The sequence below is a fragment of the Chryseobacterium barbadense genome, from assembly GCF_042849955.1.
Classification (GTDB): domain Bacteria; phylum Bacteroidota; class Bacteroidia; order Flavobacteriales; family Weeksellaceae; genus Chryseobacterium.
This window is the reverse complement of the sequence record NZ_BAAFHL010000007.1, coordinates 1-89,208: the sequence shown is the minus strand read 5'-3', so window position 1 is coordinate 89,208 and position 89,208 is coordinate 1. Positions and strand designations below refer to the sequence as shown.

Genomic DNA, 89,208 nt, shown 5'->3' with positions numbered 1-89,208 from the left:
TTTTATTTTTTTTTTATTATTAATTATTTATAATAGTTATATGTGATTGTCTTCACCAACCCCGACCTTCAAGGCTGGAGAGCGCGGGGCCCCCCCCCCCCCCCCCCCCCCCCCCCAAAACCAAGAAAATGTGCTAAACAGTTGCTGCGATAGGACTAAAACAAGACTATAATGGTAATGAAACTTATAAATACAATAGAAATTAATCCTTTAAAATATTCTAAAGAAGAATATGAATTACCGGAAATCTCAGATTATCCAGATACAGAAGAATGGTATAGAAAATGGATGGAAGTAGTTTCTAAATTGAATGTAGGTTTTCATACCCTTAAAAAAGATTCCTATTTGGTAGATATTAATACTATTAGTGAGGAAGATTTGCAAATGATTCTTGAAGTACATCTTTCAGATGTTGAACAGGACAATATAGAAGATACTGTTGTGTCTTTTGATGGCAGAATTGTTGTAATGCAGGATGATGAAATTTTAATACAGCCTACCTGTTGTGGATTTATAAGTTATATAAAAGATTGGGAAAGAATTTTTGAACATCAATCTTCCGGCTGGTTAGATATTTGGATTGGACATCCATGGATTTTATGCAAAAAAGAAAATGGAAAAGTTCTGTTTTCTGATTATACAGAATCTAATATTAGTGATAATGAAAATATAAAAGTAATTTTCGAAGCAGAGGAATCAGAACTTAAAATAGAATTTGAGAAAGTAAAACAGGATCAAATAAGTTTTAAAAACAGAATCACAGAAACTTTGAAAAAAATGTATGTTGAAAATGCTGAAAAAATTTCAGAACTAATAACTGGAATATAATTATTCCTTAACAACTGATAAAAGTAACCGATGTCGTAAGAAAAGAAATTCTTCGACTTCCAATTGAAACAGACTCTTTTCGCTATATTGCTCGGTTTATAACCAATGTCGTAAATAAGAATTACATCGTCAAACTTTCACTTTGGAAAAATTCTTATTGATTATTACTTGGTTTAAAAATATTTTATTACGTAAAAACAGTGCGTAGTCATAACATAAATTTGTAATCAGAAAAACACTAACCATTATATATAAAATCAAGTGTCGTTTTAGAATCATACTTCGATTGGTTAATCATTGGGTCGCAGGTTCGATTCCTGCCTTTTCCCTCGAAAAGGAAAAGTAGCTCAGCAGGTAGAGCAAATGGAAAGATAAGATTCTATCATTGTTACCTTGATTAAAAAACAAAAGAGTGCCGTAGAGAAGGCTTACTTCGATCAGAAATTAGATGTAAATCTAAAAATGTATATTTTCCCGAATAACAGTATGGAATGGATACATGTCTGTCTTTTCGCCTTTTGCCTCTTTACTTAAAAAGACTTCAGCAAATAAGTGTCGTAGAGAAGAGTTCCTTCGTATTAACGGTCCTAAGGTAGCGAAATTCGGGTGACCGAACGAGTGAGGTTGGGTTGAAAACCAACTGGGTAAATGCAAGTCTCCCGCAGATGTAAAATTACCGGTTCACTGCCCATTATGGGTAAGAACGACGCTTTTGAAAAAAAAGTAAACTTTTTTCGTCTGTTTCCTTATTTGCGTTTAAAAGATAAACAAGTGCCGTAGAATAGTGTTACTTCGCTCATCACGACGAGGTCGCGGGTTCGAGTCCCGCCTCTTCCATATTTGCAGAATACATAATGCAGGAAGAGTAGCTCAGATGGTTAGAGCACGACATTACGCTTTTTGATAATTGCCTTGTTTTAAAAATATAAAAGTGTCGTAGAGAAGAGTTTCATCGTCTCACTATAGGGGAGGAATAACGAAGCCGGTAACTCCGGCAAGGTTAACCGGTTCGATTCCGGCGTTGACAGCGCCCCGCTCAAGATCTTTTCTTGCCTGTTACCTTTTTTAAAACTCTGATAAAAATTATTTTTATCAGAGTTTTCTTATCTGGAAATAAAAAACCGGTAAATAATTTACCGGCTATATTATATACTTTGAATTTCTTCTTCAAACATTCTTCTCCATTTGGTAATGGTAGTTCTGCTTATTTTATACTTTTTAGACATATAGCTTGTAGAGAAGCCATGTTTGTCCTGATACTGCAAAAGCTTCAATATGGTTTGCTTATCATACGTTCTCAGCTTCTGATTATTTTTCTGCTTTTCTTTAGATTGTTTGAAGATTTTTTCATTAAACTTCAAGATATCCTCAGTTGTATTCAGTTTACTGAGCAATCTCTTAATGGTGGGATCCTTTAATTTTTCAGGCTGCTCTTTTTGAAGCATATCATGATAAATTTTATAGTAATTGGGACGCATTAGAAACTGTGTTTTTATTTATTGTTATTTCTTATTTTCTGTAACCACCGGTGCAAAGTACTTTTCGGGATCGAATATTCTTCTATGATTTCACGGTGGGTCATTTCCCCGGAAAGTATTTTGTTGATAATAAAATCTTTAATCTCCTGAGTATAGATATTCTTTCTGAAATAAGGAATCTTATCAGACTTTGGAGAATCAGATTTATTAACGGCAGCCGGTGGAGCATATAAGATGAGATGTGAGCTGTACAGCCTGAAAAAATCATATTCCAGCAGCTTGCTCCATCGTAAAAGCAAATCCGTATCAATAGATTTGCTGTCATAAACTTGTTCAATAAAATCTTCATCCTTATTAAGAAAGTTGCATATCCTTTCTGCTGTTATTTCCTTTTCAGCCACTCTTTCTTTGATAAACTGGCCGATGTGTATATTTTTATATAACATTGAATACTAAATATTTTTTTGAACTTGCATTGAAAAAAGCAGGAGTGTATTCATTTACAACAGGTAAAGATTTTTCGTACCTATGTGAAGAAATAAAAAATTTACTTAAGAATTGACATGGTTTCTTAGGATATGCAGCAAAGATTGTATCATTGTATTCTATCTAATTTGCATCATCCCAAGTTTCCTTCAGATATAGATATGAATAACACCCTCCATTAAAATTTTCTCATACAATTCTTTATAAATTAATTACTGATTTGTTTTACAATTTTCTGTAATATTTTGCAATTGTAGAAAATAATAAATGTGTTTTGATTCAAATATATAGAAAATAGAAATTGAATAAAAAAAATAATTAAAAAAATAATGTTAAAAAAATACAACTATAAATCTATATATGGTGATATAATCGGGCTGTTTTCCCATTGCTCAGAGAGCAAACCTAATGGATTTGAATGTTAAAGCAATCTTAAAAAACAATAGTGATTGCAGGAATACTTTGAAGTGAATACCTTTGCAGTTCTATGAATACCTATTTATTTGATTTCTCAAAGAAAATAAACTATAAAAACGAATTATTAGCAGGGTTTACCGTAGCGATGACAATGATTCCGGAATCATTGTCGTTTGCTATTCTGGCCGGTCTGTCTCCATTAACGGGTTTATATGCCGCTTTTATGATGGGGTTGGTTACAGCCATACTGGGAGGTCGCCCCGGAATGGTTTCCGGAGGAGCCGGAGCTACCATTGTCGTTTTAATTGCTCTGATCAGGTCTCATGGTGTAGAATATCTTTTGGCAACAGTGATTCTTGCCGGAACTCTTCAAATGATAGTGGGTATATGTAAACTCGGAAAGTTTGTAAGATTGATTCCTCAACCCGTAATGTATGGCTTTCTTAACGGATTAGCGGTGATCATCTTTATGGCACAGATTGAACAGTTTAAAATTGTGGATAGCAATGGAGTGTCTCATTGGATACAGGGAACCAATTTATATATAATGAGCGGATTAACGGCTCTTACCATTGCTATTGTTTACTTTTTCCCCAAGATCTCTAAAGCGGTTCCTTCATCTTTAATAGCTATTTTAATGGTTTTTGCCCTTGTTTCCGGATTTGGGATACAAACTAAAACAGTAGCTGATATCGCTCATATCAGTGGAGATCTTCCTGCTTTTCATATACCCGGCATCCCTTTTTCTTTGGAAACCCTGAGAATTATTTTTCCTTATGCCCTGGTAATGGCCGGAGTCGGGTTGATTGAATCTTTACTTACTTTATCCATGGTGGATGAAATTACAGGAACTAAAGGAAGTGCAAATAAAGAATCTGTTGCCCAGGGAATTGCCAATATTACCAATGGCTTTTTCGGAGGAATGGGTGGCTGTGCAATGGTGGCACAAACACTGGTTAACCTCAATGCCGGTTCAAGAGCAAGGCTTTCAGGAATTATTGCATCAGTAACCATTCTGATCATTATTCTGATAGGGGCTCCTTTTATTGAAAAAATTCCGATGGCGGCTTTGGCAGGTGTGATGATGATGGTAGCCATCAGTACATTTCAATGGGTTTCCATTCGGATTGTCAATAAAATGCCAAAATCCGATATATTCGTTGGAATCACTGTCGCATTAATCACGATCATTTTACATAACCTTGCGTTGGCTGTTTTGGTGGGAGTTATCATTTCAGCATTGGTTTTTGCCTGGGATAACGCGAAAAGAATCAGAGCCAGAAAATTTGTGGATGAAAATGGGGTGAAGCATTATGAAATTTACGGCCCCCTGTTTTTCGGTTCTGCAACAGGCTTTATCGATAAGTTTGACCCGATAAACGATCCCGATGAGGTCATTATAAATTTCCGGGAAAGCAGAATTGTAGATATGAGTGCTATTGACGCTTTGGACAAATTATCAAAACGCTATACCCAACAGAATAAAACATTACGTTTACGCTATTTAAGCGAGGATTGCAGGAGAATGCTGAAAAATGCCGAAGCAGTTATTGAAGTAAATATTGAAGAAGATCCTACGTATAAGGTAATGCCTGAAAAGTAGGGAAGTGTGAGGCTGGATGATGAGAATTTAAAATAGACAGAGCAAACATCTTTGGAAAAAGTAATTGCAAAAGAAATCCTTTATAACCTGAACAAGGACTGTAAATTATTTTACAGCCCTCGTTTTTTAGGTTACTACTATATTGGCGATGAAATCAGGTACTAAAGCGTAGTGTGATAATTTCATGCTGATGGAAGCTCTGCCGCTCGTTAACGTTCTCAGATCAGAAATATATCCGAAAGTTGAAGCTAAAGGTACTTCCGCTGTGAAAATTTTTCTTCCTGACTTTTCATCAATTGAAGTGATGATTCCTCTTCTTTTATTGATATCTGCCGTTACCACTCCTGTATATTCTTCCATACTTTGAATTTCAACCTGCATGATCGGCTCCAAAAGTTTCGGGTTACATGCTTTAGCCGCAGCTCTGAAACCGTCTCTCGCTGCCATTTCAAAATCGTAAGCTGAAGAATCCTGAACGTGAGTAGATCCGTCAAGAAGAGTGATCTTCATACTTTCCAAGGGGTAACCATTCAATGGTCCATTTTGCATGGCGTCCCTGAAACCTTTTTCAACATAAGGAATAAATTCGCCCGGAATTACTCCTCCTTTGATCTGGTTAATGAATTCCAGCCCTGGCTCATTATTTTCTCTTGGTCCGATCTCAAAAGTGATGTCTGCAAAATGGCCGCTTCCTCCTCCCTGTTTTACCAGTTTTTCGCGATGAGTTCTGGTTTCAGTTAAAATTTCCTTGTATGAAACTTTAGGTTTACCCTGATTGATCTCAATTCCATAATTCAACCGGATTTTTTCCAAAGTAACTTCAAGATGCAATTCTCCTAAACCACTCAATAAAGTCTCACCAGTCTGAGGATCTCTTTCAATGACTAAAGAAGGATCTTCCTCCTGAATTTTAGCTAAAACCAAACCGAAAGATTTCTCATCCTGATTGGTTTTAGGTTCTATGGAAACCCTGATAACCGGGGCAGGAATCGTGATGGATTCTAATAATACAGGTTTTTCCATAGATAATGAATCTCCTGTTTTAGCATCTTTTATTCCTGTTAAGGCGACAATGTCTCCGGCTTTACCTTCATCAACAGATAAGGTTTTATCCGACTGCATCTGCAGAATTCTTGAAACCCTGAAGGTTTCTCCTGTTCTTACATTCAAAATAGTATCCCCAGATTGTATTCTTCCGGAATAAATTCTCAGCATGGCCAGTTTACCCATATGTTTATCAATCATCACCTTGAAAACCAATCCGGAAAAAGCTTCTTCCGCATTTCTTATGATTTCAACAGTTTCTTCTGTCATAGGATCTTTTCCTTTTATCGAAGGTAATTGATCCGGTGCAGGGAGATAAGTGACAATGGCGTCAAGCAAAGGCTGAACTCCCTTGTTTTTAAATGCAGATCCGCATAAAACAGGAACCACAGCTCTTGATTTACAGGTTCTCTGTATACTTTCAAGAATCATTTCGTCTGAAATTCTATGAGCGGAATCCAGGAAAATTTCCAGGAAAATTTCATCAGACTCGGCGAGGGTTTCCATTAATCTTATTCTGTATTCTTCAGCTTCTGCCTTATAATTTTCCGGAATTTCTTTTTCAATGATAGTTTCTCCGTTTTCATCAGTCCAGTATAAAGCTTTTTGTCTGATCAGATCAATGACTCCTTCAAAATGATCTTCAGCGCCTATCGGAATTTGTAAAGCTAAAGGCACAGCATTCAATTTCGTTTGGATTTCTTTTACAACTGCGAAGAAATCCGCTCCGATTCTATCCATTTTATTGATGAAACAGATTTTCGGAATTCCGTGTTTTTCAGCTTGGAACCATACGTTTTCTGTCTGTGGCTGTACTCCGGAAGAAGCACAGAATACGGCGACAACGCTGTCCAGAACCCTTAATGAACGTTCAACTTCCACTGCAAAATCAATATGCCCCGGAGTATCAATAATATTGATATTATAAGTATTCCGGTCTTTTTTCCATTGAGTGGAAATCGCTGCGGAAGAAATGGTGATTCCACGGTTTTTTTCCTGGATATCTTTGTCCATTGTCGTATTTCCATCGTCTACGTTTCCGATTTTATGAATGAGCCCCGTATAATAAAGCAATCTTTCCGTTAAAGTTGTTTTTCCTGCATCTACGTGTGCTATAATCCCTATATTTCGTGTGTTGTATTTCATGTTTTAAAATTTTAAAATGTTGATTTTTAGACTTCTGTGTTGGTGTTAAGTCTGGAAATAGGGTAGCAAAAAAGACCTATCTGAACAGATAGGTCTTCTATATTTTTGTCAATAAAGATCTATGTTATTCAGATAAATAATTAGTGCTACCAAAGTACACAGCTCTGATAGGATGGTTTAAAGTAATACTATTTATCATTCTTGTTGACATGTTGATTTTTTAATCGGTGCGAAATTAGAGATTTTTTTTAATTGTCAAAAATTTTTTGAAGCATTTGAATGAATTTTTATTTCTGAATCTAAACCATCAATCAGGAAATTCATAAAATATCTTAAAACTGAAGGGTAAATTCATTCATTAATTTTAAAAATTCTATCTTTGGGAGGTATTGAATGGTTCAATAAAAACTAATGATAAAAAATTAAAATCTTTTTCAAGAAAGAGCTAAATAAAATTTTTAACTTGTAATATTTTGAAAACAGATATCGACATTCACAACCACTGTCATTTTTCCTTTGACCTGTGGCTCACCCTAATCAAATCTCATCCTGAATTTAAAACAAAAAGAGTTGAGCTGTTCTCCTCATTTTTTGACATTCAGAAACCTGTTGAAGAAGTTGCGAAAACCGTAAAATATTATGACGACCTATGTAATAATATCAATGAAGTAATTGGTGGAAATGTGGATACTTTTGAGATTTATTTATTGATTTTAGGAGCATTGAATGTTAATATAAAAGATATTCATAAAGAAAAACTCAATGAGTTTTATCAGAAAAGCGAAGACTTGTTTCTTGAGTACAGACCTGTTGTGATTTTTGAAAATTTACACCAGTTTTTTGAAGAAATTAAAAATCAGGGAAAAACAATTAATATTTTGAGCAATACCGGATTTATCAAAGGAAGAACCATGAGAAAGTTCCTGATAGGGGAAAACCTTGATCAATATATAGATTTCCATATTTACTCAGATGAGATCAATTGCTCTAAACCCAACCCGCTCATTTTCCAGGAGGTTAAAAACAATATCAAAGGAGATCTTCAGAAGAATCAGATTTTACATATCGGAGATAATCCGGTTGCAGATTATCAGGGGGCAAAAAACTTTGGTTTCAACGCACACTTACTTAAACACTAAATCAATATGAATAAACGATACAGTTTACACCACATTCATTCAGCGGATGAATTCACTTTTTCGCCCGCAGAATACAGCTATTTCAAGTATGGCGATAAGTCGTATGCCGAAAAATTTGCGAAAGAACTTTTTGAAGGATTTATTGTTGAAAATAAAGAGCTTTTAGAAACGGATAAAGAAATTGTAGTACTGCCAAGTCCTTATATGGCAATTCCTACGGCTTCTAATTTTTTATGTTTTTATTTTAAAAAGCAATTGGACTTCTATTTATTCCAAAAAGGAAAAAAATCCAGTATCTTGTCAAAAATCAATCGTAATCATACCTATATTACGGATTACGGGAATCTGAATTTTGAAGATCGTAAGAATTTGATAGCCAATGATACCTATTATATTGATAAGGATTTTTTAAGAGGAAAACTTTGTATTTTTATAGATGATATTAAAATTACCGGAAGTCATGAATATACGGTTCACAAAATTCTAGATCAGTATGAGGTGAAAGCAGATTTTGTATTCCTGTATTATGCCGAACTGATGAACTTTGATATTGATCCTAAGATTGAGAACTTTTTCAATTATTATTCGGTGAAAAACATTGAACATATTGCCGAAGTAATGTTAAAGCTTGATTTTCAATTCAATACAAGGATTGTAAAATATATTTTAGGCCTGGAATCAAGTAAATTTGAATATCTTTCGTCTAAAGTAAAAAAGGAACAGATGGATCAATTGCTGGAGTTGGCAATAAGTAATAACTATCATTTAATAAAAGAATACGAGAATAATATAAATACATTAACACAAACAGAACTATACTATGGCTATTAATTTACAGAAAGGACAAAGAGAAAATATAAATGCACCTAAATTTATAGTAGGTTTAGGATGGGACATCAATAATACTTCTACAGGAACTGCATTCGATTTAGATGCATCTCTGTTTTTATTGGGAGAAAATAAAAAACTGGTTTCAGATAATCATTTTGTTTTTTATAACAACCTTGAATCACCGGATAAAGCAGTGATTCATTCAGGAGATAATTTAACCGGTGACGGAGCAGGAGACGATGAACAAATTAAAATCGATTTAACTAAAATTGATTCTGCAGTAAAGGAAATTACTATTGTAGTAACTATTCATGATGCAGATGCAAGAAAACAGAACTTCGGACAGGTAAGAAATTCTTTCATCAGAATCTTCAATCCGGATACGAATGAAGAACTTTTAAAATATGAATTGGATGAGGACTTTTCTATTGAAACAGCTGTAGAATTCGGAAGAATCTATAACAGAAATGGGGAATGGAAATTTGAAGCGGTAGGAAGCGGACAAAGAGAAGGCCTTGAAAAATTTGTAGCAATTTATCAATAATTTATCATGGATAATCAACCCAATCAACCTATTGACCCACTTCAGTCAATTGAACCTCTTAAGACTTTTGAACCTGCACAACCGAGCCAGCCAGCTCAGAGTACAGCTCCGGTTCTGGTAGACAGAGATGGAAACGTTAACCTTACTCAGGTGCAGGAAGGAGAGCGCCAAAGATATGAAACACTGGCCAATTCTATTGATGAGACCAATCCTGGTTCTATCGTGAATTTCGGTTCGGAGCTTCAGAAGACTTTGGCTAACCAGAGTGACAGCTTTTTAGGAAATGTAAGAAGATCAAACTCCGGAGAGGTAGGAGAGCTGATCAACAATCTGTTGGTAGAGCTGAACTATGTTGACGTAGATGAGTTAAACAACAGCAATAAAGTAAAAGGTTTCCTGAGCAGATTGCCGTTCATGAAAAAAGTTATGACGCAGGTGGAAAATCTTTTTGCAAAATATGATAAGATCGTTAACAACATCGATCAGATTTCACATAAGGTAAATGCAGGAATCATTACTTCATCTAAAGATAATGCGGTATTGCAGACGATTTTCGACAGTAATATCAATTCCATCAAGCAAATAGAAGACCTTGTGGTGGCAGGAAGCCTGAGAATGGAAAGAGCAGGACAGGAACTTGCCGAAATGGAAGCCAACGTTCAGAATTATGCGGATTACCAGATTGCGGATAAAAGAGATTTCATTGCACGATTAGACAGAAGAATGGCCGATCTTAAAGTGGTTCGACTGATTATGATGCAGTCTCTGCCGCAAATCAGACTGGTACAGAATAATAATGTTTCCATTGCGGAAAAAGCTCAGACGATCCTTACGACTACACTGCCGGTTTGGAAAAACCAGCTTTCCTTAGCAGTGGCTATGTACAGACAGCAGCAGAATATTGAAATTCAGCAGAAAGTATCTTCTACTACGGAAGAGATTTTAAGAAAGAATGCGGAACGTCTCGGACAGAACTCAAGGAATGTGGCGAAGGCTAATGAGCAAACCATTGTGTCTGCCGAAACCTTGAGAGAAACCACCACCATGCTGATCAATACTTTGAATGAAGTAAAACAGATCCAAAAGCAGGGAGCGGAAAACAGAAGAAAGCTGGATCAGGATTTGCAAACACTGGAACACGAATTAAAAGCAAATATCAGAGGGTAATAATACAGTAAAAAAGTGGATGAGGAAGCGGTAAGCATAATGTCTCAAAGCAAAAGAAGATTAACGAAACTTAAGCTTCTTTCGAATTTCTTTGAAAATGTAGATATAATATCGATTTACATCAAAACAGATATTATACACAAGCTGTTTGAAGAAAATAAGACATTGGACTACAATAAGCTGGAGCTTTTTCATCTGCAATATACAGACAGTCTGATAGAACTGTTGAACAAGATCAAAAAGAAAAAAGAAAATGATCTGTTGGCTGTCATTAATGAAATTAATATCAATACGCAGTATATTACGGCTTTTGAAGAAAAGAAGGCAGATAGTTTTGAAATAGACCGGAAATTATATAGTGGTACCTTTTCTCAGCATCTAAAAAATATATACAAAGATCTTACGGAAGATAAGTTTACGGTGAACTGGAATGATGTTCTGTACTTTCATAAAAAATATGCGGCAGAATTCTACAGGATGGAGGCTGATGAAGAAAAACTGAAATCTCATTCAGTTCCTTCGTATCGATATCAGGATTATTCCATAGAAAGGAAGTTGTTGGGCAAGCTCAATATACAGAATTTCAAAGTCCGTTTTGTATGTGGCTACAGGATCAACAGGAATGAATATGAGCTGTTCAGGATATTTCAGTCTGATGAGCATTTTATATTCAATATTGAAGAGAAGAAAATGTATCTGATTGATGATGAGTTGTCTTATCTCGATACTTCGGAAAATGAGTCCAGTCAGATCTCAATCATCAATCAATTGAGGAGCAAAAATGAGGAGCTGGAAGAAACTATTCATGAAAAGAAACGGACTTTGCCTGACGATGTGGATTCTGTTTTAAAAGACTATCTTAGAAATCTTGAAAATGTGGACATCATGAGCAAAATTTTTGATGTGAATGAAGAAACCAATATTCTGCGGGCAATGCTGAATTTGAATATAAATAACTAAAGCAAAGAACGATTTTGCATATTTGCAGTTTAACGATTTCAAAAAAAATAATAACAACTAAACATAAAAAAATGGCTATTAATTTACAAAAAGGTCAAAGAATTAACCTGACGAAGGAAAATGGTACAGCGCTTACCCAGGCTTGTGTTGGAATCAACTGGGGAGCAATTGAAAAGAAAGGATTATTTGGAACAAAAAGAGAAGCAGTAGACCTTGACGGAAGCTGTATTTTATATGATTCAAACAAAAATGCAACAGAAATAGTATATTTCGGAAATCTGAAATCTAAAAACGGTTCTGTAAAACATAGTGGTGATGATTTAACGGGTGACGTTAACGGAGACGATGGACTAGATAATGAAGTGATCACGGTAGACTTCAGCCAGCTGGATTCTAATGTGGAATATGTGGCGATGGTGCTGAACAGCTATAAAGGGCAGGACTTCGGAACAATTCCTTTTGCTTCCATACGTATTTATGAAGGTTCTCCGACTAATGTAAGAGAAGTTTTCGCGAAATACGATATTGCTAATGATGCTTCTTTCAAAGGTCATGTTGCCATGGTAATGGGTGTTTTTTATAAAAGAAACGGAGAATGGAAATTCAATGCGATCGGAGATCCTACCGCTGATAAAAAATTGCAGGAAACCATTCAGACAGTTCAGCAAAAGTATTTATAAGCATTTATCAATCTGAAAATAATTAAAAGTGGCAATACCTGTTTTTACAGTTATTGCTTTTATACTATTAAATAATAACTATTAAAGTGGAACAAAGTCAAAGTATCCTGGATTTACATCCGGGCTTGGTGTGGGGATTCGCCATCACAGTCGTCATTATGTTGCTCCTGGATTTAGGGGTTTTCAATAAAAAGAGTCATGAGGTATCTTCAAAAGAAGCCACCATCTGGTCTATTGTATGGATCTCGCTATCCATGGTTTTTTCCGGGGTAGTGTATTGGGTATTCAACCAGGCTGAAGGCCATACTCTTGCTGTGGAAAAATTCACGCAGTATCAGGCTGCTTACTGGATAGAAAAGGCACTTTCGGTAGATAACCTGTTTGTGTTTATCCTTGTTTTCGGGTTCTTTAAAGTTCCCAAACATCTCCATCACAAAGTATTGTTCTGGGGGATCATCGGTGCATTGATATTCAGGGCCATATTCATTTTTGCAGGAATCGGTTTGATCAATATTACCTATCTTCCGGAGATGAATATATTTGGGGAGCCGGTGAAAATTAATGTTGTCATGACTCTTTTTGGATTATTTCTGGTCTATGCGGGAATCAAATCATGGGGTGAAGGCGAAGACGATGATAATGAAGATTTCAGCGATACACCGGGTGCAAGGCTGATCAAAAGTTTCTGGAAAGTTTCGGATAATTATGATGGAGATAAATTCTTCACCATTCAGAACGGAATCAAAATGGCTACCCCTCTTTTGGTGGTAGTAGGAGTTATTGAATTTACAGACGTTCTTTTCGCTGTGGATTCCATTCCGGCAATTTTTGCCATTTCAAATGACCCGTTCATTCTTTACACCTCGAATATTTTTGCCATTTTAGGGCTTAGATCACTCTACTTCTTATTGGCCAACTTTATTCATATGTTCAGTAAACTGCCTTATGGTCTGGCCATTATTTTAGCCTTTATCGGGGTTAAAATGCTGATTGCACCATGGGTGCATATCCCTTCACCGGTTTCATTGGGAATTGTAGGTGGCGTGCTATTGATTTCAGTTCTGTTATCAGTTCTGTTCCCTGAGAAAGTTACGGGAGATAAAGAATAATAAAAATAAATAATAGAAAGGCTTTACATTTTGTAAAGCCTTTTTTATTTGTATTTTAAAAGCTTATTGATCTTGAGTCTGGTTTGCATTGAAATTTTATAAGCTTCATGACGTAGCTTTTGTATTTTGCCAACAGGCTGGAAAACAGGCTTGCTTTCAAAAGGGTTAAATGACAGCATTTCATTTTCACAGGCATAGGGATTGAGTAAAGAATTCTTTTCGATCTTTATTTCTCCTATTTTGATGTAAGGTGAATTTTTCCATTCCACATTCAAACGGTTAATCGGCTGGTCCTTCAAATTATAGCAAATCTGGATAAGCACTTCAGCAGTATAATCATGAGACATAAAAAATTCTTTCATAGCCTCTTTCACTCCCATTTTCCTTTCAAAATTCTTGTCGATGGAAATTGGATTTAGTCTTATTTTGATCATATTTTCACCCAATCTATAAGCGCCAATCGAGAAATAGTCAAAGGATAAAATGAAATTTTTCCTCTTAAAGATAAATTGTATAGTTTTTTTAAGGAATGATAAGGTAAAAAAAGATGGGGTGGCTTTTAAAAGCTGTATGATCAAAGGAAGTACGTTGCCCCATTTTTTAAGAAATAATCTGTTGATGGCTGTAAATATTTTCAGAAAAGTGCTTACTGAATTAACGGGAAACAACGGAAAATTAACCAAAGGATAGTTGGCAATTGTGTTGCTATTTTCGTCTCTGACTTTTACGGAAAAACCATAAGCAGGAATATCGCTTTTATTCTTTTGGATTTTCAGATGGGCATTGGAAAACCGTATGATCAGGTCAAATTCCTCCTTATCAAAGAAGAGCCTCAGCTCATCAGGAATATCGTGATGGATAATAAATTTCCCTCTTGCTACTGCATATGTTTTAGCGTGTGCATTCCTTGTGGCATAATGTACGTCGCTTAAAGAAGATGATTGTTCAACAAAATCCGCAATACTTTTTTTATTAATTTCCAGAAGCTTTCTCTCTTCATCTGTTAACTCATCAAAAGCCTTATTATATTTCAAAGCATGATCTGTCATATATTTCTCAGTCCAATTATAAAGCCAAATATAACTTTTGAATATTAATAGACAGTTAACTGTAGTTTATCGAAATTGTTAACATTCCTGCACTTTTAATAATATTTTTGAATCATAAAATGGAATGATGTATGGACCATACAATTTTACTAAGGCTTTCTTTGGCTTTCATACTGATGATGCATAGTATACCCTCCATAATCAGTGGGGATATCAACAGTTTTGGAAAAGATTATCTGGATGGGATAGGATTTTTTCCGTTCGGAATTTATATAGCCTGGATGGTAAAATTGATCCATGTTTTTTCTATATTTTGTCTGGTAGCAAATAGATTTTTAAAGATAACGGCGATAGCCAATATTCTGATTTTCATAGTCGGCATTATTTTGATACATGGTAAAGAAGGTTGGTTTGTAGTAGGCGGAGGCAGAAATGGCGTGGAATTCAGCCTTCTTCTTATCATGTGTTTTCTGAGTGTTGCCTTCCCGAAAGAATTCCTTCATTTCAAGAAAAAGAATGCTTCGTAGATGAGAACGTGCTGTTAGTAGATTTTTACGAGATAACATTTTATGAATGAAGAATTTTGCTCCATAATAATTGGAGCAATTTTTTTAGCTTTATCCAATGAACGAAAACAAATTAAAACATCATATCTATTTTTGGATATTTTATTTTCTGTTAGAGATTCATGCAGAATTTGCCTATCTTTTGGAAGCACTTAAACATCTGTCTCTTTCAAAACCGTTGATATTTTATTATTCGGTCTTATCAGAGTTTTGTTTTTTGTTTTCAGAAATTCCGTGTTTTTATCTTTTTCTGGCGGTTGCGGACGGGAGAGTTCCTCTGTTTCATTCAGTATGGAAAAAAATAGTCGCAACAATCCTTATTATAGTTCTTGGAATAATAGCCTTCAGATTAATTTGTCATGATTTTGTCTACCCTGTTATTTATGGAATCGAAGAAGACATTTCAAGGTTCTCCCGGTTTGGGATTTTCAATGCCGTAATGAATATTATTTTTGCCATGGCTTTAGGCTTTGGTTTTGAAAAGTCCAGGCAGCAGATAGAACTTCAGAAATACCTGAACGATATTAAAACTGAAAAATACCACAACGAAATTAAATTTCTAAAAGCCCAGATCAATCCGCATTTCCTGTTCAATACCCTTAATAATATTTATGGGCTCTCCCTGAAGAAAGCAGACGAAACCCCTGAAATTATCCTCAAGCTATCCAAAATGATGCGGTTTAATATTTATGAATCCAATCATAATATTTCCATTTTCAAGGATATTGATAACATAAAGGACTTTCTGGATATTCAAAAGCTAAGGTACCGGAATCTCGATCTTGAATTTACAGAGGATATTGATAATCCTTCCCAGGAGATCTCTCCGCTCATCCTCTTACAGTTTATAGAAAATGCTTTTAAACATGGAGCTTCAGAAAGTTTGCAACGTGCCTATATCCATATTCATATACAACTTAAAAACGGAACTTTATTATTTACCATTGAAAACTCCAGGGAAAATCATGTAAAAGATACCACCAAAATCGGGATGACCAATATCAAAAGACAGTTGGAAATCCTGTATCCGGATCACAGTCTTACAATTGATGAGCAGAATGAAAAATATTCAGTTGCTCTAAAAATAAACTTTAATAATGGAAACTCAGAAAAAATATAATTGCCTGATCGTGGAAGATGAACCCATCGCTGCAGAAATCATTGAAAACTACATCCTTCGGAATAACGATCTGGCCATCACAGGAAAATGTGCGGATGCGGTTCATGCAGCAAATATATTATCTTTCAACAAAGTTGACCTTTTGTTTCTGGATATGAACCTTCCGGTGGTCAAAGGCTTTGATTTTTTAAGGAAACTCAGCGATCCTCCTTTTACAATAGTCACCACTGCCTACCAGGAATATGCTTTGGAGGGATATGATTTTGATATTGTAGATTATCTGATGAAACCTGTTTCTTATGAGCGATTTCAGATTGCACTTAATAAATTCAGGCATTTGGCAGAAGCGGAAGAAGCACTCATGGAAGCCGTTAATAGCGATTATATTTTCATCACCATCAGAAAAAAGCAGTATAAAATTTACCTTGAAGACATTTATTATATTGAAAGCTTCCGCGAATATATTACAGTACATACAAAGAAACAATCCATAACGGTAAAAATGCCGATCAGCAAGATGGAAAATATGCTGAATACTTCAAGATTTATCCGCATTCATAAATCTTATATTGTTTCTTTAAAAAAGATTGAAGGCTTTTCAGCTGCAGAAATAATAATTAATAATAAAAAGCTTCCTATAGGCCGGACTTATAAAAATATCCTGAAGGAAATTAAAATCTGACTAAGTTCTCAATGACTCATTGGAAAGCACTTGTTATTTTTAATTTATCTTTGTAAAAATATTCAACAATGGGAGTGTCAGATTTATTAGCCAAACGTAAAAAAGAGCAGGCGGAAAAAAACCTTAAGGAAGGGAAAGCCTATATGGAAGAATACGGCAAAAGAGAAAGCGTGGTACAATTGCCAAGCGGTTTGCAGTATGAAATCATTACCGAAGGAGACGGCCCGAAACCAGGTCCGAAATCCACAGTGAAATGTCATTATCACGGAACTACCATTGCCGGTAAAATCTTCGATAGCTCTGTAAAAAGAGGTACACCGGCTTCTTTTCCTTTAAACAGGGTGATTGAAGGATGGACAGAAGCCCTTCAGTTAATGCCTGTAGGAAGCAAATGGAGACTGATCATTCCACCACATTTGGCATATGGAGATCAGCAGATCAGCAAAGAGATTGGACCTAACAGCACGCTGGTTTTTGAAGTTGAGCTATTAGATATAAAATAAGGAGTACCTTAAATATAAATTAAAATTGACCAGTACTAAGGTCAATTTTTTATTTTGTATTATATTAGTATAACAATTGATAAACCTTTTTGCTTCACGCTGTTGTTTGTGATCATCCGTTGAAAAATAGATTGAATGAAAAAAATATTTTACCTTATTGCGATCTTGAGCGTATTGACTTCTTGTGTATCCAAAAAGAATCAGACGATTAAACAAAATATTCTTACCCTGAAAGACAGTTACTGCAAAGCTCCGTTCAAATATAATTATACCAATACAATACCTTCGTATAATTCAGACTCTATTTTAACGGCCAATAAGGAATTGAGAGGAATGTTCTCCGATCAAAGTATTTTGATTTTAAATGCATTGGACAACCTTGATGAAGTTCACCAGATCATCAAGCTTAAAAAAGACTCAGCCATCACTTCCCAGGTAAAAGTTTTGCAACTTAAAGGCAAGATCAACAGCAAAATTACGATTGCCTTAACGGAGCTTGATGCTGTAGCCGCAGAATTCGATTGTGAGGGAGAAAGAGTGGCACAAATAGGGAATTATGTAGATAACCTCAATGATTCCAGAAATAATAAACTCATTTTATATTCAATTGTTGCCGGAGCAGCGGCTTCCATTGCAGGAGGTATCATTAAAGATGACGGATGGAGCAGTGCTGTAGATATTGGAGGAGGAGCTTTAGGAGCCGGTTTTGGATTAGCCACTTTAAATCCAAAAGGCAAAAAAGTGGAATTTATCCATCAGAGAAATCTTTTAAGAGATATTTGGCGTGAAAAACTGGAATCCCCCAATTTCCCGCCTTTCATCTGGTATATGTATACTGAAAAGAAGTTCTCCAACAAAGAATCTCATTCGATCATTCAGAATATGAAAGAAAGATGGCTTCATTATCAGTTTGATGATAACAAGGAGGCAGCAGACCAGTCTGTTATCTTCAGTGACGGAGGATTTTACAGAGCAGACGATCTTCATAACCGGGCCGCAATGCTCAATCAGATGCAGTCGGCGACAAGAACCATTAATCAGAATATCAATTATTTATTACTGGATCTGGACCGTTTGATCTTATGATAAAAAATAAATGTAATAAAATTTGTTACATTTAAAAATTTGTTTTACCTTTGCCTCGTAATTACAATGAACAATACAAGATTTGCTACGGCAGTACATATTATGACTCTACTGGAAAAAAGCCCTCAGGAATGGTTAACTTCTGAGTGGATGGCAGGTAGTATCAATATAAATCCTGTGATTGTTCGCAAAGAGCTCAGTGTTTTAAGAGAAGCTGGCTTAATTATAAGCAGACAAGGGAAAGAAGGAGGAAGCAGGCTTGCCAGAAATCCTGAATCCATCAGTATTTCTGAAATTTATTCGGCAGTAAAGAATACCGAAGTTTTAGGAAAGAAAAATCAGAATCCTAATCCGGCTTGCAGTGTCGGAAAGGAAATCAACGTTCATTTGAACACTCTTTTTGATGAAACAGATCAGTTGGTAATCAGGTTTTTAGGAAATAAATCATTGAAAGAGTTCAGTGATCAGTTTCAATAAATTTTTTTTAATCATAAATGTAACAAAAATTATTACAATTAAAAATAAAAGAATATGAAAAAAGTAGCAGTAATCGGTGCGACAGGATTTGTAGGTTCGCACGTAGTGAAAGAATTGGAAAACAGAGGATATGAAGTACAGGCTATTGTAAGAGATGCCTCTAAAATTCAGCAGAACGAAAAAGTAACCGCCAAAAGCATTGATATTAATAATGTAGAAGAACTTGCGGAAGGTTTAAAAGGAAGCGATGCCGTGATCAGTACCTTTAATGCGGGATGGACCAATCCGAATCTTTACCAGGATTTCCTTACAGGATCTGAAAATATTGAAAAAGCAGTAGAGCAGTCAGGCGTGAAAAGGCTGATAGTTGTGGGGGGAGCAGGAAGCCTTTATACTCCGGATAACATCCAGATTGTTGATACCCCGGATTTCCCTGAGGCTTACAAACCGGGAGCAGCTGCAGCAAGAGATTATTTAAATAAAATCAAAGAAAACAATACATTGGATTGGACGTTCTTCAGCCCGGCAATAGAAATGAATGCAGCCAACATAGGAACAAGAACAGGAAACTACAGAACTTCTTTAGAAACTCCGGTATTCGATGAAAATGGAAGAAGTATTCTTTCTGTAGAAGATGTTGCCGTTGTTTTAGTAGATGAATTGGAACAGAACAACCACATCCGCGAACGTTTTACCGCAGCTTATTAATATGATAATCAAACCACAAAAGACACAAAAGTGTTTATCATTTCACATAGCTTTTGTGACTTTGGTGGTTGAAAGATAAAAATTTAACCCTTTATCATCAACTCAAAAAAAATAAAATGATACTTAAAAAGAAATTATTCTCACTCTTATTATTGCTTGGTTTTACAGGTATTCTGTTAGCAGGCAACTTAAAAATCAAAGTCTATAATCCGGGGACAAAAGCCATTTTCCCGATTACCTCAACGATTATTTATGGTGATAAAGAAGCCATACTTGTTGATGCCCAATTCCAGAAACAATATGCAGAACAATTGGTTAAAGAAATAAAAGCAACCGGAAAGAATCTAACAACTGTTTTCATTTCTCACAGCGATCCGGATTTCTATTTTGGGCTCGATGTTATCAAGAAAGCATTTCCGAAAGCAAAAATTATTTCGACAGCCCAAACCGCTTATTTGATCTCAGCGTCAAAAGATGATAAACTGGCTGTTTGGAAACCGCAACTGAAAGAAGACGCCCCTTCGGAAATTATCGTTCCTGAAGCTGTGAATGCAATTCCCGATCTCGAAGGAAATAAAATTGAGATCAGACAAAACCCGGAAGATCCTGCCCATAGTTTCCTTTGGATCCCTTCCATCAAAACCATCGTAGGCGGAATTTCAGTTTCTACAGACTCTCATCTTTGGATGGCGGATACACAAAATGAAAAAGCCATTGATCAATGGATCGGACAGATCGATGCTATGAAAACATTAAAACCGGAACAGGTAGTTCCATCTCATTTTGCCAAACAATCCCTTTCTCCAAACGCCCTTGATTTTGTTGAAAGCTATCTGGAAAATTATAAAAAGGCAGTTACAGGAAATAAATCATCAGATGACGCCATAAAGTTCTTGCTGAACAAATATCCAAATCTTCCCGGAAAAGACGAATTGGGGATGGGCGTAAAAGTATTTTTCGGGAAAATGAAATGGGATTTAAAATCTCCTTATCCGGCGATTGGAAGAAAAGTGGAAGCCGATTTGGGCGGAATGAAATTTGTCCTGGAATTTAAAGATCATAAAACAATGACTTTTGTAGGTACGGAAGGCACTTTGAAAGGTGCTACGGACACCGTGCAGTATACAGCCGTTGAAGTGGCTAAAAATGTCTTCATGGTCTATTGGCATGAACCCAAAAGAGGAGACAATGTCACCCATGTACAGGATTATAGCAATAACGTAGTCTATACGAATATTGCTGGAACGGACTGATCATTTTTACACCTTAAAGGGACTTTGAAAATTTTAGAATAGTAAATCCAGATGAATAAAAAAGCTTCGGCGGCTGTCTTTGACAGCCGCCGAAGCTTTTTTATTTTATAAGTTCATAAATAATTTCGGATTCACCGGAGTATTGTTTTTGTGTACTTCATAATGAAGATGAGGTCCTGTAGAACGTCCGGAATTCCCGGATTTGGCAATTACCTGACCCACTTTTACCTTATCATTGGTTTTTACCACCAATTGAGATAAATGTCCGTAAAGAGTGGCAAGGCCGTTTCCATGAGAAACGATCACACAATTTCCATAACCTCCTTTTTGTCCGGAGAAAATTACGGTTCCTGCAGCAGCAGCTCTTACATCGGAGCCAAAGGCAACAGCAATATCCAGCCCTTTATGAAATTGCATCTGGTCAGCTTCCGCAGGTGGATTGTTTCCTTCGGCTGAAACTTTAGAGCCTGTAGTAGCAACAGATTTAGCAGAACTTGTAGAAGTTGGGGCAGCAGCGGTATTATTCGCTTTTGGAGTTACCATTACTTTTACTTCTCTTTTATTTCCATAGCTGTCTGTAAGTTCAATTGTTTTTTCAACAGGTTCAGCTTTTACTTCCGGTTTTGACGCCGAAGCAACAGCAGGAGCAGCTTTAGACCCTGTTGAAGGAGATTTTACAGAAGCAAAAACCCTTTTAAAAGGAATCGGATTTTTTCTGATGCCGAAATTAGACGAAATATATCCGTCTGTAGGCATTCCCAAAGGGACCTGCATCAGTTTATTTTGTAAATCCATTAAATATTGGCTGTATCGGTTGGCTTGTTTCGCCAGGTAAACAGAATTGGAAATACTGTCTTGGCTAAGGATCATCAGTTTTTCATTAGAGATGCTTTTTGATTTCAGGAATGAATTCAGCTGCGTTACGGTCTGATCTACTAAAGTGAGATCCGTTTTCATTTTTAAGTAATCTACACTGTCTCTTTCAGTGTTTATTTTGACAAGGTTTACTTCATACATTTTGTCATCTCTTTCGGAAAACAGTTTAGCGATGAAAATACCTTGCGCAAAAACTACTAATAAAAGTCCTCCGAGAAGGATATTTATGTTCTTTTTGCTGTTTAGAAATTTCTTCATATTTCTTCTCTTAGTATTAAAATAACGGTTTTTAAAAGCGTGCAAATTTAATTAAAAATAAGTTTTGAGGGTTATTTTTAACAAAAATTTAGTTATTTCTGTATTTAACGCCCAATTAAATATTTAATTGTGTTCAAGTGTTAATTTTTTCAGAAATCGGATTTTATCATACATCAAAAGCTTTCTTACGTCTTTGTTTTAATATATTTGCAGTTCACATTTCAATTATGGCGAAAAAGAAAACAATTTCAGAATCTTCAGGTCCGAAAAAAAATAAAAACGAAGTTTCCGTAGGAGTAGTAGGAAGCGGAAGTTTTGCGACGGCTATTGTGAAAATGCTGGTTGAAAACTGTAAAGTAGTGCATTGGTGTGTAAGAAGCGAATTTGTGAAAGGAGCCATCGAACTTCGTGGTCATAACCCTACTTACCTTACAGCAGCTACTTTTAACCTTAAATCGCTGAAACTTACAACGGATATTAACGAACTGGTTTCCGCATGTGATATTATCGTATTGGCAACGCCGTCCATTTATCTTTCCGATACGTTGGATAAAATGAACTGTGATTATAAAGACAAAATCTTTGTTTCTGCCATTAAAGGGATCATTCCCAAAGTCAACGATGTTGTAGCTCATTACCTGAGAGATGAATTCCAGATCGGTTTTAGAAACCAGGCGGTTATTGCAGGGCCATGTCATGCAGAAGAGGTGGCGATGGAAAGGTTATCTTACCTTACGATTGCCGCTGTAGAAGATGAAACTTCAGAGAAGCTGGAAAATATTTTTAATTCCGATTTTATTAAAGTGCATTCCAGCAAAGACATTTTAGGGAATGAATACAGCGCGATCCTTAAAAATATCTTTGCCATCGGAGCCGGAATTGCCAGCGGATTGGGATATGGAGATAACTTTACGGCAGTTTTCGTTTCCAATGCCATCCGTGAAATGGAGACTTTCCTGGAAGCCATTTATGAAGCACCGAGAGACGTCAACGAAAGCGCTTATTTGGGAGACCTTTTGGTAACCGCTTATTCATTATTCTCAAGAAACAGAAGCTTGGGAAATCTTATCGGAAAAGGATACACCGTAAAATCTGCGATCCAGTCCATGAATATGGTGGCGGAAGGATATTATGCGGCAGATTCCATCTACAAAACAGCGAAACAAAAAGGCCTTAAACTTCCGATCATCGATACGATTTACGGAATCCTTTATGAAGGCAAAAATGCCGAAAAACAATTCAGAAAGCTTACAACAAAATTGAATTAATAATTCCATTGAACTATATAATAACACCAATGAAATTCATTGGTGTTTTTTATGGCTTTTTTTGAAGAAAAATTAACGTGTTAAAAACGTTAAACACATTCCCATTCTTAAAACTTTTCACGAAATTCGTGATAAAAATACAGTTTATGTCACATTCACTCACAAGCAGAACACCTAAACCTGCCTATGATGTTGTCCTCATAGGAGGCGGAATTATGAGCGCCACTTTAGCCACTTTACTTCACGAATTTGATCCCAATTTGGAAATTGCCATCTTTGAACGGCTGGGAAGATTTGCTAAAGAAAGTACCGCAGCTTGGAATAATGCTGGAACCGGGCATTCCGCTTTTTGTGAACTGAACTATACTCCTGAAAAAGAAGACGGAACCATTGATATTTCCAAAGCAGAAAGTATCGCAGAACAGTTTGAGATCTCTAAGCAGTTTTGGGCTTATCTGATCACCAAAGGATATATACAACAGCCTAAAGATTTCATTAATTCCTGCCCGCATATGAGCCTGGTGTTTGGCGAAAGAGATGCAGGGTATCTTAAAAAACGCCATGAAAAAATGATACAATCTGTTCTATTCTCCGGAATGGAATTTTCTACAGATCATGAAAAGCTTAAAGAATGGATTCCCCTGGTCATGAGCAAAAGAAACCAATCTGAAACCATGGCAGCCACTAAAATGGACATGGGAACAGACGTCAACTTCGGGACTTTAACGAGAAAGATGGGCAGACATTTGCTTGAAGATTCCAATGTAGAGGTATTCCTGTATCATGAAGTAAAAGACATTGATCCCCGCGAGGACGGAAAATGGGAAATGAAAGTAAAGGACAGGATCCATAACCATAAGCAGGAAATAGTGGCGGATTTTGTTTTCATTGGAGCTGGTGGATATGCATTACCGCTATTAGACAGTTCTGATATTAAAGAAAGTGAAGGTTATGGAGGTTTTCCGGTTTCCGGACAATGGCTGGTAACTCATAATCAGGAGCTTGTGGAAAAACATCATGCAAAAGTGTATACGCAGGCAACGGTAGACGCCCCGCCGATGTCCGTTCCTCACCTGGATTTAAGAATTATTGATGGGAAGAAAGCTCTTCTTTTCGGTCCTTTTGCAGGATTTTCAACCAAATTTCTGAAGGAAGGAAGCTATCTGGACCTGCCCGAGAGTATCAACACTAAAAATATAAGATCTCTTTTTGGAGCATGGTGGCATAATATACCTTTAACCAAATATCTTATCCAACAGGTAGCCATGAATAAAGCACAGCGAATGCAGCATTTGAGAGAATTCATTAAGGATGCTAAAGAAGATGACTGGGAATTGAAAGTAGCCGGACAAAGAGTACAGATCATTAAAAAGGATGAAAAAGAAGGCGGTAAGCTTGAATTCGGGACAGAAGTAGTGGTGAATAAGAAAGGAACGATAGCATCACTCTTAGGCGCGTCTCCAGGAGCCTCCACGGCAGTACATGCCATGCTGAATGTTATTGAAAAGTGCTTTCCGGGTAAACTCGAAGGAGAATGGAAAGATAAACTTCTGGAAATGGTTCCTTCCTATGGTCAAAAGCTGGCCGGAAACCCTGAACTTACTAAGAAAGTGAGAAATTATACCAAAGAAAAACTGGAATTAGAATATTAAAAAAGTGAATAGTGAATCGTCAATGTGAATCGATAGGCATTTGAAATCATTGACTATTCACAATTGACCATCAATTATGTCTGAAACAATTACAAAACCGATCATTGTAAAAGAAATCCTGGAATCCCTTCAGACTAAAGTAGAAGAGGAGAAACAAGTGATTGTGCATTGCTGTTTTCCGGCTTCCCCTTTTTTGGGAAATCTGATCCGGATTTGGCATTCTACCTATCTTTTCGATAATCAGTCTGAGCATAGGAGCAAACTGATCCACGCAGAGAATATTTCCATATTCCCGTATTGGACGCCAGTTCCTTTTATGCAGGATTTTTGGTTTACGTTGGTTTTTTCGGGGCTTCCAAGAGATTGTAAAAGTTTTGATCTTAAAGAAGTCATTCCTGAAGAAGGCGGTTTCTTCGTAGAATCCATCAAAAGGAACTCTTCAGATATTTACAGAGTTAAAATTTCAGAAGCCTATTAATTTCTATGGAAGTCAGAGAAAAGAAATTGAAACAGATCTTGGATTGGGCCGAGAAAAATCCCGATATCCGTGTTGTTCTGTTAACCAGCTCTCTGGTAAATCCGTATGCTCCTGTTGATGATTTCAGTGATCTGGATATTGAACTGGTATTTGAAAATATGGAACAGTATAAGGAGGATAAAAAATGGCTGGAACTTTTCGGAAAACCGATTTCAATGGTAGAAGAAGACGAAACCTTTTTCGGAGGTAAGCATGCCATGAAAATGATATTGTATGAAGATCATGTGAAAGTTGACTTTAAATTATACTCGAAATCAGAATTTATCCAAGAAACAAAGCAGGAAACCCTGAATGAAGACTGGGATGTAGGTTATAAGGTTTTGATTGACAAAGATGTTCTGACTGCCCATTTGAAACCTCCTACTTATGCGTCAGTAATGATCCAAAAGCCTGCGGAACAACATTTTCAGCAATTGATCAACGATTTCTGGTGGGATACCACTTATGTTGCCAAATGTCTTAAGCGCAGGGATCTGTTTTATGCCAAGTTCATGTCTGAAAATGTGATTAGAACAGATTATTTGGTTCCTTTGCTGGAATGGTATATTGCAAGCGAATATAACTGGGAAAAAATTACCACGAATAAGCACGGCAGGCTTTTCAGAAAATATCTGTCTCCTGAGCTTTGGGAAAGAATTGAAACCACCTTTTCAGGAAGCAATATTGCAGAAAACTGGAACGCTTTATTTGCTTATGCAGATTTAGTTCACGAAATAGGTATGGAGCTTTCGGAAAAAATGAACTACATTTATCCTGCACAAACAGAAAAAAAAGTAAGAAAATACCTTCACGAAGTGAAAAACCTGTAAAATATATAAGAATTAATTTATGAAAAGATATATAATCCTGTTCCTGATCCTACCATTGTTTGTTTTGGCTCAGAAAAATTCAAAAGAAATGGCGGAAATTAAAAAATTTCAGAAAGAACTGAATGCAGAATATCTGAGTCCAAAAGAAACACCTTTACGTGGAGATAATTTAGCTCGCTTTAAAGAACATCCATTCTTTCCCGTAGACCTGAAATACAGAGTTGCCGCCCGAATTTCTAAAACAGAAAATGCAATACCTTTTGAAATTCCAACCTCTTCCGGAAAAACCAAGCTTTATATAGAATATGGCAGGGTTAATTTTAAGCTGGACGGAAAACCATACTCACTCACTTTATATCAAAGTCTGGATCTTATCAAACAGGAAAAATATAAAGACTATCTTTTTTTACCTTTTCGAGATGCCACCAATGGAAAAGAAACATACGGCGGCGGAAAATACATGGATTTGAGAATTCCTAAAAAAGGAAATACCATTATATTGGATTTCAATCAATCTTATCAACCGTATTGCGCTTATAACGCCCATGATTACAATTGCCCGATTGTCCCGGAAGAAAACAAGCTTCCGATAGAAATCCGTGCAGGAGTGATGTACGAAGATATTTATCATCATTAATATGGTCAGCTTACAATTTTTTCAACCCGAAGATCTTCCTGACCTGAATTACGAACTGGACGAAACACAATCACAGTTTACGGCAATGGCAGAGGAGGCATTACAGCGGATCAGAGAAAGACAAGATGATCTGGCTCATCCCGTGACTATTTTTTATAGGGAAAAAGCAGCCGGTTTTTTTGTGTTGGATTTTGGAGATGATAAATTCGATCTTACGGATAATCCTGATTCGGTTTTGGTTCGTTCATTATCCATTAACCCCGCTCTTCAGGGAAAAGGCATAGGGAAATCGGCCATGCAGAAAATAGATGACTTTATAAAAGATAATTTCAAAGATTGTCATGAAGTTGTACTGGCCGTAAATAAAAAGAATACTTCTGCTTTTGAATTATACCTGAAAACAGGATACCTCTATGAAGGAAAAACAAGGATCGGAAGAAACGGACCACAATACCTCATGTACAAAAAACTTTAAGAAAAATTTAATTCCCTGTTTTCTGTTTGGCGTGATACTTTCTGTTAACTTTGAGTAACATCAAATCAAAAACTATGGAAATATCACTTCGAAACCAGGTGGCTATTGTTACCGGAGCTTCAAGCGGAATCGGTACCGGAATTGCCCAATCACTCGCTTCGGCAGGAGCAGCAGTTATTGTCAACCACTCCTCCGAAAGATCTCTGGATGATGCTAAGACAGTTGTAAAAGAGATTACGGATGCAGGGGGAAAAGCGATTGCTTACCAATGTGATGTTTCCAAAGAGGATCAGGTGATCAAAATGTTTCAGGACGTAATAGCAGAATTGGGAACCGTTGATATTTTAGTCAACAATGCAGGAATCCAGAAAGATGCAAAATTTACGGAAATGACCATCGATCAATGGAACGCCGTGATAGGAGTCAATCTTACAGGCCAGTTTCTTTGTGCAAGAGAAGCGATTAAAGAGTTCTTACGACGGGGAATTGATACTTCACGTTCCGCAGCCTGCGGAAAAATTATTCATATCAGTTCAGTACACGAGGTGATCCCCTGGGCGGGACATGCCAATTATGCTGCAAGTAAAGGTGCCATCAGAATGCTGATGCAGACTTTGGCGCAGGAATATGGAGCGGATAAGATCCGGGTTAATTCTATTTGTCCGGGAGCTATTCAGACACCTATTAATACCAATGCATGGAGTACACAGGAAGCCATGAATTCCCTTCTTACCCTCATTCCATATAACAGAATCGGCCAGCCTCAGGATATCGGTAATCTGGCTGTGTTTTTAGCAAGCGATGCCTCAGATTATATTACCGGAGCCAGTATATTTATTGATGGTGGAATGACCACTTTTGAAAGCTTTTCTACAGGAGGATGATACTAGTTTATAGTTGAGAGTTATAAGTTAAGAGTATTCGGCTTTAGCTTAACTTTGATCGTTGAGTATCGAAAGCAAAGTTTAAGCTAATATTTTTATAAAACTTATGGTTAAATTTACTATCAATATTTAATCCTGACATCCTCTTAGCTATAAACCTAATTCATAATTCATAACTCATAACTCAATACACCTATGACTGAAAAGCAAAGAATTCCGGATATCTCATGGAAAAAATGGGGACCCTATGTGAGCAACAGAGAATGGGGATTGGTACGCGAAGATTACAGTAACAACGGAGATGCCTGGAATTATACCCGACACGATATGGCAGAATCCAAAACGTACAGATGGGGTGAAGAAGGAATTTGCGGAATCTGTGATGATTTGCAGCAGCTTGTTTTCTCAATAGGTTTTTGGAATAAGAAAGATAAAATAGTAAAAGAGCGATTTTTTGGCTTGACCAATGATCAGGGAAACCATGGAGAAGACGTAAAGGAATATTTTTATTACCTGGATTCCACACCTACCCATTCTTATATGAAAATGCTGTATAAGTATCCTCAAAACGCTTTTCCTTATGATGATCTTTTGAAAATCAACAGTGAAAGAAGCAAGGAGGAGCCTGAATATGAGCTGATTGATACCGGTATTTTCGATCAAAACGAATATTTTGACATTTTCATCGAATATGCCAAAGAAAGCCAGTCAGATATGCTCGTAAAACTGACCATTATCAATAAGTCCGGAAAGAAGGCACCATTGATCATTTTGCCTACGATTTGGTTCAGGAATACATGGAGTTGGGGATATGATGATTATAAACCTCAATTATGCTCAGAAGAAGCCAATTGTATTAAAGTAAACCACAAAAACCTGGAAGTAAAAAATGTATATGCCAAACAATCTTTGAAAGTCCTGGTCTGTGATAATGAAACCAACTCCGAAAAGCTGTACGGCTCACCCAATACATCCAAATACTGCAAAGACGGGATCAATGAATTTGTTGTAAACGGGAATACTCAATCCATCAATCCAAAAGATATAGGAACCAAAGCCTCTTTTTTTATTGATGAATATTTTCAGGCTGAAGAAATCAAAACCTTTGAATTCAGGATTACGGATAAAGATCTCGCCCAGCCTTTTAAAGCATTTGATGAAATCTTGGCATGGAGACAAAAAGAAGCAGATGAATTTTATGCGGAAATTCAGGCGGAAATCTCATCTGATGTTGAGAAAATGGTCCAAAGTCAGGCTTTTGCGGGATTGCTTTGGAATAAAATGTTCTATCATTATAACGTGGAAAAATGGCTGAAAGGTGATCCGGCAGAAGTAAAGCCTCCGAAATCCCGTGAAAGGATAAGAAACTATGACTGGAAGCACCTCAACAATGAGCATATTATTTCCATGCCCGATAAATGGGAATATCCTTGGTATGCAACGTGGGATCTGGCTTTCCATGCCATAAGCTTTTCTCTGATCGATCCTGATTTTGCCAAACATCAGCTGAAGCTTTTCCTTTTTGAATGGTATATGCATCCGAACGGCCAACTTCCGGCTTATGAATGGAATCTGAGCGACGTGAACCCACCCGTTCATGCGTGGGCTACTTTCCGGGTCTTTAAAATTGACGAATATTTAAAAGAGAAACCGGATATTGAGTTCCTGGAAAGTGCATTTCAGAAATTGACGATGAATTTTACCTGGTGGGTCAATAAAAAAGACAATAACGGCAACAATATTTTTGAAGGTGGATTTTTAGGATTGGATAATATCGGGGTTTTTGACAGAAACGCAGTGCTTCCGAATGGCGACCAGCTTGAACAATCGGACGGAACCAGTTGGATGGCGATGTTTGCCCTGAATATGATGAGAATTGCGTTGGAATTGGCACAATACAACAAGGTGTATGAAGAAATGGCGACCAAGTTTTTCGAGCATTTTCTGTCCATTGCCAACTCATTGGATAATATGGGGGACGAAAATTTCAGCCTCTGGGATGAAGAAGACGAATTCTTCTATGATGCTCTTGCTTCCAATGATTGCAGCCACATGTATTTAAGACTAAGGACTATCGTAGGTTTAATTCCTATGTTTGCGGTTGAGGTGATTGACGATGAGATGATTGAAAATCTTCCGAATTTTAAAAGCAGGATGAACTGGGTACTGGAAAACAAGCCTGAGCTGGCCGCTCTCGTTTCTCATTGGGAAGTAAAAGGGCAGGATTCAAAGCATTTGCTTTCTCTTTTGCGTGGTCATCGTTTAAAAAGATTATTATACAGGATGCTGAATCCAAAGGAATTTTTAAGCGATTATGGGGTTCGTGCATTGTCTAAAGAATATGAACAAAATCCTTATCATTTGAATTTAAACGGAACAGATTACAGCGTAAAATATACTCCTGCGGAAAGTGATAGTGATCTTTTCGGCGGAAACAGCAATTGGCGTGGGCCGGTTTGGTTCCCCATCAATTTTTTAATTATTGAAAGCCTTCAGCGATTTTTTTTCTATTATAGCCCTGATTTTTTAGTAGAATATCCTACAGGAAGTGGAAATTACTTTAATCTGGATCAGATTGCAGATGCTTTAAGCAAAAGATTATCCAGAATATTCTTAAAGGATGAAAACGGAAACCGTCCTGTGAACGGGCAGTATTCAAGATTTCAAACCGACCCTGATTTCAGGGATTATATCTTATTCTATGAATATTTCCATGGGGATAATGGGCGTGGAGTCGGGGCATCTCACCAGACAGGGTGGACTGGTTTGATTGCCAAAATTTTACAGCCTAGATTTTCCAGGAAAAAAATGGCGGAATCTGAAACCAGAATGCCGGATGAAGCGAAATCGTAACATCGTTGAATTATAAATCTGTAGAATATGGGTGTGTTTTAGGTGTAGGTTTGTCATTCAGCGGAACGCAGTGGAGTGTGGAATCTGTATTTTTATTATGTAGCCGTTGAAATTTCTACGGAATGACAAATACTAAGCATACAATCGTTTTTGGCGGAAAACAATTTTGCCTTATTCAAAAATCTGTTGAATTACTTCTAAGGAAGCTGGTATTCTGAAATCCGTAATATGATAATGATAGTATACCAAAAGACTGTCCAGGAAGTTTTTTCTGATTTGCGGATGAATTTTTACCTGATAAGGCTGTTCAGAGGTGAGAATATTTTTCCAGATCCCGGAAATTTCCTCATTAAATAACTGATGGGTTAAACCATGTGAAAATGTACCTGTTTCCGGATCTAAATACCTTCCTTCATTAATTAGAGGAGCAACTCCCTGGATCTTTAAAATTTTAATAAGGAAAATCAAATGACATTGATAATTATGTTGAATCAATTCATCAATCAACTCATCAATGCTTAAGAATATTCCCGGATTTTTATTCTCATGCCTCAAAATCTGGTTCAACACATCGGATATAAAAAATACAACCGTATTAGCTTTGATATCCGTATACATATCATGATTTCGTACAAGTTCAAACTTAGAAACAGATTGTATACTATTTCCCTTCGCTGAGTTGATGGAAAAATTAAGCTGATTCAAAGGTAAAAGAAGCGCCTTCTTCTTGTTCCTTTTAGAATACACTCCCTTCAGAAAATAACTTTGAAAGCCGTCTTCTTCTGTAAAACAATGCAAAACCGCATCATTTTCCCCATATTTTATAAATGAAAGTAAAAATCCTTTTTGTGAGTTCATTAATTCACCACAGCTATTTTAGCGGTAGCTTTATCCGATCCGTCTTCATTAGTCATTAAAACAAAATAAATCCCGGAAGCTACTCTGGAACCTCTCTGGTTATTGAGATCCCATTCGTAATAGCCACCTCTTGCCACAGCCGAATGCACTACGTTTCCTGCTGCATCGGTAATTCTTATATTGGCTTTTTCCGCAAGACCTTTGATGGTTACCTTACCTTTGAAATTAGAATACACTACAGGATTCGGGTATACCAACACATTACCGAAATTGGAAGTTACATCTGCTACATCACCCTGATAAGTAACAATTCCGTCATAAGATACAAAATATACTTTTCCGGTTTTTCTATCCACTTTGATGTCTGTGATGCTGTTTGTGGGAAGAGGAGAGTTCTCTTTGGTAAAATGTTTTATGGTTTGTTGCCCGTCTGAAGATAAGTAATAAACACCACCTCCGTCTACGGAAACCCATTTATGGTCTCCTGCATCTACTTCTATCTGCAATATCTGTGAATCTCTGAAAAGCTCTTCACCAATGCCGTTTTGCTCAATAACAATCGGGGTCACTTCAGCATCCGGATCTTTTATAGCTACCACAGCATTGGACAGGACTCTTAAACCACTGTCACTACCGATCCATGCATCCCCGGCCTTGTCAATGGCCACCGAAATCGTACCATTTGAATTTCCTGCGAAACCATTGGATTGGCTTAAAGTAAATATGCCGTCGTCCGAAACATTGGTAGGAGTATTTTTATAGTCATAAGCCAAAAAATTGCTGCTTCTGGGAAGGGGAACCCAAAATAACTTTTCATAGTATAAAGGCTTTTGAGTAGCTGAACTGAAATTGGTATCCTTAACAATGAATTTATCTGCTGCTTTATCATACACTGCCATTCCGGCAGTACCGGTTCCCACAAATGAAATGGAAGCAAATAAATTATTCTGATCATCATAGGTAAGCCCTACAGGACGGACATAATAAACACTTGGAGCTTCCAGGTCATAATAGTTTACGAAATCAAAGTCTTTGGTAGAGGCATTGTATTTCATTTTGTGAATACCATGCCCGTCTGAAAAAGTGTAATTGGCAAAAAAGACCTCACTGTTATCACTTGGATTTGCTGTTGCATCCAATACATTAAATACTTTGTTGGAGTTGATGAAATATGATGGATAAATCCATTGCATCCCATCGAAGTAATAAAATCCCGGATTTTTAGCATTGTTTAGCGGAAGATTAAACCTTGCCTCTCTTCCTCCAGTGGATACCAGAAGCTGGTTATTATCATATAGGCTGATTTTATAGGAATAATTAAAATAAGGGCCATCCGGTTTAAAAACAGCATTACTTTCATCTTTAATTCCCGATAAAACAGTTCCTCCATATACCTTTCCGTTTACCGAAGTTGCGGTATTACATTCTTCACCGAAGCTTACAGTTCCGCTTGCCGTTCCATTAGTATTGAAGGTGTAAATTCTGTTTTGATCTGTCACCACAATATTATTTGCGGTAGTAACAACATCATGAATCTTAGTAAATGTTTGGGGTAATAGGGTAGAAGCTCCACTATTGTAAAGATATGCACTAGTGGGATTTGAAAATGTAAGGACAGATTCTGAATCAATATGAGTGAAAGCACCTGCCATTTCTGTTGTCCAGGTAGAAAAAACAGGGAAGGTAGTATTCATCTCATGGCTTTTTAATCCTGTATTGGTTACAGAAAAAACCTTATTGCCAAGAATCGTAGCTTCATTACTTGCTTCATATACTCCGGCTGTCATAAAAAAAGCAGAATCTCCGAATTCTTTAGTGGTTAAATTAAAAATAGAAACTCCATATCCCACAGATACTACAGCCTTATCACCTGTAATGGAGATATGATTGATCTTTTTACTTCCGTTATACCCGGTAGCAATTGGGATATCTACAACATAAATGATACCTTCCGGTGTGATGACATCTAAAGATCCGTTCTTATAACCCACGAGACCTATTTTGGTTTGAGGATTATAATCAAAAGCAGAAATTTTAACATCGTGCAAGCCATTAGCTTTAGAAAGCTTAGTGATTTCACCAGATGAAATTGTATAATAAAAGATTCCGTTTTCTGTAGCAGCAACTATTTTTCCGTTATCTTCCTTCATAGCCAGAACGTTATTATAAGAGAATAAGTCTGCCCATTTTTTTGAAGAGATTACCTGTGCGTTTACCAATTGCAAAGAGGCTAAAATACCAAGGGAAATGATGGAGAGTTTTTTCATATTATACGGTTATGCTGCTATCTATTGCCTGGTTGTTCCAGGAAATGTGTTGTACATTTTTATTGGAATCGAAGTGAAAATCTATTCTGCCCAGAAGAAGTCCTGCCCAGCCTACCTGGTTCACCAGAACATTTTTGCCTTGTCTGTTTTGAAAAGTCTGAGGCTCCGGTAAAAAGGTATGGGTATGACCACCTAAAATCAGATCAATATTTTCTGTTTTAGCTGCTAAGATTTTGTCGCTTACTTTATTGGGATCGTCTCTGTAATCATATCCGATGTGGGATAAACAGATGACAAGATCACATTTTTGATTATTTTTTAAAAAATTGGAATAATGCTGGGCAACTTCAATGGGATCTGAATACACCGTTTCCTGATATTGCTTTTTCCCGACAAGTCCGTCCAGTTGGATGCCGACTCCGAAAATTCCGACCTTTATTCCGTTTTTGTTGAAGATTTTGTAAGGTGATGTTTTTCCGTCCAGAATGGTATTCTTAAAATCATAATTGGAACAGATAAAAGGAAATTTGGCGTTCGGTAAAACCTTTAAAAACCCATCTAAGCCGTTATCAAAATCATGGTTTCCCATTGTGGCAGCATCATACTTCATCATGGACATTAATTTGAATTCAAGTTCACCCCCGAAAAAATTAAAATAAGGGGTTCCCTGGAAAATATCACCGGAATCCAGTAATAGAACATTGTTTTCCTGGCTTCTGATCTGCTGAATCAGGCTGGCTCTTCTGGCAAAACCTCCCTGATTGGGATTTTTGGTATAGCTTTCGTCAAAAGGCTCTATTCTGCTATGCTGATCATTGGTATGCAGAATAGTAAGTTTGTTGGCGGACACGAAATTTTTGATCTTAAGATCTTCTGCCATCACCATTCCCGGAGCTAAAGCCATTGCTAAAGTTCCGCCACCTATTGCTTTTAAAAAATGTTTTCTGTCCATTACTTCTTACCGATAAAGTTTAAACGAATATCCGTGTTGGGAACAACCTCAGGATTTTTCTTGAAATACTCAATAAAAAGATCCCTCAATTTGATCCCTGTAGAAATCATCTCTCCTTTGGAAAAGAATTTCATATTATCTCCTCCCAAAGCCAGATAATCGGAAGTAGCAATATAATAATCCTGGCTGGGATTGACGGTTTTTCCGTTGATCAATGTTTTGGAAAGCTGTCCGTTATGGGTTTCAATATATAAATGGGAAACAGGGTTGTTCACCTGTGTTTTTGCATAATAGTCAAAAAGCCCCTGCAAATCCGTTCCTTTCATTTTTACAATAATGACCTCATTTTCGAAAGGCATCACTTCAAATACGCTTTTCAAAAGAATATCGCCCTTGCCAATCGAAGTGCGGATTCCTCCGATATTGATCAGAGCTGCATCCACTTCTTTTTTTAAATTGGCTTTCGTCCATTCATTAGCTCCGTCAAAAGTATAGTCTGCTAAAAGATTTCCCAGATTGCTGTTATCGCCTTGCTTAGTAAGGTCAATACTGGTATGAGAGATCTTTTGGTTCATTTCTCTGTCCAGCTTTTGCTTATAAGGTTCAATAACTTTTACAAATTCTTCATCATTTTTCAGCTCATTATTAATAGAAATATTTTTTTGTGTCTGCACGTTGACAACCTGCAAAGAAGTCGTTTTACAAGCTGTAAGTGAAACCAAAGCCATTCCTAGTAATAAGAATTTATTTTTCATAATTTCTTTTAGTATATGCAAATATAATTATATGTATAATAAAACATTAGTATTTATTACAAATTTCTTGGTCTAAATTATTAAATTTGGGGAAAATATTTCAAAAAAATGAGCATACTAAAAGGAGTAGGTGTTGCTTTGGTGACACCCTTTAATGAAGATTTATCCGTTGACTTCGACAGTTTGACAAAACTTGTGGAATACAACATTGAAAACGGAACCAATTATCTGGTTGTTTTAGGAACTACAGCAGAGGCAGCAACGCTTTCTGATGAAGAAAAGAAACAGGTGGTAGATCATATCATTAAGGTGAATAATAAACGTCTTCCTTTAGTATTGGGAATTGGTGGTAACAATACCCTTGAAGTAAAAAAACAGATCGAAGAAGCAGACCTTTCTGCTTTTGAAGCGGTATTGTCGGTATCTCCATATTATAATAAACCTAATCAGGAAGGTCTTTATCAGCATTATAAGGCTTTAGCTTCCACAGGAAAGAATATTATTATTTATAATGTACCTTCAAGAACGGGACAAAATATTGAGGCAGACACAACTTTGCGTTTGGCTAAAGAATTCCCGAATTTATTCCTGATCAAAGAAGCAGCACCGAATATTCTTCAGTATTTTGATATTTTGAGAAAGAAACCGGAAGGATTCTCTTTAGTATCGGGTGACGATGAATATACTTTACCAGTAACTCTTGCTGGTGGAGATGGAGTAATCTCTGTCATCGGGCAGGCTTATCCGAAGGAGTTTTCCACGATGGTACAATTAGCCTTTGAAGGGAAAGTGAAAGAAGCATACGAAATTCACAATAAACTGGTTGAAATCACCCGATTGATTTTTGCTGAAGGTAATCCATGTGGAATCAAAGTGGTTCTTGCTGAAAAAGGAATTATTAAAAACTACCTGAGACTGCCACTTGTTCCTGCTTCTGAGGGATTATATGCAAAGATAAAAGCGGAAATGGCAACGATCTGAGAGTGAATCGTCAATAGTGAATTGTGAGTTGGAATCGATTCATAATAATGATTGACCAATAAATATAATACAGTGAAAGGCCTGGCTTTTCACTTTTTTTAATCCAAAAAATATGAAACTAATCAAAGCGACGGAAAAAGATATTCCCCTGATTCAAGAACTGGCAAGAAGATCGTGGGAAAATGCATATGCTGAAATTCTTTCCGGTGAACAGATGGAGTATATGCTGGGAACTATGTATTCTCATGACGAGATTTTAGCCCATCTTCAGAATCCGGCCTATCATTATTATTTGATACTCGATGAAAATACAGGTTCTTTCGAAGGCTTCATTGGTTATGAGCATGGTTATGAAGAAGGCACCACTAAGCTTCACAGGATTTATCTTGTTCCGGAAAGTAAGGGAAAAGGATTTGGGAAAGAAGCGCTGAAGTTTCTTACCGGAAAAGTTCAGGAGAACGGGGACCGCAGAATCATTCTTAATGTCAATAAATACAATTCCGCGCAAAAATTCTATGAATCTCAAGGGTATAGAGTATATGACGAAGGGGTTTTTGATATCGGGAATAATTTTGTGATGGACGATTATCTGATGGAGTTTTTAATTCACGGATGATTGACTTAAAATTCTGTAAGATTTAATTATAATTCTATAACAAGTGATCTTTTTTTTTGAACCATCTTTGTGTCAGAACCAAATCACTTTTAAATAATACATTCATATGCTTGGTTTTAAGCTGTTTTAGCTTTTTATCAGTATATTTTTTTCATCCTTAGTGTTTAAATTCCTGTATTCAATAATGCAGGAGTTTTTTGCGTTTACATAAAAAGAATGAAAATTTCTGATCTAATTCACTTCATTATGAAATAAAGTGTTATATTTACTAAAATTTTTACACACTATACAGGATGAAAATGTACGTAAAATTTGATTTCAATGCGCTCTGTAAGAAAGTATTGGATGAAAAACTAAAAGAGCAAGGTATAAAGTACCGGCTGCTGAATTTTGGGGAAGTAGAATTTTATGAATCATTGACCCAAGAGCAGCATATGGTCTTTAAAAAAAACCTTGAAGATTATGGTATTGAAATCATTGAAGGCCAAAAAACAGCATTAGTGCAGAAAATAAAAGACGCTATTGTGGAACTGGTTTTCTCTGATGAGGTAGTTCCTGTGAAAGCTTCCATTTATATTGCGGAAAAGTTGAATCACAGCTACGGGTATTTGTCAAATTTGTTTTCTGAGGTTACCCACACTTCTATAGAGAATTTTATTATTCTTCAGAAGATTGAACACGCCAAGGAATTAATCATCAATAATAAGCAAAGCCTTACGGAAATTGCTCATAAGCTCAATTATTCCAGTGTGGCCCATCTGAGCACCCAGTTTAAAAATACTACGGGGATCACACCCTCACAGTTTCAGAAGATCATTGCAAAAAGGAGAAAAGCACAAAGCCAGTTAACTAACAGCAAAATACTTTATGAATAAAGAATATCTTAATGTTATCGTGGCTGACCATGAGGAAGGAAACCTGCTATGTATTAGAGATATATTAAAAGATCTGAAGATTGACGTCAAAATCCAGATGTTCTGGAATGGAGCGGAGCTGATGGAATATCTGAACAATGAAAATAATATTGTTCCCGAAGTTCTTTTTATAGCTTACAACCTTACAGAAAAAAGCGGATTGGAATGCCTGGAAAAAATAAAGCCGGAGAGCAGATTTGATAATATGGTGAATGTTATATATTCAGATCAATTCTCTGATGAGGAAATTGATGAGGCTTTTGTAAAAGGAGCAAACATTTGCCTTAAAAGTCCAAATGATTATAATGCTTTTAAAAAAGTGCTTACTGAGGTAATGACGGTCAATTGGCAATATCATACATCCGGAATGAATAAAGATAACTTTATCATGAAAGTCGGATAAAAACGGATTGTATTTGATACATAATATTCACACAGAAGTGAAAATTTTATAACGATTAATCATAATAATATAAAATATTATACCTCAGTATTATCAATTTTGTAATGCAAAGCAACAAGATCAAATTGATTGTAAGGCACAGATGATTATTTAGATTAGAAAGCTAAATATATAAATCACAATGTTAGTTTAAACAAAATGGATTATCAATTTCCAATGATAAAGCGTAGAAGATCTTTAAACAAAACGGTACAATCATGAAAACTCAATAATGGTTAAAGGATAGCATATTCGTTTCATTTTCATTCCTTTAACAAACATCAGTTAGTTTTTATAATAAGCAAGTTGGAAACATAATTCATTTTGTTTTTTTATATCCAAAGACTGCAGCTAAGCACCAATTCAATCCCTATAAGTATTTTCAAACCCGAGTCACAAAATATTAGCTGCAGATCCTTAGGATAGGTTAAAGAATACTAAAAGTAAATTTCTTCTAAATAACAGTTTTATAAGGGGACCGCGTTAAGATTTATCTTATCGCGGTTTTTTTATGATATTTTGCTCCACTTATTTTTTCCTTTATAGTATTTCAGGTAATAGTTTTTGATCACCTGATGATCTGGTCTTGTCAGCAAAGGATCGGCTTCAAGGATTTTTTCCACGGATTTTTTAGTGACTTTAATAATGGCGGAATCTTTTACAAGATCCAGCCTCTTAAAATCCACAACACCGCTTTGTTGCGTTCCTAAGATATCTCCCGGACCGCGAAGCTGCATATCCACTTCAGAAATTTTGAAACCGTCATTTGTTTCCGTCATGGTTTTAATACGGGTTCTGCTTTCGGTAGACAGCTTATCAGAAGTCATCAGGATACAATAACTTTGTTCGGCGCCTCTTCCTACACGTCCCCGAAGCTGATGTAGCTGGGATAATCCGAATCTTTCGGCACTTTCAATAACCATCACTGAAGCATTGGGAACATTGACCCCGACTTCAATAACTGTGGTCGCAACCATAATTTCGGCTTTTCCGGAAGCAAAATAGTTCATGGCAGCATCCTTTTCATCAGGTTTCATTCTTCCGTGAAGCATGGTCACATTGTATTCCGAAAAGGATTGTAAGATATGATCAAATCCTTCCATCAGATTTTTATAATCCAATGTTTCGGACTCTTCAATTAATGGATATACGAAATATACTTGTCTGCCTTTTTTGATCTCATCCCGGCAAAAATTATAAACAAAAACCCGGTCTTTCTCACGCCTGTGCGCGGTAATGATAGGCTTTCTTCCTACCGGCATTTCATCAATTACGGAAACATCCAGATCAGAATAAAAGCTCATCGCCAGAGTGCGTGGAATAGGAGTGGCGGTCATAATCAGAATATGTGGCGGAATCTTATTTTTCGCCCAGAGTTTGGCTCTTTGAGCAACGCCGAACCTGTGTTGTTCATCTATAATAGCCAAACCGAGCTTTTTAAACCGGACTTTGTCCTCTAAAACGGCATGGGTCCCAACTAAAATGGAAAGTATTCCGCTTTCAAGTTCTTCATGAATAATTTTTCGCTCAGATGCTTTCGTGGAACCCGTTAAAAGACGGACATTGATTGGCGTATTTTTTAATAAATCTTTTATGCCGTTATAATGTTGCTGCGCAAGAATTTCGGTAGGAGCCATCATACAGCTCTGAAAACCATTATCCATGGCGATCAGCATGGTAAGTAAAGCCACCATTGTTTTTCCCGAACCTACATCGCCCTGCAGAAGCCTGTTCATCTGGATCGGTTTTTTCATATCCTGCCGAATTTCTTTTAAAACCCTTTTTTGGGCATTCGTAAGCTCAAAAGGAAGATGATTTTGATAAAATCCTGTGAAATAATCTCCAACAATGGGGAAAGGATTTCCAAAGGACTGCGTTTTATGATGGAGCTTTTTCAATCCGTATCCTAACTGAAAAAAGAATGATTCCTCAAATTTCAAACGGTGATCCGCTTTTTCAAAATATTCTGTGCTTTTTGGAAAATGAATATTCAGATAGGTGTTCTGCCTTGAAAGGAATTTAAAAGACTTCATCACATATTCAGGCAAATTTTCCTGAATAAGATTAGGGATTTCCTTACAAATATTACGAAGAATCACCTGAAAAAATTTTTGGTTTAAGCCACGTTTCGTCAGTTTCTCCGAGCTTGGATAAATAGGTTTTAACCGGTTATCATTCTCTTTCTTTTCTTCAATTTCAATTTCCGGGTGCGGCATTGAAAACTGATTGTTAAAAAGGTTGACTTTTCCGAAAATATAGATTTCCCGGTTGATGGGGAGCTGTTCTTTCATCCATTTTGAATACTGGAACCAAACCAGATCCATCGTACCCGTGTCATCATTAAATTTAGCGGAAAGCCTTTTCGTTTTTCCGGTCTGGATTTCTTGAACCTGTGTGATTTTCCCTTTAAGCTGAACATCAAGATTATTCTCTTTGAGTTGCGAAATTTTATACACTTTATTCTTATCCAGATAACGGATAGGAAAGAAGTTCAGAAAATCTTCAACGGTAGATATTCCCAACACATTTTTAATGAGTTTGGCTCTTTCAGGACCAATTCCTTTCACATATTCTATGGAGGTTTCTAAAGTCATTGAGGAGTAACAGATGCTTTTTTGTAAGAATTAACAACTCCGAATATCAAACCGAGAATTCCGCCGATATAGCTAAAGTTATGAATGGTTCCTACAGTTATGAAACTTTTGAAATCAACGAGATCGCTAGGAATAAATCGATCACGAAATTCAGATTTCGGTTGATTGGAGAGGATAAAATTACCATATAACAATCCTATTATTCCCATGATCAATGTAATAAGAACAGCAACGAAAATAGATGACAGAGATACTTTAAACATTGTTTTCCAATCTTCATGTCTTAATCCGAAAATTCCTAAAATGAACCCCAGAAACAAACCAAACCACCATGTTGCTGAAAAGCCTACGATGGCTACTTTCTCTTTCGTGCTGTAATATTCTTCATCCAGCCTGAACTGGATAAATTTAAATTGATTATAATATTCAGGAGAAATACTATAAGTAAACTGATCATGAACAATTCCATACAAACCGGCAAGCAGGCTTGCACAGATTGCAACTAAGAAAATCGTCAGGTATTTTTTCAAAATGTTCATAAGAAGGCTCTAATTTCGGAAAAATAGAATGAAATTTAAAATTTAGGAGAATAAAAAAGACTTCCAAAAATTGAAAGTCTTAATCGTATGGGTAGCCGTATTTCGAAACTCAAATTACGGTTAATCTTTTATTTTAGATTTGAATTTTTTCTGATAATCCTCCCATTGTTCACGGGTACGGATTTTTTTGTATACATCTTTTGACATTAATTCTAAGTAAGGCTCAAGCTCTTTTGCAGATAGCTCTCCCTGAAGGATGGTAATCGGACCACCGGTTTCATCTAAAAATACTGTGCTTGGAACCGCTCCTACGTTCATATATTGGGTAAATTCATGCAAAGAATTTCTGCCTCTTTTCTGTTCCGTATTTGGGTTGGAAAATGTTCTGTCAAAAATTTCAATACTGTTTTTTTCTTCCGCATTGAATTTTACAGGATAATAATTTTCATTTAAAATCTCGGCGATTACGGAGTGGCCATAAGTCTTTTTATCCATAATCTTACATGGGCCACACCAATCTGCATAAAAATCAATAAGAATTTTTTTTGGATTTTCCTTTTGAGCTTTCAACGCTTCCTCAATCGTCATCCACTTTACCTGTGCAAAACTCAACTGAAGTGCTAACAGGCAGACTATGCTTAGAATTTTTTTCATAAATTTTTGTAATTACAATAAAAATAAGCATAAATTGCTTATCGTTATTTTACATCTTGCATTAATTTTTTCACATACGGTGATATCAAAATCAATACCACACCGGCAATTACTGCATATAATCCTAATTGTTTATAGCCTTCCGTATAGGTAATCAGGGCGTCATAATTCGTTGAACCTTCTTTTGCCGTAGCCATACTTGCTCCAATAATCCCGGCTACATACTGCCCGTAAGCAGAGGCTAAAAACCACATTCCCATCATCATTCCCTGAAGATTCTTGGTAGAAAGCTTCGTCATGATTGATAATCCGATAGGAGAAAGGCAAAGTTCTCCCAATGTGATAATTAAAAGGGCAATCGTAAAGAAGTTTAAAGATGTGATCCCTGCTGCATCAGCAAAAAGTCTTGTAGCAAATAATACATAATAACCTGCTCCAAGGAATATAAATCCTAATCCGAATTTAATAAGGGTGTTGGGCTCTATCTTTCTTTTATTCAGCCAGATCCATAATAAGCCTATAAGTGGCGCCAGGAAAATGATAAAGAACGCTCCTCCGGAATTGTTAACTCCATTCGGATCCAAGCCCAGAAGATCATTATTCAGATTCTTAGCGGCAAAAATGCTCAGGGACCCTCCGCTTTGCTCATAAATCCCCCAAAATAAAATGGAGAATAAAATGAAAACCAAAGCAGCCCAAAGTTTCTTACGTTCAGATGGTGTTACCTTAGTCATTTCATAGAATAGATAAAGAAGTGTAAGGGGACCAATTGTATACATAAAATAGTCCGTATATTGTGTTTTGGCAACCATTGTCATAATGATGGGAATGAAAACCAAAGACAATACATACACACCGTATTCTTTCCATTTGGCAATTGGAGCTGATTTGACTTCTGCTAAAGGATGTCCCGGCTGCAACCCAATTGTTCCTAAGCTTCTTTGAGTAAAGATAAAGTTGATCAAACTGATCACCATGACAACAGCTGCAAGTCCGAAAGCGATATTCCATCTTATACTTTCTGGAATCATTTTAGCTAACAGTTCTCCTTTTCCAATGGCAATACATAAATAACCACCCAATAAGGCTCCAAGATTGATTCCCGCGTAGAAAAGGGAAAACCCTGCATCGGCTCTTGCATCGTTCGGTTTGTACAGCTGGCCTACCATAGATGAAATATTGGGTTTAAAGAAACCTGTTCCCACAACAGTAAAGGCAATCCCTAAAAAGAAAAATTTGTGTGGATCGGCGGCAAGGATTAAGCTTCCGGCAATCATTAGAAGCCCACCCCAAAATAAAGATTTTCTGAAACCTAATATTTTGTCGGCAAAAAGACCGCCTATAAAAGTAAATGCATATACAAATGCCTGTGTTGCTCCATATTGAAGATTAGCTTCCACTTCGTGGAAATTGAGTTGGGAAATCATAAAGAAAACCAGCATTCCACGCATTCCGTAGAAGCAAAAACGTTCCCACATTTCAGAAAAGAAAAGGCTCCAGATCTGTTTTGGATATTTTCCTTTAAAATTCTGTATTTCATCCAGAGTTAAGCTCATTGTAAAAAATTTAGATTAACGAAAATAAAAAAAACCTCCGACTTTGCGGAGGTTTTATTATATTTTGATTGAAATTACTTCACACCATGCATCATTTTCTTCAATATCGGAGAAATTAATGCTAAGATAACAGCAGCAATACCACAAAGTACTACGAATACCATGAAGAATTCAAATAAGTTGTGGATTTCAAATCCTGCAAAAGTAGGATTCTGCGTCGGAAGCTGAGCTTTTTCGAATGCTGCAGCCTGATCAGCTGTCAACGTTACTTTTTTATCTAAAACATCTTGTAAGTTTACGCCAATCTCTTGGGCTTTTTTAAACTTATCTCCTGTTGCAGGAATAAGTGCTCCCAATGAACCTGCTAAAGCATACCCTGCTGCATTGGAAATAAAGAATACCCCATATAATAATGAAGCAAATCTTTTTGGTGCTAATTTACCTACTAAGGATAAACCAATAGGAGATAAGCAAAGCTCACCCATTGTCTGAATGAAGTATAAAAGCATTAACCATTTGATGGCTAATAATCCTGAGTTTCCAAGATCTTTTACGTTGTGTGCAATAATGAAATAACTCAATGCGATTAATGCTAAACCGATAGCCTGTTTCATTGGAGAAACCGGTTCTTTTCCGTTAGCTCTTAATTTATCCCACAATAAACTGAAAGGAAGTGCTAATAGTACAACGAAGATTCCGTTGAAAATCTGTACCATTGAAGGCGGCATATCCCATCCTAAGATGTTTCTGTCGGTCTGGTTATCTGCAATAAATGTTAAAGAAGAACCAGCTTGTTCGAAAGCTGCCCAGAAGAAAATAATAAAGAATGAAACGATATAGATTACCCAGATTCTTTGTCTTTCAACAGCATTTTCTGCAGAACTCATAATCAGGAACGCTAATGAAATCCCTGCAGAATAAATGAAAGGATAAATAATTCCCTTGATTAATTGTCCCATTTCCACAGAGCTGAATCCGAATTCTCCTACCAATAAATATCTGAAAGCAAAGAATAATACAACGAATATTCCTACTGTAATTCCTAAGGAAGCTCCTGAGAATTTAGCTGTCTGAGTTTCTCCTTCTTCAAAATCGGCACTTGTATTATGTTTTGGTAATCCACCGATTGGTCTTCCTTCCGGTGTTACCACATATTTATTTTTAAGGATAAAGAACGTTACCGTTCCGATGATCATTGCTATTGAAGCAGCAAGGAATCCCCATTTAAAGGCAAAAATGTCTCTTACTCCAGTGTCAGCATCTTTCACATCTCCTAAATATGGACAAATAAACTGTCCTAAAAACGCTCCGATGTTGATCCCCATATAGAAAATGGTGAAAGCGGAATCTAATTTGGATTTTTCCTGCTTCGGGTAAAGACTTCCTACCATCGAAGAAATGTTCGGCTTGAAGAACCCATTACCAAAAATAATAATGAATAAAGCCAGCCACATGATAAGTTTGGCACTTCCTATACTACCGGAAAATGTAGAAGCACTGATGAAAAGCAAAAACTGCCCAATAGCCATTAATGTACCCCCGATCAGGATAGCGTTTCTGTTTCCAATGTACTTATCTGAAATAAAACCTCCCAAAAGTGGAGTCAGATAACATAAAGCTAAAAATCCACCATAGATGATTGCTGCATCAGCTTCTTTTATCAATAGGGAATTTACCATGAAGAGCGTTAAAAGGGCTCTCATCCCGTAAAAGTTGAAACGCTCCCACATTTCTGTTCCGAAAAGAACCCATAAACCTTTTGGATGTCTGGAATTCTTATTCTCTACAAATTCATCCGGTTTCGGACTTAATGCTTCAGTATTATCCATTTTATTGTTAATTTTTGTTAAGACTAGCAAATATAGTTTTTTTTGAGTTTTTGACAAGGTTTTAATTTTATTTTAAACAAAAAAGCCGTAGAATTATTCTACAGCTTTTTATTTCTTGTTAAAAAAGGTGAAATTAATGTCCTTTTTCCTTCATAATTTTATTTAATCTCTTCAACATAGACGCGCCTAGTAATGTAGCAAAGATCAATAAAGCAAAATTGACAAGGAAGTAATTCATTTTATTGTCATAGCCATACCAGGTGCTCGCCAGGATACCGGAAAGTTTGTTTCCTACGGAGTTGGCCAGAAAGAACCCACCCATCATTAATGCCGTAATTCTGGCGGGAGAAAGCTTGGAAACAAAAGACAATCCCATTGGTGAAAGGCATAATTCTCCAATGGTAATAACTCCATAACTCGCAACCAGCCACCAAGGTGAAACTTTTACAGCTCCATTGTCTCCTGCCATAACAGCTAATACCATCACTAAACATGAAAGCGCCGAAATAAACAACCCTAACACAATCTTTGTTGGGGTTAAAGGCTCTTTACCTTTTCTTCTCAACATTGCCCAGAATCCTACCACAACCGGTGTTAAAGCAATTACCCAAAACGGGTTAATGGACTGGAATAATTCGGTATTGTATAAATAAACTTTCTGCTCCGGATTTTTTTCTAATTGAGCACGTTGTTCAGTCGAAATATTTTTGAAATAAATATCTTTTCCGGTAGTTTTAATAGTTTTTCCATTTGCATCTTTCTGAGATTGATACTGATCATCATAAACAGGAACTTCTTTATCTTCATATCCTTTTCCGTCAACCATATAAATGCCTTCCAAAGGCTTTTCTAAAGCCGCAGGAACGCTTCTGTCCGTATAATAATTAGCCCACCTTGTTAAAGCTGTTCCATTTTGTTTGAAAACCGCCCAGAAAAACATACTGACCAAAAATATGGAAAGTAAAGCTCCGATAGAAGCTTTCTCATCCGGCTTAGCTTTAAAATAAAGAGAAACATAGAAATAAATAACCGGAATACAGGCAAAAATAAATGCATCTGTGTTATCACTTCCTATAAGGTTCCCTGGAATAAACCAGCCGATTGCTCCGGCTATGATGGCAGGTAAAAAAACCTTCATCAAAATTTCGGAAAGTTTGGTATCTCCTTCCTGTACAGGCTTCATTTCTGCAGCATGAATATAATGTTTTCTACCTATACTAAAAATAACAAGTCCGATCAACATTCCCACTCCGGCGGTAATGAATGCTTCGCCCCAACCGAATTTATTCCGCATAAAAGCTGCAATAATATTACAGATGAAAGCTCCGATATTGATGCCCATATAGAAAATATTGTATCCGGAATCTTTATTGGCCTTATAAGGCTCTTCGGAATAAAGATTTCCTAATAAGGTGGAAATGGTTGGCTTAAAAAAGCCGTTCCCGATAATGATCAGTGCCAATGAGGTATAAAACAAAGAAAGATCTTTAAAAACACCCATTCCAATATAGCCTGCGGCCATCAAAATTCCTCCTAAATAAATAGATTTGATATACCCCAATACCCTGTCTGCCAAAAAGCCTCCGATAAAAGGCGTAAGATAGGTGAGGGCAATATAAGTCCCGAAAATGTCATCAGCTGTTTTATCAGGAAGTCCGAGACCGCCATTTAAACCGGTAGGTTCAATTACATATAGAACAAAGATTCCGAGAATCAGGTAATATCCGAAACGCTCCCACATTTCAGTAAAGAACAGATAAGGCAGGCCTTTAGGATGTTTAGTCTTCATATTTTCAAATTTCAAATTTCCCAAAAATAGGCTTTTAATTTTAATTGCTCAAACAAATAACAATTTACAGATATGATTAGTGGAATTAATAATAAAAAACCCTTTCAAAGTTTGAAAGGGTGCTTTGTATTTATTTTGATTTTTTAGTAGACATTGGAGGAGGTGGTGCAACTTCTACAACGTCAATAGCTACTTCTGCTTTTTCAGTTTTTACCAATCCACTTGCGAAATTTTCTATTTCATTTTTATATTCTCCATATTTATTGGCGAATGTATATACAGTAACCCCACAATAACCGTCAGAAGTCAGGTAATAATTTCCGATATACTCAAAATCTATTCCTTTTGTATTGGCACTATACTTTATATGAAGCATTTTGAGTCCATTTACGGTTCTGTATTCAGATTCTTTGAGTCTGAAATAATCGGCATTTTTCTGAATTCCAGATATAATCAGATCTTTTAAATTTTTAAGAGTCTGAATCGGAGCACTTTCGCTTACAAATAATGCAAATAAATTGGGTGAAGAGGAATGAGTGAAAACTTGCTCTAAAGTAGGCGAAGAAAAAGACACTTTGGTAGGTTTCCACTTTTTAGGATTGTAATATAATCCTGCATCTATTCTCTTGCTTTTTATCAAGAATGTCGCATCCTTTGATTTTTCAAATGGCTGTTCATTATTGGAAATTGTTTCAAGAGTTTTCTCGTCACTCTCGTTCACATATTTCCATGTTTTATTATCAAGAAGGACCACTTCTTTTCCATCCTCAGTAAGTGCCTTGATTTGAGACTTTACAGAAAACGAGATGATAACGGATGCTAGTAAAATTATTTTTTTCATAATAATTACAAATTTTCCAGAATAAAATCCGTCATTTTCTGATATAATTGAGATCTTGTATTTCCACCAAAAATACTGTGGTTTTTATCAGGATAAGCCATGAATTCAAACTGTTTTTTGTTTTGAATTAAAGCTTCGGAAAATTCCATAGAATTTTGGAAATGTACATTGTCATCTGCTGTTCCGTGGATCATTAAGAATTTACCCTTCAATAAATTAGCATATTCTGTCGGAGAGTTTTTGTCATATCCATCTGCATTTTCCTGCGGCGTTCTCATAAATCTCTCCGTGTAAACCGTGTCATAATATCTCCAGTTCGTTACCGGTGCCACAGCAATTCCTGCTTTGAAAACATCTGCTCCTTTCGTCATTGCTAAACTCGTCATATAACCTCCATAGCTCCATCCGAACATCCCGATTCTGCTCTTATCGATATAAGATTGATTTCCAAACCATTTTGCAGCTGTGATCTGATCTTCGATTTCATATTTTCCTAAATTCATATAGGTCACCTTCTTGAATTTAGCACCTTTATAGCCTGTTCCACGCCCGTCTACACAAGCTACAATATATCCTTTCTGAACCAAGTGATTAAACCATAATGCATTTCCGTTATCCCAAGAGTTGGCAACCTGTTGAGAACCCGGCCCTGAATACTGATACATAAATAATGGATATTTTTTATTCGGATCGAAGTTTTTAGGCTTCATAACCCATGCGTTCATCTGATCACCGGCTGAATTTGGAATAGTGATAAACTCTTTCACTACAAAATTATCACTCTGAAGCTTTTTCAGCTGTTCGTTATTATTCTGTAATTCTTTTACTGTTTTCCCGTTTCCATCCTTTAAGACATAAGTAAATGGTCTTGCAGCTGTAGAAGAAGTTTCAATGAAATAATTATAGTTTTTGCTGAAATTGGCCGCATTATTTCCTTCGGCGTTGGAGATCAGCTGAGATTTTCCGTTTTCGATATTGATCTTGGAAATTACTTTATTGATGCTTCCTTTTTCTGTAGTTTGAACATAAATTTCTTTAGATTTCGGATTGTAACCGTAATAATCTGTTACTTCCCAGTTTCCTTTGGTTACCTGCTTTTTCAGTTTCCCATCCTTGTCATACCAGTATAAATGGCGGTTTCCATCTCTTTCGGAGCCCCAAAGGAAAGAATCATCCTCTAAAAATTCCAGGGTAGGATTGTCCATATCAATCCATTTTTCATCCGTTTCGGTAAACAATTTCTGAACAGCACCCGTTTTGGTGTTCACTTTTAAAACATCTGCGGCATTCTGAATTCTGTCAGAAGTAATCAAAACGATTTCATCAGCTTTTGCAGTCTGGAAAACATTCGGGATATAATAATTTTTAAAAGAGCTTAAATTCAAAGGAACCGTTTTTCCTGAATCCAAACGGTATAACAATGCTGAAACCACAGAATTTTTCTCCCCGGCTTTAGGGTACTTATAACGCATTTCTGTAGGATAAAGAGATTTTCCGTAGATCGGAATATAGATTTCCGGAACTTCACTTTCATCAGACTTTACAAAAACAACCGCATCGGAGTTTTTCGTCCATTCATATTGTCTTGCGTGCCCGAATTCCTCTTCATATACCCAATCTCCCAATCCGTTAATGATTGAATTTTTCTTACCATCAGTTGTAATTTGTGTGATTTTTCCTGAAGTTAAATCCTGGTAAAATAAATTATTATCTGCAATGAATGCTACTTTGGTGGCATCCGGAGAAAATCTTGGCTCCTGAACAGGTTTTCCATCATTTACGTTGATTACTTTTCCGGATTTTAGATCTTTTACCTCAAATTTTCCTAAAAAAGAATGTCTGTAAATCGGCTGGCTTTCCTTTAGCAACAGAATTTTAGATTCATCATCGGAAAATTCATAGCTTTGGAACTGGCCGTCAACAATATTACCTTCTTTTTGAGAGGTTTTGTAGGAATATTTGGCAATTCCGCCTTGTTCTATAACCAAATAATTTTCGCCGTTTTTCATGGAAGTGATTCCTGCGATCCCCTTTCCACGGTAATATCCGGAATATATTTTATCTAAAGTGATTTCCTGAGCTGTTACATTCTGAAACACAGCAGCGATGGTAAGCGTTAATAATATTTTTTTCATTTTAAATTTTAAAGAAATCCAAAGATAACAATTTTATCAAATGCATAAAAAACCTTTTTAGACAAGAGCTTTGGCAAAAAAATTGAATGTATACTAATGAAATCAAATTAAAATAATAATTATGGAAACGAATGCTTACAACCAGAAACTGAACCGTTACGTGTTGAATGACCAGATTATTTATACAGGATTTTCAAGTTTTAAAGATGCAGAAGAGTGTGCCCAGAAAAAAGGGGGAAGTTTGGTGGAGGTTGCTTTTAAAGACGGAAATGATAATCCGGAAATTACAGACAATGAAGCAGGACTTATTGAAAAACAACTTCATTATTTTGTAGATGCGGGGGATGAATACAAGTTTATCCATTCATCTGATCCCGGATTCAGAAAATATGCGGACGAATTGCAGAAGATAAAATCAAAACTGAGAGAAGATGCAATAGATGAAAGGTATTTAGCCAATTTTGAGATCGAAAATGCGGAAGATCCGATTGTGGTGCTCAAAAATGATCACTTTGAATCGGTAACTTCAAGAGAGCGTTCAAAATATTTGAAGCATGCTAAAGTCTATGAATTAGGGGTATCCCTGCCAAAATCTTAAACAAATCTTATCATGAGCAAGACAAAATATTCAGAGAAAGCTCAGGACAAAGTAGGAAAAGTAATGCATGAATTCAAGGAAGGGAAATTGAAATCTTCTTCCGGGAAAAAAGTGACAAGCAGAAAACAGGCTGTAGCCATAGGTATTTCTGAAGCGCGAGAAAAAGGGTTGAAAGTACCTAAAAAGAAAAAAGATTAATTAACAATAAAAGCAGCCCGGAGAAACTCTCCGGGCTGCTTTTATTATAGATATATTGATAAGAACGTCAGTTCGAGTAATTTTCGGAATGAAATGGAGAAAATGTATCGAGAACTTTTTTGTATTGTAATAACTTCTCGATACGATTTTTTCAAAATCTACTCGAAGTGACGGAATATCTCAATGAGCTGTTTGTTTTCTCAATCATTTCGTCTTTTCGCCTCAATTACCCCTTGTAATTATAAAGCACCTGATAATATTCATCTGCCATTCTGTCGCTGTTAAATTGATCTTTAACATCACTCATCGCATTATGCTGAATTTTTCTCCATTGATCCGGATGATCATAATAAGTTGGAAGGATCTCATTTTCAAGAAGTTCATATAATTTGTTTAAATCATAATTATCCTGCTCGTAAATACTCATATTCAGATAATCTGCTTTGGGAACTACGAATGAATTCTCGCCGTGTTTTGAAAATTCCGGGATCCATCCGTCATCTGTAGATAAGTTAACAGAACCGTTCATGGCAGCCGTCATTCCGGAAGTTCCCGAAGCTTCTCTCGGAACTCTCGGATTATTCAGCCAAAGATCGGAACCTTGCTTTAATGATTTGCTTAAGGAAAGCTCATACCCCGTTAAAACGGCCATATTTTTATGATTTTTACTTTCCTCTACCAATGTATTAAAGGTGGAAATAGCAGAATAATCCATCGGATATGGTTTTCCGGACCAAATGATCTGTACCGGGTATTTTGGATTATTTAATAATTTATAGAATCTGTCTTTGTCATGTAAAAGAAGATCAGCGCGCTTATAACCTGCAAATCTTCTTGCCCAGACTATAGTGAACACATTTGGGTTGAATAAATTACCGGTCTGATCTGCCACGATTTTGAAAAGCCTCTTTTTTAAATGCTTTTTGCGGTAATCAAAAACCGTTTCATCATTCTCATCTTTTGCATTATAAAGCGGTTTGTCAGCCCAGTATTTGAATTCCTGAGCATTGGTAATGGAAGTGATTTCGCAGATTCCCGGATATTTACTCCACATCGCTCTTGAGACAACACCATGAAGCTGTGACACTCCATTTGCAATTCTTGCCATTTTCAAAGCACAAAGAGAATGGTTGAAGCGATCGTCATCTACGCCTTCAATGCTTTTCACATCTTCCATGCTGAATCCTGAAAAATAGGACATATCATAGCATAATCTGAGATTATGTTTTTCATTTCCGGCCTCTTCCGGAGTATGTGTGGTGAAAACAAGCTTTTCTTTTACCCTGTTCAGGTCACCGTTGTATTTTTTCAATAGGTGAAATGCAGCCGGAAGTCCGTGAGCTTCATTCAAATGATAAATGTCCCGTTCGATATTGATCTCGTCTAACAATTTAGCACCGCCTTTTCCTAATAAAATATATTGGGCAAGCTTCGTAGATTCGTTGGCATCATATAATTTGTGGCAGATGGTTTTCGAAACATGGTCATTTTCAGGAACATCTGTGGAAAGGAAAAACATAGGTGCCGTATTGAAAATCTCAGGATCAAGGTACCATACTTTTACCCAAACCGGGGCACTGTGAATTTCAATCTGAAATTTAATTCCCGTATCTTCAAGGAAACTGTACATTTTTCTGGTCCATACCGGTTGTAGCGTCTGGTCGTGGTTTCTTGCCTGGTCATAGTATCCGAATTTCCAAAGAATCCCGATTCCGATGAGATCCTGTTTCAGGTTATAGGCACTTCTCATGTGAGATCCTGCTAAAAACCCCAACCCTCCGGAATATATTTTCAATACCTGCTCAATGGCAAACTCCATTGAAAAATAGGCTACTTTTTTAGAATATTGTGGATGTACGCTGTAAGGTATTTTAAAGTTTTTAAAATCCATAAAACTGTGTTTTTTGTATGTGAAGGGGCAAAGGTATTAATTATGAAAATAAACTTTATATTAATTATATAATAAATTATTCTAAAACTATCTGTTGAATAGTTTTTTTACTTACCTTTAGATTGTAAATTTTTGATAATCAAAAACTTTTCATTATGAAAAAGATGTTTTCAGATGAAGATTTAATCAAGAATCTAAGCTTATACTACCTTAATCGACATTTGAAAAAAAAGCCGATAGAAAAGTATCACCGTACTATAGACGAATCTCCGCTTCATGACCGCGAAAAATATAAGAAGAAGTCTGAGATTTTACTCCTTAATTCTTTCATGCATCATTTTCCGGAAGTTACTTTTGAAAATCTTACCTGCGAAAGCCCCGATTTTATTGCTAAATTCAACGACAAAAAGATTGGTATCGAGCTTACCGAAGTGATCAATCATCTGGAAATGAAAAAGGTTGAAAGCTGTTTAAACAAGATTTTCCGTCAGGCTGAAATATTATTGGAACAAGAAGACACTACGAAATATCGTGGTGTTTATTTTTTAGAATTCCACCCACACATCAAGTTTGACAAGTTGGAAGATCAGCAGGAAATCATTCTGGCTATTTACAAAAGCATTAAAAAGAATAAGCCGGCCGGTTGTGTGAAAAGTGTCAGAAAATCTTTCCACCGCAGAAATGTTTTCATTACCCATGAATACAATATGAATCTCTTCGATGAGCTTTGCTCTGAAAAGATCTTGGAGCTGATCGAAAAAAAGAACGAAAAGTTTCCGTATTATGATACCTCCGTAGACGAATGTTGGCTGGTAATTGTCTCCGACATGAATTCTCTGGCTTCGCGTTATACTTTTATCCAGGATAAGGAACATTTAAAGGAAGTGAAAAGCCCTTTCCATAAAATTTACCACCTTGAAAATCTTTGCGGGAATATTACGAGCATAAAATAATACCTGAAATTTTCCGGTGTATTTGTCATTCTGAACGAAGTAAAAGCGTAGTGAAGAATCTAAATTATTTAAACGCAAAGACCACAACGTTTTTCTAAATGAAACTGTTTTAAGTTAGCAAAGGCGTTTCACTTAGCAAAATATTACAAAGCTTCATCAACGAAGTTAGTCTTTGCTTACTTAAAGCTATCAAGTTTAATTATTAAATCTTTGCGTTAAAATTACCATCTAAAGACACCATACAGATTCTTCACTATGTTTTGAATGACAACTGTGTTGAATCACAATAGAATTTATCAATTCAAGTTTGAATATTCAATCTCCTTTTCTTTTTACATTTGAGAGAAACTACGTAAAAAATGAAAGATCTATTTATCAAACGTTTCGAATATTATAAATCTCTTGGAGACAAAACATTTGAGCAGCTTTCCGATGATCAGGTTTTCTGGCAATACAACGAAGAAAGCAATTCAATTGCCACTATTGTAAAACATGTGGCAGGAAATATGCTGTCACGATGGACCAATTTTCTGACGGAAGACGGAGAGAAATCCTGGAGGAACCGTGATGAAGAGTTTGTGAATACATTTACCACCAAGCAGGAAGTTCTGGATTATTGGGAAAAAGGCTGGAAATGTTTGTTTGATGCGTTGGAACAAATCACGGATGAAAATGTATATGCCACTATTTATATAAGAGGAGAGGCGCATTCGGTAATTGATGCGGTTTTCCGCCAGCTTGCTCATTATCCTTATCACATCGGGCAAATCGTGTATATTGCGAAGATGATAAAAAATGAGAACTGGAAGACCCTATCCATAGCCAGAAACAAATCCAAAGAATTTAATTCCGAAATGAAAGATAAATTTTCCGGCGGTGAAAGCCCCAGCTCGTCACCCGTTTGTTATCAAAACAGTCCGGAAGTAAGGGATGAATACAAGCAATAGATCCAATCAATTTACTATTGTGATTAAAATTCTTATCTTTGCACCCAGGAAAAAATCAGGAAGTATACGGACATGTCTCATCTTCATAAAACTGCTGCATATCATACCCTTGGCTGCAAATTGAATTTTGCGGAAACATCTACTATTGCCCGTCAATTAACAGATGCAGGTTATGATAAGGTGGGTTTTGATGATCATGCTGACATTTATGTGATCAATACCTGCTCCGTAACTGAAAATGCAGATCGTGAATGTAAACTTCACGTGAAAAGAGCCATGAAAGCTAATCCGGAAGGTTTGGTGGTGATCGTTGGATGTTATGCCCAGCTGAAACCTGAAGAAATTTCACAGATCGAAGGGGTGGATCTCGTTTTGGGAGCCAAAGAGAAATTCAATATCTTAAGTTATCTTGATGATTTGAAAAAATCCGAAAGTGAAGGTATTGTTCACTCTTGTGAAATTGAAGAAACCGATTTCTTTATCGGAAGCTATTCCATCGGGGACAGAACCCGAGCTTTTCTGAAAGTCCAGGACGGATGCGATTATAAGTGTACCTACTGTACGATTCCTTTGGCAAGAGGGATCTCCCGTTCGGATACGATTGAAAATGTATTGAAAAATGCCAAAGAAATTGCAGAGAGAAATATTAAAGAAATTGTTCTTACAGGAGTAAACATAGGAGATTACGGAAAAGGTGAGTTCGGAAATAAAAAGCATGAACATACTTTCTTAGATCTTATTTCAGAACTTGATCAGGTAGAAGGGATTGAAAGAATCCGTATTTCTTCCATTGAACCCAATCTTTTAAAGGACGAAAGTATAGAGCTTGTTTCTAAAAGCAAAAGCTTTGTGCCGCATTTCCACATCCCGTTACAATCCGGAAGTGATGATTTGTTGAAAAAAATGAAACGTCGTTATCTGACCAAACTATACAACGACAGAGTCAACAAAATCCGTGAGGTAATGCCTCATGCTGCTATTGGTGTAGATGTTATTGTAGGATTTCCGGGAGAAACCGAAGAAAGATTCATGGAAACCTATAATTTTTTGAACAAGCTTCCGATTACGTATTTACATGTCTTCACCTATTCTGAAAGAGAAAATACCGAAGCTGCCGAAATGGATGGGGTAGTTCCCATAGCCGAAAGAAAAAAACGCAACAAAATGCTGAGAATCCTTTCTGAGAAGAAGAAAATGGCATTTTACCAGACCCAGCTTGGAAAAACACTTCCTGTACTTTGGGAACATGAAAATAAAGACGGAAAAATGTTCGGCTTCACAGAAAACTATGTGAGGGTGCAAAAAGATTTTGATCCGGCTTCAGTCAATCAGATAGAATTTCTAAATTTAGAAAAAATCCTGTCAGATGGCACAGTTTCTGTGCAATCTTCTTACGAAAGTTTTTTAGCAAAAGCCTGATTCTTTGCTAAATTTCCACTACATTTATTTTTAACTTTTAAATATTACATTCATGAGAGATAAGTTTTTATCTTGGGGAATTGTATTGGTAGTTGCTACATGGATTATAGCATTACTGATCAGAGCACATTATTGGATACCGATTTTGTTATCCGCCATTTATGGATTGGGCGTTTACAATGCTTATCAAACCAAACACGCTATTCTAAGGAACTTTCCTGTTTTAGGGTATTTCAGGTACTTTTTTGAAGGAATTTCGCCTGAAATGCAGCAGTATTTCATCGAAAGAGAAACAGATGGGAAACCGTTTCCGAGAAACCAGCGTTCAGCAGTGTACAGACGTGCTAAGAACTTGGGCGATACTGTAGCTTTTGGAACACAATTAGAAGTTAATCACAGAAAATACGAAGGAATTAAACATTCCATTTATGCGAAATCTCCGGCAGAAGAGCTGCCGAGAGTTTGGGTAGGAGGAGAGCAGTGTACACAACCTTATCACGCTTCTTTGTTCAATATTTCTGCCATGAGTTTCGGGTCATTGAGCGACAGAGCTCAGGTTTCATTAAATAAAGGTGCTAAAAAAGGTAACTTCTACCACAATACGGGAGAAGGAGGAATTTCTCCTTATCATCTTGAAGGTGGCGGAGATTTATGCTGGCAAATCGGGACCGGGTATTTTGGATGCAGGGATGAAGAAGGAAAGTTCAATCCTAAGCTGTTTGCCAAATATTCCACGCTTCCCAATGTGAAGATGGTTGAAATTAAATTGTCTCAAGGTGCAAAGCCTGGTCACGGAGGGGTTTTGCCGGGTGTAAAAAATACCCCTGAAATTGCAAAAATCCGTCACGTAACTCCGGGAATGACTATTATTTCTCCGCCATCGCATTCCTCTTTTTCAGATGCGGCAGGATTGCTGAGGTTTGTGCAGCAGTTGAGAGAGCTTTCAGGGGGAAAACCTGTTGGGTTTAAACTTTGTATCGGAGATACTAAAGAATTTGAAGATATCTGTGTTCAGATGAATGTCTTGAAAATTTATCCGGATTTCATTACTGTTGATGGGGCAGAAGGAGGAACAGGAGCAGCTCCGCCGGAATTTTCAGACGGAGTGGGAATGCCTTTGGAGCCGGCTTTGATCTTCGTGAACAGAACGCTTAAGAATTATAATCTGAGAGATAAATTAAGAGTGATTGCGAGCGGAAAAGTATTAACGAGTCTAGATATTCTGAGAGCAATTGCAATGGGAGCAGATATGTGCAACAATGCAAGAGGATTTATGTTTGCCTTAGGCTGTATTCAGGCTTTAAGATGTAATTCGAATAATTGTCCTACCGGAGTGGCAACCCAGGATAAAATGCTGATCAAAGGGCTCGATGTCACGGATAAAAGTGAAAGGGTATACCATTTCCATAAAAATACGCTTCATACCTGTAATGAATTGATTGCTGCAGCCGGAAGAAGCTCTTATGAGGAAGTGGATGCCACTATGTTTATGAGAGGGGATGAGTTTGATCATCTTTCTGATCTGTATTTCCCGGATATTTTAGGAAATGTGAAGCAGAGAACTCAGTTTTAGAGAAAAAAAAACCGTTTCAATTTGAAACGGTTTTTTTTCTCTTAATTAAGGGGTCTAGCTTCTGTTTTATATACTTGGAAGTTAAAGATAAATGTTCTGTTTCTGAAGGAATACCCTGAGTAATTGTAATGAGCATCTCTTGCAAAAGCGGCTCTTGATGGAACAAGGATAACGCCTTGCAGATTGTAATTTTCATCATCCGCTTTGTTGAAAGCTTTGTATTTTTGCAACGCTTCACTGAAACCTTCAATTTCATAGAAGCTTGCTTGTTTTGCGGCATCAGTTTTAGCATCTTCTATCAAAGGGTCTTTCGTAGAGCCTTCGTCATCAATATAATAGAATTTAGGATCTATTACAGGAGATCCGGTTCCGTCAATCGTATTAAAAAAGTCGGCATAAGAAATAAAGGTAACATTCCCGTCATTATCAGCGGCAAGAGCAGTCTGTGATCTCATCATGATTCTGGTAATGTCTGTGGCTCCAATTGTTGTCCCGGGATCAGGCTGAGCACCGTTTCGTATAATATACACAACGCCGGAAGGCAATGTTATGGGGCTCATAGCGGATAATTTGGTTTCATTATCGTCAGCAGGATCTGTGCTGCTGAAGGCTTTTATATTTCCTTGGGAATCCAGGTAATGTTCTGTTAAATACTTCTGGATTGCCTGATCATCATAATTGTTCTGTACTGCAATATCTTCAGGCTCTACATAAGTTTCCACTTCATCATCTTTTTTACAGGCAGAAAAGCATAATGACCCCGCAAGGATATATAAAAATATTTTTTTCATTTCAAAAAACTTTAATTACTTTACAAATAATATAACGACAAAAGTATAAAAAATTATGAGAATAGATAAATTTTTATGGAGCATTCGTTTTTATAAGACGAGAACTATTGCAACTGAGGAAATTAAGAAGAACAGGGTTTCTATTGGAGAGGCCGCTGTAAAGTCTTCTAAAGAGGTGAAGGAAGGAGACGTGATAAAGATCCGTAAAAATCAGATAGACTATAAAATCAAGGTGATACAGATCCCTAAAAGCAGGATAGGGGCGAAGCTGGTGCCACTTCATATTAAGGATGTGACCGATAAAGAACAGTACGAACTTCTTAAACTACGCAAAATGTCTCAGGATTATTACCGAAACAGGGGTGAAGGAAGACCTACTAAAAAAGACAGAAGAGATATGGATGAATACGTAGAAAATGATGTTACATCAGATTTTACAGACTGGGACGATTTCTTTGGTGAAAGTGATGATTCCGATCATGATGAATCATAGATAAACCTTTTCTATAATTTCGCTCACAATATCTTCCGGATCACGGGAATCCGTATTTACGCTAAATTGTGCTTTATTATAAAATTCATTTCTTTCAAATAAATGCTTAGCAATAAATTCTGGAAGGTTTTCATCAGAAATATTGGCAATTAAAGGCCTTTTTTCTTTCTGTTTGGAAAGCCTTTCCGTTAAAGAAGCCACAGATGCCTTTAAAAATACACTTTTTGAATTGTGATTAATGATCTCCATATTATTGTAGTATACCGGGGTACCGCCACCTAAACTCAGGATGATATTTTCCTGTGTAGCCAGAATTTCTTCCAAAACTTCTCTTTCAAGTTTTCTAAAGTAAATTTCCCCCTTTTTCTCAAAGATTTCAGGGATTGTGAGCTTATTCCTTTTGGAAATCTCTTTATCGAGGTCAATTAATTTAAAATTCAGTTTTTCGCTTAAAATTTTGGAAACGTGAGACTTGCCGCTTCCCATGTATCCGACCAGTGAAATTATCATGATAAAATTTTAAACAAATTTGCGAAAAAGTTTTGAGAAATTAAAAAAAGTCATATCTTTGCACCACTTAAAACAAGGGACATTACTACAACGTAAATCGCTTGTACAAAGTGGCCGACCTGGTAGCTCAGCTGGTAGAGCAATACACTTTTAATGTATGGGTCCTGGGTTCGAATCCCAGCCAGGTCACAAGCAAAAAATTTCATAAAGTCTTATGTTTTTTTTGCCTGCGTGGTGAAATTGGTAGACACGCCATCTTGAGGGGGTGGTTTCCTAAGGATGTGCTGGTTCGAGTCCAGTCGCAGGCACTGCAAAAAAAAATAATAATTAATAGTGAATTATTATAAAATTAATTTTATATTTATCATTATTAATTGTGGCCGACCTGGTAGCTCAGCTGGTAGAGCAATACACTTTTAATGTATGGGTCCTGGGTTCGAATCCCAGCCAGGTCACGAGTTTACTGAAAAGTAAATTTTTTTCATATTAATATTTTGTGATTTGGTGTTTCAAAGGCTTCCTTCAGGAGGCCTTTGATTTTTTATATAGGTTAAATTTTATTCACGGCAAATAAAAAAGCGTCACTTAAAAAGCAACGCCATATTATTTAAGATTATTTGCGATCTACACCTTACCTTAACTAAGCCTTACCTAATCTAAGTGCATATTGTCAATTAATCTCACACCATCCACTACTACTACAATAAAAGCTCTGTATTGTTTGTCCTTATAAAAAAAGTCAGTTTCCTTTAAGGTTGTTTCATCGGCAATCAGGAAATATTCTAATTTCATTCCTTGCTGATGGTCAAAAATATCAATTACCCTGTTTTTGATTTCCGGAATGGAAACTACGCGGAACCAGTCGTTAACCTTATTTAAAGTTTCATAAATGATTTTTGAAGCTTCTCTTCTGTCTTCATGCAGTCTCTGATTTCTGGAGCTTAATGCAAGTCCGTTTTCTGCCCTGTAAATAGGAACCCCTTTTATTTTGATCGGTAGTTTCTTTTTTTCGACCATTTTTTTGATGATTGCCAACTGCTGGAAGTCTTTTTCTCCAAAATAAGCATTGTCAGGCTTTACCTGACTGAAAAGCTCTTCCACAACAGTTCCCACACCGTCAAAATGTCCCGGCCGGGATTTTCCTTCCATCTCATCTTCCAGCCCGTCAAAATCATAGTGTTGGCTTTCCGTCTTCTCGGGATAAATATCCTGAACTTCCGGAATATAAACGGCATCCACTAATCCGGAATTTTTAAGAATTAAAACATCGCGGTCTATATTTCTCGGGTATTTTTCAAGATCTTCCGGGTTATTGAACTGGGTAGGGTTAACAAAAATTGAAGAAATAACCAGATCGTTTTCTTCTCTGGCTGCTTCATACAAAGATAAATGGCCGTTGTGAAGCGCACCCATAGTAGGGGCAAATCCTATTTTCTTCCCCATTTCCTTCTGTCTTTCAACAAAATCCTGGAGAGTCTTTTTATTTTTTAGAACTTCCATAGTTTATTTTAATAGCAATTCAAAAATACTAAAAATATCATATAATAAAGTGCGTTTTTCATAATTTGAAAAAGGGAATTATCGTAAAAAAATGTTAATTAAAATAATGTTGGATGTTTTTTTGTAATTTTGCACATTAAAGCATTTTTTACAAAAATTAGATAGAGTTTATGCCGAATCAAAAAATACTGTACATTACTACAGAGATGTATCCATATCAGGAAGATACAAATATGGCTGCTGTGGTAAACAAAATGGCACTTAAGATGCACAATGAAGGCAATGATGTAAGAGTTTTTATGCCAAGATTTGGACAAATAAGTGAAAGGAAATTCCAGCTTCATGAGGTGATCCGCCTTTCCGGAATGAATATTATCATCAATGATCTTGATCAACCCTTAATTATTAAAGTAGCCTCTCTTCCCGGAGAAAGACTTCAGGTATACTTTATAGATAATGAAGAATATTTCAAAAGAAAACAATATTATTTTGATGATGAGGGAAATCCTTTCGAAGATAACGATGAAAGAGCGATTTTCTTTGCCAGAGGGGTTATTGAAACCATTAAGAAGCTTAACTGGGTTCCGGATGTTATTCATTTGAATGGATGGATGTCTTCTTTTGTTCCTATTTACCTTAAGACTTACTACGAATCCGATACTTATTTCAAGGACGCCAAAATTGTTCTTTCTTTATATAATGAGAAAGATGTTGCTTTGGACAGCAAAATAAGTGAAAAATTACAGTTTGATAATATTTCAGGGTTAAAAGCGTTAGATAATCCGAGTATTCAAAGTTTCGTGATCGAGAGTATGAACTATGTGGATATGGTTGTAAAAGGAGATGAATTCCTGGGTGGAGATCTGGATAAAGCATTTAATGAAACCACGACTTCGAAATCGGAATATCTGGACATAGATTCTATAAACCAACTTTATTAAAAAACACCTTAATGACTTATACTATTAAAAGAACTTTCGCCATCCTTTTTTTGGCGATTTTTGGAAGTGTATTGCTTTATAATTGTGAGCCGGATCCGGATTCTTTAGGAGAGCAGTTATTTTTAAACGGAGCAGCGGAAGGTAAGGAAACTCCTTATGATCTGATCGCATACAATATAGACAATAATGACAGTGTTCGTAGTGATGCTGCCAAATTAGGGGCAGTAATAATGGGGGCTTTCAAAGAAAGCCAGTTTGGTATGCAAAGAGCGTCTTATTTCACTCAGTTAAGGTTGTCTGCATACAATCCTGATTTCGGAGCTAACGCAGCGGTGGATTCCGTGGTTTTGGTAATTAAGCCTAGATATGCGCCAGATAGTGTGACTACTACCACAGATGAAAACTATGTACACCCGGATGGAAGTATACCAGCAAAGAAAGTGATAAATACATATCCTGTCAATAAATATGGTAAAGCTAAAATAAACGGTGCTGTTCCTCCATTTACGATCAAAGTAAGCGAAGTTACGGAATTCTTAAAGGCATCTACGGATATTGCTTATTCTAATAAAAATTATACAGTTGGACAAGAGCTGGGCTCAAAAACGTTCAACGGGAATGTGGCTTCGGTAGCGATTACCAAAGATTCTGATAATTCATCTATATTTACTTCCCCTGTAGGTTTCAGAATTCCTTTATCGGCTGATTTCTTCAAAACAAAAATTATTGATTATAAAGGAAAGCCTGAACTTAAGGATGTATCTAACTTCATCAGGCATTTTAAAGGTTTGAAAATTTCAGTTACGGAAGATGACGGATATTTATTCCAGTTCTCTCCGAATGATATGGAACTGATCATGTATTATAAATATGATAAAACTGAAAATGGGACCACTACGAGACCGCAGACAACTTATACTTTTGCTTTAGGGGCAGGAAATGCTCACATTGGGCATTATGAGTATGATAGAACTGGAGCAATACTTAATGATTATGTAACAACAGGGCCACCAACTGAAGATGGAGATAAGAAGCTTTTTGCACAAGGAATGGGAGGTCCTTCTATCGGAATTAAATTCAAAGCAGAAGAGATTGATGAGCTGAAAAAGCTATACCAAAATGAAAAAGCTGCTATTATCAGTGCTAAAATCAGAATGTATACAGATCCGGTTAACTGGGACAATAAATATGCGAAGCCATCCGAGTTTATTTTTGTACAAAAAGATAAAGACAGTGGTGGTGAAGAAACAACTGAATTTACTACAGATCTGCTTAATTTATCGGGTTCAACGAATTTTGCAATGTACAGATCGTATAATTTGGACAAAAATCCGGCTTACTATGATTTTACGGTTACAAAATCAGTGAAAGATATTGTAGAAGGAGGTGTAGATTATACTCATAAATATTTTAAAATAGATCTGGGTGGCTTCCTGACAACTACAACAGGCGCTTTGGCAGGAGCCCAATATACTTCGAGAAATTTTGCCAGAGACAGAGCTGTTTTTGTAGGTTCTGACCCAAATAATGCTAAAAAAATTCAATTAATAGTTACTTACGGTAAAAAATAATTTAAAAACACGAATACTATATGTGTGGAATTGTAGGATATACAGGATTTCAAGATGCGTATGACATCGTAATCAACGGTCTTAGAAGATTAGAATATAGAGGATATGACAGCGCAGGGATTGTCTTAGAAAATACCAACAACAGCTTTGAAGTTGAGAAGACAAAGGGAAAAGTGGATGATCTGGTTCATATTTCAGAAAAATTGAAAGGAGTAGCTAAAATAGGAATGGGGCACACCCGTTGGGCTACCCATGGTGTTCCAAGTGACAGAAACTCTCACCCGCACTTATCCAATAACGGAAAAATAGCAATTGTTCATAATGGTATTATTGAAAATTATGATACGATTAAAACGATGCTTACAGAAAAAGGATTTACCTTTAAATCGGAAACAGATACGGAAGTATTGGTAAACCTTGTCCAGTATTTCATGGATGCAAATCCTGAAACTGATTTCCCAACGGCAGTAAGATATGCTTTGAACGAAGTATATGGAGCTTATGCCATTACGGTAATGCACGAAGATTATCCTGGAGTTTTGGTAGTAGGAAGATTGGGTTCTCCACTAGCTATCGGAATTGGGGAGAAGGAATATTTCATTGCTTCGGATGCATCTCCTTTTGTGGAATTTACAAAAGAAGCCATCTATCTTGAGGAAGGTCATATGGCAACTATTTCCCTGGAGAAAGGGGTGGACATCAGAACCATCAATGATAATTCTAAAATTGAACCTGAAATTCAGGAACTAAAATTAAGCTTAGAACAAATAGAAAAAGGCGGCTATGAACATTTCATGTTGAAAGAGATTTTCGAGCAGCCGAAATCTATTCACGATACGATGAGAGGAAGACTTCTTGTAGAAGAAGGAGTCATTAAAATGGCAGGGATTTGGGATCATGTAGAGAGATTTAAAAACGCCAACAGAATCATCATTATTGCCTGCGGTACATCATGGCACGCCGGTCTTATCGGAGAATATCTTATTGAAGAGTATGCAAGAATACCTGTAGAGGTAGAATATGCATCGGAATTCAGATACAGAAATCCTATTATTACGGATAAAGACGTAGTAATTGCAATTTCCCAATCAGGAGAAACTGCAGATACAATGGCTGCATTAAAATTAGCCAAAGAAAAAGGAGCTTTCATCTACGGAATCTGTAATGTGGTAGATTCATCTATTGCAAGAATCACAGATGCAGGATCTTATACTCACGCGGGACCCGAAATCGGGGTTGCTTCCACAAAAGCATTTACAGCTCAGTTAACAATCCTTACCCTCATTGCATTTAAGTTAGGTAAGCATAACGGCAACTTAGGAAATGCAGATTTCATGAGCTTAATTGCAGAATTGGATGCTATTCCTAAGAAAATTGAGGAGGTTTTAAATACAACTCATGAGCTGGTTCAGAATATTGCAAAGGACTTCGTAAATGCAACCAATTTCCTTTATCTGGGAAGAGGATACAATTATCCTGCTGCCTTGGAAGGGGCTTTAAAACTGAAAGAAATTTCCTATATTCATGCTGAAGGATATCCTGCTGCAGAAATGAAGCATGGCCCGATTGCTTTGATTGACGAGAATATGCCGATCGTAATCATCGCTCCTAAAAAAGGACATTATGATAAGATTGTAAGCAACGTTCAGGAAATTAAAGCCAGAAAGGGAAAAGTAATTGCTGTAGTAAACAAAGGAGATCAGCAGGTAAGCGCAATGGCAGATTATGTAATTGAGATTCCTGAAACTTCTGAATGCTTCTCCCCAATTGTTGCATCAGTGCCTTTACAGCTGCTAGCTTATTATATAGCAGTATATAGAGGAGCTAATGTAGACCAGCCAAGAAACTTGGCAAAATCTGTAACCGTGGAATAAAAAATTGCTTGTAAATAAAATAAATTTAGATTTCTTCCGTTATTTCAAAAAAAATCTTAAAAGTTTCTTAAAAAAATTATATATTTACGGCTTAATTATAAAAATTAACATGAAAAGGATATTTCTTTTATTATTGTCTGCGTCGGTAGCGTCGGTATCTTGTTCAGGTGGTGGAACTTCTTCTGTTGGGAAGCCAGGAACAAAAGGAGAATTGATACCAAGAGAAAAAACAAAATCATTTGTTGCGGAAAGACCTTATGGTATGGTTGCCATTCCTGCGGGATCATTTATTGCAGGTCTTGCAGATCAGGATCCAACCAATACTCCTGAGAAGGCAGCATTGAAAACAGTGACTGTTTCTTCTTTCTTCATGGATGAAGCAGAAACTACCAATGCAGAATACAGGGTATTTATCAATTATGTAAGAGATTCTATTGCCAGAACCCTTCTTGCTGAAGCTGCCGGAGAAGGTGGTGAAGACGGAGGAGGCAGAGGCGCAAGCATAGGAGATTATGCATACCTTGCTCAAAAAGAAGAAAATTTAACACCCTATCAGGAATATTTAGAAGGACAGGGAGGCCGTGAAGATGGCGAGTATGATCCTACTAAAAGACTAGATTGGAAAGTTCCTTTACATTGGAATACGAACAAATATCCGGATGTAGAATATGCGGAAGTTTTGGAATCAATGTACTTACCTGCTTCCTCAAGAATGGGGAATGAAAGGATCCTAGATGTTAGTAAACTTAAATATACTTACAAATGGGGAGACATGGATGCTGCAATTGCTGATAACGAAAGAGGGGTAAACTACCTGAGAAGTGAAAGCATTGCCATCTATCCGGATACTACCGTTTGGGTAAAAGATTTCCACTTTGCTTATAACGAACCTTTATTTGAACAATATTTCTGGCATAAAGCCTATAAAGATTATCCTGTTGTTGGGGTAACCTGGGATCAGGCAAGAGCTTATTGTAACTTCAGATCTAAATTAAAGTCTGATTACAACGAAAGTTTAAAAAGAAGAAAGCAAAGACCATTGCAGTTCCGTCTTCCTACAGAAGTTGAATGGGAATATGCTGCAAGAGGTGGAATGCAAAATGCTACTTATCCTTGGGGAGGTCCATATTTAATGGATGACAGAGGTTGCTACTTGGCCAGCTTTAAGCCTAAGAGAGGTAACTATATGGAAGACGATAAAAAAGGTACTTATACATATACAGCTCCAGTAAAGAAATTTAAGAAAAATGGATTTGGATTATTTGATATGGCTGGAAACGTTTCTGAATGGACAGTGTCTGCTTACAACAACTCTTCATACGGATTCTCATCTACTTTAAACCCTTCTACTAAAGACTTGGTTGATACTAAAAAGTCTGTAAGAGGCGGTTCTTGGAAAGATGTAGGATATATGCTAATGAACGGTGCAAGAGATTGGGAAAGAAAAGATTCAGCAAGAAGTTATATCGGATTTAGAACTGTGCAGGATATCCCTGAAGCTGCTGTTAAACCAAAAAGAGTTAACAGATAATCAATATCAAAATCAAAATTATTTTTCAATAACAATTTTATTTAACATTAAAAAAAACTAAATATATGTTTAAGACTAAAGATGCTTGGATGAATTTCTTTTATTCGTTCGGTGCTGCAATTGTAATTCTTGGAGCTTGGCTTAAAATTACTCACATTACCTTGGGACCAATTAATGGTAACATGGCTCTTACAGTAGGGCTTATTACTGAAGCAATCATTTTCATCATTTTCGCTTTCGACCCGCCAAAATCTGAAGAGTCTTATGCTTGGGAAAATGTATATCCTGAACTATTAGATAAACATGCAAACCCAAACCCATTACATTCTAACGTATCTTCTAAAAATAATATCGATCATTTTGCAGAACTGGAAAACTCTCTTTCTGGTAAATTGGATCAAATGCTTAAGGATGCAAAACTAGATGTTCAATTATTCGAAAGCTTAAGAACAGGGATCAATAAATTTTCTAGTTCAGTTGACCAGATTAACCAAACTGTTGACGTTTCAGCTTCTACTCATAAATATAACGAGCAATTAAACAAAGCGGCTCAACACATGGAAAGCATGAATGCTCTATATGCAATGCAGTTAGAAAACGGTAAGAAACAGTCTGAGTTTGCTAATAAATATGTTGCAGATATGCAGAAATCTGTTGAGCATTCAGAGAAATTCAACCAAGAATTACAAGGTTTAACAGCTAATTTGAATAACTTAAACAGAGTTTATGGTGGTATGCTAACTGCAATGAAGTCTTAATTCCAACCCATTTCTAAATTTAACTACTTAATCAAAAACAAAAGAAAAGAGAATGGCACAAGGAAAACAGACTCCACGTCAGAAGATGATCAACCTGATGTATTTGGTGTTCATCGCTATGATGGCCCTAAATATTGATGCGGAAATCATCAGATCATATTATGATTCTACTCAAGCACTTAACGCAACAAGAAGTTTAACCGAGAGAAAAAACGAGAAGATTTTCGAAAAAACTCTTGAAGCAAAGGCTCAGCAAGTACCAGATACTTATGCTAAACCTTGGGCAGACTATCAAATTCTTAGAGATAAAATCAATATTTTAGTTGCTCATGCAGATAAAATTAAAAAGCAATTAAATACAGAATCTGAATTTATACAAGGTGTTGATGTAAGTGAAAACTTTGCTGCACTTAACAATAATGAACCAACTACGAATTATTTCTTTAATGAAGGTGATGAGAACTCTCCTTCTAAAGGAGCATTAGAGTTGAAATCTAAAATTGATGATGTAAGAAACTATATCAATGCCACATTTGGAAACAATCCTCAACTTCAGGATTTAGTTGACAGAGCAAACAAATCTCTTATCGCTGAATATCCTCAAGGTAAATCTCCAAATGAGAAAACCTGGTTCCAGAATAAATTCTATCATCAGCCATTAATCGCTGCGATTTCAAACTTAGAGATTATTCAGAATGATGCCAGAAATGTTCAATCGGATGCATTGGCATTAATGTTACAAGAAAAAGTAGATGCAAGCATTAAGTTCAGCAGTTATGAACCAATTGTTTCCGGACCGGTTGATATCCAGGCTGGAGAACAAGCTGAAGTTAAGGTTATGTTAGGTACTTATTCTAATAGCGATAAGATCAGAATCAGCGGGGTTAGCAGACAAGAGAATGGAAAAGGTATTATCCCAATTTCAGGAAGTGGTGCAGAAGGACCTCGAACGTTAAGCGGTTCAATTACATTGACAGATGCTTCAGGAAAGCCACAAAGTTTCCCTTGGACGCATACTTATAACGTAATTGCAGGACCTCAATTGGTAAAACTTCAGAAAGGATTACTATTATCTGCTGATAAGATGAATGTAATGTACAGAGGACTTGAGAACCCTGTTTCAGGATCCATCTTAGGTGCTGATAATGCTAAATTATCATTATCCGCTCCAGGAGCAGTTGTGAAGAGCACAGGTCCAGGAAAATGGAACGTAACGCCAACTACAGGTACAACACTTAAGTTGACATTATCAGGAACAGATCCTACAGGTAAATCAATTTCTCAGGTGTTTGAATACAGAATTAAAGGTGTTCCACCGCCACAAGGACAAATGAGAGGGCAGAATGTATTAGGTATGCCTGCGACTTCAATCCCGAATCAATCGGTACAAGCAGCAATTCCTGATTTCGACTTCCCGGTTTCATTCTCTGTTAATCAGTTTATGGTTAAAGTACCTGGTAGAGCGGCATTACTGGTTAAAGGTAATACTTTAGGTGAAGCAGCTGGTCTTATGAAGAATTTGAGAACAGGAGATGTAGTATATATTTTTGATATCAAAGCTACTGCTACAGGTTTAGGTAATCAGCAGATTAAAAATATAACTCCTATTGTAATCAATGTTCAGTAAGGTTTAATAGTTTAATAATAATATTATGAAAAAATATATAAGCAGTCTTTTAGTATTAGTTTCGGGATTTGTATTTTCCCAAACTATTCTGAATGCATCTTCTCCGGAAGAATTCAGAAGGATGAGAGATGAAAATAAGCAAAAGGTTGGAGATACTGTTATTGATAAAACGGTTAAGCCTTTGGAATATGGATTTGTTGATGACAAAGACATCTTGAAAAGTATGTTTGTTTGGGAAATTATCGATATGAACGATAAGATCAACCAGCCCTTCTATTATGATAATCCGGATGGTCTGCTTTCATCTCCTACGAGATCATTGTACCAATTGTTATTGGATGCTGCCATCAGTGGAAAAATAGCAGAAGTATATGATGATGAAAACTTCGTAACTAAGCTTACTCCTGAAGGAATCCAGAAAAGATTGGAAAGTGTAAGAATCTCTGATGCTGCTATTGATATCCTTAACACAGGAAGACCATTAACAGAAGATGAGAAAAAGCAATATACCGATATCTTCAAAACAACAACAGATAAAGTTAAAGTACTTAAGATTATGGGTATGTGGTTCATCGATAAGAGAGATGGTCAAATGAAATACAGACCACTTGGTATTGCTGCTATGGGACCAGATCCGGCTGTTCAGGGTAGAACAGGACCAAACGGAGAGCCTTTGGCAGGAGCAGATGAGCTTATTGACCTATTCTGGATCTATTATCCAACTGCAAGAGATGTTTTAGCAAATAATTATGTATTCAACAAAAAGAATTCGGCGGCTGACTTATCTTTTGATGATTTGATCAATGCGAGAAGATTTTCTTCAATTATCTATAAATCATCAAGCGGTTTAGGAGACGGTACTATTAAGGACTATATCCCAAGAAATGCTGAAGAGCAGTTAGAAGAAAGCGACAGAATTAAGGAGCAGATTCTAGAAATGGAAAATGATATGTGGAATTACTAAATTTCACTTGTTATTTATACAAAACCTGAGTATTTTTACTCAGGTTTTTTTTATTATGAGAAATGTAGACTATATTATTGTGGGGGACGGATATGCAGCATTGTTTTTTGCCCATCAGCTGATTAAGCGTCATCAATCTTTTGTTGTTTTTTCAGAAGGGAGAAAGAGCGCTTCCCAGGTATCCGCCGGCATTATCAATCCTGTAGTATTAAAAAAGTTTACCACATTTTGGAAAGCCCAGGAACAAATAGATTTCCTGAAAAATACCCTTAGTGAGATAGAATCTTATACAGGAAAAAACTACCTGATTAACGCACCGATTCATAGGATTTTCCATGATGAAAATGAACAGAATTTATGGTTGAAAAAATCAGATAATGAAGATCTTTTGGCGTTTTTGAATAAAGAGTTCAGGCATTTGGATATCGTCAAGAATGATTTCAATACAGGAAAGGTTGATCAATCAGCAAGGTTGGATGTAAGCGGTTTTTTCAATGATTTATTTAACTATTTTGAAAGCCAATCTGCTCTGATAAAACAAAAATTTGACTATGCAAAACTTAATCCTTCAGAATTCACATACAAAGACATCGCTTTTAAACATATTATTTTCTGTGAAGGGATGAACGTAAAGGATAATCCTTATTTTTCTGAGATTCCGGTGAATCCTAATAAGGGGCATCATATTAAAGTAAAGCTTTCCAAAGATATTCCTGGAAATATTACCATTAAAAAGAAGCATTTTCTCTTTCCTGTAAATAATGATTTGTATTTTTATGGAGGCACTTATGACAGAGAGCAGTTACATCACCACATAGACGATTCAGCAGTAGAACAATTGGTCCGTGGGTTATCAGAATTTTATCCGTATGATTTTGAAATTAGTGAAGTTAATTTTGGCTTCAGACCTACTGTCAAAGACAGAAGACCTATTATAGGAAGGCACTCTGAGCATAAAAATCTGTATGTATTCAATGGGTTGGGAGCAAGAGGAATTTTAAACGGATGCTATTTTTCTAAAAGTTTATATGACTTTATAGAGAATAATATTCCGCTGCATGAAGAAATATCAATAACCAGATTTAATAAGTAACCGAAAGACTATGAATGAAAATATACTAGGAATTATAGCAGGGATACTCACTTCCGCCTCAATGGTACCCCAGCTTTTGAAAGTCCTGAAAGAAAAAAATGTTGAGGACCTTTCTTGGGTGATGCTGTTGGTTCTGATCACCGGTGTCTCTTTATGGGTATGGTACGGAATTATGAAAGAAGAGTGGCCGATCATATTATCGAATGCCTTTTCCGTACTTCTCAATAGTACGCTTTTGGTCTGCTATTTCATCTACAAAAAATAAACTTGGGCTTTTACGTAGTAAAAGCCCAAGTTTATATATATAGAAGGTTATTATTCCTGAAGAGTAAACTTAGCCAAAGGAGCCATTTTAGCTTTATTCAGTGTAAGCGTATTTCCACTTACAGAATAGTTATCGGCAGCCAGTAAAGCCTGGGTAAACATACGTTCAGTTTCCAGATCTTCGCAGGCAATCATGGTAGACATTCCCTGGTTGAATTTGATGCGCATCACATCCGGCTTAATTTCGAAAGTACCTCCTACGCCATTACATCCGGCATGTCCGGAATATCGCATATCTGCCATATTCAACGAAAAATAAGGATTGTTTTTTGGATCATGGAGAGTGATAGGTTTTCCGTTTAGCTCAGTAAGTTTCCAGGTTTTTCCGGTAATATCAGTGGAGCTATTTGCAGGTGGAGTAGTCGTCTTGCACGAAACAAGCATAATAGCCACAAACAATAGGGCTAAATAACTATATAGTCTTTTCATATTTGAATATTTAAAATGAATAAATTAATAAGATGCCATCTTAGCAGAAGCACGTTCCTTTCCGTTGTGTTTATAATGGAATAAAACCATATCTACATTTTTTTTCAGGAAGGTAATATTGCCTCTGATATCAGAATACTGATATTCTGCATTGGACGCTGTATATTCTGGTAAATCCTCATTTCTTTTCAGCTCATACGTTTTGCCTCCCAAATGTATCGTTACCGTGTTTTCGGTTTCATTAATGGTAACCTCCATCTGATCACCGAAGTTATCTGTGAAAACCTCTTTAGTGATTTTGTCATCTTTTACGGAATTAGGTTGAACCTCAGTAAGAGATTCGGTTTCCTTGACGGGCTGCTTACACGCTGTTACAGAAAGTACAGCCAGGCTGATAATAATTGTTGATACTAATTTTTTCATAGTGATAAGTGATTAAGTGTGTCATGAAATAGTGTTAATGTTGTATAAATTTACAAATATTTTTAATGTATATGTGTTAAATTTTGATAAATTAATTAAATCTCAATATTTGATTGTAAATATGACCATTGAAAAAGGTGTCGAAATACTATCTTAAATGAATAGAAAAATCTGGAAGAAAATAGCAAAAGAAATGATTTTCCTTTAACCATGCCCATTCAGCTTATTTAAAGGAAAGTTAAACTTTGTTAATCTGCATATAAGTATTAAGATCTACATGTAGATTTGCATCTTCAAATGAGAAACATTATATTATATTTTTTGACCAGTTTATTTCTGCTATTTGTGGTAGAAAGCAAAATAAGTGTCAAAACGCTCCGTAATGACTACAATGGTCATGTTTCTCATCATCTGCCTAAAAAGGCAAACCGACTGAATCAAACGTATGAAAAAATCTCTGTTCAGCAAAAAGTGGATGATATAGATGTCACCTATTCGTTGGAACTTGCAGAAGATGATTTTCAATTGTCAGATACTTTTCAGACCATTGTTGTTTTTGCCAGTGTTTTCAGTCTGATATATATTTTCGGGCTGCAAAATAAAAAGCGCCTGAAATCCTCCATACATGGCTTAATTTTCAATTTTCTCCATGTAAAGAGATTCATTCTGATTCGTTCTATCAGAATTTAAAATTGCTTTTCCCGGTTTTACCTTCTACTCATGTCTTGAGTGGAATATGCTGTGTTGTGAAATAATCATTACTCCTTTCACAAACACGTCTCAAATTAATTTTCAATTAACATTAACGATTTATATACTCTGGAATTATGATGAAAAGAGTTATCTCAAGCATGATGCTTAGCACCCTCTTGTTATTGGGTGCATGTAACGGCAAAAAAGAAGAAAAAGAAGAAGAAGCGGTTTATCCCGTTACTTCACCCGTCAAAATGGATACAGTAATCAACAAGGAATACGTGGCGCAGATCCAATCTGTGAAAAATATTGAAGTTCGCGCCCAGGAAAAAGGATTTCTTGAAAAGATCTATGTGGATGAAGGTCAATACGTCCATGCAGGGCAAACATTATTCAGAATTATGCCTCAGTTGTATCAGGCAGAATTGATGAAAGCGAAAGCCGAAGTGGAGCAGGCTTCCATAGAATTAAAAAATGCAACCACGCTGGCCAATAACAATGTGGTTTCCAAAAACGAAAAAGCAATGGCAAAAGCTAAGCTTGATGCTGCCAATGCAGAAATGAAACTGGCTCAGATCCACTTATCATTTACCGATATTAAAGCGCCATTTTCAGGAGTTATCAACAGAATTCCTTTGAAATTGGGAAGTCTTGTAGATGAAGGAGATTTATTGACCTCCCTGTCAGATAATACCAATATGTACAGCTATTTTAATGTTTCGGAACCGGAATATCTGAGCTATCAGACGCATATCAATGACAGAGGAAGCAATCAGGTAACATTGGTGATGGCCAATGGAGAAGATTTTCCTCAAAAGGGAGAAATTCAGACCATTGAAGGTGAATTCGATAATGAAACAGGAAATATTGCTTTCAGAGCTAAATTCCCAAATCCGGACAAATTGTTGAGAAACGGGGAAACCGGAAAAGTACGAATGACGTTACCGCTTAAAAACGCTTTGATTATCCCACAGAAGGCGACTTATGAAATTCAGGATCAGAAATACGTTTTTGTAATCGATAAAAACGGTGTTGCCCAATCTAAAAATATAAAAGTGGCTTATGAGCTTCCTGATCTTTACGTAGTGGCTTCAGGACTCTCCGAGGGTGATAAGATTCTTCTGGAAGGCGTTCAAAAAGTAAAAGATGACCAGAAAGTAAAAACAAAACCTCAGGATCCGAGAAAAGTTCTTCAATCATTAAGATTAAAAGCAGAGTAGGACTCATTAAATGAAGCAGTATGTTTAAAAAATTTATTCGCAGACCCGTTCTGTCTATCGTTATCTCTCTGATTATCGTATTTATGGGAATCTTGTCACTGGTAAAATTGCCGGTTACCCAATTTCCGTCTATTTCACCGCCTAAAGTAAATATCACCGCAGAATATCCCGGAGCCAACAACGAATTATTAATCAAATCGGTGGTGATTCCACTCGAAAGAGGTCTTAATGGAGTACCAGGCATGAAGTATATGACTTCCGATGCCGGAAACGACGGAGAAGCATCCATCCAGGTGGTATTTGACTTAGGAACCGATCCAAATGTAGCCGCAGTAAATGTTCAGAACCGAGTATCTTCCGTGGTGAATAAGCTTCCGCCGTTGGTAGTGCGTGAAGGGGTGAAAATCACTCGTGAAGAACCTAATATGTTGATGTATATTAATTTATACAGTGATGATCCCAAAGCCGATCAGAAATTCCTTTTCAACTATGCAGATATCAATGTCATGTCCGAATTGAGAAGAGTAAGCGGAGTTGGTTTTGCAGATATCCTGGGAACAAGGGAATATGCCATGCGTATCTGGCTTAAACCGGATAGGTTAACCGCATACAGTATTTCGGCAGATGAAGTGATGGAAGCGTTAAATGCGCAGAGTTTGGAAGCTTCTCCGGGTAAAACAGGAGAAAGTTCAGGAAAAAGATCCCAGTCATTTGAATATATCTTAAAATATCCGGGTCGTTTCAATAATGAAAAAGATTACGGAAACATTATCCTTAAGGCAAAATCAGACGGAGAATTCATCAGGTTAAAAGATGTAGCTGATATAGAATTCGGGTCTTCCATGTATGACATTTATTCTACATTGAATGGAAAGCCTTCTGCTGCGATCACGGTAAAACAGTCTTACGGCTCCAATGCAAGTGACGTTATCAAAAATGTAAAAACGTTGATGGCTGAATTACAGAAAACCACTTTCCCCAAAGGAATGCACTATGATATCAGTTATGACGTATCAAGATTCCTGGATGCATCCATTGAAAAAGTAATTCATACTTTATTTGAAGCATTTATTTTGGTAGCCATTGTGGTATTCCTATTTTTAGGAGACTGGCGCTCTACATTGATTCCGGCTATTGCAGTTCCCGTTTCATTGATCGGTACTTTTGCTGTAATGTCCGCTTTCGGAATCACTTTAAATATGATTTCGCTCTTTGCTCTTGTAATGGCAATTGGGGTCGTGGTAGATGATGCTATTGTTGTGATTGAAGCAGTTCATGCCAAGATGGAAGAAAAACATCTTTCACCATTAAAAGCAACAGAAGAGGCGATGCACGAGATCAGTGGAGCAATTATCGCAATTACCTTGGTAATGGCATCTGTATTCATTCCGATTGCATTTATGTCTGGTCCGGTTGGGGTTTTCTATCGTCAGTTCTCCATTACAATGGCTTCTGCGATTATCCTTTCAGGGGTAGTAGCATTAACCTTAACTCCTGCATTATGTGCTTTAATCTTAAAAAATAACCACGGAAAAGCGAAGAAAAGAACCCCGATTACTATTTTCCTGGATAAATTTAACAGCTTATTTACAAAAGGAGCAGGAAAATATGAAGGAATGCTGAATAAAACCGTGAAGAAAAAAACAATTACGCTTCCGCTATTATTAGCTTTCTGTGCATGTACATTCTTTTTAAGCAATTCCCTTCCATCAGGATTTATTCCGGCAGAAGACCAGGGAATGATCTACGCAATTATCCAGACACCACCGGGTTCAACGTTGGAAAGAACGAATCAGATTGCTAAGGAATTATTAAGAGAATCTGAAGACATTGATGGTGTACAATCTGTTTCTTCATTGGCAGGTTATGAAATTCTTACGGAAGGTACAGGTTCCAATTCCGGCACTTGTCTGATCAACCTTAAAAGCTGGGAAGATCGTAAAGAATCTGCCGCGGAAATTATTGAAAAGCTGGAAGAAAAAGCCAAAAATATTCCCGGAGCCAATATAGAATTCTTCCAGCCTCCATCCATTCCGGGTTATGGTGCGGCAGGTGGTTTTGAACTTCGTTTGCTGGATAAAGCAGGAAGCGGAGACTATCATAAAATGGAACAGGTAAGTAATGATTTCGTAAAAGAATTGAAAAAACGTCCTGAACTAGGTTCAGCGTTTACCTTCTATTCCGCAAGTTTCCCTCAATATATGTTGAGAGTAGATAATGATCTTGCTGAACAAAAAGGCGTAACCATTGAAAATGCGATGGATAATTTATCAACATTGATAGGTTCGAATTATGAGACGAGTTTCATTCGTTTTGACAGACCTTATAAAGTAATTGTTCAGGCAGGTCCACAATATCGTGCATTGCCAAGTGATTTATTGAAACTGTATGTGAAAAATGATAAAGATCAAATGGTTCCGTATTCAGATTTCATGCATTTGGAAAAGGTGTATGGTTTATCAGAGTTCACGAGACATAATATGTATAATTCATCCGAGGTAAGTGGAACTCCTGCACCGGGTTACAGCTCCGGACAGGCCATTGCAGCCATTAAAGAAGTGGCAGATAAAACACTTCCAAGAGGTTTTGGTATCGACTGGGCAGGGATTTCTAAAGATGAAGTAAACCGTGGAAACGAGGCTGTATATATTTTTCTGGTGTGTTTAGGTTTCGTGTATCTGATTCTTTCCGCACAGTATGAAAGTTTCATTCTTCCATTGCCGGTAATACTTTCTTTACCAACGGGGATTTTCGGAGCATTCTTGTGTTTAAAATTATTAGGATTAGAAAATAATATTTATGCTCAGGTTGCTATGGTTATGTTGATCGGGCTTTTAGGGAAAAATGCCGTATTGATTGTTGAATTTGCCGTACAGAAGAAAGCTGAAGAAGGAATACCGGTAGCACAGGCTGCCATTGAAGGAGCGGCGATCCGTTTCCGTCCGATCTTAATGACCTCATTTGCTTTCATCGCAGGTTTGATCCCATTGGTCATGGCAACAGGACCGGGAGCGATCGGTAACCGAACCATTGGTACAGCTGCTGCCGGAGGAATGCTGATCGGAACCATTTTCGGATTAATGATCATTCCGGGGTTATATTACATCTTCGGAACGATTGCGGAGAAATCAAGATTGGCAAGATACGAAGAAGAGAATCCTTTAACTGAACAAACTGAACCTTATCAACATGATGGAAAATTTGAAGACTAGAAATATGATCACAGCCATTGCCTTATCGCTTGTTTTAGCAAGCTGTAAGGCTCCGATGGCAACAGTTATAAAAGACGAGGTGAAGGAAAATGTACCTCAAAACTTTAATCAGCAGGATCAGGGTGATGCCAATAACAACAGTGGTACCACTCCGTGGAGGCAATTCTTCACGGATCCGAACCTGGTTGCGCTGATTGAAACTGCTTTAAAGAACAACCAGGAACTCATGATCACCTTACAGGAGATTGAGATCGCCAAAAGTGGTGTTTTAGCAAAAAAAGGGAAATTAACTCCAACGGTTTCTGCAGGAATCGGAGCTGGAGTAAAAAAAGCAGGACGTTATACGAGCGAAGGAGCAGGTGATGCAACGACGGAAATAGAACTTGGAAAAGAAATGCCGGATCCGCTTGGTAATTTCGAGGGTGGATTGATGGCCAATTGGGAAATTGATATCTGGAAAAAGCTCAGAACGGAAAAAGAAGCGGCAGTAGCTCATTATCTTTCCACAGTTGAAGGTAAAAATTTTGTTCTTTCAAGCTTAATAGAAGAAGTTGCTGAGAACTACTATGAATTACTGGCGTTGGATAATCAGTTGGATATTATTCAGCAATACATCAAGCTGCAGCAAAAAGCTTTGGAAATTTCAAAGATTCAGAAAGAAGCTGCAGCAGCCACTGAATTGGCAGTAAAAAAGTTTGAAGCGGAGTTAGCCAAATCAAAAGCAACGGAATATACCATCCGTCAGGAAATTACCGAAAAAGAGAATCAGATCAATGCTCTTTGCGGTCGTTATCCACAACCGATTGTGAGAACTAAGGAAAACTTTATGTCAACGATTCCGCAAACTGTGTATACAGGAATTCCATCACAGCTATTGGCCAACCGTCCTGATATTAAACAGGCAGAATTAGAATTAAAAGCAGCGAAACTTGATGTGGAAGCGGCAAGAAAAGAGTTTTATCCTTCATTGGAAATTTCCGCCACATTAGGATTGGAAGCATTTAAACCTTCTTATCTTGTAAAACTTCCGGAATCAATGGCTGCAAGTTTAGCCGGGGAATTAGCCGGACCTTTAATTAATAAAAGCGCAATTAAAGCTAATTTCCAAACAGCAGATGCAAGACAGATTCAGGCCTTGTACGAATATGATAAAACGATTTTGAATGCTTATCTGGATGTGGCTAATCTGATGTCAAAAGTTAAAAATATTGATCAGTATTACCAGTTAAAATCTCAGGAAACTCATGCTTTGGAACAGTCCATTGATATTGCCAATCAGTTATTCCGGAATTCCAGAGCAGATTATCTGGAGGTCTTATTAAACCAGAGAGATGCATTAGATGCTAAGATGGAACTGGTTGAAGCAAAAGAAAAACAACTAAGTACAGTGGTTGATATTTACAAAAGCCTGGGAGGCGGATGGAAATAATTCAGAGGAATTATTAAAGTTAATTGAGGAGCTTGATTTGTAAGAATCAAGCTTTTTTTATAACGACAAGTTTTGTCGTTATATCGTCATATTTTTGCTGTGTTGATATAATGTAATTTATATTAAATCTAATTAATGAAATTTTAATACGTGCTAAAATTTGTTAAATTTGTAAGATTTTATTAATAAACACTAGTATTAACTTTTAAATACACAAGATAGATGAAAAAAATCTACATGAGTGCACTTTTCTTATGCACTACTGCTGTGCTGTATTCTCAAAATGTCCTATGGCAGAAAGATATCAAATCCAATACTCAGGATTTTCTTTCACAAGTAACCACAACCATTGACGGACAGTATCTTATTTCAGGAAGCAGTATTCAGGCTTCAAAACAAACTGAAAACAAACAAAATAATGGTTACGATTTCCATTTGGTTAAGTTAAATGGGCAGGGAGAAGAAGTCTGGGAAAAATACTTTTCAGGACAGAACCATGATTTCCTTTCCGCTGTGGTGAATACCCAGGAAGGAGGTTTTCTTCTGGCTGGAACTTCCTATTCAGGAAAAAGCCTTGATAAGAAAGAGGATTCCAAAGGCGGATCAGATGTATGGCTCATCAAAATCAATGAATTCGGGGAAGAACAGTGGCAGAAAACCTTAGGTACTGCCTCCGATGAAGAAGCCAGAGCCGTGATTCAAACGACAGACTTAGGCTATTTTGTGGCAGGAAATGTTCAGAACTCCTCTAAAGGTTATGGCTCTAAAGATATATGGGTTATCAGACTGGATAAGACAGGAAAACAGGCTTCTGAACTGATAATGGGCGGAAAAGGACTGGATGAAGTGGAGAAAATGATTCCCACCAAAGATGGTGGTGCTTTATTAGGGATCTATTCCAGAAGTAGCATTGGAGGATCAAAGAAAACTGAAAACTATGGTGAAGGCGATTACTGGATCATTAAGCTTAGTAAAGATGGAAAAGTGGAATGGGAAAAGAACTTTGGAGGAAAAGCCGATGATCACTTAAGAACTTTGGCTTTAACTTCTGCAGGATATTTAATTGGTGGAGAATCCAGATCAGAAAGATCAGGAAACAAAAGTACAGGGATAGAAGAAGGAACCGACTTATGGTTGATTTCCTTAAATGAAAGAGGTGAAGAAATCTGGCAGAAATCCTACAACTTCAAGAACAGGGATGTATTAATGGGGATGAGCACCATCAACAACCTGTCAAATGACAACCAACAACTAACAACTAAAGGAATCCTGTTAGGTGGTTATACCCAGGCAGAAGGAAGAATAGAAAGTGATGATGAGACGTTCTGGATGCTGTATCTGGATCAGGAAGGAAAGGAACAGTGGAGAAAGCATGTGAAGGGAGAATCCAGAAAGAAGGAAGAAAGACTTTCAGATATCAAGCTCAACAGGGACGGTTCTATTATACTGGCAGGAACCAGTGCGGAGGAATTAGGAAAGGAGAACTGGAAGATTGTGAAGCTGGGAGACGGACAGATTGATCAATTGATTGAGAAGCAGGACATCAGAGTCTATCCGAACCCTGTATCGGATTACACGTATGTAGAAATTGGCTATGAGTTTAAGGAGGCGGATATCTTGTTGTATGATATGAGTGGTAAGCTGTTACAACAAACTAAGACCAAGAACAAGGTGACTAAGATCAATACACAGCCTTTGATTCAAGGAGCTTACCTGATCACAATAAAAACAGATACCAATAAAAACGCAAGTGCGAAAATTATTAAGAAATAAACACGAATCATGAAAAAGAATATATCAATTTTATTATTAAGCTGTATCGCACATTTTGTAAGTGCCCAGGCGGAAGGAGAAAAAAGCTATGTCGGAAATATTAATGAAATGTTTCCCGCTGCCCCTACGTCTAATAATTTAATGAAATTTGAAGAAGTACCTGTAAGTTACTATACAGGAATACCGGACATTAATATTCCTTTAGTTAATATTCCTACAAATAATAAGAATGTAAATATAAATGTCCAGCTTAAATACCATCCATTAAATGCAAAACCAGATGACAGGTCAGGAGAAACTGGGTTAGGCTGGAGTTTAATTGCAGGAGGAACAATATCCAGAACTGTGAGAGGAGGTGGTCCGGATGAAAAGAACAGAACCGTTCCATCCTCTGTCTCGCCTAAAATGAAGTATGGAATTTATAATCATTTTTATAATCCCACTCATAAAATTATTAATAATGATTATTCATTTAATTTCAATGATTATACATATGATGCAGGAATAGGAAAGTTTGATACGGAATATGACCTGTATCAATATAATTTCATGGGACAATCAGGAAGGTTTTATGTGATAAAGAATCTGGATGGAACATATACTGCTGAAAAACTAGATAAGAACAACCTCAAGATCATTTGCAGTACAGATGCAACTACAGGAGTTATCAATTCTTTTACCATCACAGATGATAAGGGGATTAAGTATATTTTCAACGCCATGGAAAGGTCTCAAAAAGATATTACTCTCGTGAAAATAGGCTTAACAACCGGGAATGGGAATCCAATTCCAAGTGTAGAAATAGGAGATTATTACACTTCCTTTCATTTAGTGAAAATTAATGATCAAAGCAATGTTAATCTGGCAGAGTTTAAATATGATCTCGCATCCCAGGTGAAATTTCAGGAAACCCCTACTGCGACTAGCAGGTTTGCAAAAAATGTTAACTATATCAACAACTCAGCAGGACAGACAGGAGGCCAACAGATAAACCCGGATAGCAGTTTACCAGGCGCTTTTGAAAGACAAATGGTACATAACACTTCTCAAACACGTTTATTGACCAGTATTGATGTAAGAGGAAGAGGAACTGTATATTTGAACTACGAGCAAGGAAGACAAGATTTCAATTATACAGAGCCAGCCAATTTATATAAACTAAAATCCGTACAAAGTAATTACTGGGGGCAAGCATCTTCACAATATACTGATAAATACGTTTTGGATTATGATTATTCTAATATTAATTTTCAGGCATATAACGGAAATCAGTTGCTAAAGAAAATGTTACTGAAAAAAGTAACCAAAATTTCCCCAAGTAATCAAAACTCTGAATATCTTCTGGAATATAACGAGAATAATTCTTCCTTGAAAAAGGATGGCTGGGGATATTATGAAGTTTCAGGTCTGAGTTTAAATAATGATATTGCTACTGATGTCATAAAATCTATTACCTACCCTACCAAAGGTAAAGTAGTGTTTAATTTTGATGAAAATGAATACAGCTATTACCCGACGGAGAATGATCTTATGATACCTATAGCGGGACATAATGTAACTAACAATTTTGATTCAACAATCAGTTTTTTACAGTTCAGTCCGGCTAAGCAACAGTTCTTTACCATTCAGTCAGCCCAGACGGTTAACCTTGATCTATTTTTAGGAAATCTGATCTATTTTAACTGGCAATTCAAAATCTATAAGAAAAATGCTGATGGGACCTTTTCACCGGCAGTATATGAATTTGGTTATAATGCACAAACCTGTAACAAGGTTCAGCCGCCAGCGTGTTTTGTTGTGAATCCTAATCCTGACGGACATGTAATATCAGAGTTTTATAAAAGCGTTTATCTGGAACCGGGGATTTACTATGCTTCGCTGACGGGGGATTTCGGGCCATCAAATCCTGATCAGACAGGAGATACTTTTATTGCCCATACTACGGAAACCACTTACGTAGATGTTAAAGTTAAAAAAGGGGGTGGAATCAGAATTAAAGATATCGCTTATTTTGAAAACCCTGCTTCAGGTATAGCATCAAAAAAATATGTATATAACTACACTAACCTGGATGATCCCCAAAGAAGCAGCGGTGCCTTAGTTTTTCCTGAACCTTTATTTAGGCTTGCCAGCTCTTATTCCTACCGGGATAAATATAATAATTTCATGATATCTTACAGCGCAGAGTTTGATATCACTACAGATTATAATATCCTTCCAGTTCAAAAAACACAAGGGGCTGATGTGGGATATAAATATGTGAGTGTAGAGCAGGTAGATACCAGTAATAACAAAAAAGGAAAAGCGGTTTATAAATTCAGATCTCCTCTTGATTATCCAAATGAAGAAACTGTTATCGTTCAATTAAATCCTATTCCTATATCAAATCAGGATTATTTAAGAGGGCAACTAATTTCTGAGAAAAAATACGACGCAGGCAATAATCTATTATCAGAAATAATCACAGACTACACAACTACAGCCTACCAAAAAAATGACGGGGTTAAATTAAAAGACAATTATGCTGATAATATGATCTCTGAACTTTTTTCTTTCTATAATTATCAGGATATGGTTAATCAAATAGGAGTTGGTGTTGCTTTGGCTAGTCCATACAAGCACTTTGAAAAATTTGGAGTAACATTGCCGACACAAAAAATCGAAAAATCGTACTTCTATAAAAATGGTGCTCAGAGTTCTATATCATCTACAACTAATAATGTATATAATTCTAATGATTACCCTACTTCAATCACCCAAAGTTTTCAGGATGGAAGCATTACTGTAATCAATAATAAGTATGCTACAGAAAAAACAAATCAAAGGTTAATCGATGCCAATATGATTGGCTTTCCATTAGAAATCGAAGTTAAAAACAATGACAAGGTAATTAAGAAAGAGGAAACGCTATATAATAACCTTTCTAATTTCTTGCCTAGCTCGGTATTATTGATGGATATCCAAAGCGGCTCAATGTCAACGGAAGTAACGTACGATAAATATGATGATAAAGGGAACTTGCTTCAATATACAACTAAAGATGGTATACCTGTAGCGATAATATGGGGGTATAATCAAACCCAGCCTATTGCAAAAGTAGAAGGAGCAACCTATGATCAGCTTGTGCATTCAGGACTTATCCCAGCTATTGTATCCGCTTCTGATACAGATGCTTCAGCAGGGGCTAATAATGATGAAACGACATTCTTATCTGCTTTAGATTCGTTTAGGAATCATTCTTCATTGTATCGTTATCAAATAAGCACCTATTCATATGATCCGCTTATTGGGGTAAGAAGTATCACTGCTCCTGCAGGAGTTAAGGAAATTTATATCTATGATACAGCCAATAGACTGAAAGAAATTAAGCAAGAAGAAAAAGATGCTGGTGGAAATTTAGTCTATAAAACAGTAAAAGAATTCAAATACAATTACAAAAACTAAGGATGATGAAAAAAAGAATAATTCTATTAAGCAGTTTTTTGGCAGCAGGTTGGACGTTTGCCCAGACTTCACCAAGCAGCACCGAAAACTATGTATATACCAAGACCTATTTATCAGATCCAACAGCAGGAACTCCCAAAACCTCTGAAACTGTTCAGTATTTTGACGGACTGGGAAGAGCCAAACAGGTAGTAAACGTAAAAGCTTCCCCCACAGGAAAAGATGTGGTCACACCTTTTGTTTATGATGGATTCGGAAGACAGACAAGAGAATATCTTCCCGTACCCCAATCTGGGACTCAAAACGGACAAATCTACACCCAAACATCTGGAATGGTTGCTTTTCCAGTAACCGATGTCACGAATATCTATAACGGAGAAAAAATCTATTCTGAAAAACAACTGGAAAACTCACCACTGGACAGGATCCAACAACAAATCCAGGTAGGAAATGACTGGAGTACCAAACCTATGAAGTTTGAATATGATGCTTGCATGGTAGCTGATGGAGTGAGAAAATTTACCACCTCTACGACTTGGGAGAATGGCGCTACCAAAACCGTACTCGGAGAGAACTGGCTGTATACCGACGGGCAGCTGTATAAAAACACCGTAACGGATGAAGATGGTAATAAAACCATAGAGTTTAAGAATGGAGAAGGACAGACTATTCTGGTAAGAAAAGTGTTAAGTTCCACAGAAAATGCCGATACCTATTATGTGTATAATGAGTACAACCAGCTGGCTTATGTTCTTCCTCCACTGGCCAGCATGCGTGGAGATATTGTTTCTAATACTGTGAAGCATGATGAACTCTGTTACCAGTACCGTTATGATGGCAAAAACAGGTTGGTGGAAAAGAAACTTCCAGGGAAAGGTTGGGAATATATGGTGTACGACAGACAAGATCGATTAGTTGCTACGCAGGATGCCAATTTAAGAGCACAGAATCAATGGTTATATACTAAATATGACCAGTTCGGAAGGGTTGCTTTTACGGGAATTGCTACAGGTTCTTCAAGAAATGATGAGCAGACTTTGGCTAATGTTTATGGTAGCAATAATGTTAAAAGAACCAATTTCGTGTTCTTTAATAGAGAAGGAATGGATGTGTATTATGATCCTAACAGCACTTATCCGGAACTTAATTGGGTAAAACTATTATCAGTAAATTATTATGATACCTATCCTTCCTACAGCTTTAATCCTGCTTTCCCGGGAACCATTTACGGAAAACAAACTTTAACAGATGATCCAGCTTCCACAGGAAAAAGCACTAAAAGTTTACCTGTAATGACTTTTGTGAAAAATATTGAGGATGATAATTGGACAAAGACTTATAACTATTATGATCTGAAAGGAAGAGCAATAGGCTCACACTCCATCAACCATTTGGGAGGATATACCAGAACAGAATCTGATCTGGATTTTGCAGGCGTAGCTTTACAAACCAAAACCTATCATAAAAGGCTAAGCTCAGATACGGAAACAGTGATTACCGAAACTTTCGAATATGATAGCCAGAACAGGCTTAAAAAACATTATCATCAGGTAGACAGCCAACCTCAGGAATTATTGACAGAGAATACTTATAATGAATTATCCCAACTTTCCAATAAAAAGGTAGGAAACAATCTTCAGAGCATAGACTACGCTTACAACATCAGAGGATGGATGACTGATGTGAATAAAGATCAGATGGGCGTAACAGACTTAAATGGAAAACTGTTTTCTTATAAGATCAAATACAATCAAAAGGATGGAATTACTAATCCTGATCCTGTTCAGTTTTCAGGAAAAAATGTAATTCCAAGATTTAACGGGAACATTGCAGAAGTAGACTGGAGAGCGGTAGAAACCGTAGGGGTTAACCCTTCCCTGACACCAAAAAAATACGGCTATGCGTATGATGCCTTAAACAGGCTTACCGCAGGCTATTATCAGAATCCTGATAATCCGTACAGCAAGGAAAATACAGAATCTTTAACCTATGATTTGAACGGAAATATTACCAGCCTGTACAGGACTTCAACGATGGAATCGGGAAATACAACAGCTACCTTAATTGATAACCTGCAGTATACTTATGGCTCTGGCAACCGATTAACCCAACTCGATGATACTTCAGGAAATCCTTCAGGATATGAGGCATATTCTTCTTTCTCCAATACTATCAATTATGATCATAACGGGAATATGACCAATATGCCCGGAAAAAGGATTTCAGGAATACAGTATAATTTCCTTAATCTTCCTAATCAAATTGATCTAGACCTTGATTTTCCTTTCGGTGCGAGTCATCTTTACCGTGCAGACGGAGTAAAGGTGAAGAAAACAACAGTAAGTACAGTATCTGGACATAATACCATTACCACTACTACTGAGAATACAGATTATCTGGATGGATTCCAATATAAGCATACAGAAACAATTACTTCAGGTGGTGATCCGGGAGGAGGAGAAGAAGGACTGGCAGCATCTATGGAAACCAGTAGAGCAATGGAAATGCAGGCATACTCGGCAGAGAATCAACAAGTCTCATCCATGCCTCAAACTGCTAAAACATTAGACTTGCAGTTTTTCCCAACTTCGGAAGGGTTTTATGATTACATAAAAGATCAGTATATTTACCAGTATAAAGATCATTTAGGAAATATGAGGGTAAGTTTTGGAAGAAACAGCACAGGAGTTCTTGAAATTGTAGATGCTAATGATTACTATCCTTTTGGAATGAATCATTTGAATAGTGGCAATGCCTTCTTTGGAACAGGAAGTTATAAAGCTTACAAGTACAACGGAAAGGAACTGCAAGAGTCTGGAATGTATGATTACGGCGCAAGATTTTATATGCCGGATGTAGCAAGATGGGGAACGATAGACCCCTTAGCAGAGAAGATGACCCGTCATAGTCCTTATAATTATGCCTTTAATAACCCTATTCGTTTTATTGACCCAGATGGAAGACAAGGTAAAGACATACATATAACTGGAAGTAAGGCAGATGATGCTTTGAAAGAAATGCAAAAAGCTGCAGGCTCAGATATAACATTGTCAAGAGATTCAAAAACAGGAAATGTAACTTATGTCCAAAACTCTAAAGGAGCTTTAACAGGTAATGCAGCTAAAGTTGCTAATATTATAAATGATAAAACAGTAACAGTTGAATTGAAAGCAGAAAACTCTGTTGTTACAAGTACAGGAAAAAAATATATTGGAGGTGCTTTTATGGGTAACACAGTTTTGGCTAATGGCAATGTAGAGGCGGTTCAGGAAGTAAATCCAGATGTTTTGAAGAATCTATCTGATGCGAATAATAAACCAGGGGAAGGAATTTTACACGAGCTTACTGAAGGCTATGAAGGAGGCTTGTTGTCAAAAGCAAGTGGGGTTTCTTCTCCAGACTCATCAAGTCCTAACTCTATATATCCCCAAGCTCATACTGCTGCACATCCTCAACCAGGTATTATTACTATGTTAGTTGAAGAGGCAACTATGGGATTAATTTTCCCACCAAATAAGGTTCATCCTACTACACCAATTAATTCAATAATGTACGAATCTAATAACAAAACTATATTAAAAGTAAACTCAGATGGAACGCACACACCTTAATTCATTCTTGTTGTTAATCTTAATATCTATTGCACTCTCTTGTGGTCCAAGAAAAAATATCCAAACAAGTGATTTTTATAAAATTGAGAATATAGATTCTTTAAACAGTTATTATTTAGTTTACATAAAACATGATCAAAAAATATATAAAGTAATATCTAAAAAAGTAAAATCTACGTGCAATATAATTAAGATTAAGAATACATATCCTATGTTTATCTTAGAACCTTTAATAAAAGAGGGTGATTATATTTCACAGGATAGACCAGCGAATTATTTAGATTTTATACCTGATAAAATACAACTAGATGATTCGACCATTGTAATAAGAGATAAAGGAATGGATAATATATATAAAACTAACAATTTAAATGGATTATGTTACAAAGATTTGATTCCTAGGATAAAATAATAAAAGAAAAGCATTGATATAATAAAAACCCCTCGCAAAATGCGAGGGTAAGTTTTGGAAGAAACAGCACAGGAGTTCTTGAAATTGTAGATGCCAATGATTACTATCCTTTTGGAATGAATCATTTGAATAGTGGCAATGCCTTCTTTGGAACAGGA

Annotated in this window: 76 protein-coding genes and 3 tRNA genes; 56 read left to right on the top strand and 23 right to left on the bottom strand. The window is 36.6% G+C overall.

Features of this window, described 5'->3' with window-relative positions; translation table 11 throughout:
• Window positions 1–171: 171 nt before the first annotated feature.
• The gene (locus ACGHIN_RS05640) at window positions 172–828 is read left to right on the top strand and encodes a hypothetical protein (protein WP_390451606.1); all 657 of its coding nucleotides are present in this window, start codon (window positions 172–174) and stop codon (window positions 826–828) included.
• A gap of 1,145 nt (window positions 829–1,973) precedes the next feature.
• Here ACGHIN_RS05640 and ACGHIN_RS05635 read toward each other — a convergent pair.
• Together ACGHIN_RS05635 and ACGHIN_RS05630 are read right to left on the bottom strand one after the other, a co-directional pair.
• Window positions 1,974–2,306, bottom strand: a complete 333-nt coding sequence (locus ACGHIN_RS05635) for a helix-turn-helix domain-containing protein (RefSeq protein ID WP_390451604.1) — start codon at window positions 2,304–2,306, stop codon at window positions 1,974–1,976.
• 14 nt (window positions 2,307–2,320) lie between these two features.
• Window positions 2,321–2,752 carry a transposase gene (locus tag ACGHIN_RS05630; protein WP_390451601.1) on the bottom strand — a complete coding sequence of 144 codons (432 nt, stop codon included), beginning with the start codon at window positions 2,750–2,752 and terminating at the stop codon, window positions 2,321–2,323.
• A gap of 527 nt (window positions 2,753–3,279) precedes the next feature.
• On the opposite strand from ACGHIN_RS05630, the gene ACGHIN_RS05625 reads away from it, so the two are divergent.
• Window positions 3,280–4,812 carry a SulP family inorganic anion transporter gene (locus ACGHIN_RS05625; RefSeq protein WP_390451599.1) on the top strand — a complete coding sequence of 511 codons (1,533 nt, stop codon included), beginning with the start codon at window positions 3,280–3,282 and terminating at the stop codon, window positions 4,810–4,812.
• 126 nt (window positions 4,813–4,938) lie between these two features.
• Here the strand turns inward: ACGHIN_RS05625 and fusA are convergent, their stop codons facing one another.
• Entirely contained in the window at window positions 4,939–7,002 is a 2,064-nt protein-coding gene (gene fusA / locus ACGHIN_RS05620) for an elongation factor G (protein WP_390451597.1), read from the bottom strand.
• Window positions 7,003–7,475: 473 nt separating this feature from the next.
• Here fusA and ACGHIN_RS05615 point away from each other — a divergent pair, with 473 nt between their 5' ends.
• The 7 genes from ACGHIN_RS05615 to ACGHIN_RS05585 all read left to right on the top strand — a co-directional run bounded on the left by ACGHIN_RS05615 (window position 7,476) and on the right by ACGHIN_RS05585 (window position 13,432).
• A complete protein-coding gene (locus ACGHIN_RS05615) occupies window positions 7,476–8,141 on the top strand; it encodes an HAD family hydrolase (RefSeq protein ID WP_390451595.1) in 666 nt (221 codons plus the stop codon).
• Window positions 8,142–8,147: 6 nt separating this feature from the next.
• A complete protein-coding gene (locus tag ACGHIN_RS05610; protein ID WP_390451592.1) occupies window positions 8,148–8,972 on the top strand; it encodes a phosphoribosyltransferase family protein in 825 nt (274 codons plus the stop codon).
• Window positions 8,962–9,516, top strand: coding sequence for a TerD family protein (locus ACGHIN_RS05605; protein WP_390451591.1), 555 nt, complete (start codon window positions 8,962–8,964; stop codon window positions 9,514–9,516). The genes ACGHIN_RS05610 and ACGHIN_RS05605 overlap by 11 nt, the downstream gene beginning before the upstream one ends.
• Before the next feature lie 6 nt (window positions 9,517–9,522).
• On the top strand, window positions 9,523–10,683 hold the full coding sequence (locus tag ACGHIN_RS05600) for a toxic anion resistance protein (protein ID WP_390451588.1): 1,161 nt from the start codon (window positions 9,523–9,525) through the stop codon (window positions 10,681–10,683).
• A gap of 15 nt (window positions 10,684–10,698) precedes the next feature.
• The gene (locus ACGHIN_RS05595) at window positions 10,699–11,643 is read left to right on the top strand and encodes a hypothetical protein (RefSeq protein ID WP_390451586.1); all 945 of its coding nucleotides are present in this window, start codon (window positions 10,699–10,701) and stop codon (window positions 11,641–11,643) included.
• Window positions 11,644–11,714: 71 nt separating this feature from the next.
• Window positions 11,715–12,323, top strand: a complete 609-nt coding sequence (locus tag ACGHIN_RS05590; protein WP_390451584.1) for a TerD family protein — start codon at window positions 11,715–11,717, stop codon at window positions 12,321–12,323.
• A gap of 86 nt (window positions 12,324–12,409) precedes the next feature.
• The gene (locus ACGHIN_RS05585; RefSeq protein WP_390451582.1) at window positions 12,410–13,432 is read left to right on the top strand and encodes a TerC/Alx family metal homeostasis membrane protein; all 1,023 of its coding nucleotides are present in this window, start codon (window positions 12,410–12,412) and stop codon (window positions 13,430–13,432) included.
• A 44-nt stretch (window positions 13,433–13,476) separates the two neighbouring features.
• Here the strand turns inward: ACGHIN_RS05585 and ACGHIN_RS05580 are convergent, their stop codons facing one another.
• Window positions 13,477–14,481 carry a catalase family protein gene (locus tag ACGHIN_RS05580; protein WP_390451579.1) on the bottom strand — a complete coding sequence of 335 codons (1,005 nt, stop codon included), beginning with the start codon at window positions 14,479–14,481 and terminating at the stop codon, window positions 13,477–13,479.
• Window positions 14,482–14,612: 131 nt separating this feature from the next.
• Between ACGHIN_RS05580 and ACGHIN_RS05575 the strand changes: the two genes are divergently transcribed.
• The 8 genes from ACGHIN_RS05575 (at window position 14,613) to ACGHIN_RS05540 (ending at window position 20,876) form a co-directional block, all read left to right on the top strand.
• Window positions 14,613–15,008: a DoxX family protein gene (locus tag ACGHIN_RS05575; RefSeq protein ID WP_390451578.1), complete on the top strand. Its 396-nt coding sequence runs from the start codon at window positions 14,613–14,615 to the stop codon at window positions 15,006–15,008.
• A 97-nt stretch (window positions 15,009–15,105) separates the two neighbouring features.
• The gene (locus ACGHIN_RS05570) at window positions 15,106–16,167 is read left to right on the top strand and encodes a sensor histidine kinase (protein WP_390451576.1); all 1,062 of its coding nucleotides are present in this window, start codon (window positions 15,106–15,108) and stop codon (window positions 16,165–16,167) included.
• Window positions 16,145–16,849, top strand: a complete 705-nt coding sequence (locus ACGHIN_RS05565) for a LytR/AlgR family response regulator transcription factor (RefSeq protein WP_390451573.1) — start codon at window positions 16,145–16,147, stop codon at window positions 16,847–16,849. Before ACGHIN_RS05570 ends, ACGHIN_RS05565 begins: the two co-directional genes overlap by 23 nt.
• Before the next feature lie 68 nt (window positions 16,850–16,917).
• Window positions 16,918–17,352: an FKBP-type peptidyl-prolyl cis-trans isomerase gene (locus ACGHIN_RS05560; RefSeq protein WP_123262713.1), complete on the top strand. Its 435-nt coding sequence runs from the start codon at window positions 16,918–16,920 to the stop codon at window positions 17,350–17,352.
• 135 nt (window positions 17,353–17,487) lie between these two features.
• Window positions 17,488–18,438 (top strand): hypothetical protein, encoded by a 951-nt coding sequence (locus ACGHIN_RS05555; RefSeq protein ID WP_390451572.1) that lies wholly within the window; start codon window positions 17,488–17,490, stop codon window positions 18,436–18,438.
• Window positions 18,439–18,504: 66 nt separating this feature from the next.
• Window positions 18,505–18,915, top strand: coding sequence for an Rrf2 family transcriptional regulator (locus ACGHIN_RS05550; RefSeq protein WP_390451571.1), 411 nt, complete (start codon window positions 18,505–18,507; stop codon window positions 18,913–18,915).
• A 54-nt stretch (window positions 18,916–18,969) separates the two neighbouring features.
• Complete coding sequence (locus ACGHIN_RS05545; protein WP_390451570.1) at window positions 18,970–19,623, top strand: NAD(P)-dependent oxidoreductase; 654 nt, start codon at window positions 18,970–18,972, stop codon at window positions 19,621–19,623.
• Between the two features lie 116 nt (window positions 19,624–19,739).
• Window positions 19,740–20,876: a MoaF-related domain-containing protein gene (locus tag ACGHIN_RS05540; RefSeq protein ID WP_390451568.1), complete on the top strand. Its 1,137-nt coding sequence runs from the start codon at window positions 19,740–19,742 to the stop codon at window positions 20,874–20,876.
• A gap of 105 nt (window positions 20,877–20,981) precedes the next feature.
• Here ACGHIN_RS05540 and ACGHIN_RS05535 read toward each other — a convergent pair whose 3' ends face one another.
• On the bottom strand, window positions 20,982–22,010 hold the full coding sequence (locus ACGHIN_RS05535; protein WP_390451566.1) for a M23 family metallopeptidase: 1,029 nt from the start codon (window positions 22,008–22,010) through the stop codon (window positions 20,982–20,984).
• Between the two features lie 227 nt (window positions 22,011–22,237).
• On the opposite strand from ACGHIN_RS05535, the gene ACGHIN_RS05530 reads away from it, so the two are divergent.
• The 8 genes from ACGHIN_RS05530 to ACGHIN_RS05495 all read left to right on the top strand — a co-directional run bounded on the left by ACGHIN_RS05530 (window position 22,238) and on the right by ACGHIN_RS05495 (window position 31,126).
• Window positions 22,238–23,278, top strand: a complete 1,041-nt coding sequence (locus ACGHIN_RS05530) for an NAD(P)H-dependent glycerol-3-phosphate dehydrogenase (protein ID WP_390451564.1) — start codon at window positions 22,238–22,240, stop codon at window positions 23,276–23,278.
• A gap of 146 nt (window positions 23,279–23,424) precedes the next feature.
• On the top strand, window positions 23,425–24,930 hold the full coding sequence (mqo, locus tag ACGHIN_RS05525) for a malate dehydrogenase (quinone) (RefSeq protein ID WP_390451561.1): 1,506 nt from the start codon (window positions 23,425–23,427) through the stop codon (window positions 24,928–24,930).
• A gap of 76 nt (window positions 24,931–25,006) precedes the next feature.
• Entirely contained in the window at window positions 25,007–25,408 is a 402-nt protein-coding gene (locus tag ACGHIN_RS05520; RefSeq protein ID WP_390451559.1) for a hypothetical protein, read from the top strand.
• Between the two features lie 5 nt (window positions 25,409–25,413).
• Entirely contained in the window at window positions 25,414–26,277 is an 864-nt protein-coding gene (locus ACGHIN_RS05515; RefSeq protein WP_390451557.1) for an AadS family aminoglycoside 6-adenylyltransferase, read from the top strand.
• A gap of 19 nt (window positions 26,278–26,296) precedes the next feature.
• Complete coding sequence (locus tag ACGHIN_RS05510; protein WP_390451555.1) at window positions 26,297–26,914, top strand: DUF1684 domain-containing protein; 618 nt, start codon at window positions 26,297–26,299, stop codon at window positions 26,912–26,914.
• Window position 26,915: 1 nt separating this feature from the next.
• A complete protein-coding gene (locus tag ACGHIN_RS05505) occupies window positions 26,916–27,389 on the top strand; it encodes a GNAT family N-acetyltransferase (RefSeq protein WP_390451554.1) in 474 nt (157 codons plus the stop codon).
• 74 nt (window positions 27,390–27,463) lie between these two features.
• Complete coding sequence (locus tag ACGHIN_RS05500) at window positions 27,464–28,273, top strand: glucose 1-dehydrogenase (protein WP_390451552.1); 810 nt, start codon at window positions 27,464–27,466, stop codon at window positions 28,271–28,273.
• 195 nt (window positions 28,274–28,468) lie between these two features.
• Window positions 28,469–31,126 carry an MGH1-like glycoside hydrolase domain-containing protein gene (locus ACGHIN_RS05495; RefSeq protein WP_390451549.1) on the top strand — a complete coding sequence of 886 codons (2,658 nt, stop codon included), beginning with the start codon at window positions 28,469–28,471 and terminating at the stop codon, window positions 31,124–31,126.
• Between the two features lie 171 nt (window positions 31,127–31,297).
• On the opposite strand, the gene recO is transcribed toward ACGHIN_RS05495, so the two are convergent.
• From recO to ACGHIN_RS05475, 4 genes are read right to left on the bottom strand one after another with little or no spacing between them, the layout of a single operon-like run.
• Entirely contained in the window at window positions 31,298–31,984 is a 687-nt protein-coding gene (gene recO, locus ACGHIN_RS05490; protein ID WP_390451546.1) for a DNA repair protein RecO, read from the bottom strand.
• Entirely contained in the window at window positions 31,984–34,251 is a 2,268-nt protein-coding gene (gene porZ, locus ACGHIN_RS05485) for a type IX secretion system anionic LPS delivery protein PorZ (protein ID WP_390451544.1), read from the bottom strand. Before porZ ends, recO begins: the two co-directional genes overlap by 1 nt.
• A 1-nt stretch (window position 34,252) precedes the next feature.
• Window positions 34,253–35,203, bottom strand: coding sequence for a bifunctional metallophosphatase/5'-nucleotidase (locus ACGHIN_RS05480; RefSeq protein WP_390451542.1), 951 nt, complete (start codon window positions 35,201–35,203; stop codon window positions 34,253–34,255).
• Window positions 35,203–35,958, bottom strand: coding sequence for a 5'-nucleotidase C-terminal domain-containing protein (locus ACGHIN_RS05475; RefSeq protein ID WP_390451540.1), 756 nt, complete (start codon window positions 35,956–35,958; stop codon window positions 35,203–35,205). Before ACGHIN_RS05475 ends, ACGHIN_RS05480 begins: the two co-directional genes overlap by 1 nt.
• Before the next feature lie 108 nt (window positions 35,959–36,066).
• Between ACGHIN_RS05475 and dapA the strand changes: the two genes are divergently transcribed.
• The 4 genes from dapA (at window position 36,067) to ACGHIN_RS05455 (ending at window position 38,872) form a co-directional block, all read left to right on the top strand.
• A complete protein-coding gene (dapA, locus tag ACGHIN_RS05470) occupies window positions 36,067–36,939 on the top strand; it encodes a 4-hydroxy-tetrahydrodipicolinate synthase (protein ID WP_390451537.1) in 873 nt (290 codons plus the stop codon).
• A 112-nt stretch (window positions 36,940–37,051) separates the two neighbouring features.
• Window positions 37,052–37,555: a GNAT family N-acetyltransferase gene (locus ACGHIN_RS05465; protein ID WP_390451535.1), complete on the top strand. Its 504-nt coding sequence runs from the start codon at window positions 37,052–37,054 to the stop codon at window positions 37,553–37,555.
• 293 nt (window positions 37,556–37,848) lie between these two features.
• Entirely contained in the window at window positions 37,849–38,430 is a 582-nt protein-coding gene (locus ACGHIN_RS05460) for a helix-turn-helix domain-containing protein (protein WP_390451534.1), read from the top strand.
• Window positions 38,423–38,872 (top strand): response regulator, encoded by a 450-nt coding sequence (locus ACGHIN_RS05455; RefSeq protein WP_390451531.1) that lies wholly within the window; start codon window positions 38,423–38,425, stop codon window positions 38,870–38,872. Before ACGHIN_RS05460 ends, ACGHIN_RS05455 begins: the two co-directional genes overlap by 8 nt.
• Window positions 38,873–39,420: 548 nt before the next feature.
• Here the strand turns inward: ACGHIN_RS05455 and recG are convergent.
• The 8 genes from recG to ACGHIN_RS05415 all read right to left on the bottom strand — a co-directional run bounded on the left by recG (window position 39,421) and on the right by ACGHIN_RS05415 (window position 50,848).
• Window positions 39,421–41,505 (bottom strand): ATP-dependent DNA helicase RecG, encoded by a 2,085-nt coding sequence (gene recG, locus ACGHIN_RS05450; RefSeq protein ID WP_390451529.1) that lies wholly within the window; start codon window positions 41,503–41,505, stop codon window positions 39,421–39,423.
• Complete coding sequence (locus ACGHIN_RS05445) at window positions 41,502–42,044, bottom strand: hypothetical protein (RefSeq protein ID WP_390451526.1); 543 nt, start codon at window positions 42,042–42,044, stop codon at window positions 41,502–41,504. The genes recG and ACGHIN_RS05445 overlap by 4 nt, the downstream gene beginning before the upstream one ends.
• A 120-nt stretch (window positions 42,045–42,164) precedes the next feature.
• Window positions 42,165–42,698 carry a thioredoxin family protein gene (locus ACGHIN_RS05440; RefSeq protein WP_390451525.1) on the bottom strand — a complete coding sequence of 178 codons (534 nt, stop codon included), beginning with the start codon at window positions 42,696–42,698 and terminating at the stop codon, window positions 42,165–42,167.
• 44 nt (window positions 42,699–42,742) lie between these two features.
• Window positions 42,743–44,254, bottom strand: a complete 1,512-nt coding sequence (locus ACGHIN_RS05435) for a peptide MFS transporter (RefSeq protein ID WP_390451523.1) — start codon at window positions 44,252–44,254, stop codon at window positions 42,743–42,745.
• A 74-nt stretch (window positions 44,255–44,328) separates the two neighbouring features.
• The gene (locus ACGHIN_RS05430) at window positions 44,329–46,083 is read right to left on the bottom strand and encodes a peptide MFS transporter (protein ID WP_390451521.1); all 1,755 of its coding nucleotides are present in this window, start codon (window positions 46,081–46,083) and stop codon (window positions 44,329–44,331) included.
• A 133-nt stretch (window positions 46,084–46,216) separates the two neighbouring features.
• Window positions 46,217–47,872, bottom strand: coding sequence for a peptide MFS transporter (locus ACGHIN_RS05425; protein ID WP_390451520.1), 1,656 nt, complete (start codon window positions 47,870–47,872; stop codon window positions 46,217–46,219).
• Between the two features lie 130 nt (window positions 47,873–48,002).
• Entirely contained in the window at window positions 48,003–48,713 is a 711-nt protein-coding gene (locus tag ACGHIN_RS05420; RefSeq protein WP_390451518.1) for a hypothetical protein, read from the bottom strand.
• A gap of 5 nt (window positions 48,714–48,718) precedes the next feature.
• Window positions 48,719–50,848: a S9 family peptidase gene (locus ACGHIN_RS05415; protein WP_390451515.1), complete on the bottom strand. Its 2,130-nt coding sequence runs from the start codon at window positions 50,846–50,848 to the stop codon at window positions 48,719–48,721.
• 121 nt (window positions 50,849–50,969) lie between these two features.
• Here ACGHIN_RS05415 and ACGHIN_RS05410 point away from each other — a divergent pair, with 121 nt between their 5' ends.
• Window positions 50,970–51,446, top strand: a complete 477-nt coding sequence (locus tag ACGHIN_RS05410; RefSeq protein WP_390451513.1) for a hypothetical protein — start codon at window positions 50,970–50,972, stop codon at window positions 51,444–51,446.
• A 12-nt stretch (window positions 51,447–51,458) separates the two neighbouring features.
• On the top strand, window positions 51,459–51,644 hold the full coding sequence (locus ACGHIN_RS05405) for a DUF6496 domain-containing protein (RefSeq protein WP_062701290.1): 186 nt from the start codon (window positions 51,459–51,461) through the stop codon (window positions 51,642–51,644).
• A gap of 226 nt (window positions 51,645–51,870) precedes the next feature.
• On the opposite strand, the gene glgP is transcribed toward ACGHIN_RS05405, so the two are convergent.
• Window positions 51,871–53,535: an alpha-glucan family phosphorylase gene (gene glgP, locus ACGHIN_RS05400; RefSeq protein WP_390451511.1), complete on the bottom strand. Its 1,665-nt coding sequence runs from the start codon at window positions 53,533–53,535 to the stop codon at window positions 51,871–51,873.
• Between the two features lie 155 nt (window positions 53,536–53,690).
• On the opposite strand from glgP, the gene ACGHIN_RS05395 reads away from it, so the two are divergent.
• From ACGHIN_RS05395 to ACGHIN_RS05380, 4 genes are all read left to right on the top strand, one after another.
• A complete protein-coding gene (locus ACGHIN_RS05395) occupies window positions 53,691–54,488 on the top strand; it encodes a hypothetical protein (protein ID WP_390451509.1) in 798 nt (265 codons plus the stop codon).
• Window positions 54,489–54,847: 359 nt separating this feature from the next.
• Window positions 54,848–55,435 carry a DUF1572 domain-containing protein gene (locus tag ACGHIN_RS05390; protein ID WP_390451507.1) on the top strand — a complete coding sequence of 196 codons (588 nt, stop codon included), beginning with the start codon at window positions 54,848–54,850 and terminating at the stop codon, window positions 55,433–55,435.
• Between the two features lie 72 nt (window positions 55,436–55,507).
• Window positions 55,508–56,854, top strand: coding sequence for a tRNA (N(6)-L-threonylcarbamoyladenosine(37)-C(2))-methylthiotransferase MtaB (gene mtaB, locus ACGHIN_RS05385; RefSeq protein ID WP_390451504.1), 1,347 nt, complete (start codon window positions 55,508–55,510; stop codon window positions 56,852–56,854).
• Window positions 56,855–56,906: 52 nt separating this feature from the next.
• A complete protein-coding gene (locus ACGHIN_RS05380; protein ID WP_390451501.1) occupies window positions 56,907–58,427 on the top strand; it encodes an FMN-binding glutamate synthase family protein in 1,521 nt (506 codons plus the stop codon).
• Window positions 58,428–58,468: 41 nt separating this feature from the next.
• Here ACGHIN_RS05380 and ACGHIN_RS05375 read toward each other — a convergent pair whose 3' ends face one another.
• The gene (locus tag ACGHIN_RS05375; RefSeq protein ID WP_390451499.1) at window positions 58,469–59,218 is read right to left on the bottom strand and encodes a hypothetical protein; all 750 of its coding nucleotides are present in this window, start codon (window positions 59,216–59,218) and stop codon (window positions 58,469–58,471) included.
• 55 nt (window positions 59,219–59,273) lie between these two features.
• Here ACGHIN_RS05375 and ACGHIN_RS05370 point away from each other — a divergent pair, with 55 nt between their 5' ends.
• Window positions 59,274–59,711 (top strand): RNA-binding S4 domain-containing protein, encoded by a 438-nt coding sequence (locus ACGHIN_RS05370; RefSeq protein ID WP_390451497.1) that lies wholly within the window; start codon window positions 59,274–59,276, stop codon window positions 59,709–59,711.
• Here ACGHIN_RS05370 and ACGHIN_RS05365 read toward each other — a convergent pair.
• Entirely contained in the window at window positions 59,706–60,221 is a 516-nt protein-coding gene (locus ACGHIN_RS05365) for a shikimate kinase (RefSeq protein WP_390451495.1), read from the bottom strand. The two genes, ACGHIN_RS05370 and ACGHIN_RS05365, sit on opposite strands and share 6 nt — an antisense overlap.
• 116 nt (window positions 60,222–60,337) lie before the next feature.
• Between ACGHIN_RS05365 and ACGHIN_RS05360 the strand changes: the two genes are divergently transcribed.
• The 3 genes from ACGHIN_RS05360 to ACGHIN_RS05350 all read left to right on the top strand — a co-directional run bounded on the left by ACGHIN_RS05360 (window position 60,338) and on the right by ACGHIN_RS05350 (window position 60,676).
• Window positions 60,338–60,410: transfer RNA gene (locus ACGHIN_RS05360), tRNA-Lys, on the top strand.
• Between the two features lie 36 nt (window positions 60,411–60,446).
• Window positions 60,447–60,529: transfer RNA gene (locus ACGHIN_RS05355), tRNA-Leu, on the top strand.
• A 74-nt stretch (window positions 60,530–60,603) separates the two neighbouring features.
• A tRNA-Lys gene (locus ACGHIN_RS05350) sits at window positions 60,604–60,676 on the top strand.
• Between the two features lie 196 nt (window positions 60,677–60,872).
• On the opposite strand, the gene panC is transcribed toward ACGHIN_RS05350, so the two are convergent.
• Entirely contained in the window at window positions 60,873–61,721 is an 849-nt protein-coding gene (gene panC, locus ACGHIN_RS05345; protein ID WP_390451493.1) for a pantoate--beta-alanine ligase, read from the bottom strand.
• Window positions 61,722–61,891: 170 nt separating this feature from the next.
• Between panC and ACGHIN_RS05340 the strand changes: the two genes are divergently transcribed.
• The 9 genes from ACGHIN_RS05340 (at window position 61,892) to ACGHIN_RS05300 (ending at window position 72,345) form a co-directional block, all read left to right on the top strand.
• Complete coding sequence (locus ACGHIN_RS05340) at window positions 61,892–62,662, top strand: glycogen/starch synthase (RefSeq protein WP_390451491.1); 771 nt, start codon at window positions 61,892–61,894, stop codon at window positions 62,660–62,662.
• Between the two features lie 11 nt (window positions 62,663–62,673).
• Complete coding sequence (locus ACGHIN_RS05335) at window positions 62,674–64,233, top strand: DUF4270 family protein (protein ID WP_390451489.1); 1,560 nt, start codon at window positions 62,674–62,676, stop codon at window positions 64,231–64,233.
• A gap of 20 nt (window positions 64,234–64,253) precedes the next feature.
• Window positions 64,254–66,107 carry a glutamine--fructose-6-phosphate transaminase (isomerizing) gene (glmS, locus tag ACGHIN_RS05330; protein WP_390451486.1) on the top strand — a complete coding sequence of 618 codons (1,854 nt, stop codon included), beginning with the start codon at window positions 64,254–64,256 and terminating at the stop codon, window positions 66,105–66,107.
• Window positions 66,108–66,216: 109 nt separating this feature from the next.
• Complete coding sequence (gene porK, locus ACGHIN_RS05325; RefSeq protein WP_390451483.1) at window positions 66,217–67,638, top strand: T9SS ring complex lipoprotein PorK/GldK; 1,422 nt, start codon at window positions 66,217–66,219, stop codon at window positions 67,636–67,638.
• 65 nt (window positions 67,639–67,703) lie between these two features.
• Window positions 67,704–68,396: a type IX secretion system motor protein PorL/GldL gene (porL, locus tag ACGHIN_RS05320; RefSeq protein ID WP_390451480.1), complete on the top strand. Its 693-nt coding sequence runs from the start codon at window positions 67,704–67,706 to the stop codon at window positions 68,394–68,396.
• A 52-nt stretch (window positions 68,397–68,448) separates the two neighbouring features.
• Complete coding sequence (gene porM, locus ACGHIN_RS05315) at window positions 68,449–70,023, top strand: type IX secretion system motor protein PorM/GldM (RefSeq protein WP_390451478.1); 1,575 nt, start codon at window positions 68,449–68,451, stop codon at window positions 70,021–70,023.
• A 25-nt stretch (window positions 70,024–70,048) separates the two neighbouring features.
• Window positions 70,049–70,987: a type IX secretion system ring subunit PorN/GldN gene (gene porN / locus ACGHIN_RS05310; RefSeq protein ID WP_390451476.1), complete on the top strand. Its 939-nt coding sequence runs from the start codon at window positions 70,049–70,051 to the stop codon at window positions 70,985–70,987.
• 55 nt (window positions 70,988–71,042) lie between these two features.
• Window positions 71,043–72,080 carry an NAD(P)/FAD-dependent oxidoreductase gene (locus tag ACGHIN_RS05305; protein WP_390451474.1) on the top strand — a complete coding sequence of 346 codons (1,038 nt, stop codon included), beginning with the start codon at window positions 71,043–71,045 and terminating at the stop codon, window positions 72,078–72,080.
• A gap of 10 nt (window positions 72,081–72,090) precedes the next feature.
• The gene (locus ACGHIN_RS05300) at window positions 72,091–72,345 is read left to right on the top strand and encodes a SemiSWEET transporter (RefSeq protein WP_390451472.1); all 255 of its coding nucleotides are present in this window, start codon (window positions 72,091–72,093) and stop codon (window positions 72,343–72,345) included.
• Window positions 72,346–72,395: 50 nt separating this feature from the next.
• On the opposite strand, the gene ACGHIN_RS05295 is transcribed toward ACGHIN_RS05300, so the two are convergent.
• Both ACGHIN_RS05295 and ACGHIN_RS05290 read right to left on the bottom strand, forming a co-directional pair.
• Window positions 72,396–72,833, bottom strand: coding sequence for an META domain-containing protein (locus tag ACGHIN_RS05295; protein ID WP_390451471.1), 438 nt, complete (start codon window positions 72,831–72,833; stop codon window positions 72,396–72,398).
• Between the two features lie 24 nt (window positions 72,834–72,857).
• Window positions 72,858–73,256, bottom strand: coding sequence for a hypothetical protein (locus ACGHIN_RS05290; RefSeq protein WP_390451470.1), 399 nt, complete (start codon window positions 73,254–73,256; stop codon window positions 72,858–72,860).
• Between the two features lie 321 nt (window positions 73,257–73,577).
• Between ACGHIN_RS05290 and ACGHIN_RS05285 the strand changes: the two genes are divergently transcribed.
• From ACGHIN_RS05285 to ACGHIN_RS05250, 8 genes are all read left to right on the top strand, one after another.
• Window positions 73,578–73,946, top strand: a complete 369-nt coding sequence (locus tag ACGHIN_RS05285) for a hypothetical protein (RefSeq protein ID WP_390451469.1) — start codon at window positions 73,578–73,580, stop codon at window positions 73,944–73,946.
• A 140-nt stretch (window positions 73,947–74,086) separates the two neighbouring features.
• Window positions 74,087–75,169: an efflux RND transporter periplasmic adaptor subunit gene (locus ACGHIN_RS05280; RefSeq protein WP_390451612.1), complete on the top strand. Its 1,083-nt coding sequence runs from the start codon at window positions 74,087–74,089 to the stop codon at window positions 75,167–75,169.
• 20 nt (window positions 75,170–75,189) lie between these two features.
• A complete protein-coding gene (locus ACGHIN_RS05275; RefSeq protein ID WP_390451468.1) occupies window positions 75,190–78,381 on the top strand; it encodes an efflux RND transporter permease subunit in 3,192 nt (1,063 codons plus the stop codon).
• On the top strand, window positions 78,362–79,810 hold the full coding sequence (locus tag ACGHIN_RS05270; RefSeq protein WP_390451609.1) for a TolC family protein: 1,449 nt from the start codon (window positions 78,362–78,364) through the stop codon (window positions 79,808–79,810). The genes ACGHIN_RS05275 and ACGHIN_RS05270 overlap by 20 nt, the downstream gene beginning before the upstream one ends.
• Before the next feature lie 222 nt (window positions 79,811–80,032).
• Window positions 80,033–81,583 (top strand): T9SS type A sorting domain-containing protein, encoded by a 1,551-nt coding sequence (locus ACGHIN_RS05265; protein ID WP_390451466.1) that lies wholly within the window; start codon window positions 80,033–80,035, stop codon window positions 81,581–81,583.
• 9 nt (window positions 81,584–81,592) lie between these two features.
• The gene (locus ACGHIN_RS05260) at window positions 81,593–85,027 is read left to right on the top strand and encodes a hypothetical protein (protein WP_390451464.1); all 3,435 of its coding nucleotides are present in this window, start codon (window positions 81,593–81,595) and stop codon (window positions 85,025–85,027) included.
• A 5-nt stretch (window positions 85,028–85,032) separates the two neighbouring features.
• Window positions 85,033–88,638, top strand: coding sequence for a DUF6443 domain-containing protein (locus ACGHIN_RS05255; RefSeq protein WP_390451462.1), 3,606 nt, complete (start codon window positions 85,033–85,035; stop codon window positions 88,636–88,638).
• On the top strand, window positions 88,619–89,050 hold the full coding sequence (locus tag ACGHIN_RS05250) for a hypothetical protein (protein ID WP_390451460.1): 432 nt from the start codon (window positions 88,619–88,621) through the stop codon (window positions 89,048–89,050). The genes ACGHIN_RS05255 and ACGHIN_RS05250 overlap by 20 nt, the downstream gene beginning before the upstream one ends.
• Window positions 89,051–89,208: the final 158 nt, after the last annotated feature.

Excerpts from the sequence above, each read along its gene's own strand:
- ACGHIN_RS05640 (WP_390451606.1), top strand. The coding sequence starts at position 172 with ATGGTAATGAAACTTATAAATACAATAGAAATTAATCCTTTAAAATAT.
- ACGHIN_RS05635 (WP_390451604.1), bottom strand. The coding sequence starts at position 2,306 with ATGCGTCCCAATTACTATAAAATTTATCATGATATGCTTCAAAAAGAG.
- ACGHIN_RS05630 (WP_390451601.1), bottom strand. The coding sequence starts at position 2,752 with ATGTTATATAAAAATATACACATCGGCCAGTTTATCAAAGAAAGAGTG.
- ACGHIN_RS05625 (WP_390451599.1), top strand. The coding sequence starts at position 3,280 with ATGAATACCTATTTATTTGATTTCTCAAAGAAAATAAACTATAAAAAC.
- fusA (WP_390451597.1), bottom strand. The coding sequence starts at position 7,002 with ATGAAATACAACACACGAAATATAGGGATTATAGCACACGTAGATGCA.
- ACGHIN_RS05610 (WP_390451592.1), top strand. The coding sequence starts at position 8,148 with ATGAATAAACGATACAGTTTACACCACATTCATTCAGCGGATGAATTC.
- ACGHIN_RS05605 (WP_390451591.1), top strand. The coding sequence starts at position 8,962 with ATGGCTATTAATTTACAGAAAGGACAAAGAGAAAATATAAATGCACCT.
- ACGHIN_RS05600 (WP_390451588.1), top strand. The coding sequence starts at position 9,523 with ATGGATAATCAACCCAATCAACCTATTGACCCACTTCAGTCAATTGAA.
- ACGHIN_RS05590 (WP_390451584.1), top strand. The coding sequence starts at position 11,715 with ATGGCTATTAATTTACAAAAAGGTCAAAGAATTAACCTGACGAAGGAA.
- ACGHIN_RS05580 (WP_390451579.1), bottom strand. The coding sequence starts at position 14,481 with ATGACAGATCATGCTTTGAAATATAATAAGGCTTTTGATGAGTTAACA.
- ACGHIN_RS05575 (WP_390451578.1), top strand. The coding sequence starts at position 14,613 with ATGGACCATACAATTTTACTAAGGCTTTCTTTGGCTTTCATACTGATG.
- ACGHIN_RS05570 (WP_390451576.1), top strand. The coding sequence starts at position 15,106 with ATGAACGAAAACAAATTAAAACATCATATCTATTTTTGGATATTTTAT.
- ACGHIN_RS05565 (WP_390451573.1), top strand. The coding sequence starts at position 16,145 with ATGGAAACTCAGAAAAAATATAATTGCCTGATCGTGGAAGATGAACCC.
- ACGHIN_RS05560 (WP_123262713.1), top strand. The coding sequence starts at position 16,918 with ATGGGAGTGTCAGATTTATTAGCCAAACGTAAAAAAGAGCAGGCGGAA.
- ACGHIN_RS05555 (WP_390451572.1), top strand. The coding sequence starts at position 17,488 with ATGAAAAAAATATTTTACCTTATTGCGATCTTGAGCGTATTGACTTCT.
- ACGHIN_RS05550 (WP_390451571.1), top strand. The coding sequence starts at position 18,505 with ATGAACAATACAAGATTTGCTACGGCAGTACATATTATGACTCTACTG.
- ACGHIN_RS05545 (WP_390451570.1), top strand. The coding sequence starts at position 18,970 with ATGAAAAAAGTAGCAGTAATCGGTGCGACAGGATTTGTAGGTTCGCAC.
- ACGHIN_RS05540 (WP_390451568.1), top strand. The coding sequence starts at position 19,740 with ATGATACTTAAAAAGAAATTATTCTCACTCTTATTATTGCTTGGTTTT.
- ACGHIN_RS05535 (WP_390451566.1), bottom strand. The coding sequence starts at position 22,010 with ATGAAGAAATTTCTAAACAGCAAAAAGAACATAAATATCCTTCTCGGA.
- ACGHIN_RS05530 (WP_390451564.1), top strand. The coding sequence starts at position 22,238 with ATGGCGAAAAAGAAAACAATTTCAGAATCTTCAGGTCCGAAAAAAAAT.
- mqo (WP_390451561.1), top strand. The coding sequence starts at position 23,425 with ATGTCACATTCACTCACAAGCAGAACACCTAAACCTGCCTATGATGTT.
- ACGHIN_RS05520 (WP_390451559.1), top strand. The coding sequence starts at position 25,007 with ATGTCTGAAACAATTACAAAACCGATCATTGTAAAAGAAATCCTGGAA.
- ACGHIN_RS05515 (WP_390451557.1), top strand. The coding sequence starts at position 25,414 with ATGGAAGTCAGAGAAAAGAAATTGAAACAGATCTTGGATTGGGCCGAG.
- ACGHIN_RS05510 (WP_390451555.1), top strand. The coding sequence starts at position 26,297 with ATGAAAAGATATATAATCCTGTTCCTGATCCTACCATTGTTTGTTTTG.
- ACGHIN_RS05505 (WP_390451554.1), top strand. The coding sequence starts at position 26,916 with ATGGTCAGCTTACAATTTTTTCAACCCGAAGATCTTCCTGACCTGAAT.
- ACGHIN_RS05500 (WP_390451552.1), top strand. The coding sequence starts at position 27,464 with ATGGAAATATCACTTCGAAACCAGGTGGCTATTGTTACCGGAGCTTCA.
- ACGHIN_RS05495 (WP_390451549.1), top strand. The coding sequence starts at position 28,469 with ATGACTGAAAAGCAAAGAATTCCGGATATCTCATGGAAAAAATGGGGA.
- recO (WP_390451546.1), bottom strand. The coding sequence starts at position 31,984 with ATGAACTCACAAAAAGGATTTTTACTTTCATTTATAAAATATGGGGAA.
- porZ (WP_390451544.1), bottom strand. The coding sequence starts at position 34,251 with ATGAAAAAACTCTCCATCATTTCCCTTGGTATTTTAGCCTCTTTGCAA.
- ACGHIN_RS05480 (WP_390451542.1), bottom strand. The coding sequence starts at position 35,203 with ATGGACAGAAAACATTTTTTAAAAGCAATAGGTGGCGGAACTTTAGCA.
- ACGHIN_RS05475 (WP_390451540.1), bottom strand. The coding sequence starts at position 35,958 with ATGAAAAATAAATTCTTATTACTAGGAATGGCTTTGGTTTCACTTACA.
- dapA (WP_390451537.1), top strand. The coding sequence starts at position 36,067 with ATGAGCATACTAAAAGGAGTAGGTGTTGCTTTGGTGACACCCTTTAAT.
- ACGHIN_RS05465 (WP_390451535.1), top strand. The coding sequence starts at position 37,052 with ATGAAACTAATCAAAGCGACGGAAAAAGATATTCCCCTGATTCAAGAA.
- ACGHIN_RS05460 (WP_390451534.1), top strand. The coding sequence starts at position 37,849 with ATGAAAATGTACGTAAAATTTGATTTCAATGCGCTCTGTAAGAAAGTA.
- ACGHIN_RS05455 (WP_390451531.1), top strand. The coding sequence starts at position 38,423 with ATGAATAAAGAATATCTTAATGTTATCGTGGCTGACCATGAGGAAGGA.
- recG (WP_390451529.1), bottom strand. The coding sequence starts at position 41,505 with ATGACTTTAGAAACCTCCATAGAATATGTGAAAGGAATTGGTCCTGAA.
- ACGHIN_RS05445 (WP_390451526.1), bottom strand. The coding sequence starts at position 42,044 with ATGAACATTTTGAAAAAATACCTGACGATTTTCTTAGTTGCAATCTGT.
- ACGHIN_RS05440 (WP_390451525.1), bottom strand. The coding sequence starts at position 42,698 with ATGAAAAAAATTCTAAGCATAGTCTGCCTGTTAGCACTTCAGTTGAGT.
- ACGHIN_RS05435 (WP_390451523.1), bottom strand. The coding sequence starts at position 44,254 with ATGAGCTTAACTCTGGATGAAATACAGAATTTTAAAGGAAAATATCCA.
- ACGHIN_RS05430 (WP_390451521.1), bottom strand. The coding sequence starts at position 46,083 with ATGGATAATACTGAAGCATTAAGTCCGAAACCGGATGAATTTGTAGAG.
- ACGHIN_RS05425 (WP_390451520.1), bottom strand. The coding sequence starts at position 47,872 with ATGAAGACTAAACATCCTAAAGGCCTGCCTTATCTGTTCTTTACTGAA.
- ACGHIN_RS05420 (WP_390451518.1), bottom strand. The coding sequence starts at position 48,713 with ATGAAAAAAATAATTTTACTAGCATCCGTTATCATCTCGTTTTCTGTA.
- ACGHIN_RS05415 (WP_390451515.1), bottom strand. The coding sequence starts at position 50,848 with ATGAAAAAAATATTATTAACGCTTACCATCGCTGCTGTGTTTCAGAAT.
- ACGHIN_RS05410 (WP_390451513.1), top strand. The coding sequence starts at position 50,970 with ATGGAAACGAATGCTTACAACCAGAAACTGAACCGTTACGTGTTGAAT.
- ACGHIN_RS05405 (WP_062701290.1), top strand. The coding sequence starts at position 51,459 with ATGAGCAAGACAAAATATTCAGAGAAAGCTCAGGACAAAGTAGGAAAA.
- glgP (WP_390451511.1), bottom strand. The coding sequence starts at position 53,535 with ATGGATTTTAAAAACTTTAAAATACCTTACAGCGTACATCCACAATAT.
- ACGHIN_RS05395 (WP_390451509.1), top strand. The coding sequence starts at position 53,691 with ATGAAAAAGATGTTTTCAGATGAAGATTTAATCAAGAATCTAAGCTTA.
- ACGHIN_RS05390 (WP_390451507.1), top strand. The coding sequence starts at position 54,848 with ATGAAAGATCTATTTATCAAACGTTTCGAATATTATAAATCTCTTGGA.
- mtaB (WP_390451504.1), top strand. The coding sequence starts at position 55,508 with ATGTCTCATCTTCATAAAACTGCTGCATATCATACCCTTGGCTGCAAA.
- ACGHIN_RS05380 (WP_390451501.1), top strand. The coding sequence starts at position 56,907 with ATGAGAGATAAGTTTTTATCTTGGGGAATTGTATTGGTAGTTGCTACA.
- ACGHIN_RS05375 (WP_390451499.1), bottom strand. The coding sequence starts at position 59,218 with ATGAAAAAAATATTTTTATATATCCTTGCGGGGTCATTATGCTTTTCT.
- ACGHIN_RS05370 (WP_390451497.1), top strand. The coding sequence starts at position 59,274 with ATGAGAATAGATAAATTTTTATGGAGCATTCGTTTTTATAAGACGAGA.
- ACGHIN_RS05365 (WP_390451495.1), bottom strand. The coding sequence starts at position 60,221 with ATGATAATTTCACTGGTCGGATACATGGGAAGCGGCAAGTCTCACGTT.
- panC (WP_390451493.1), bottom strand. The coding sequence starts at position 61,721 with ATGGAAGTTCTAAAAAATAAAAAGACTCTCCAGGATTTTGTTGAAAGA.
- ACGHIN_RS05340 (WP_390451491.1), top strand. The coding sequence starts at position 61,892 with ATGCCGAATCAAAAAATACTGTACATTACTACAGAGATGTATCCATAT.
- ACGHIN_RS05335 (WP_390451489.1), top strand. The coding sequence starts at position 62,674 with ATGACTTATACTATTAAAAGAACTTTCGCCATCCTTTTTTTGGCGATT.
- glmS (WP_390451486.1), top strand. The coding sequence starts at position 64,254 with ATGTGTGGAATTGTAGGATATACAGGATTTCAAGATGCGTATGACATC.
- porK (WP_390451483.1), top strand. The coding sequence starts at position 66,217 with ATGAAAAGGATATTTCTTTTATTATTGTCTGCGTCGGTAGCGTCGGTA.
- porL (WP_390451480.1), top strand. The coding sequence starts at position 67,704 with ATGTTTAAGACTAAAGATGCTTGGATGAATTTCTTTTATTCGTTCGGT.
- porM (WP_390451478.1), top strand. The coding sequence starts at position 68,449 with ATGGCACAAGGAAAACAGACTCCACGTCAGAAGATGATCAACCTGATG.
- porN (WP_390451476.1), top strand. The coding sequence starts at position 70,049 with ATGAAAAAATATATAAGCAGTCTTTTAGTATTAGTTTCGGGATTTGTA.
- ACGHIN_RS05305 (WP_390451474.1), top strand. The coding sequence starts at position 71,043 with ATGAGAAATGTAGACTATATTATTGTGGGGGACGGATATGCAGCATTG.
- ACGHIN_RS05300 (WP_390451472.1), top strand. The coding sequence starts at position 72,091 with ATGAATGAAAATATACTAGGAATTATAGCAGGGATACTCACTTCCGCC.
- ACGHIN_RS05295 (WP_390451471.1), bottom strand. The coding sequence starts at position 72,833 with ATGAAAAGACTATATAGTTATTTAGCCCTATTGTTTGTGGCTATTATG.
- ACGHIN_RS05290 (WP_390451470.1), bottom strand. The coding sequence starts at position 73,256 with ATGAAAAAATTAGTATCAACAATTATTATCAGCCTGGCTGTACTTTCT.
- ACGHIN_RS05280 (WP_390451612.1), top strand. The coding sequence starts at position 74,087 with ATGAAAAGAGTTATCTCAAGCATGATGCTTAGCACCCTCTTGTTATTG.
- ACGHIN_RS05275 (WP_390451468.1), top strand. The coding sequence starts at position 75,190 with ATGTTTAAAAAATTTATTCGCAGACCCGTTCTGTCTATCGTTATCTCT.
- ACGHIN_RS05270 (WP_390451609.1), top strand. The coding sequence starts at position 78,362 with ATGGAAAATTTGAAGACTAGAAATATGATCACAGCCATTGCCTTATCG.
- ACGHIN_RS05265 (WP_390451466.1), top strand. The coding sequence starts at position 80,033 with ATGAAAAAAATCTACATGAGTGCACTTTTCTTATGCACTACTGCTGTG.
- ACGHIN_RS05260 (WP_390451464.1), top strand. The coding sequence starts at position 81,593 with ATGAAAAAGAATATATCAATTTTATTATTAAGCTGTATCGCACATTTT.
- ACGHIN_RS05255 (WP_390451462.1), top strand. The coding sequence starts at position 85,033 with ATGAAAAAAAGAATAATTCTATTAAGCAGTTTTTTGGCAGCAGGTTGG.
- ACGHIN_RS05250 (WP_390451460.1), top strand. The coding sequence starts at position 88,619 with ATGGAACGCACACACCTTAATTCATTCTTGTTGTTAATCTTAATATCT.